Annotated in this window: 107 protein-coding genes and 1 tRNA gene (2 of these 108 running past the window's edge); 56 read left to right on the top strand and 52 right to left on the bottom strand. The window is 71.8% G+C overall.

All coding sequences use genetic code 11. The features are described 5' to 3' along the window. Positions 1-49, top strand: partial view of a GlsB/YeaQ/YmgE family stress response membrane protein gene (locus tag ACQEV1_RS29005; RefSeq protein ID WP_285578499.1) — the 3' end only. Its footprint begins 215 nt before the window's first position; the window shows 49 of its 264 coding nt (coding positions 216-264); its start codon lies off the left edge, out of view; the stop codon is at positions 47-49. 583 nt (positions 50-632) lie between these two features. Here ACQEV1_RS29005 and ACQEV1_RS29000 read toward each other — a convergent pair. Next, positions 633-1,163 carry a hypothetical protein gene (locus ACQEV1_RS29000; RefSeq protein ID WP_433406196.1) on the bottom strand — a complete coding sequence of 177 codons (531 nt, stop codon included), beginning with the start codon at positions 1,161-1,163 and terminating at the stop codon, positions 633-635. 129 nt (positions 1,164-1,292) lie between these two features. Here ACQEV1_RS29000 and ACQEV1_RS28995 point away from each other — a divergent pair, with 129 nt between their 5' ends. Next, positions 1,293-2,327, top strand: coding sequence for an acyltransferase family protein (locus ACQEV1_RS28995; RefSeq protein WP_433405993.1), 1,035 nt, complete (start codon positions 1,293-1,295; stop codon positions 2,325-2,327). Between the two features lie 88 nt (positions 2,328-2,415). Next, positions 2,416-3,417, top strand: coding sequence for a sulfotransferase family protein (locus tag ACQEV1_RS28990; protein ID WP_285634547.1), 1,002 nt, complete (start codon positions 2,416-2,418; stop codon positions 3,415-3,417). 309 nt (positions 3,418-3,726) lie between these two features. Here ACQEV1_RS28990 and ACQEV1_RS28985 read toward each other — a convergent pair. After that, a tRNA-Leu gene (locus tag ACQEV1_RS28985) sits at positions 3,727-3,802 on the bottom strand. 1,017 nt (positions 3,803-4,819) lie between these two features. On the opposite strand from ACQEV1_RS28985, the gene ACQEV1_RS28980 reads away from it, so the two are divergent. Further along, entirely contained in the window at positions 4,820-6,076 is a 1,257-nt protein-coding gene (locus tag ACQEV1_RS28980) for a lactate racemase domain-containing protein (RefSeq protein ID WP_433397524.1), read from the top strand. Here the strand turns inward: ACQEV1_RS28980 and ACQEV1_RS28975 are convergent. The 7 genes from ACQEV1_RS28975 to ACQEV1_RS28945 form a co-directional block, all read right to left on the bottom strand. Beyond that, positions 6,014-6,964 carry a LysR family transcriptional regulator gene (locus ACQEV1_RS28975; RefSeq protein ID WP_433397522.1) on the bottom strand — a complete coding sequence of 317 codons (951 nt, stop codon included), beginning with the start codon at positions 6,962-6,964 and terminating at the stop codon, positions 6,014-6,016. The two genes, ACQEV1_RS28980 and ACQEV1_RS28975, sit on opposite strands and share 63 nt — an antisense overlap. A 53-nt stretch (positions 6,965-7,017) precedes the next feature. Then, positions 7,018-7,815, bottom strand: a complete 798-nt coding sequence (locus ACQEV1_RS28970; protein WP_433397521.1) for an SAM-dependent methyltransferase — start codon at positions 7,813-7,815, stop codon at positions 7,018-7,020. A gap of 102 nt (positions 7,816-7,917) precedes the next feature. Next, positions 7,918-8,793, bottom strand: coding sequence for a LysR family transcriptional regulator (locus ACQEV1_RS28965; protein ID WP_433397519.1), 876 nt, complete (start codon positions 8,791-8,793; stop codon positions 7,918-7,920). A gap of 318 nt (positions 8,794-9,111) precedes the next feature. Further along, the gene (gene pepN, locus ACQEV1_RS28960) at positions 9,112-11,637 is read right to left on the bottom strand and encodes an aminopeptidase N (RefSeq protein ID WP_433397517.1); all 2,526 of its coding nucleotides are present in this window, start codon (positions 11,635-11,637) and stop codon (positions 9,112-9,114) included. A 79-nt stretch (positions 11,638-11,716) separates the two neighbouring features. Further along, entirely contained in the window at positions 11,717-13,150 is a 1,434-nt protein-coding gene (locus ACQEV1_RS28955) for an aldehyde dehydrogenase family protein (protein ID WP_285634530.1), read from the bottom strand. 35 nt (positions 13,151-13,185) lie between these two features. Further along, positions 13,186-14,523 (bottom strand): 4-aminobutyrate--2-oxoglutarate transaminase, encoded by a 1,338-nt coding sequence (gabT, locus tag ACQEV1_RS28950; RefSeq protein ID WP_433397515.1) that lies wholly within the window; start codon positions 14,521-14,523, stop codon positions 13,186-13,188. A gap of 119 nt (positions 14,524-14,642) precedes the next feature. Next, a complete protein-coding gene (locus ACQEV1_RS28945) occupies positions 14,643-15,317 on the bottom strand; it encodes a cyclase family protein (protein WP_433397513.1) in 675 nt (224 codons plus the stop codon). Between the two features lie 184 nt (positions 15,318-15,501). Between ACQEV1_RS28945 and ACQEV1_RS28940 the strand changes: the two genes are divergently transcribed. The 3 genes from ACQEV1_RS28940 to ACQEV1_RS28930 all read left to right on the top strand — a co-directional run bounded on the left by ACQEV1_RS28940 (position 15,502) and on the right by ACQEV1_RS28930 (position 18,902). Then, the gene (locus ACQEV1_RS28940) at positions 15,502-16,092 is read left to right on the top strand and encodes a helix-turn-helix domain-containing protein (RefSeq protein ID WP_285634522.1); all 591 of its coding nucleotides are present in this window, start codon (positions 15,502-15,504) and stop codon (positions 16,090-16,092) included. Between the two features lie 54 nt (positions 16,093-16,146). Continuing rightward, positions 16,147-16,800 carry a hypothetical protein gene (locus ACQEV1_RS28935; RefSeq protein ID WP_433397511.1) on the top strand — a complete coding sequence of 218 codons (654 nt, stop codon included), beginning with the start codon at positions 16,147-16,149 and terminating at the stop codon, positions 16,798-16,800. Between the two features lie 137 nt (positions 16,801-16,937). Next, positions 16,938-18,902 (top strand): S9 family peptidase, encoded by a 1,965-nt coding sequence (locus ACQEV1_RS28930; RefSeq protein WP_433405992.1) that lies wholly within the window; start codon positions 16,938-16,940, stop codon positions 18,900-18,902. 19 nt (positions 18,903-18,921) lie between these two features. On the opposite strand, the gene ACQEV1_RS28925 is transcribed toward ACQEV1_RS28930, so the two are convergent. Continuing rightward, positions 18,922-19,368 (bottom strand): MarR family winged helix-turn-helix transcriptional regulator, encoded by a 447-nt coding sequence (locus ACQEV1_RS28925; protein ID WP_433397509.1) that lies wholly within the window; start codon positions 19,366-19,368, stop codon positions 18,922-18,924. A gap of 74 nt (positions 19,369-19,442) precedes the next feature. Between ACQEV1_RS28925 and ACQEV1_RS28920 the strand changes: the two genes are divergently transcribed. Then, positions 19,443-20,279, top strand: coding sequence for a nitroreductase/quinone reductase family protein (locus ACQEV1_RS28920; protein WP_433397507.1), 837 nt, complete (start codon positions 19,443-19,445; stop codon positions 20,277-20,279). Positions 20,280-20,512: 233 nt separating this feature from the next. Here ACQEV1_RS28920 and ACQEV1_RS28915 read toward each other — a convergent pair whose 3' ends face one another. Continuing rightward, entirely contained in the window at positions 20,513-21,043 is a 531-nt protein-coding gene (locus ACQEV1_RS28915) for a hypothetical protein (protein WP_285634510.1), read from the bottom strand. 125 nt (positions 21,044-21,168) lie between these two features. Between ACQEV1_RS28915 and ACQEV1_RS28910 the strand changes: the two genes are divergently transcribed. Further along, a complete protein-coding gene (locus ACQEV1_RS28910) occupies positions 21,169-22,293 on the top strand; it encodes a helix-turn-helix domain-containing protein (RefSeq protein ID WP_285634507.1) in 1,125 nt (374 codons plus the stop codon). A gap of 134 nt (positions 22,294-22,427) precedes the next feature. Here ACQEV1_RS28910 and ACQEV1_RS28905 read toward each other — a convergent pair whose 3' ends face one another. Then, on the bottom strand, positions 22,428-23,477 hold the full coding sequence (locus ACQEV1_RS28905; protein ID WP_433397504.1) for a LacI family DNA-binding transcriptional regulator: 1,050 nt from the start codon (positions 23,475-23,477) through the stop codon (positions 22,428-22,430). A gap of 157 nt (positions 23,478-23,634) precedes the next feature. Here ACQEV1_RS28905 and ACQEV1_RS28900 point away from each other — a divergent pair, with 157 nt between their 5' ends. The 5 genes from ACQEV1_RS28900 (at position 23,635) to ACQEV1_RS28880 (ending at position 28,310) form a co-directional block, all read left to right on the top strand. Then, positions 23,635-24,357 carry an MBL fold metallo-hydrolase gene (locus ACQEV1_RS28900; RefSeq protein ID WP_433397502.1) on the top strand — a complete coding sequence of 241 codons (723 nt, stop codon included), beginning with the start codon at positions 23,635-23,637 and terminating at the stop codon, positions 24,355-24,357. 121 nt (positions 24,358-24,478) lie between these two features. Then, entirely contained in the window at positions 24,479-25,321 is an 843-nt protein-coding gene (locus ACQEV1_RS28895) for a metallophosphoesterase family protein (protein WP_285634497.1), read from the top strand. After that, the gene (locus tag ACQEV1_RS28890; RefSeq protein ID WP_433397500.1) at positions 25,321-26,010 is read left to right on the top strand and encodes a 4'-phosphopantetheinyl transferase family protein; all 690 of its coding nucleotides are present in this window, start codon (positions 25,321-25,323) and stop codon (positions 26,008-26,010) included. Before ACQEV1_RS28895 ends, ACQEV1_RS28890 begins: the two co-directional genes overlap by 1 nt. A 45-nt stretch (positions 26,011-26,055) precedes the next feature. Beyond that, the gene (locus tag ACQEV1_RS28885) at positions 26,056-26,754 is read left to right on the top strand and encodes an LppX_LprAFG lipoprotein (protein ID WP_285634491.1); all 699 of its coding nucleotides are present in this window, start codon (positions 26,056-26,058) and stop codon (positions 26,752-26,754) included. Continuing rightward, positions 26,751-28,310, top strand: coding sequence for an MFS transporter (locus tag ACQEV1_RS28880; protein ID WP_433397497.1), 1,560 nt, complete (start codon positions 26,751-26,753; stop codon positions 28,308-28,310). Before ACQEV1_RS28885 ends, ACQEV1_RS28880 begins: the two co-directional genes overlap by 4 nt. 7 nt (positions 28,311-28,317) lie before the next feature. Here the strand turns inward: ACQEV1_RS28880 and ACQEV1_RS28875 are convergent, their stop codons facing one another. After that, positions 28,318-29,775 (bottom strand): MFS transporter, encoded by a 1,458-nt coding sequence (locus ACQEV1_RS28875; RefSeq protein WP_433397495.1) that lies wholly within the window; start codon positions 29,773-29,775, stop codon positions 28,318-28,320. Between the two features lie 54 nt (positions 29,776-29,829). On the opposite strand from ACQEV1_RS28875, the gene ACQEV1_RS28870 reads away from it, so the two are divergent. Further along, a complete protein-coding gene (locus ACQEV1_RS28870; RefSeq protein WP_433397493.1) occupies positions 29,830-30,021 on the top strand; it encodes a hypothetical protein in 192 nt (63 codons plus the stop codon). Positions 30,022-30,048: 27 nt separating this feature from the next. Here the strand turns inward: ACQEV1_RS28870 and ACQEV1_RS28865 are convergent, their stop codons facing one another. From ACQEV1_RS28865 to ACQEV1_RS28855, 3 genes are all read right to left on the bottom strand, one after another. Next, on the bottom strand, positions 30,049-33,576 hold the full coding sequence (locus ACQEV1_RS28865; RefSeq protein WP_433397491.1) for an FG-GAP-like repeat-containing protein: 3,528 nt from the start codon (positions 33,574-33,576) through the stop codon (positions 30,049-30,051). A 288-nt stretch (positions 33,577-33,864) separates the two neighbouring features. Beyond that, on the bottom strand, positions 33,865-34,083 hold the full coding sequence (locus ACQEV1_RS28860; protein ID WP_433397489.1) for a hypothetical protein: 219 nt from the start codon (positions 34,081-34,083) through the stop codon (positions 33,865-33,867). Beyond that, positions 34,070-34,318 (bottom strand): DUF6400 family protein, encoded by a 249-nt coding sequence (locus tag ACQEV1_RS28855; protein WP_285578468.1) that lies wholly within the window; start codon positions 34,316-34,318, stop codon positions 34,070-34,072. Before ACQEV1_RS28855 ends, ACQEV1_RS28860 begins: the two co-directional genes overlap by 14 nt. Positions 34,319-34,550: 232 nt before the next feature. Here ACQEV1_RS28855 and ACQEV1_RS28850 point away from each other — a divergent pair, with 232 nt between their 5' ends. From ACQEV1_RS28850 to hypE, 12 genes are all read left to right on the top strand, one after another. Next, positions 34,551-35,336, top strand: coding sequence for a hypothetical protein (locus tag ACQEV1_RS28850; RefSeq protein ID WP_433397487.1), 786 nt, complete (start codon positions 34,551-34,553; stop codon positions 35,334-35,336). 91 nt (positions 35,337-35,427) lie between these two features. Continuing rightward, complete coding sequence (locus tag ACQEV1_RS28845; protein ID WP_433397485.1) at positions 35,428-36,033, top strand: sigma-70 family RNA polymerase sigma factor; 606 nt, start codon at positions 35,428-35,430, stop codon at positions 36,031-36,033. Next, positions 36,030-36,743, top strand: coding sequence for an anti-sigma factor (locus ACQEV1_RS28840; protein ID WP_433397483.1), 714 nt, complete (start codon positions 36,030-36,032; stop codon positions 36,741-36,743). Before ACQEV1_RS28845 ends, ACQEV1_RS28840 begins: the two co-directional genes overlap by 4 nt. Positions 36,744-36,900: 157 nt before the next feature. Beyond that, positions 36,901-37,500, top strand: a complete 600-nt coding sequence (locus tag ACQEV1_RS28835; RefSeq protein WP_285634454.1) for a D-sedoheptulose-7-phosphate isomerase — start codon at positions 36,901-36,903, stop codon at positions 37,498-37,500. Beyond that, entirely contained in the window at positions 37,497-37,700 is a 204-nt protein-coding gene (locus ACQEV1_RS28830) for a HypC/HybG/HupF family hydrogenase formation chaperone (RefSeq protein ID WP_285634452.1), read from the top strand. The genes ACQEV1_RS28835 and ACQEV1_RS28830 overlap by 4 nt, the downstream gene beginning before the upstream one ends. Continuing rightward, a complete protein-coding gene (locus tag ACQEV1_RS28825) occupies positions 37,697-38,356 on the top strand; it encodes a D-sedoheptulose-7-phosphate isomerase (RefSeq protein WP_433397480.1) in 660 nt (219 codons plus the stop codon). Before ACQEV1_RS28830 ends, ACQEV1_RS28825 begins: the two co-directional genes overlap by 4 nt. Positions 38,357-38,510: 154 nt before the next feature. Then, on the top strand, positions 38,511-39,515 hold the full coding sequence (locus tag ACQEV1_RS28820; RefSeq protein ID WP_433397478.1) for a hypothetical protein: 1,005 nt from the start codon (positions 38,511-38,513) through the stop codon (positions 39,513-39,515). Then, a complete protein-coding gene (locus ACQEV1_RS28815) occupies positions 39,512-40,003 on the top strand; it encodes a hydrogenase maturation protease (RefSeq protein WP_285578460.1) in 492 nt (163 codons plus the stop codon). The genes ACQEV1_RS28820 and ACQEV1_RS28815 overlap by 4 nt, the downstream gene beginning before the upstream one ends. Next, entirely contained in the window at positions 39,996-40,388 is a 393-nt protein-coding gene (locus tag ACQEV1_RS28810; RefSeq protein WP_285634443.1) for a hydrogenase maturation nickel metallochaperone HypA, read from the top strand. Before ACQEV1_RS28815 ends, ACQEV1_RS28810 begins: the two co-directional genes overlap by 8 nt. Continuing rightward, positions 40,363-40,608 carry a HypC/HybG/HupF family hydrogenase formation chaperone gene (locus ACQEV1_RS28805; RefSeq protein WP_349497877.1) on the top strand — a complete coding sequence of 82 codons (246 nt, stop codon included), beginning with the start codon at positions 40,363-40,365 and terminating at the stop codon, positions 40,606-40,608. Before ACQEV1_RS28810 ends, ACQEV1_RS28805 begins: the two co-directional genes overlap by 26 nt. Beyond that, positions 40,608-41,735, top strand: coding sequence for a hydrogenase formation protein HypD (gene hypD, locus ACQEV1_RS28800; protein ID WP_285634441.1), 1,128 nt, complete (start codon positions 40,608-40,610; stop codon positions 41,733-41,735). Before ACQEV1_RS28805 ends, hypD begins: the two co-directional genes overlap by 1 nt. Continuing rightward, positions 41,728-42,855, top strand: a complete 1,128-nt coding sequence (gene hypE, locus ACQEV1_RS28795; protein WP_433397475.1) for a hydrogenase expression/formation protein HypE — start codon at positions 41,728-41,730, stop codon at positions 42,853-42,855. Before hypD ends, hypE begins: the two co-directional genes overlap by 8 nt. A 9-nt stretch (positions 42,856-42,864) precedes the next feature. Here the strand turns inward: hypE and ACQEV1_RS28790 are convergent, their stop codons facing one another. The 3 genes from ACQEV1_RS28790 to ACQEV1_RS28780 all read right to left on the bottom strand — a co-directional run bounded on the left by ACQEV1_RS28790 (position 42,865) and on the right by ACQEV1_RS28780 (position 47,141). Further along, positions 42,865-44,034 carry an MFS transporter gene (locus tag ACQEV1_RS28790; RefSeq protein ID WP_433397473.1) on the bottom strand — a complete coding sequence of 390 codons (1,170 nt, stop codon included), beginning with the start codon at positions 44,032-44,034 and terminating at the stop codon, positions 42,865-42,867. 179 nt (positions 44,035-44,213) lie between these two features. Then, positions 44,214-46,436, bottom strand: a complete 2,223-nt coding sequence (gene hypF, locus ACQEV1_RS28785) for a carbamoyltransferase HypF (RefSeq protein ID WP_433397471.1) — start codon at positions 46,434-46,436, stop codon at positions 44,214-44,216. 51 nt (positions 46,437-46,487) lie between these two features. Continuing rightward, positions 46,488-47,141 carry a C39 family peptidase gene (locus ACQEV1_RS28780; RefSeq protein ID WP_285634433.1) on the bottom strand — a complete coding sequence of 218 codons (654 nt, stop codon included), beginning with the start codon at positions 47,139-47,141 and terminating at the stop codon, positions 46,488-46,490. A 164-nt stretch (positions 47,142-47,305) separates the two neighbouring features. Between ACQEV1_RS28780 and ACQEV1_RS28775 the strand changes: the two genes are divergently transcribed. After that, positions 47,306-48,229, top strand: coding sequence for an ArsR/SmtB family transcription factor (locus tag ACQEV1_RS28775; protein WP_433397468.1), 924 nt, complete (start codon positions 47,306-47,308; stop codon positions 48,227-48,229). Here ACQEV1_RS28775 and ACQEV1_RS28770 read toward each other — a convergent pair. Beyond that, positions 48,226-49,275, bottom strand: a complete 1,050-nt coding sequence (locus ACQEV1_RS28770; protein ID WP_433397466.1) for an epoxide hydrolase family protein — start codon at positions 49,273-49,275, stop codon at positions 48,226-48,228. The genes ACQEV1_RS28775 and ACQEV1_RS28770 overlap by 4 nt on opposite strands. Before the next feature lie 37 nt (positions 49,276-49,312). On the opposite strand from ACQEV1_RS28770, the gene ACQEV1_RS28765 reads away from it, so the two are divergent. After that, the gene (locus ACQEV1_RS28765; RefSeq protein WP_433397464.1) at positions 49,313-49,873 is read left to right on the top strand and encodes a TetR/AcrR family transcriptional regulator; all 561 of its coding nucleotides are present in this window, start codon (positions 49,313-49,315) and stop codon (positions 49,871-49,873) included. Between the two features lie 16 nt (positions 49,874-49,889). On the opposite strand, the gene nhaA is transcribed toward ACQEV1_RS28765, so the two are convergent. From nhaA to ACQEV1_RS28730, 7 genes are all read right to left on the bottom strand, one after another. After that, positions 49,890-51,785, bottom strand: coding sequence for a Na+/H+ antiporter NhaA (nhaA, locus tag ACQEV1_RS28760; protein WP_433397462.1), 1,896 nt, complete (start codon positions 51,783-51,785; stop codon positions 49,890-49,892). A 121-nt stretch (positions 51,786-51,906) separates the two neighbouring features. Further along, positions 51,907-54,378, bottom strand: a complete 2,472-nt coding sequence (locus ACQEV1_RS28755; RefSeq protein WP_433397460.1) for a discoidin domain-containing protein — start codon at positions 54,376-54,378, stop codon at positions 51,907-51,909. Between the two features lie 104 nt (positions 54,379-54,482). After that, on the bottom strand, positions 54,483-54,890 hold the full coding sequence (locus ACQEV1_RS28750; protein ID WP_285578445.1) for a TIGR03618 family F420-dependent PPOX class oxidoreductase: 408 nt from the start codon (positions 54,888-54,890) through the stop codon (positions 54,483-54,485). Between the two features lie 77 nt (positions 54,891-54,967). Then, positions 54,968-55,768, bottom strand: a complete 801-nt coding sequence (locus ACQEV1_RS28745; protein WP_433397458.1) for a DUF4253 domain-containing protein — start codon at positions 55,766-55,768, stop codon at positions 54,968-54,970. Between the two features lie 116 nt (positions 55,769-55,884). Then, positions 55,885-56,718, bottom strand: coding sequence for an SGNH/GDSL hydrolase family protein (locus ACQEV1_RS28740; protein ID WP_433397456.1), 834 nt, complete (start codon positions 56,716-56,718; stop codon positions 55,885-55,887). Between the two features lie 140 nt (positions 56,719-56,858). After that, on the bottom strand, positions 56,859-57,839 hold the full coding sequence (locus ACQEV1_RS28735) for an alpha/beta hydrolase (protein ID WP_285634415.1): 981 nt from the start codon (positions 57,837-57,839) through the stop codon (positions 56,859-56,861). A 300-nt stretch (positions 57,840-58,139) separates the two neighbouring features. Continuing rightward, a complete protein-coding gene (locus tag ACQEV1_RS28730) occupies positions 58,140-58,397 on the bottom strand; it encodes a hypothetical protein (protein ID WP_285634413.1) in 258 nt (85 codons plus the stop codon). A 631-nt stretch (positions 58,398-59,028) separates the two neighbouring features. Here ACQEV1_RS28730 and ACQEV1_RS28725 point away from each other — a divergent pair. The 3 genes from ACQEV1_RS28725 (at position 59,029) to ACQEV1_RS28715 (ending at position 61,797) form a co-directional block, all read left to right on the top strand. Next, the gene (locus tag ACQEV1_RS28725) at positions 59,029-60,249 is read left to right on the top strand and encodes an IS256 family transposase (RefSeq protein ID WP_433405990.1); all 1,221 of its coding nucleotides are present in this window, start codon (positions 59,029-59,031) and stop codon (positions 60,247-60,249) included. Positions 60,250-60,379: 130 nt separating this feature from the next. Beyond that, positions 60,380-60,664 (top strand): hypothetical protein, encoded by a 285-nt coding sequence (locus ACQEV1_RS28720; RefSeq protein WP_433397453.1) that lies wholly within the window; start codon positions 60,380-60,382, stop codon positions 60,662-60,664. 524 nt (positions 60,665-61,188) lie between these two features. Continuing rightward, the gene (locus tag ACQEV1_RS28715; RefSeq protein WP_433397451.1) at positions 61,189-61,797 is read left to right on the top strand and encodes a TetR family transcriptional regulator; all 609 of its coding nucleotides are present in this window, start codon (positions 61,189-61,191) and stop codon (positions 61,795-61,797) included. A gap of 58 nt (positions 61,798-61,855) precedes the next feature. Here the strand turns inward: ACQEV1_RS28715 and mctP are convergent, their stop codons facing one another. Together mctP and ACQEV1_RS28705 are read right to left on the bottom strand one after the other, a co-directional pair. Further along, positions 61,856-63,481, bottom strand: coding sequence for a monocarboxylate uptake permease MctP (mctP, locus tag ACQEV1_RS28710; protein WP_433397449.1), 1,626 nt, complete (start codon positions 63,479-63,481; stop codon positions 61,856-61,858). Between the two features lie 3 nt (positions 63,482-63,484). Continuing rightward, positions 63,485-63,760 (bottom strand): DUF3311 domain-containing protein, encoded by a 276-nt coding sequence (locus tag ACQEV1_RS28705; RefSeq protein ID WP_285634406.1) that lies wholly within the window; start codon positions 63,758-63,760, stop codon positions 63,485-63,487. A gap of 336 nt (positions 63,761-64,096) precedes the next feature. Here ACQEV1_RS28705 and ACQEV1_RS28700 point away from each other — a divergent pair, with 336 nt between their 5' ends. Then, positions 64,097-66,253, top strand: coding sequence for an anthranilate synthase component I (locus tag ACQEV1_RS28700; RefSeq protein WP_433397447.1), 2,157 nt, complete (start codon positions 64,097-64,099; stop codon positions 66,251-66,253). 28 nt (positions 66,254-66,281) lie between these two features. Here the strand turns inward: ACQEV1_RS28700 and ACQEV1_RS28695 are convergent, their stop codons facing one another. From ACQEV1_RS28695 to ACQEV1_RS28685, 3 genes are all read right to left on the bottom strand, one after another. Continuing rightward, the gene (locus tag ACQEV1_RS28695) at positions 66,282-67,001 is read right to left on the bottom strand and encodes a hypothetical protein (protein ID WP_433397445.1); all 720 of its coding nucleotides are present in this window, start codon (positions 66,999-67,001) and stop codon (positions 66,282-66,284) included. 128 nt (positions 67,002-67,129) lie between these two features. Continuing rightward, positions 67,130-69,157: a molybdopterin-containing oxidoreductase family protein gene (locus ACQEV1_RS28690; protein ID WP_433397443.1), complete on the bottom strand. Its 2,028-nt coding sequence runs from the start codon at positions 69,155-69,157 to the stop codon at positions 67,130-67,132. Beyond that, complete coding sequence (locus ACQEV1_RS28685) at positions 69,154-69,657, bottom strand: hypothetical protein (RefSeq protein ID WP_285634387.1); 504 nt, start codon at positions 69,655-69,657, stop codon at positions 69,154-69,156. The genes ACQEV1_RS28690 and ACQEV1_RS28685 overlap by 4 nt, the downstream gene beginning before the upstream one ends. Before the next feature lie 125 nt (positions 69,658-69,782). Here ACQEV1_RS28685 and thyX (ACQEV1_RS28680) point away from each other — a divergent pair, with 125 nt between their 5' ends. Then, positions 69,783-70,580, top strand: a complete 798-nt coding sequence (gene thyX, locus ACQEV1_RS28680; protein WP_285578434.1) for an FAD-dependent thymidylate synthase — start codon at positions 69,783-69,785, stop codon at positions 70,578-70,580. A gap of 6 nt (positions 70,581-70,586) precedes the next feature. Beyond that, on the top strand, positions 70,587-71,300 hold the full coding sequence (gene thyX / locus ACQEV1_RS28675) for an FAD-dependent thymidylate synthase (protein WP_433397441.1): 714 nt from the start codon (positions 70,587-70,589) through the stop codon (positions 71,298-71,300). Between the two features lie 35 nt (positions 71,301-71,335). Here thyX (ACQEV1_RS28675) and ACQEV1_RS28670 read toward each other — a convergent pair whose 3' ends face one another. Both ACQEV1_RS28670 and ACQEV1_RS28665 read right to left on the bottom strand, forming a co-directional pair. Beyond that, a complete protein-coding gene (locus ACQEV1_RS28670; RefSeq protein ID WP_433397439.1) occupies positions 71,336-72,028 on the bottom strand; it encodes an SMI1/KNR4 family protein in 693 nt (230 codons plus the stop codon). A 60-nt stretch (positions 72,029-72,088) separates the two neighbouring features. Continuing rightward, positions 72,089-72,484 (bottom strand): PaaI family thioesterase, encoded by a 396-nt coding sequence (locus tag ACQEV1_RS28665; protein WP_433397437.1) that lies wholly within the window; start codon positions 72,482-72,484, stop codon positions 72,089-72,091. 147 nt (positions 72,485-72,631) lie between these two features. On the opposite strand from ACQEV1_RS28665, the gene ACQEV1_RS28660 reads away from it, so the two are divergent. From ACQEV1_RS28660 to ACQEV1_RS28650, 3 genes are all read left to right on the top strand, one after another. Then, positions 72,632-73,516: a DUF4231 domain-containing protein gene (locus ACQEV1_RS28660; protein ID WP_285578431.1), complete on the top strand. Its 885-nt coding sequence runs from the start codon at positions 72,632-72,634 to the stop codon at positions 73,514-73,516. 72 nt (positions 73,517-73,588) lie between these two features. Then, positions 73,589-75,652: a toll/interleukin-1 receptor domain-containing protein gene (locus tag ACQEV1_RS28655; RefSeq protein ID WP_433397435.1), complete on the top strand. Its 2,064-nt coding sequence runs from the start codon at positions 73,589-73,591 to the stop codon at positions 75,650-75,652. A 1-nt stretch (position 75,653) separates the two neighbouring features. Then, positions 75,654-76,175 (top strand): hypothetical protein, encoded by a 522-nt coding sequence (locus ACQEV1_RS28650; RefSeq protein WP_433397433.1) that lies wholly within the window; start codon positions 75,654-75,656, stop codon positions 76,173-76,175. Between the two features lie 134 nt (positions 76,176-76,309). Here ACQEV1_RS28650 and ACQEV1_RS28645 read toward each other — a convergent pair whose 3' ends face one another. Together ACQEV1_RS28645 and ACQEV1_RS28640 are read right to left on the bottom strand one after the other, a co-directional pair. Further along, a complete protein-coding gene (locus tag ACQEV1_RS28645; protein ID WP_433397431.1) occupies positions 76,310-76,969 on the bottom strand; it encodes a hypothetical protein in 660 nt (219 codons plus the stop codon). After that, a complete protein-coding gene (locus ACQEV1_RS28640; protein ID WP_285578427.1) occupies positions 76,966-77,562 on the bottom strand; it encodes an RNA polymerase sigma factor in 597 nt (198 codons plus the stop codon). The genes ACQEV1_RS28645 and ACQEV1_RS28640 overlap by 4 nt, the downstream gene beginning before the upstream one ends. A gap of 262 nt (positions 77,563-77,824) precedes the next feature. Between ACQEV1_RS28640 and ACQEV1_RS28635 the strand changes: the two genes are divergently transcribed. Next, positions 77,825-78,565: a type 1 glutamine amidotransferase gene (locus tag ACQEV1_RS28635; RefSeq protein ID WP_433397429.1), complete on the top strand. Its 741-nt coding sequence runs from the start codon at positions 77,825-77,827 to the stop codon at positions 78,563-78,565. 23 nt (positions 78,566-78,588) lie between these two features. On the opposite strand, the gene ACQEV1_RS28630 is transcribed toward ACQEV1_RS28635, so the two are convergent. Continuing rightward, the gene (locus ACQEV1_RS28630) at positions 78,589-78,747 is read right to left on the bottom strand and encodes a hypothetical protein (protein WP_433397427.1); all 159 of its coding nucleotides are present in this window, start codon (positions 78,745-78,747) and stop codon (positions 78,589-78,591) included. A gap of 223 nt (positions 78,748-78,970) precedes the next feature. On the opposite strand from ACQEV1_RS28630, the gene ACQEV1_RS28625 reads away from it, so the two are divergent. Beyond that, the gene (locus tag ACQEV1_RS28625) at positions 78,971-79,774 is read left to right on the top strand and encodes an ABC transporter permease (RefSeq protein ID WP_433397425.1); all 804 of its coding nucleotides are present in this window, start codon (positions 78,971-78,973) and stop codon (positions 79,772-79,774) included. A 50-nt stretch (positions 79,775-79,824) separates the two neighbouring features. On the opposite strand, the gene ACQEV1_RS28620 is transcribed toward ACQEV1_RS28625, so the two are convergent. Continuing rightward, the gene (locus tag ACQEV1_RS28620; protein ID WP_433397423.1) at positions 79,825-81,777 is read right to left on the bottom strand and encodes a discoidin domain-containing protein; all 1,953 of its coding nucleotides are present in this window, start codon (positions 81,775-81,777) and stop codon (positions 79,825-79,827) included. Between the two features lie 297 nt (positions 81,778-82,074). Between ACQEV1_RS28620 and ACQEV1_RS28615 the strand changes: the two genes are divergently transcribed. Further along, positions 82,075-82,581, top strand: a complete 507-nt coding sequence (locus ACQEV1_RS28615; protein ID WP_285575397.1) for a MarR family winged helix-turn-helix transcriptional regulator — start codon at positions 82,075-82,077, stop codon at positions 82,579-82,581. 4 nt (positions 82,582-82,585) lie between these two features. Here the strand turns inward: ACQEV1_RS28615 and ACQEV1_RS28610 are convergent, their stop codons facing one another. Beyond that, the gene (locus ACQEV1_RS28610; protein ID WP_285634353.1) at positions 82,586-83,080 is read right to left on the bottom strand and encodes a universal stress protein; all 495 of its coding nucleotides are present in this window, start codon (positions 83,078-83,080) and stop codon (positions 82,586-82,588) included. Between the two features lie 66 nt (positions 83,081-83,146). Here ACQEV1_RS28610 and ACQEV1_RS28605 point away from each other — a divergent pair, with 66 nt between their 5' ends. Beyond that, positions 83,147-83,581 (top strand): MarR family winged helix-turn-helix transcriptional regulator, encoded by a 435-nt coding sequence (locus ACQEV1_RS28605; RefSeq protein WP_285634350.1) that lies wholly within the window; start codon positions 83,147-83,149, stop codon positions 83,579-83,581. A 166-nt stretch (positions 83,582-83,747) separates the two neighbouring features. Then, positions 83,748-84,986, top strand: a complete 1,239-nt coding sequence (locus ACQEV1_RS28600; protein ID WP_433397420.1) for an IS701 family transposase — start codon at positions 83,748-83,750, stop codon at positions 84,984-84,986. Between the two features lie 105 nt (positions 84,987-85,091). On the opposite strand, the gene ACQEV1_RS28595 is transcribed toward ACQEV1_RS28600, so the two are convergent. Further along, entirely contained in the window at positions 85,092-86,183 is a 1,092-nt protein-coding gene (locus tag ACQEV1_RS28595) for an IS630 family transposase (protein WP_433392269.1), read from the bottom strand. Positions 86,184-86,293: 110 nt separating this feature from the next. Further along, positions 86,294-86,899: a TetR/AcrR family transcriptional regulator gene (locus tag ACQEV1_RS28590; RefSeq protein ID WP_433397418.1), complete on the bottom strand. Its 606-nt coding sequence runs from the start codon at positions 86,897-86,899 to the stop codon at positions 86,294-86,296. 61 nt (positions 86,900-86,960) lie between these two features. On the opposite strand from ACQEV1_RS28590, the gene ACQEV1_RS28585 reads away from it, so the two are divergent. Both ACQEV1_RS28585 and ACQEV1_RS28580 read left to right on the top strand, forming a co-directional pair. Continuing rightward, complete coding sequence (locus ACQEV1_RS28585; RefSeq protein WP_433397416.1) at positions 86,961-88,085, top strand: FAD-dependent oxidoreductase; 1,125 nt, start codon at positions 86,961-86,963, stop codon at positions 88,083-88,085. 84 nt (positions 88,086-88,169) lie between these two features. Beyond that, a complete protein-coding gene (locus ACQEV1_RS28580) occupies positions 88,170-88,739 on the top strand; it encodes a YrhB domain-containing protein (protein WP_285634341.1) in 570 nt (189 codons plus the stop codon). A 136-nt stretch (positions 88,740-88,875) separates the two neighbouring features. Here ACQEV1_RS28580 and ACQEV1_RS28575 read toward each other — a convergent pair whose 3' ends face one another. Then, positions 88,876-90,231 carry a PLP-dependent aminotransferase family protein gene (locus ACQEV1_RS28575; RefSeq protein WP_433397414.1) on the bottom strand — a complete coding sequence of 452 codons (1,356 nt, stop codon included), beginning with the start codon at positions 90,229-90,231 and terminating at the stop codon, positions 88,876-88,878. Between the two features lie 108 nt (positions 90,232-90,339). Here ACQEV1_RS28575 and ACQEV1_RS28570 point away from each other — a divergent pair, with 108 nt between their 5' ends. Genes ACQEV1_RS28570 through ACQEV1_RS28550 form a run of 5 tightly spaced genes read left to right on the top strand, consistent with a single transcriptional unit; the run spans position 90,340 to position 94,727 of the window. Further along, positions 90,340-91,278 (top strand): hypothetical protein, encoded by a 939-nt coding sequence (locus ACQEV1_RS28570; RefSeq protein ID WP_433397412.1) that lies wholly within the window; start codon positions 90,340-90,342, stop codon positions 91,276-91,278. After that, positions 91,275-92,084 carry a nitrilase-related carbon-nitrogen hydrolase gene (locus ACQEV1_RS28565; protein ID WP_433397410.1) on the top strand — a complete coding sequence of 270 codons (810 nt, stop codon included), beginning with the start codon at positions 91,275-91,277 and terminating at the stop codon, positions 92,082-92,084. The genes ACQEV1_RS28570 and ACQEV1_RS28565 overlap by 4 nt, the downstream gene beginning before the upstream one ends. Beyond that, the gene (locus ACQEV1_RS28560) at positions 92,081-93,013 is read left to right on the top strand and encodes an ABC transporter substrate-binding protein (RefSeq protein WP_433397408.1); all 933 of its coding nucleotides are present in this window, start codon (positions 92,081-92,083) and stop codon (positions 93,011-93,013) included. Before ACQEV1_RS28565 ends, ACQEV1_RS28560 begins: the two co-directional genes overlap by 4 nt. 5 nt (positions 93,014-93,018) lie before the next feature. Beyond that, positions 93,019-93,966, top strand: coding sequence for an amino acid ABC transporter permease (locus ACQEV1_RS28555; protein WP_285634325.1), 948 nt, complete (start codon positions 93,019-93,021; stop codon positions 93,964-93,966). Beyond that, positions 93,963-94,727: an amino acid ABC transporter ATP-binding protein gene (locus ACQEV1_RS28550; RefSeq protein ID WP_285634322.1), complete on the top strand. Its 765-nt coding sequence runs from the start codon at positions 93,963-93,965 to the stop codon at positions 94,725-94,727. The genes ACQEV1_RS28555 and ACQEV1_RS28550 overlap by 4 nt, the downstream gene beginning before the upstream one ends. A gap of 12 nt (positions 94,728-94,739) precedes the next feature. On the opposite strand, the gene ACQEV1_RS28545 is transcribed toward ACQEV1_RS28550, so the two are convergent. Beyond that, positions 94,740-96,998: an Orn/Lys/Arg decarboxylase N-terminal domain-containing protein gene (locus ACQEV1_RS28545; protein WP_433397405.1), complete on the bottom strand. Its 2,259-nt coding sequence runs from the start codon at positions 96,996-96,998 to the stop codon at positions 94,740-94,742. Positions 96,999-97,230: 232 nt separating this feature from the next. On the opposite strand from ACQEV1_RS28545, the gene ACQEV1_RS28540 reads away from it, so the two are divergent. Next, positions 97,231-98,334: a PP2C family protein-serine/threonine phosphatase gene (locus tag ACQEV1_RS28540; RefSeq protein ID WP_433397403.1), complete on the top strand. Its 1,104-nt coding sequence runs from the start codon at positions 97,231-97,233 to the stop codon at positions 98,332-98,334. Here ACQEV1_RS28540 and ACQEV1_RS28535 read toward each other — a convergent pair whose 3' ends face one another. Next, the gene (locus tag ACQEV1_RS28535) at positions 98,335-98,895 is read right to left on the bottom strand and encodes a TetR family transcriptional regulator (RefSeq protein ID WP_433397401.1); all 561 of its coding nucleotides are present in this window, start codon (positions 98,893-98,895) and stop codon (positions 98,335-98,337) included. A gap of 70 nt (positions 98,896-98,965) precedes the next feature. On the opposite strand from ACQEV1_RS28535, the gene ACQEV1_RS28530 reads away from it, so the two are divergent. Further along, the gene (locus ACQEV1_RS28530; RefSeq protein WP_433397399.1) at positions 98,966-99,994 is read left to right on the top strand and encodes an amidohydrolase family protein; all 1,029 of its coding nucleotides are present in this window, start codon (positions 98,966-98,968) and stop codon (positions 99,992-99,994) included. Next, positions 99,991-100,689 carry an SDR family NAD(P)-dependent oxidoreductase gene (locus ACQEV1_RS28525; RefSeq protein ID WP_433397397.1) on the top strand — a complete coding sequence of 233 codons (699 nt, stop codon included), beginning with the start codon at positions 99,991-99,993 and terminating at the stop codon, positions 100,687-100,689. Before ACQEV1_RS28530 ends, ACQEV1_RS28525 begins: the two co-directional genes overlap by 4 nt. Before the next feature lie 15 nt (positions 100,690-100,704). Here ACQEV1_RS28525 and ACQEV1_RS28520 read toward each other — a convergent pair whose 3' ends face one another. Then, the gene (locus ACQEV1_RS28520) at positions 100,705-101,412 is read right to left on the bottom strand and encodes a phosphatase PAP2 family protein (RefSeq protein WP_433397395.1); all 708 of its coding nucleotides are present in this window, start codon (positions 101,410-101,412) and stop codon (positions 100,705-100,707) included. A 9-nt stretch (positions 101,413-101,421) separates the two neighbouring features. Further along, positions 101,422-104,637 carry a sugar transferase gene (locus ACQEV1_RS28515; RefSeq protein WP_433397393.1) on the bottom strand — a complete coding sequence of 1,072 codons (3,216 nt, stop codon included), beginning with the start codon at positions 104,635-104,637 and terminating at the stop codon, positions 101,422-101,424. Between the two features lie 247 nt (positions 104,638-104,884). Here ACQEV1_RS28515 and ACQEV1_RS28510 point away from each other — a divergent pair, with 247 nt between their 5' ends. Both ACQEV1_RS28510 and ACQEV1_RS28505 read left to right on the top strand, forming a co-directional pair. Continuing rightward, positions 104,885-105,415, top strand: coding sequence for a cysteine hydrolase family protein (locus ACQEV1_RS28510; RefSeq protein ID WP_433397391.1), 531 nt, complete (start codon positions 104,885-104,887; stop codon positions 105,413-105,415). A 4-nt stretch (positions 105,416-105,419) separates the two neighbouring features. After that, positions 105,420-106,331, top strand: a complete 912-nt coding sequence (locus tag ACQEV1_RS28505) for a GlxA family transcriptional regulator (protein WP_433397389.1) — start codon at positions 105,420-105,422, stop codon at positions 106,329-106,331. Between the two features lie 17 nt (positions 106,332-106,348). Here the strand turns inward: ACQEV1_RS28505 and ACQEV1_RS28500 are convergent, their stop codons facing one another. The 6 genes from ACQEV1_RS28500 to metX form a co-directional block, all read right to left on the bottom strand. Beyond that, entirely contained in the window at positions 106,349-107,008 is a 660-nt protein-coding gene (locus ACQEV1_RS28500) for a methionine ABC transporter permease (protein ID WP_433397387.1), read from the bottom strand. Position 107,009: 1 nt separating this feature from the next. Then, positions 107,010-108,086 carry a methionine ABC transporter ATP-binding protein gene (locus ACQEV1_RS28495; protein ID WP_433397385.1) on the bottom strand — a complete coding sequence of 359 codons (1,077 nt, stop codon included), beginning with the start codon at positions 108,084-108,086 and terminating at the stop codon, positions 107,010-107,012. 51 nt (positions 108,087-108,137) lie between these two features. Then, entirely contained in the window at positions 108,138-109,094 is a 957-nt protein-coding gene (locus tag ACQEV1_RS28490; protein WP_433397383.1) for a MetQ/NlpA family ABC transporter substrate-binding protein, read from the bottom strand. A 294-nt stretch (positions 109,095-109,388) separates the two neighbouring features. Then, positions 109,389-109,871 (bottom strand): CoA-binding protein, encoded by a 483-nt coding sequence (locus ACQEV1_RS28485; RefSeq protein ID WP_285584216.1) that lies wholly within the window; start codon positions 109,869-109,871, stop codon positions 109,389-109,391. Next, positions 109,868-111,217, bottom strand: a complete 1,350-nt coding sequence (locus tag ACQEV1_RS28480; RefSeq protein ID WP_285634284.1) for an O-acetylhomoserine aminocarboxypropyltransferase/cysteine synthase family protein — start codon at positions 111,215-111,217, stop codon at positions 109,868-109,870. The genes ACQEV1_RS28485 and ACQEV1_RS28480 overlap by 4 nt, the downstream gene beginning before the upstream one ends. A 19-nt stretch (positions 111,218-111,236) precedes the next feature. Then, positions 111,237-112,448 carry a homoserine O-acetyltransferase MetX gene (metX, locus tag ACQEV1_RS28475; protein WP_433397380.1) on the bottom strand — a complete coding sequence of 404 codons (1,212 nt, stop codon included), beginning with the start codon at positions 112,446-112,448 and terminating at the stop codon, positions 111,237-111,239. Between the two features lie 82 nt (positions 112,449-112,530). Between metX and ACQEV1_RS28470 the strand changes: the two genes are divergently transcribed. After that, a protein-coding gene (locus tag ACQEV1_RS28470; protein ID WP_433397378.1) for an OsmC family protein crosses the window boundary here: on the top strand, positions 112,531-112,748 show its start. 331 nt of this gene lie beyond the right edge of the window; the window shows 218 of its 549 coding nt (coding positions 1-218); it begins with the start codon at positions 112,531-112,533; its stop codon lies beyond the right edge, outside the window.

Raw genomic sequence — 112,748 nt, 5'->3', positions numbered from 1 at the left:
GGCGGCGGTGGGCGTCGCGGCGACCGCCGGGTTCTATGCCCGAAGATGAGCCGGCCGGTCAGGGCCCGGCCTCCGAGCCCGGCCCCGACCGCGACGCGGACGACGACGGCCGTGGCCCGACTTCGGGCCACGGCCGCCCGCTGCCCGGAGCACCTCGGACGTGCCGTGCCCCTCCCCGGCCCGCCGGCGAGGGGCACCGGCGACCGTGTCGCTCCGGGAACGATCGGATGTGGTGGCGATTCTCAGCCTGGACCCAGGCCGATCTCATTACCCGGTGATGGGATGGCGGGCGGCGGTGCTCGCGGTGCGACCGGCAGCGGCGGAAGGGTGAAGCGCGTGAGGGTGGGAGTGGTCCGGTGACGGCTCAGGAGAAGGCGACCGACGACGGCGACCGCGAGGTGGGCCGGGAGACCGAGCCGCCCACGGCGGAAGGCGGAGACCGCGATTCGGCGGCCGGCGGCGGCTCGACGGCAGGACGCGGACCGGCGACCGGCGGTGGCCCGGAGCACCCGGCGTACTCACGGGAGCCGGGGGAGGCGCCCCCGCCCGCGGGTGGTGAACCTGCGGACGGCGGCGTTTCGACGATGGCCGGTGGACCGGCGACCGATGCCCGGCCAGAGAGCTCGGCACGGTCACACCCGATGGGGCAGGCGCCCCTGGCGACCGGCGGCGAGCCTGCGAGCGGGAGCGGTTCGGCTGGTGGCGGGCCGGAGCACTCGGCGCGGTCGCGTGGGGTGAGGGAGGTGCCGGCCGTCGGCGGCGAGGCTGCGGGCGGCGGTGGTTCGGCTGGTGGTGGTCGCGCCGCGGCCGGAGGCGGTTCGGTGGCGAAAAGGCGTTCGGCGGTCGGTGGGTCGGCGGTCGGTGGCGACGCGGAGGCTTACCGCGGGCGTGGTGGAGTTGCCGATCGCTCCGGTGAGACAGGCCCGGGTGACCGTCCTGGTGACGGCGGGACCGATGCCGGCGGTGGTCGTGGTGTCGGCGAAGTCGGCGGGCTCGGTGGCGGGGAGGACGCCGGTGCGGGCAGTGCCGGGCGGGAGGCCGCGCTCGGGCGGAGTGCCCTGCTGGAGCCCGGACGTCGCGCCGGGGTCACGCCCGCTGCGGATCTGGACCCTGGCTTCGGTGACCGTGGCCTCTTCGGATCGCCGCCCGGACGAGACGGCCACGGCGCGGCGGGGGACGGCGGGCGACGTGGTCCCGGCGGCGCGAGTGAAGGCGCCGTCCTCGGCCTTGACCGTAGGGACGGACTCGCGGCGCCGGAGCCACCCCCGTCCGGTGAAGCGAATCCCGCCCGGCTGGATAAATCAGGTAATGCCGACAAAGTCGCCCAGAAAACCGCGGCGAGCCGGGATCCCTACTTCGACAACGCCAAGTTCCTCGCCGTCGCTCTGGTCGTCGTCGGGCACGCCTGGGAGCCGTTGCGCAGCGCGGCCGTCGGCGGGCGAATGCTCGGGGCGGGGCAGTCGTTCATCTATGCCTTCCATCTCCCCGTATTCATCGTCATGTGCGGCTATTTCTCCCGCGGATTCAGCCGTTCCCGTGGCCGTACCCGCAAGCTCGTCGCCGCCATCGTCGTCCCGTACGTCCTGTTCAGCGCCGGCTACGTCGTCTACACCGAGGTGCTGGCGGGCCGGCACATGCGCTGGGATCCGCTCGAACCGTACTACCTGACATGGTTCCTGCCCGCGCTGCTCGCCTGGCGGCTCTCCGTGCCGCTCTGGCAGCAGTTGCGGTTCCCGATCGCGATCGGGCTGGCGGTCGCGATCTGGCTGTTCGCCGGGCTCGTCACCCTGCCCAGCATGCTCGACGCGGTGCAGGTGCTGTCGTTCCTGCCGTTCTTCGTGCTCGGACTGATCCTCGGGCCGCGCCACTTCGCCCTGCTCAGAAGGCTGGCGGTCCGGGTCGCGGGGGCGCTGACGCTCGTCGCCGGGGCGGTGGCGGCGTACGCCCTGGAGACCAGCCTCGACCCCGAGTGGGTGCACTGGCGGCGCAGTTTCGCCGAACTCGGCGTCGGCGCGCCCTCGGGTGTCGGCTTCCGCGTGCTCGCGCTCGCGGCGGCGGGCATCCTCACCGCGGCCTTCCTGGCCGTCGTCCCGGCCCGCCGTACGTGGTTCAGCAGGCTCGGCGCCGCCTCCATGTACGCCTACCTGCTCCACGGGTTCGTCACGCTCTTCCTGTCCTACCAGGACTGGTACTACCGCATCTCCGGGTGGCAGGTGCCGGCGCTGACGCTCGGCTGCGTGCTGCTGGCGGTGGTGCTCATGACCGATCCCGTCCGAAGGGTGTTCCGGTGGGCGGTCGAGCCGCGCCTCGAGTGGTTGTTCCGATGATGCCGCACTAAACCTATAGGCAATAAAAGAAAATAGCTTCTCGGTAAATTCTCAACCAACTTTCAGTAATTTTCTTTACCGTGAAGCGATGACCCAGCCGGAGCGGCCCATCTTCGTCGTCGGTTGTCCACGGTCCGGAACGACCATGCTGCAACTGATGCTGCACGCCCACCCGCGCATCGCCATCCCGCCGGAGACGCGGTTCCTGCTGCCCGCGTACGACGCGCGCGCCGACTTCGGCGATCTCCGCATCCCGGGCAACCGCCTGGCGCTCGCCCGCTGGATCGTCGACCGCGAGCAGACCCGCTTCGCGGACCTGGGGCTGGACGGGCAACGGGTCATCGAGCAGATCGTCGCCGGGCCGCCCACGCTCGGCTCCGCGCTGGGCATCGTGCTGCGCGCGTACGCGGCGAGGTTCGGCAAACCCCGCTGGGGCGACAAGCGGCCGGGGTACTTCCAGCACATCCCCACGCTGAGGCGCCTGTTCCCCGACGCGCAGATCGTCCAGCTCATCCGCGACGGCCGCGACTGCGTCGCGTCGCTGAAGGAGATGGACTGGTACAAACACGACTCTCACCACGCGCTCGCGACCTGGGTGGAGTCGATCGAGGCGGGGGAGCGCGCGGCGCGGTCGCTCGGCCCGGAGTCGTACTACCGCCTCTACTACGAACGCCTGATCGGCGACCCGGCCACCGAGCTCAAGGGGCTGTGCGAGTTCCTCGGCGAGGACTACGACCCGGCGATGTCCGAGCCGGGCCGCGTCGCCGCCGTCGCCGTACCCGGCCGCAAGGTCTGGCACTCCCGTACCCACGAAGAGGTCACCACTGCTCGCGCCGGCACGTGGCGCACGCGTCTGACGACGGCGGAGATCGTCCTGTGCGAGACCGTCGCCGGCGACCTGCTGCGCGACCACGGCTACGAGGTCGAGGGCGGAGCCCGGCCGGAGCGAGCCGACCAGGCGCACTATCGGCGGGTCGCGGCTCACCGCCGGCTGGCCGCGCGCAAGCGCGAACTGCTCGACTTCGTACACCGCCGCACCGAGCCCGGCGAGGTGGCCTACCGTCCCCCATCCTCCCTTCCGCCCGACTGACCCTGTGCTGGTTGCCGAGCTTGACGTCCCGCCCGGTGGTCGTACGGATCTCTTGGCGAGCGCCGCCCTGTCGACCCCGGGCGAAGGGGCCCGAGGTGGCGGGGGATGAGAGGCGACCTTTCTCCCGTTAGAGCCGTCGGCATTCGTCGCGAGGTAATAGCCGATGTATCCGGCTGGGCCAGGCACTTGTACCGGTTGCCGCGAGACTCGCGCATGGTGCGGAACCTGCTGTAATGCCTGATCGTCGCCTTGTTCCTGGGGAAAGCCTCGGCGATCCGGCACGGGCGGTGCCGACGTCGATTCCGTGAGTACCCCGGGTGGGATTCGAACCCACACTTCGCGGATTTTAAGTCCGCTGCCTCCGTCCTGATTGGGCTACCGGGGCAAGCCGATCTGGTCACGGGCGGGTGCCGGAGATGCCGGCGTTTCCCGCCCGATCGCGCCGATCACTCGGCGGCATCGGTGTGTGACGTTCAGCGTTCGCTCTCCGGGCCGTCTCGCGAAGAGACGATGATCTCTGCCACGTCGGCACCCCTCCTTCAGCCGCCGTCCCCCGCGCCCGTTCGGGCTTGACCCTGGCAATCTATTTCGGCAATTGCCCGGCGTCATCCCCCTAATTCGTTAGAGCAGGCATTAGATTTGCTTAATGGGCTGTCTTTAGCCGCATATCCGCAGCGCCGAAAAGGGGTGTTTTGGTCCGCTCGACGGGTTCGGCGGCCTTCGCCGACGTGTTCCCCCTGGACAGAGCGCTGAGGGTGCTCACTCGCGTCGGAGGCCCTACGGCAGGTGCCGTGGGGGATGCGGCCGCGGGAGGCTCGCAAGGAGGCGGCCGCTCTGGACTCGCGGTGCTCTGACGGCCGGCCGTACGGGGCGGTGGCTCTGGCACGCGACGCCGCGCAGGAGACGGTCAGGCGCCGATGAACGCCTGGACAGGGTCCGGGTGGACGGATTCGGCGGCCGGACAGGGCGCGGCTCTGGACTCGTGGCGCCTTCGCGGCCGTACGGGGGGCGCCGCTCCTTCGCGCGCTGTGCGGGCCGCGGCGGTGGGGGAGTCCGCCGCGGCCCGCAACCGCAGTGACCGTGGGGGCGGTCAGTCGGATCTGGACCGGGGGGCCACCGGTGGAGAGCCCCGGAGGAGCTCTCGCTTTCTCTTCCGACTACGGCATCCACTTTCGCCGGTCCAGGGCCGAAAGTCAGCGCGGCCAGCACCCATCTTCAGGTCTTGCCAGCGGTAACCCACATCTTCCGGCTGGCGGGGATGCGCGACGGCCGTACGAGGGTCGCGCCGGTCCTCGTCGGCGCCGCACGTGCCCCACGCGTTCTCCCGGGTCACCGGCGTCACAGGTCTGGGCAGTGACCGACATACTGGACATGCCGATGCCGAAGAGAGGTGAGCTTGCCCATGGCCCGTGTCCTCGGTTCGCCGCGGGAGGTCCTGGACGCCGCCGACGTCGAGCGGTTCGTCCGCTCGTCGCTGGAGGACGATGAGTACACCGGCAAGAGGGTCTGCGTGCTGGTGCCGGACGCCACCCGCAGCTGCCCGTTGCCGATGCTCCTGGACGGCGTGCACGCGGCCCTGCACGGGCGCGTCGCCGAGTTGACCTTCATGGTCGCGCTGGGCACCCACCCGGCGATGAGCGAGGAGGAGCTCGCCGCCCTGTTCGGCCACCCGCCTGGCCTCGCGGCCGAGCGCTATCCCGGAGTCACCATCCGTAACCACGAGTGGTGGGATCCCGGCATGCTCACCTCGGTCGGAGTGATCAGCGGGGCGGAGCTGGCCGAGCTGTCCGGCGGCCGGCTGTCCGACCCGGTGGAGGTACGCCTCAACCGAGCCGTGGTGGAAAGCGACATCACGCTCGTCGTCGGCCCCGTCTTCCCGCACGAGGTCGTGGGGTTCTCGGGCGGCAACAAGTACCTGTTCCCCGGGGTGGCGGGCCAGGAGGTGATCGACGTGTCGCACTGGCTGGGCGCGCTGATCACCAGCGCGGAGATCATCGGCACGCGCGGTACGACGCCGGTGCGCGCGCTGATCGACCGCGCGGCGGCGAAGGTGCCCAGCGAGCTGCGCTGTTTCTCGCTCGTGGTGGAGTCCGGCACGTCGAACCTGCACGCGATCACGTACGGGGACACCCGGGACGCCTGGGCCGCCGCCGCGGACATCACCGCGCAGGTCGACGTGAAGTACCTCGACGCGCCGGTCAAACGGGTGCTGTCCCTGGTGTCGCGTCGCTACGACGAGATCTGGACCGCCGCGAAGGGCATGTACAAGGTCGAGCCGGTCGTCGCCGACGGAGGCCAGGTGGTGCTGTACGCGCCGCACGTCACCGAGGTGAGCCGCACCCACGGCGAGGCGATCCGCGCCGTCGGCTACCACTGCCGCGACTACTTCGTGAAGCAGTGGGACCGGTACGAGGACCGGCCGTGGGGCGTATTGGCCCACTCCACGCACCTGCGCGGCGGCGGCACGTACGATCCGGCCACGGGTGAGGAGCGCTGCCGCATCGAGGTCACTCTCGCCACCGGCATCGACGCCCGCACCACACGTGACCTGGCGCTCTCGTACCTCGACCCGGCCGAGATCGACGTGGAGGAGTGGTCACGCGACCCCGAAACCCTCGTCGTCCCCGACGCCGGGGAGATCCTCTACCGCCTCCGGTGACGCCAGGGGGCGCCGTGAGCGGATGGCGCCGTGTTCGGCCAGGATGTCGATGAACGCCGAGATGTGCGGCACCTCGGCGGTCGTCGTGAAGGCGACCAGCTCGCGGTGGACCGGCGGGTCCGGTTCGAGCTGCACGCCGCCGAAGTCCGCCTCGATCATGTTCCGCGGCACCAGCGCCGGGCCCAGCCCGGCGGCGGCGAGCTGCACCGCGGTGGAGGTGTGGTGGGTGTGCACCGCGGGGCGGGCGATGAACCCGGCCGTCGAGCAGGCCTGGGCGACCACGCCCGCCAGCCCGTTGTCGGGCGTGTACAGCACCCAGGGGCGGCTCGCGAGCTCGGCCAGCCGTACCTGACGGTGGCCGGCGGCGGGGTCGTCCTTGGCGAGGACCACGACGAGTTCCTCCCTGCCGAGCGTGCGCACCGGGCCGTCCCAGTGCAGCGGCGCCGCGCTGACGGCGACGTCGATGCCGCCCGCCGACATGAGGTTCGCCAGGTCGGCGCTGTTGCCGAACTCCAGCAGTTCGACGTGGGAGTCCGGATAGCGCCGCCGCCACTTCAGGATCGCCGGCGGGATGATGCCGAGCGCGATCGAGTACAGCGCGGCGATCCGCAGCCCGATCCGGGTCATCTCGCCGCGAGGCCGGGCGACGTGCGCGGCCTCGTCGGCGCTGTGCAGCGCGGCGATCGCGTGCGGCAGGTACGCGCGCCCCATCGGCGTCAGGCGCACGGCGTCGGGCAGCCGTTCGAGCAGCGGGTACCCGACGTAACGCTCCAGCGCCCGAATCTGGTGCGACAGCGCGGGCTGGGAGACGGAGAGCCGCTGCGCCGCGCGGGTGAAGGAGCCTTCCTCGACCACGGCCAGCAGATACTCCATCTGCCGGAAGCTCATGCGCAAATTGTATGTCCGCAGGTGAGAGGCCTTCTGATCGGCAAGGCGGGCGTTCAGCGGCGGGCGACCGCGCCGAGGAACCCGAGTGGTATGCGGTCGCCGGACGGTGGCTCTTCGGCGCGCCAGTGTTCGACTCCGACCAGGCCGGGTTCCAGCAGCTCCAGCCCCTCGAAGAACGCCGCCACCCGGGCCGGTGAGCGCGGGGTGATCGAGCCGAGAGACGTCGTCGCGTAGATCTCGCGACCCTCGCCGACGACGTCCGGGGCGACCTCATCGGCGGTGATATGGGAGATCACCAGGTGGCTGCCGGGTGCCAGGGCGGCGCGTAACCGGGCGACGATGTCGGCGGCCTCGCGGTCGTCGGGGACGAACTGCAACACCGCCACGAGCAGTACGCCGACGGGGCGGTCGAAGTCGATCAGTGCGCGCGTCTCCGGATGGCTCAGGATGTCGTCCGGACGGCGCAGGTCGGCCCGGATCACCGTGCTCCGCTCGTCGGTCGCCAGCAGGGCGCGGCCGTGGGAGACCACCACGGGGTCGACGTCCACGTACACCACGCGCGACTCGGGGTCGATCCGTCCGGCCACCTGGTGGACGCTGTCCTGGGTGGGCAGGCCGGTGCCGATGTCGATGAACTGCCGGATTCCCGACTCGGCGAGTAACCGTACCGCCCGGGCCAGGAAGCCCCGATTGGACCGGACCCACTCCGCGGCGTGCGGCATGATCTTCATGATCCGCGTGGCGGCCTCGCGGTCGGCGGCGAAATTGTCCTTGCCGCCGAGGTAGTAGTCGTACATCCGGGCGACGTTGGGCGTCTCCGGATCGACGCCGTCGACGCCTTCGCCGACCATGGCCGCACCGCCTTCCTGAAGATCGCGGAATGCGAGACTACCCCGCGGCACCCGGCCGCGGCTTGGGCCGCGTCATCCTCATCCGGCCATCCCGCCCGCCCGTCACAGGGTGGCCTGCTCGGCGAGCGTCTCGATGAACGCCGACGCGGGCGGGGAGACGTACTGGCGGGTGAAGGCGACCAGTTCGCGGTGGATCGGCGGCTCGGGACGGATCGTGCAGCGCTCGAAGTCGGGGCCGATGACGTTGCCGGGTACGAGCGCGGGGCCGAGCCCGGCCGCCGCGAGTTCGACCGCGGTCGCGGTGTGGTGGGTGCGGACGGACGCCCGCGGCGTGAAGCCGGCGCGAGCGAAGGCGGCGCCGGCGAACGAGGCCAGGCCGAACTCGGGCGCGTACAGCACCCACGGGCGGTCGGCCATCCGCCGCAGGTCGATCGACCCGCCGCAGTTCCGCAGCTCCGGGTCGTCGTACGGCAGTATCACGAAGAACTCCTCGAGTCCCAGGATCCGGCACCGGCCGGTCCAGCCCGCCGGCGCCGGTCCGATCCCGACGTCGGCGCCGCCGTGCAGCATCTCCGCCGCCAGCAGGTCGATGTGGCCGAACTCCCGGATCCTCACCCGTACCCGCGGGTGCTCGTGCCGCCACACGCGGATGGCCTGCGGGATGATGCCGAGGGCGATCGACCGCAGCGTCGCGACCCGAAGCTCGCCCCCGGAGAGCCGGCCGACCGCGCGCGCCGCACACGTCGCCTCGTCGGTGCTGCGCACCGCGGCGACGGCATGCGGCAGGAAGGCGTCGCCGAGTTCGGTCACCTCCACCGTACGGGCGAGCCGGTCCAGCAGCGGGCCGCCGATCTCGTCCTCGAGCACCTTGATCTGGTGGGACAGCGCCGGCTGGGAGACGAGCAGCCGCTCGGCCGCCCGGGTGAAGGAGTGTTCTTCGGCCACCGCGATCAGATATTCGAACTGCCGCAGCGTCATGAAGAAATTATATGAGCCCCAGAAGAAGCCGGTCTTTGCCTGACAGCCCAGGTCAGGGCCACTATGGACACGTGCTGGGGAGCGGGCCGCACCATGCGCGGCACCGCCGCCCCACACCGTGAGGACCACCAGGAGCGGCCCCGCGCGCCGGATGGAAACAGGGGATTCATCGCAGGCAGCCGATGCGAGGGCCGTGTCCCGCGGACCGGGTTCGTAGCCGACCCGGACCGCCGGGAAGGCGGGTGCCCGCGGGTCGCGGCCTTCAGGGGGAGAAGGCCGCCGCCCGCGGGCTCCGCGGCCACCCGGCCGGCGTCGCCGTCACGACTCCCGAATGCGCACCGCTCGCCGTAGATCGTCGAGCTGGTCGGCCAGAGCCCGGTGCAGCGCGGGGATGAGGTCCTCCTCCAGGCACCGCTCCGCCGCCTGTACGGTCTCCTCCGTGGCCGCGTGGGCGGGGAAGAGCACCCGCCCCAGGACGGTCGCGACCGTCGGGCCGCGCTTCCCCGCCGCCGGGACCTCCTCGAAGTAGCGCCGCACGTAGCCGTCGGTCGTCTCGGGCATCGCCGGCTGCCAGAAGCCCTCGGCGGTCGCGATCAGCAGATGGTTCGACAGCGCGCCGTCGGTGAACATCTGCTGCCAGGCGCGTTCCTTGGTGTCCCGCCCCGGCAGCGCCGCGCCGCAGCGCGCCGCGCCCAGGCAGCCGGTCGCGCTCGGGTCGCGCGCCAGCTCTTCGGCGATCTCCTGCTCGCTCACCTCGCCGAGCGCGGAGAGCTGAAGCAGCGCCTTCCACCGAAGCTCCGGATCGAGGTCCGGCCCGCCGGGCACCCGTTCGGCGCGCAGCCATTCCCGCAACGCCGCCACGTCGTCCGGCGTCGACGAGCACCGGATCAGGCCCCGTACGGCGGCCAGCCGGATGCCGGGATCGTCGTCCGTGGTCCGGATGATCCGGCGGCAGACCTCGGCGAGGGTGGCGATCGCCGCCGAGCGCCGCTCGGGGACCAGGTAGCGGTCGGCGATCTGCTCGCGGGCGAACGCGAGCATCGCCTCGACCACGGACACGACGGGTTCGGCCGGCAGGTGGGTCTCGACGAGCGCGAGGAAGTCGGCGGTCGGCAGTTCGCCGTCGCGGACCATGTCACGGGCGGTGTTCCACAGCACCGCGCGGGTCAGCTGATCCTCGATCGCGGACAGCCCCGCGGCCACGGTCTCCCAGGACCGCAGGTCCGGCCGTACCTTCGCGTAGCTGAGGTCGTCGTCATTGATCACCAGCAGGTCGGGCCGCGCGGCGCCCGCGAGCCCGGGCAGCGCCGTACGGTCCGCGCCGCCGGCGGGCAGGTCGACGCCGATCCGGTCGCGCCGCGTCAGGCGGTACCCGCCGTCGCCGGCCGCCCGGTCGTAGAGGCCGACGAAGATCCGGTGGGGGCGCGCGGAGGAAGGCGCGCCGGGCGTACCGGTGTGCGCGATCCCGGCGGAGACGACGGCGCCGTCCTGCTCCTCGATCTCGGCGCGGAGGGTGTCCACGCCGCTGCTCCGCAGCCATCGCTCGGCCCAGGAGCGGACGTCGCGGTCGGGTGCGGCACCCGCGAGGGCGTCGAGCAGGTCGTTCAGGTCGGCGTTGCCGAACCGGTGCCGGGCGAAGTGGGCGTTGACGCCCGCGAGGAAGGCCTCCTCGCCGAGCCAGGCGACGAGCTGCCGCAGGACGGAGGCGCCCTTGGCGTAGGAGATCCCGTCGAAGGCCACCCGCGCCGTCGCCGTGTCCTCCAGGCCCTGGGCGGCGACCGGGTGGGTGGAGGGGCGCTGGTCGGCGTCGTAGCCCCAGGCCTTGCGTCTGATAGCGAACCCGGTCCAGGTCGTGGTGAAGCGGCTGACCTCGGAGATCACCTGGTGACCCATGTACTCGGCGAAGGACTCGTTGAGCCACAGGTCGTCCCACCACCGCATGGTGACCAGGTCGCCGAACCACATGTGCGCCATCTCGTGCGCGATCACGATGGCCCGCGTCTCGCGTTCGGTGTCGGTGACGGCCGAACGGAACAGGAGATCGTCGCGGAAGGTCACACAGCCCGGGTTCTCCATCGCGCCGAAGTTGAACTCGGGCACGAAGGCCTGGTCGTACTTGCCGAACGGGTACCGCTCGTCGAACAGGTCGTGGTACCGGTCGAGGCTGCGCCGGGTGATGTCGAAGATCTCCTCGGCGTCGAGGTAGGGGGCGAGCGAGCGCCGGCAGTGGAGGCCGAGCGGCACGCCGTCGTGCTCGGCGCGCACCGAGTGCATCGGCCCGCCGACGACGGCGGCGAGGTACGTGCTGATCGGCGGCGTCGGGGCGAACTCCCAGCGCCCGTCCTCGGTGCGCTCGCCGGCGCCGTTGCTCACCACCGTCCAGTGCGGGGGCGCGGTCACCGAGATCTCCAGGACCGCCTTGAGGTCGGGCTGGTCGAAGCACGCGAAGACCCGGTCCGCCTCGTCCGGTGCGCACTGCGTGTAGACGTAGACCTCCCCGTCGGCCGGGTCGGTGAACCGGTGCATGCCCTCGCCCGTACGGGTGTAGTACATGTCCGCCTCGACGCGCAGTTCGTTGTCGGCGGCCAGGTCCGCCAGCGGCAGGCGGCCGTCGTCGAACGACGCGGGGTCCAGGTCGGCGCCGTTGAGCGTGAGCCGGCGCAGACGCGCGGGCCGCAGCTCGGCGAACGTCGTGGCGCCGGGCTCGGCACAGCCGAAGCGGATCACCGTGGTCGAGCCGAACACCTCTTCGCCTCGCGTGAGGTCGAGGTGCACGGTGTAGGAGTGGACGTTCAGCAGCCGAGCGCGGTCCTGCGCCTCCGTGCGAGTCAGTGGTGCGGGCATGTCGGCTATGTTGCCCTATCTCAACGAGCTGAGACGCGGGGGCGCATCCGATCGGCCGCCCCCCGCCCCGGCGAGGCCGTCAGAGATCGAGTCCGGTCAGGACCATCACCCGCTCCTCGGTGAGGTCGTTCATCGCCGACCGCAGGCCCTCGCGGCCGACGCCGGACTGCTTCCAGCCGCCGTAGGGCATCTGGTCGGCGCGGTAGCTCGGCACGTCCCCGACGATCACTCCGCCGACCTCGAGGTCGCGGTGAGCGCGGAACGCGACCCGCACATCGGTGGTGAAGATGCCGGCCTGCAGCCCGTACTGGGAGGAGTTGACCGTCGCGAACGCCTCGTCGAGGTCGCCGAAGCGCGCCACGGACAGCACCGGGCCGAACACCTCCTCCTCGGCGATCTTCGTGCCGCCGGGCACGTCCGCCAGGACCGTCGGCGCGACGGTACGGCCCTCGCGGGTGCCGCCGGTGAGCACGGAGGCGCCCGCCTCGGCGGCCTCCGCGACCCAGCTCGTGATCCGCTCGGCCGCCGCGTCGTTGATCACCGGGCCGACCTGGACGCCGTCGGCCGACGGGTCGCCGGTGGGCAGCGCCTCGACCGCCGCCACGAGCTCGGGGACGAACGTGTCGTAGATGTCGGCCTGGACCAGGACCCGCTGGACGGCGATGCACGACTGACCGGCCTGGTAGTTGGCGAACAGCGCGATCCGCGAGGCCGCCGCGGGCAGGTCCGGCCAGTCGGCGGTGACGATCACCGCGGCGTCGCCGCCGAGCTCCAGCGTGATGTGCTTGCCCGGCGCCTGTTCCCGCAGCGACCAGCCGACCGGGCCGGAACCGGTGAAGGAGACGACCGGCAGCCGGGGGTCGGTGACGAGCGAGGACATCTTGTCGTTCGGGACCGGCAGCACCGAGACCATCCGCGGCGGCAGGTCCGTCTCGGCGATGATCTCACCGAGCAGCAGCGCGCTCAGGGGCGTGGCCGGCGCCGGCTTGACGAGGATGGGCGCGCCGACGGCGATGGCCGGCGCCACCTTGTGCGCGACCAGGTTCAGCGGGAAGTTGAACGGCGCGATGCCCAGGACGGGACCGCGCGGGAAGCGGCGGACGACCGCCATCCGCCCGGTCGCGGCGGCGTCGGTGTCGAGCCGCTGCAGGTCGCCGGCGAAACGGCGGGTCTCCTCGGCGGCCCACCGGAACGTCGACACGGCACGGGTGACCTCGCCGCGCGACCAGACCAGCGGCTTGCCGTTCTCCGCCGTGATCAGCGCCGCGATCTCCTCGGCGCGTTCGGACAGGCGGGAGGAGATGTGGTCGAGGGCCCCGGCGCGTACGTGCGCGGGCGTGGCCTGGGCCTCGTGCCGTACGGCGTGCAGGTCGGCGACGGCCTGTTCCACCTGGGCGTCGGTGGGGACGGAGACCTCGCCCACGACCGAGCCGTCCCATGGCGAGGTCACCTCGAGGGTGTCGTCTCCGGTGGTGGGCGTGCCGGACAGGAGGAAGGGCGTGACGTCGGACATGACGGAGAACCTCGCTTGAGTCGGGGACGGGTGGCTCAGACGGTCGCCGCGAAGGCGCCCTCGAGGATGTCCAGGCCCTCGGTGAGCAGGTGGTCGGGGGAGGACAGCGGCGGGAGGAAGCGCAGGACGTTGCCGTACGTGCCGGCGGTCAGGGTGACGAGGCCCTCCGCGTGGCAGGCCTTGTTCACCGCTGCCGTGAGCGCCGGGTCCGGGGTCTTGGCGGCCGGGTCCGACACGAGTTCGACCGCGAGCATCGCGCCGCGGCCGCGTACGTCGCCGATCTGGGAGTACTTGGCGGCCAGGTCGCGCAGCCGCGGCAGGAAGAGCGCCTCGACGGCGCGGGCGCGCCGCGGAAGGTCCTCGGTCTTCATCGTCTCGATCGCGCCGAGCGCCGCCGCGCAGGCCACCGGGTTGCCGCCGTAGGTGCCGCCCAGGCCGCCGGGGTGCACGGCGTCCATCACCTCGGCCCGCCCGGTCACGGCCGCGAGCGGCAGGCCGCCGGCGATGCCCTTCGCGGTGGTGATCAGGTCGGGCACCACGCCCTCGTGGTCGCACGCGAACCAGTCGCCGGTACGGCAGAAGCCGGTCTGGATCTCGTCGGCGATCAGCAGGACGCCGTTGTCGCGGCACCAGTCCGCGACGCGCGTGAGGAACCCGTCCGGCGGCACGACGAACCCGCCCTCGCCCTGGATCGGCTCGATGATGACCGCGGCGGTGTTCTCCTCGCCGATCTGCGTGTGCACCTGGCTGGTGAACTGCGCGAACGCCTCCTCGGCGCAGTTGTCCGGACCGGTCGGCCAGCGGTACGGATAGGCCATCGGCACGCGGTAGATCTCACCCGCGAACGGCCCGAAGCGGTGCTTGTAGGGCATGTTCTTCGCGGTGAGGCTCATCGTCAGGTTGGTGCGGCCGTGGTAGGCGTGCTCGAAGGCGACGACGGCCTGCCGCCCGGTGGCCGACCGCGCGATCTTCACGGCGTTCTCCACCGCCTCGGCGCCGGAGTTGAACAGCGCCGAGCGCTTCTCGTGGTCGCCGGGCGTCAGCTCGGCCAGGGCCTCCGCCACCTCGACGTACTCCGCGTACGGCGTGATCATGAAGCAGGTGTGGGTGAAGTCGGCGACCTGCGCCTGAACCCGCTCGACCACGCGGGGCGCGGCGTTGCCCACCGTGGTCACGGCGATGCCGGAGCCGAAGTCGATCAGCTGGTTGCCGTCGGCGTCGACCAGGATGCCGCCGCCCGCCCGCTCGACGTAGACCGGCAGCCCGGTCGAGACGCCGGCCGAGACCGCGGCGTTCTTCCGCGCCTGCAGCGCGGCCGAACGCGGGCCGGGAATCGCCGTGTTGAGAATTCGACGCTGCTCAATACCGGTCATAAGTCCTCCTTCGTCGGGGGGAGTGACCACTGGGCCGCGCCTTTTGATTCCCTCGCTTCGCTCGGTCATGACTCTCCGATCGGTCGATAGTGCCGAGGCTACGCCGGGCAGGGGCGCAGTCATCGGATGGGAGGGGCCAGGTCCATGGCGACGGCGCGTACCGGCGCGCCGTCGGCGCCCGCGAGGCGCAGCGGGAGACACGAGACGAACGGCGTGAAGTCGATCCGCTCGAAGCCGCGCAGGTTCTCCCCGATCACGCCGCCCGCTGCCGCGATCAGCCGGTGGGCCGGGAAGCCCTCGCCGGGATGCGCGGCGTCCGGGGTCTCGTCGATGTTGGGGAAGTCGAGGAGGAAGGTCCGTACGCCCAGGTCGAGCATCCGGCGGCAGGCGTCCGCGTCGAGGAACGGATGGTCGAAGTAGGCCGGCGTTCCGTACCGGGTCGCCCAGCCGGTGTGCAGCAGCGCGATCACCCCGGGCCGCAGCAGGCCGGCCGCCGGGGCGATCGCCGCCCAGGTGATGCGGGCGCGCGGCGCCAGGCCGGTGACGTCGATGACGGCGCCCTCCCCGGCGAAGAGCGACAGGTCCATCTCGTCGATGCGGGCGCCGTCCGCGCGGAAGTGGTACGGCGCGTCGACGTGCGTGCCGGTCTGGGATCCGAGTCGCAGGCTCAGCAGGTTGAAGCCGTCCGCCTCGATGGTGGCCGCGGGCTCGATCCGCGGCACCGGATCCCCGGGGTAGACCTGCGTGGACTCCGACAGTGGCACCGACAAGTCGACGATGCGGCGAACGTGCACGGCAGCTCCCTCCGTGGACGGCTCGGGCGGGCAAGATAACTGTAGGGCAACTTTGGTTTCCTACCAAGAAACACTTGCGGCGGCCGGTGAGCGTGAGACGATCGTCCTCCGGCGGGCCCTGGGCGGTGGCTCGCCGTCCGCGACCACCCGCCGCCCGCACCGGGCGCCTGACGAAGAGGGCTCCATGAGATCAGTGCCGATCGCCGCCGGCCAGCAGGACCTGCGCATCGGGGCCCGCCTGCGCGACGCCCGGCGGCGGCAGGGCCTGACGATCGACCAGGTGGCGCGGAGCACGGGCCTGACCAAGGGGTTCATTAGCCGCATCGAGCGCGACATGACCTCGCCGAGCGTGTCGACCCTGGTGACCGTGTGCGCGGCGCTGTCGCTGCCGGTCGGGGAGCTGTTCGTCACCCCCAAGACCGACGTCGTACGCGGCGCGGAGGCGCCGTACATCCAGCTCGCCGGCCCGGGCGCGGACGAACGCCTGCTGACCCCGCGCGGCCAGGGACGGCTCCAGCTCGTGCGCTCGGTGATCGACCCCGGCGGCACGGGCGGCGAGGAGCTCTACACCCTCGACTGCGAGGTGGAGGTCGTGCACGTGGTGCGCGGCCGGCTGGAGCTGGTGTTCTCCCGGTCGGCGGAACTCCTGGAGACGGGCGACACGATGACCTTCTCCGGCCGCGAGCCCCACACGTGGCGCAACCCGGACCCGGACGAGGCCGCCGAGGCCCTCTGGGTGATCGTCCCCGCCTCCTGGGAGACCACGGCCCGGTGAGCGGCCAGAGATCTTCGCTACGCTCCGGCCACTCGATCGACAGTAAGGGAGCCGATGCAGCCGCCTCCGCCTCCTCCGGGCCCGTACGACCACCCGCCGTTCCCCCCGCCCGGTCAGCATCTCCGGCCTGCTCCGAGACCGCGGGCGCGCGGACGCCGCGTTCCGCTCATCATCGTCGCCGCGGTCGTGCTGGCAGCGGTGGGAGTCGCCGTCGGCATCACCCTGTCGGGCGGTTCGAAGCCGCGTGGCCGGTTCACCCATGAGCTGACGGCCTGCTCGCTGCTCACCGTGCAGCAGATCCACGCGTACGTGCCGGGTGCCGCCGCGGGTAAGAGCGAGACCGACGACTTCTGCGAATGGGACGCGGAGCTCGACCCGAAGCAGGTGGCGAACCACGTCATCGTCTTCGTGGAAGGGGTCGCCCATGACACCGGCGGCGTGCCGACGGCCGCGGACGGTCATGAGAAGTTCGACATCCGCCGCCAGCAGGCCGACGAACCCGGGAAGAGGATCACGCCGGCCTCCATCGGGGACGAGGCGTTCGTCGCCTGTGTGATGCGGCAGCCCGGCAACCACGCGGACTGCCGGACGTACGTGCGGGTCAGCAACGCGGTCTTCTGCGTACAGGTCCAGAGCACCACCGGCGACCCCGCCCCCGCCTCCCGCGCCCTCGCCACCGAGGCGGTCCGGCACCTGCCGCCGCACTGACCGGCTCATCCCGGGGACGGCTTCACGCGTGGCGGCGTGGCAGCCGGCCGATAGGCGCGCTGGATACGCTCGGCTCACGGGCCGGACCGGGCGACGAGGGAGACGATGTGACGCCGTTCCACGATCTCGCGGACTACATGGCGCTACCCAGGGTTCTCACCCTGCGGCTGTCGGGGGACGGGCGGCGTCTCGTCGCGGTCGTGCGGATCCTGACCGCCGACGGCAAGAAGTACCGGACGGCGTTGTGGGAGGTCGACCCGGCGGGCGTGGCCGAGCCGCGCCGGCTGACGCGTTCGGAGGCGGGGGAAGGGCGGCCCGCGTTCCTGCCCGACGGGTCCCTGCTGTTCACCTCCGCCCGTACGGACGCCGGCGGCGCCGGAGAGGAAGAGGTCCAGCGGCTGTGGCTGCTGCCCGCCGAGGGCGGCGAGCCGTGGCGGGTCGCGGACCATCCCGGCGGTATCGAGGACTTCGCCGTCGCGCGCGACAGCGGCACCGTGGTGTTCGCGGCGCCGGTGCTGCCCGGCGGCGACGACGCGCGTGCCGAGCGGCGTAAGGCGGCCGGCGTCACCGCCATCCTGCACGAGACTCTCCCGATCCGTGACTGGGACCGTCACCTCGGGCCCGCCGAGCGACGGCTGTTCGCGGCGGCGCCGCCCGCGCCGGACGGGTCCGGGCTCGGGACGCCGCGCGACCTCACGCCGGAGCCGGGCCAGGCGCTGGCCGGGCAGTCTTTCGCCGTCACCCCGGACGGCGCGACGGTCGTCACCGGATGGTGGCTGGCGGGCCCGCGCGGTGACCGCCGCTCCGAACTCGTCGCGCTCGACAGGGCGACGGGGAAGCGGCGCCGGCTCGCGGGCGCCGAGGGGTTCGACTTCCTCCGCCCGGTCGTCTCACCGGACGGCCGCCACGTGGTCTGCGTGCGCGAGCGTCACGGCGACCTGGAGGAGCCACCCGACGAGACGTTGTGGATCGTACCGATCGAGGGCGGTGAGGGCCGTGACCTGACGCCGGACCTCGACCGCTGGCCGTACGACCCGATCTGGTCGCCGGATGGGCGCTCCGTCTACTTCGCCGCGTACGACCAGGGCCGCGCGCCGGTCTTCCGCGTCGAGGTCGCGACGGGCGAGGTCACCCGGCTGAGCGGCGACGACGGCGCGTACGACCTCGTGGACGTCTCCCCGGACGGGCGGCATGTGTACGCCGTGCGGTCGGCCATCGACGCGCCTCAGGCGCCGGTCCGGCTGGACGCGGACGGACCGGCGCGGGAGCCGGAGCGGCTGCGGCTCTGGGACGTGCCGGAGCTGCCCGGGACCGTCACCGAGGTCACGGCGACGGCCGCCGACGGCGCGCCGCTCCGCGGCTGGCTGGTGCTGCCGGACGACGCGTCCGCGACGTCGCCGGCGCCGCTGCTGCTGTGGCCGCACGGCGGACCTTACGCCAGCTGGAGCCCCTGGGCGTGGCGGTGGAACTGGTGGCTGATGGCCGCGCGCGGGTACGCCGTCCTGCTGCCCGATCCGGCGCTGTCGCTCGGCTACGGGCAGGACTTCGTCCGCCGCGGGCACGGCTGCTGGGCGGAGCCCGCGTACGACGACCTGATGAGGATCACCGACGCCGCGGTCGCCCGCGACGACGTCGACGCCGACCGCACCGCCGTCATGGGCGGCTCGTACGGCGGGTACATGGCCAACTGGATCGCCGGGCACACCGATCGCTTCAAGGCGCTCGTCACGCACGCCAGCGCCTGGCCGGTCGAGAACTTCCTCACCTCCGACGAGGCGTACTACTTCATCCGCGAGTTCGGCGACCCGGCCGAGCGGCCCGACCGCTGGGCCGCCAACGATCCGGCGCGGCACGTCGCGAACATCCGTACGCCGATGCTGGTCATCCACGGCGACCGCGACTACCGGGTGCCGATCGCCAACGCCCTGCGGCTGTGGTGGGACCTGATCCGGCACGACGTGGAGGCGAAGTTCCTCTACTACCCGGACGAGAACCACTGGATCCTCGCGCCCGGCAACGCCACGATCTGGTACGAGACCGTGTTCGCCTTCCTCGCCCAGCACGTCCTGGGGGAGGAGTGGAAGCGGCCCGACCTGGTCTGAAGCGGCTCGGTGGGCGCGGTCAGCGGCCGACCGCGTCCTCGTACGCGCGCAGGGTCGCGACGAACATCGCCCGCTGCTCGTCGGTGAGCGGTTCGAGCGCCGTGCGCCAGGCGCGCGCGCCGTTGGCGAGCCACGCGTCGACGGCGGTGCGGCTGTCATCGGCGATGCTCACGATCGTACGGCGGCGGTCGGCCTCGTCCTCGCGCCGCTCGACCACGCCCTTGCGGCTCAGTTCACCGACCATCAGGCTCACCGTGGTCGGTGCCACCTCCAGGCGGGAGGCGAGCTCGTTGACGCTCTGTGGCCCGTCGAAGAGCAGGTAGGACAGCAGCGACAGGTGCCGTGGCGCCAGGTCCAGCGACCTCAGCCGTTCGGGCACCGGTGTGCGCTTGACGCGGCCGACCAGGCGCGGCATCAGCAGCAGCAGCGTACGGATGCCCTCGTCGACGCTCAGTCCCGTTGACATACCTTGATCTCCAAAATAGCTTTGCTTGCAAAGCAAATCTGTGTCGCCGTCATCGTCTCGGAGGCTATCGGCCCATGTCGGACTGGAATCAGAAGATCATCGAAGAGTTCCGGGCGAACGGCGGTGCGGTCGGCGGCCCGTTCGAGGGCACGCCACTCGTCCTGCTGACCACGGTCGGCGCGCGTACCGGCCGGCGCCGGACCACCCCGGTCACCTGCCTGCGCGACGGCGGGCGCATCCTGGTGTTCGCCTCCAACGCGGGCGCCCCGGCCCATCCGGCCTGGTACCACAACCTGCTCGCGAACCCCGGCGTCACCGTCGAGACCGGCGAGGAGACGTACGCCGCGACCGCCCAGCCGCTCGAGGAGGCCGAGCGCGACGCGCTCTACGCGCGGCAGGCCGAGATCGCCCCGGCCTTCGCCGACTACCAGGCCGGTACGAGCCGGGTGATCCCGGTCGTCGCGCTCTACCGCGACCAGCGCGCCCGCGCGCTGGGGGACGAGCTCGTCGCCATCCACCGCGGCATGCGCGAGGAACTGGCCGGGATCCTCTCCGCCGTGTCCGACCTCGCCGCCGGCCGGCCCGCGGAGGCGCCGCCCGCCGACCTCGCGGCGCGGCTGCGCTCCCGCTGCCTGTCCTTCTGCGCCGACGTCCACGCCCACCACGACAACGAGGCCGGTCGCGGCTTTCCCCTTCTCGCGCGGCGGTACCCGGGCCTGGAGCCGGTGCTTGCGGCGTTCGGCGAGGAACACGCGGTGCTGGCGGGCATCCGGTCGCGGTTCGAGGAGACGCTGGCGCGCGCCGCGTCACCGGACGAGGTGCTGGACGAACTGCGCGAGCTGGCGGGCGAGATCGAGGCGCACTTCGACCGCGAGGAACGGCGCCTCGTCCCGGCGCTGAACGCCCTCTAGACGAGTGATTCCTGGTGATGCGTCACCGCCGGTGCATCACGCGCCGGAGGCGGGGTAGTCGATGGCGGGCTTCTTCTGAGAGGAGAAGATTCTCCTGTCAGGAGAACCCCTGGAGAGGAACACCCGCCTCTCGCCCGGTCCGACACGTCCGGTTCTCCCAGTGCCAGAATCTGCCCAATCCCCCGGAATCACTCATTTAGCGGCGAGATCCCCGACGCCGAAGGGCATGGGGATCAGCAGGTGTCGGCGCGGCTCCGGCGCGGAACGGCTGGGCGTGACGTGCCGGAGCCGTACGGGGACGGCACGTCGCCAGGCGTCGACATGCCGGTGTTGTGCGGGTGCGGATCGTCGGTGGGCGCCGCGGTGTTGGTGGTGTGCGGGTGCGGATCGTCCGTGGGCGCCGCGGTGCCGGTGTCGTGTGGGTGCGGGTCGTCGGCGGGTGCCGACGTGCCGATGGCGTGGGGGCGCGGACCGTCGCCGGGCATGGCCGTGCCGGCCGGTAGGGACAGGACCCGGGAGATGACGCGGACCGCGTCCGGAATGTGGGCGGCGGGGCTGATCGGCTCGCCCCAGGACCACCACCACATCAGGCTCTCGTCGCCGTGCGGGACGGGCATGCAGCGGACGGTGTCGGTCAGCCGGGAATGGCCGCCGGGGGCGCCGACGCGGACGCGGGTCGGCGCGAGCACCTCGGCCTCCAGCCCCGCTTTCGTGCAGTCGTCGGCGAGTTTCTCGGCAAGTAGATGAACGTCGTAATTGGTCATATGGGCATAACTCCATCTCCCGGCGACCTTTGTTGCCGGGATGCCGATGTCCTGTAATGGAGAGCATGCACGAGGTAATGCGATTTCGGTAGCGCCGCAAGTTCCGGCGGTCATACGGTGACCGCATGGACGCCGACGTTCTTCCCGAAGCCCTAAAAGCGATCATGACTCGGCACGGATGGTCGCAAGTGGAGCTAGCCGCCGAACTGGGCGTGTCGCAGTCATGGGTCTCGCAGACATCGCGCGGTGTGAAAGACAGCGGCATCGCCAAGGTGCAGCGCCTTCTCGAACGCGTCGGCTGGGAAGTTCACATAACCCCCAAAACGGAGAATGATGCCGTGAAACGTAGACAATTCGTCTCGGCGGTCGGTTCGATCGCCTTCGTGCCATCCCCCAAAATCGCGCCATATCAGGACCCTGAATATGTGCGGACGCTCGCGGGCCGGCTCGCTCAAGATCGATATGAACAGGGTGGAATCCCGGTCGCCTCCACCGCGCTGCGACACCTGAAAAAAGTCGGATTTGTCATCTCCGGCAAAGATCGCAAACTCCAGTCCGCCGCGTCGGATCTGGCGTGCGAGGCCGCGCGGATCTTCTATGACGCCCGCCGATACGAGGTGGCGGAGCGCGCCGGGTCGTTCGCCTTCGAGCTCGCGCGGCGCTCCGGCGACTTCAACGGCCAGGCCGCCGCCTGCAGCGCGCTGAGCCGCATCAGCATCGACCGCGGTCAGGGCGACCGGGGGATCATGTACGCACGACAGGGTCTGGCCCTGCCCGACCTGTCCCCGTCGCAACGCGCGTGGCTGAAGCTCCGGATGGCGCGGTCACTGGCGCTGGTCGGCGGCCAGGAGCGCGCGGCCCGCCACCGCCTGGCCGAACTCGGCGACACCGAGGGGCTGTCCCCGTACGAGAAGGCCGACATGAAGGGAAACGTCGGCGTCGCGCTGGCCGGCATGCGGGCGTACCCGGACGCGCACACGGCCATCGCCGAGGCCGTCGCGCTCAGCGGACAGTGCTCCGCCCTCCTGCTGGTGGCCTACAAGGCGTGGCAGGTCGAGTCGGCACTGGCGGCGTCCGAACCGCAGATGGCCGCCGAGCACATGGCCGCCCTGGCGCGCATCGCCCCGCTGGTCTCCTCGGCCCGGGTGAACGCCCACATCACCGGCATCCTCGGCATGTCAGCGCGCTGGTCCGACGTCCCGGAGCTCCGCCAGGCGTGCGAACACCTGCGCTCAGTCCAACCGGACTGAGAGAGCGGCGGACTCCTCGCACGCGCGGCGAGGGTGGGGGCGGCCGCTGCGGCGTCCAGCGTGGACCGGCTGTCGCGGGCGGGGCTTCGCCGCTGTGCTGTGGCCGCGGCGCCGGGGCCGGATCGGACCGGGCCTCAGACCAGGCGGCGTGTGCTCTCTCGCAGGATGACCTCGCCCGAGACCGGTAGCAGCGCCGGCTCATCGTCATCCGCCGGGTTCGGTGTGAGGGCCAGACGCGCCGCCTGTTCGCCCATCTCCTCCAGCGGCAGCCGTACGGTGGTCAGTGCCGGGATCGTGTCGCGCAGCGTCGCGATGTCGTCGAATCCCGCCACCGACAGCTCCTCCGGTACGCCGACGGACCGCTCCCGCAGGGCCGCCATCGCGCCGACCGCCATCACGTCGTTCACCGCGAACACGCACGTCGCGTCGGTGCCGTGGCGGAGGAGTTCCAGCGCGGACGCGTACCCGCCGTCCCGGGTGAACGCGCCCTCCACCACGTCGCGGACCGTGCCGCCCGACGCGGCGAGACCGGTGCGGAAGCCGTCGAGCCGCTCCCGCGCGGTCACCAGGTCGTGTGGTCCGCACAGCACCGCGAAGCGGCGGTGCCCGAGCCCGGTCAGCGCACGGGCGAGGCGGTCGGCGCCCGCCTGGTTGTCCGGGCGTACGGTCGGCACGTTCAGCCCGTCCTGGCCGACGCACGCCACCCGGCCGCCCGCGGACCGGAACGCGGTCAGCTCCGCCGCGAGCCGCGACGTGGTTCCCGGATCGGTGGTGCGGCTGCCGACGAGGACGATGGCGCGGGCCCGCTGCGCGCGCAGTGTCGCGGCGTACTCGATCTCGCGTTCGGGGTCGCGGAGCGTCGTGCCGAGGACGACGATCGCGCCCTGCTCCTCGGCGACACGCGTCACGCCGGCGGCGATCGAGGAGAAGTACGGGTCGGCGATGTCGTGCACCAGGAGTCCGACGATGTCGGAGGCGCTGCGCGCCAGCGCGCGGGCGTGCGGGTTCGCCGTGTACGACAGGCGGGCCGCCGCGTCGAGGACCTTCTCCCGCAGCTGCGGGCGTACCGCGCGGGTGCTCTTGCCGAGCACGCGGGAGGCGGTCGCCGGTGACACGCCGGCGAGCCGCGCGACGTCGTCGAGCGTCGCGGGCTCCCCGCGGGTCCGCGCCGGTTCCTCGGTCATCTCAAAGATTCAACCAGGTGCGGGCCGTGAGATGGGGCCGCGTCCGACGACCGGCCCGATGAGGCCAACGCGACCACGCGGACGCCTCAGCTCACAGCGGATCCGCCGTGGGCGTAGAGCGCTCCCCATCCGGGTCGGGGCCGCCTAGCGTCGTCGCATGGACGTCGTCGCGCTCGCCCCCAGGCTGACCTTCCTCCGCTTCCCCGTCGGGCACGTCTACCTCTGGGCGGAGCCCGACGGGCTCACGCTCGTCGACTCCGGCACTCCCGGCTCGGCGCCCGCCATCGCCGACGCGATCCGCGGGCTCGGGCACCGGACCGAGGACGTGCGCCGGCTGGTCCTGACCCACTTCCACGAGGACCACGTCGGTTCCGCCGCCGCGATCACCGCCTGGGGCGAGGTGGAGGTCATCGCCCACCGCGACGACGTCCCGTTCATCCAGGGCGAGCAGGCCGGGCCCTCGCCGGACCTGCTCGACTGGGAACGGCCGATATACGAGCGGGTCCCGGCCGGCCTGCCCGCGGACCCGCCGGTGCCCGTACGGGTCGGCCGCCCGGTCGGCGACGGCGACGTCCTCGACTTCGGGGGAGGGGCGCGCGTGGTCGGCGCGGCGGGGCACACGCCCGGCAGCTTGGGGCTCTTCCTACCCGGCCCCGGCGTGCTGTTCACCGGCGACGCCGTGGCGCGCACGCCGGACGGCGAGGTGATCCTCGGCGTGTTCAACGCCGACCGGGCCGGGGCGGCGGAGTCCTTCGCCCGGCTGGCCGCGGTCGACGCGGAGATCGCCTGTTTCGGTCACGGCGAGCCCCTCACGGAGGGCGCGGCCGGCCGCCTGCGCGCGGCCGCGAGCCGCCGGCCGGCGGACACCGGTCGACCGTGAACAGGGGTTCCGCGCCGCCGACCTTCTTTCTATATTCGGCCTGAGCGCCCCCGAGCGGGCGTAGGGCGACGGGAGGAGCACGGTTGTCAGCGGCCGGATCGGGGCCCGGCAGGTACGCCCGGTGAGCCCGGGTGGGAGCCTGCTGGCCATCAGCGACCTGCACACCGCCTACGAGGCGAACCGGAAGATCATCTCTGACCTGCGGCCCGAGACCGACGAGGACTGGCTCATCGTCGCCGGCGACGTCGGGGAGATCTTCGCCGACATCGAGTGGACCCTGCGCCTGCTCAGCGAGCGCTTCGCCAAGGTGATCTGGACGCCGGGCAACCACGAGCTGTGGACGCCGAAGGCGGATCCGGTACGCCTGCGCGGCGAGCACCGCTACCGGCGGCTCGTGGAGTTCTGCCAGAGCCTGGGCGTCGTCACGCCGGAGGACCCCTACCCCGTCTGGCGGGGCCCGGGCGGGCCGGTCACGGTCGCCCCGCTGTTCGTGCTGTACGACTACAGCTTCCGCCCTCCCGGGCTGAACACCAAGAAGGCGGCGCTGGAGCGGGCGTACGAGGCCGGCGTCGTGTGCACCGACGAGTTCCAGCTGCACCCGGACCCGCACCCGAGCCGTGACGCCTGGTGCCACGTGCGGATCGAGGAGACCGAGCGCCTGCTCGCCGCGCGCGACACGTCGCTCCCGACCGTTCTCGTGAACCACTTCCCGCTGGTCCGCGACCCCACGCTGGTGCTGCGCCACCCGGAGTTCGCTCTCTGGTGCGGCACGGAGCGCACCGCAGACTGGCACCGGCGCTACAACGCCGTCGCGGCCGTCTACGGTCACCTGCACATTCCCCGGACCACCTGGTACGACGGGGTCCGCTTCGAGGAGGTCTCCCTGGGCTATCCGCGCGAGTGGGAGCCGCGCGGCGGCACCCCCGGCCGGTTCCGCCGGATCCTGCCGGCCGGGTCGGCCTGATGATCGAACGGATCCTGCCGCCGCAGGTCGCCTCGGCGGACGCGTTCGACGACCGGGAGGCCGTCGTCCTCTTCCCCGACGAGGAGGCGGCGGTGGCGCGCGCGGTGGACAAGCGCCGCCGGGAGTTCACCACGGCCCGCGGGTGCGCGCGCCGCGCGCTGGCCGCTCTCGGCCTGCCGCCCGCGCCGATCGTGCCGGGCGAGCGCGGCGCCCCCGGCTGGCCCGCCGGCGTCGTCGGCAGCATGACCCACTGCGACGGCTACCGGGCGTCCGCCGTCGCGTGGGAGAAGGAGGTCCGTACGGTCGGGCTGGACGCCGAGCCCAACGGCCCGCTGCCGGACGGCGTGCTGGAGGCCGCCACCGGTCCCGCCGAGCGCGCCTGGATCGAGCGGCGAGACGGAGACGGCTCGGGAGTCTGCTGGGACCGGCTGCTGTTCAGCGCCAAGGAGTCGGTCTACAAGGCGTGGTTCCCGCTGACCCGTCGCTGGCTGGGCTTCGAGGAGGCGGTCGTCACGCCCGACCCGGACGCCGGCACGTTCACCGCGCGCCTGTGCGTCCCCGGACCGGTCGTCGACGGCCGTGCGCTCACCGGCTTCACGGGCCGCTGGATCGTGGACCGCGGGCTGGTCGTGACCGCCATCGCCGTCCCGGCGGTCGTCCCGGAACGACCGGCCGCGGGCGCACGCTGAGGCGATCTTCGCGATCCACGCCGGACGCCACGCTATGTTCTGCGTATGCCGTCTTCCCGGGCGAGACTCACCGGCCTGCTCACCGTCGTGCTCGCGATCGTCCTCACCGCCGGCTGCTCGGGCGGGGGCGGCAAGGGCGACGGACCACCGGGCGGGCAGCTGCTGCAGCAGGCGGCGAACGTCCTGCGCGGAGTCACCAGTCTCAGCTTCACCCTGCGGACGAGCGGCGATCCGGACATCACCGTCAAGAGCGTCGACGCGAAGCTGCTGAAGAACGGCAACTCCCAGGGGTCGGTGCAGGTGACCGAGCTGGGCATGCCGATCCAGCTCGACTTCGTCGTGATCGGCAAGACCGCGCACTTCAAGGGGCTGACCGGCGGATGGCAGCAGGAGCCGCTGTCCAAGGTGGCCGGGATCTATGATCCGTCCGCCATCCTCGACCCCGACCGCGGGCTGGTCCAGCTGCTGCTCACCGCCAAGAACGCCGAGACGAAGGGCAAGGAGAAGGAGGCGGGCCAGGAGTGTTACCGCGTCCACGCGACGCTGGCCCGCGCCGCGCTGAGCCGGCTCGTGCCCGGCATGAGCGCCGACGCGCCCGCCGACATCTGGGTCTCCGCCGCCGACAAGCACGTGCTCAAGTCCGAGGTGGAGGTCCCGTCGAAGAACGGCGGCAAGCCGGGCAAGGTGACGATCACGTTCGCCGACTTCGGCAAGCCGTTCCCGATCGCGGCTCCGGCCAAGTGAACGCCGAGGGGCCCGGCGCGCGCCGCGTCGCGATCGGCGTGGGCGGCGTCGTCGTGCTCCTCGCCGCCATCGACGCGTACGTGGTGGTCACCGTTCTGGTCACCATGGTCGGCGACCTCGGTGTGCCGGTGAACCACATCGAGCGCGCGAGCCTGGTCGTCACGGCGTTCCTGCTCGGCTACGTCGCCGGGATGCCGCTGCTCGGCCTGCTCTCGGACCGGTTCGGCCGCCGGGTGATGCTCCAGGCATGCCTGGCCGGGTTCGCGGCCGGGTCGGCGGTCACCGCGCTGGCCGGTTCGATGCCGACGCTGATCGCGGGGCGGGCGCTGCAGGGGCTCGCCGGGGGCGCGCTGCTGCCGATCACGATGGCCCTCGCGGGCGACCTGTGGGACGAGGAACGCCGTCCGGCCGTGCTCGGCGGGGTCGGCGCGGCGCAGGAGATGGGCAGCGTGCTCGGCCCGCTGTACGGCGCGGCCGTGGCCGCGGTGGCCGGCTGGCGCGGCATCTTCTGGATCAACATCCCGGTGGCGCTGCTCGCCATGGCGGCCGTGCAGTGGACGGTGCCCGGCGGCCGTCCCGCCGCCCGCACCCGCATCGACGTCGTCGGCGGCGGGCTGCTCGCGGCCGGGCTCGGCCTCCTCGTCGCCGGCCTGTACAACCCCGACCCGAACCACACCGCGCTGCCGTCCTGGGGCGTCCCGTGCCTCGTGGCCGGCCTGGTGGTGCTGGCGGCGTTCGTCGCCTGGGAGGCACGGGCCCGTACGCGCCTGCTCGACCTGCGCGGCGCCCGGCGCGGCGGGCTGTTCGCCGCGTTCGGCGTCAGCCTGCTGTCCGGCGCCGCGCTGATGACCACGCTGGTCGACGTGCAGCTCGTCGCCCAGACGCTCTTCGGGCGGAACGCCACCGGCGGCGCGTACCTGCTGGCCCGCTTCCTCGTGCCGCTGGCCGTCGCCGCGGTCGCCGGCGGCCTGCTGGCACGCCGCCTCGGCGAGCGCTGGCTGATCTTCGCGGGCATGTTGGTCGCCGCGGCCGGGTACGCGCGGATCGCCGCCTGGCCGCTGCGCGCCCAGGGCCTGCGGTACGACCTCGCCCTGTTCACCGTCCCGCGCGTGGACGCCGACCTGGTGATCGCCGGATTGGGGCTCGGGCTGGTGATCGCGCCGCTGTCGTCGGTGGCACTGCGGTCGGTCCCCGCCGCGCAGCACGGCATCGCGTCGGCCGCCGTCGTGGTGGCCCGCATGATGGGCATGCTGATCGGCGTGGCGGCGCTGGGCGCGTGGGGGTTCCACCGGTTCCAGACGCTGACCGCGCACCTGACGACGCCGCTGCCGATCGGGATGAGCCGTACGGAGTTCGCGCACCGCCTCGCGGCCTACCTGGCCGCGGTCAAGGCGGCCCTGCACACGGAGTACGCCGACATCTTCTGGGCCACCGCCGCCCTGTGCCTGGCCGCCGCCCTGCTCGCGCTCGCCATCGGCCGCCGCCCGGCCCCCGGCGGGAGACCGGTGGCGCCGGTCGAGGAGGACGCCCTCACCGGCCCGGCGGGGACGGCGTGACGCCGGGTCACCGTCGCGCGAGTCCTGCGGCGACCTGGGCCGCGTCGTCGTCGGCGGAGAACCGCTCGGCGGCCCGCGCCGCGGTGGCGCGCGCCCACCGTCCGGTCGTGGCGATGCCCAGCACGAGCACGACGAGGCCGTACGCCGTGACCAGCCACCAGCCGGCGTGACTCGCCGAGGCGAAGCCCGACCGGAACGATCCGTGGATCCCGGAACTCACCAGCGAACCGGCGAGGGCGACGCCGAGAGACTGCCCGACCTGGCGGCTCGTGGAGGCGGTCGCGGCGGCGACGCCCGCCTGGTCACGGGGCATGCCGGACATCGCCGTGTTCGTGATCGGGGCGTTGACCATCGCCATGCCGACACCGAACACGAAGTACGCGGTGATCAGCAGGCCGGTGGGCGTACGGGTGGTCAGGCCGGTGAGCAGCAGGCCGCCGGCGACCAGGCCGACGCCCGCGATGACCAGTGAGGGACGCGGACCCCGGGCGCCGACGAGCCGGCCGGACATCGGGGCCAGCACCATCGTCATCGCCGCGATGGGCAGGACGTACAGGCCGGCGAAGAACGGGGACAGGCCGCGCACGTCCTGCAGGTACAGGGTGTTGAGGAAGAGGAAACCACCCAGCCCCGCGAACGCGCTGACCGCGATCACCGTCGCGCCGGAGAACGGCGCGCTGCGGAAGAACCGCAGCTCGATCAGCGGATCGGCGCGGCGGGGCTCGTACGCGAGCAGCGCGGCCAGCGCGGCCGCGGACAGCCCGAAGCAGCCGAGGATCTTCCCCGAGGTCCAGCCGGCGCCCGGCCCCTCGATGATCCCGTAGGTCAGCGACGCGAGCATGACGATGACGAGCAGCTGTCCGATCGGGTCGGGCCGGCGCGCCCGGGGCGCCTTGGACTCGGGCACGAAGAGAGCGGTCAGCACGAGAGCGGCCAGCCCGACCGGCACGTTGATCCAGAAGATCGAACGCCAGCCGATCGAGTCGATGAGAGCACCGCCGACGATCGGACCCAGCGCCATGCTGACGCCGCTCACGCCACCCCAGACGCCGATGGCACGGGCGCGTTCGCGCGGCTCGGTGAACGTGTTGGTGATGATCGACATGGCGATCGGGTTGAGCATGGACCCGCCGATGGCCTGCAGCACCCGGAAGGCCACGAGCCAGCCCAGGCTCGGGGCCGTACCGCAGAGCGCCGAGCCCAGGACGAACACGACGAGGCCGGTCTGGAAGGTGCGCCTGCGGCCGATCCGGTCGCCGGTGGAACCGGCCAGCATGAGGAGACTCGCCAGCACCAGCGTGTAGGCGTCGATCGTCCACTGCAGGCCGTTGACGGGCGCGTGGAGATCGTGCTGGAGCGAGGGCAGGGCGACGTTGACGATCGTGTTGTCGAGGCCGACGATGAACAGGCTCAGACAGCAGATCGCCAGGACGAGCGTTCGCCGGCGGTGGGCGAGTTCCGGCACCGACCCTCCTGTTAGTTACCGTACCTAACTATTTCAGCATAACCGCTGGCAGGAATGGCGAGACGAGGGGAGGCACGCGCCCCGCGGACAGCCGTCGTCCGGGAGACAAGGTCACCGCGTGAGGACCCGTTCGTCGTGGCCGGCGTCGCCGACTACACGATCACGACGATCGACCTGAGCCGCGTGCACCCGGCCCTGGCGGCCGTCCTCGGCGTCGACCCCGCCCGGGTGCGTGCCTCCGGCTGACGCGCGGACCCACCGGGCGAGCGTCCGTCAGGGGCTCGTTGCGGGGCTCAGGTTGCCCGCGTCGTCCACGGCCTGGATGGTGATCTTCTGTGCGCCGGCCGGGACGGTCACGGTCTGCGTGCCGCCCGCGTCCACCGTCGCCGCGACCGTCGTCGTGGTCCCGTCGGCGGTGACGCGGTAGGACGTCGCGCGGCCCGCGTATCCGTCGTCGCCCGGCGCGGTGAAGGTGACCGTCGCGCCGCTGCGCCGCAGGTCCTTCGGCAGGCCCGGCGGGCGGCTGTCGGTGCCGTACCGGCCGGTGCGCCACTCGTCGTGGTGGTAGGCCCACGACTCGGCGTCCGGCTTCCCGTCGGTCTGCCAGGCGAACAGGTAGCCCTCACGGGTCGTGGTGACCAGGTCCGTCCTCCCGTCCCCGTCCAGGTCGCCCGCCGCCGGCGAGAACAGGGTCCAGCCGCCGGTGAACTTGGGGAAGCCCGCGGCCTGTCCGGAGGAGGTGAAGGCGTGCACGGTCGAGGTGTCGCCGCCGTCGACGACCTCGGCCTTCCCGTCGCCGGTGACGTCGGTGATCAGCGGCGCGCCCAGGAAGTCCAGGCCCGCACGCTCGTGCGGGAAGCCGGCGACCGGCAGCCCGGTGACCGCGTCGTAGCCGCGCTCGAAGTTGCCGATCGGACTGCCGCTGCCCGGGTACAGCAGTGCCGCGATCAGCGATACCGCGCCCGATCCCGACTCGGCGTACCCCAGCCGCCCGGCGGTGCCGAAGCGCCCGAACGTACCGGTCGTGGTGAACGACGCGGGCACGTCGGCGGGCAGCTTGCCGCCCAGCAGCGCGCGGATCACGCTCTCGTCGCCGTTGAGCAGGCCGAGCGCCGGGTTGTTCAGCGGGCCGTACGCGTTCCGCACCTTGCCGTCCCCGCCGACGAGGAAGGTGGCGGCGAACGACGGGCCGGTCGCCACCTCGTCCTTGCCGTCGCCGTCGACGTCGGCCACGGCGGGGCTGCCCGCCGCCTCGGTGATGAACTCCTGTGCGCTGCCGTAGTAGGTGATGATCGACGGGAGCCGCACCGGCCAGCCGCCGACCGTCGAGCCGTCGGCGTGGTAGGCGTACACGTAGTTCGCGCCGAGCGGCTGGATGCCCGCGCCGGGGCTCTCGGAGTGCTGCGAGCGCACCACGATCTCCGGCTTGTGATCGCCGTCGAGGTCGGCCACGGCCGGAGTGGCGTCGAGCTTCGCGTCGTCGATGGCGATGCCGGAGGAGGGCTTCGGCGGGTCGGCGACCTTCACCGGCCAGCCGGGCACCGCGCCGCCGTCCGCGTGCCAGGCGTGGACGTGCCCGTCCCAGCCCGCCTGCACGACCTCCAGGCCGGGCGTGCCGTCCAGGTCGACGAGCACGGGCGAGGCCGTCGCGCCCTGGTGCGGCAGCCGGCTGTACGGCAGCGAGGGCCGCGGGATCGCCGGCTTGCTCACGCCCGTGTCGAGCGTCTTCGGCCAGCCGGGCAGCGCCTTTCCGGACGAGTCGAAGGCATAGGTACGGCCCGTGGTGCTGGTCGCCACGACCTCCTGCCGTCCGTCGTGGAACAGGTCGCCGACCGCGACCGGCGCGACGATCGGCTCGTGGCCGGGGTCGAAGCCGGGGACCCGGACGGGGATCGCGTTCGTGGTGGTGGGCCAGCCGGGCAGCTCCCTGCCGCTCACGCCGTCGATCGCGTGCACCCGGCCGTCGGCGTCGCCGAACACGATCGCCTGGTGGCCGGTGCCCTGAAGGTCGGCCAGCGCCGGCTGGCTCTCCCCGCCGATGCCGAACTTCTGCGGGAAGCCCGCCCGCAGGGTCGCGTCGTGGTGGACCGCGATCGTGCGCCGCTCCTCGCCCATCCGGCCCTGGTCGTCCCAGACGCGCAGGCGGAGGGTGACCGTGTACTGCTCGGTGGCGGACAGCGCCTTGTCGTCGGACATCGTGTAGGCCTTCGTCCAGAACGACCGGGGCAGCCCGGAGAGGTCCAGCGTGCCGACCCTGCCGTCGTAGACGCCGCTGCCGTCGCCCGAACCGGCCTTGGCGAAGTCGCCTTCGGCCGGGTCGAGGCCGGGGGCGAACCGCAGTTCGTACCGGAAGCTCGACGCCCGCCGTGCTTCCACGTGCCCGGTGACCGGCACGGACGCCGTCGTCTCCGGGTCGTAGAGGGAGTACCAGTCCGGGCTCTCGATCGAGGCGACCGGCGGGATGTCGCCCTTCGCCACCGCGGCCATGGCGGCGTGGACGTTCGGCCGGCCGTACCCGTACTGGCTGTCCCAGCCGGGGCGGCCCGGCCAGCCGAGGCTCGTGTCGGCGACGTCGCTCGCGGTCGCCCGCATCACCTGCACGGCCTCGCCGTTGCTCAGCGGCCAGGCGATCTTCTTCTCCTGCGCCGCCTGCGCCCCGTACGACAGCAGTAGACCGAACAGCCCGCCGGTCGTCGGCGTCGACTCCGACGTCGAGCCGCCCATGGTGGCCACCGAGAACATCGCGTGCGCGCCGAAGGAGGTCAGGTTCGAGCGTTCGCGGTACGTCGTGGTCAGCGTGTTGGCGAGCGCACCGGAGACGCCGTCGGTGTTGGGCACCAGCCCGTTGCCGGGGATGACGTGGGGCCAGAACATGCCGCCCTGGTGGTCGGCCGAGTCGAAGTCGTTGCTGGACTCGACCATGACCACGCCGTCGTTCCAGAGCTTGTCCACGGCGCGGCGCATGGCGGAGGAGTACCCGAGGTCCGCGGTGGTGCTCACGATGACCTTGGCGCCCGCGCGCCCGGCGTACAGCCACGCGGCGGTGAGGTCGTCGGTGCGGTCGAGCGCCTCCTGGCCGGCCCGGATCGGCATGAGCCGGCACTTCGGGCAGATCCCCGCGCCGAGCGTTCCGTTGTCGGTCTGCGCGCCGGCCTTCCTGAGCTGGTCGTTGGCGTGGCCGTACGTACCGTCGGAGGTGGCCGGGTCGTTCTGGTCGTCGTAGAAGTCCCAGCCGGAGATGTCGTCGGTGAAGCCGTTGCCGTCGTCGTCCTTGCCGTCGGAGAACGCGACGATCAGGTCCTCGGGGTCGATGACACCGTTTCCGTTGGCGTCGTGGACCCGGGTGTCGTCCTTGTAGTCGGCGGCGGTGACCGCGCCGTCGCCGTCGCGGTCGTAGGACGACGAGCCCTGTGGCTTGGGCAGCTCACCGGTGTTGAGGTAGACCTTGTTCGCCAGGTCGGCGACGTCCGAGCCGTGCCAGTTGACGCCGGCCTCGACGTAGGCGATCACCGTGTCGGGCGACCCGGTGGTGTAGTCCCGCCAGGCCGTGTCGACCGACATGCCGGACGCGCCCTCGGGGTCCTTCGCGCCCGGCGTGCAGCGGGGGATGAAGGAGTACAGGTTGTGCTGCTCGGCGCCCGGTGCCCCTTTCGTGAGGCAGGTGAGGACGCTGCCCTGCTCGGCGGGCGCGTAGTCGGGATCGTTCGGCGGCCCGGCCGGGAAGGCGGCGGCGCCGCCCGGTCCCGCGGAGAGCGTCACCACGAGGACGACGGCGAACACGACGGCCAGGACACGCCTCATCCGACCCACCTCAATCGCGTCTGATCGCGCTGATCACAGTGAGGCAATCGGGGAGTGGCGAATACCCCTTTGACCGCATCAGGACATGAGTAATTCTCGTGTTCGCCGGAACGGGCGCCGTCAGATGTCTCTCCCCTCCACGCCCCCGCGCCCACGGCGGGCGACACCCGCAACGCGGTGAACGCCATCGACGCGGTCGCCGTCGAGCGAGACGGAGCGGCCGTCGACGCGATCGGGCATGCGGCTCACCCTCCGGCGGGCCATCGCGCCGCGCAACCGGTTTCCGCGCTACGCGGCGCCGCCGACGGGCGTCTCGTGCTCCCACAGATGGGTGCAGGACGGGCACTGCAGGTGAAGGACGCGGCCTCGGGCGGCGAGCAGGTAGCGCCAGTGCACCGTACAGGTGCGGCCGGCGCCGCAGTCGTCGCAGCCCTCGTGGTCACGGCATCGCGGGCAGGGGATCCAGGCGCGGCGGCCGATGTCGGCGCCGGGGTCAATCGGCAGCACGGCCCGGCTCCCGTCGCGGCAGCACTCCGGCCGACACCAGCCGGTCGTAGATCTCCTGCTGTTCCGCGTCCAGGCCGGAGTAGAGCAGGTCGTGCGCCGCCTCCTCGTCGCGAAGCGCGGCGGCCGGGTCCCAGTGCGGGCCGAGCGCCGCGACGACCTCGGCGCGGCGGCGGGCCTCCTCGCGTTCGAGATCGACCTCGAAGACGACATGGTTCTGGCGGGGGTCCTGATGCATTTCGACTTCCCGGGGGAGGATGACCGCGTGTCCGGCGTGGACACGGTGATCACGGAGGGTGAGATCGGGGTTGGGGTGCGATGGCTCGTAAATCATGTTATCGCTGATCAGTGGCGTATCGCCAAGAGGTGCGTCACCGTGCGTGACGGGCGTCCGACGACCGCGCGCCCACGCGGCGAGCGCGACCGTGACGCCGGGCAATCCGGGCGGCGCGGTGCTCCGAATGGCTCATATGACGTTCCGTACCGAGGACTACACGAGATCGGCCGCGCCGGTGCCGCTCGACGACCTGGACTTCGCCGCGTTCGGCGCCCGGCCGCTCAGCCCCGCCGGGCTGCGATGCCTGCGCTACATGACCGACGTGGAGAACCACACCGTCTGTTACCTGCGCGACCTGCTCGTCACGCCATCGCACGCCGATCCCGAGATCACCGCGTTCCTCACCATGTGGAACTACGAGGAGTACTGGCACGGCGAGGCGCTCGCGGCCGTACTCGCCGCCCATGGCGTCACCGGCGGCGACGACCACATCCGCGCGGTCCGCCGCGCCCTGGGATGGCGGGACCGCGTCGCGCCGATCCGACAGGCGCTGCTGGCGCAGACGATCGGCGAGGACTTCATCGCGGTCCACATGACCTGGGGCGCGATCAACGAGTGGTCCACTCACGCCGGGTACGCCCGGCTCGTCGAGCGGGAGCGTCATCCCGTGCTGACCGAACTTCTCCGGCGCATCATGCGCCAGGAGACCCGGCACGTCGCGTTCTACGTGAGCCAGGCACGGGCCCGGCTGGAGAGGTCGCGGCGCGCGCAGCGCCTGACGCGGTTCGCCCTGCGCAGGTTCTGGCAGCCGGTGGGATCCACCGTCATGCCGCGGGCCGAGACCCGGCACCTGCTCACGTACCTGCTCGCCGGACCGGAGGGCGAACGCGCGGCGGCCGGCATCGACGCCCGCGTCGATCGGCTGCCGGGACTGGCCGGCCTCGACCTCGTGCGCCGGGCCACCGCCGAGGCGGCGTGAGCATGCGACGCGGGAGGCCGGCACGGCATGATCGGCCCGGTACGGGCCAGGCGGCCCATCGCGGTCACGGCGACGAATCGGGTGTGCGGAGATGAACGATCGGCGGGCGGCGCGGCCGTGGAAGGGCGGATCCGCCCCCGGTACGGGAGGTGCGGCCGGCCTCGCCGATCTGCTGACGGCCGTCGCCCGCGGCGACCGGGAGGCGTTCGAGCGCGTGTACGACGAGGTGTCCGGCCCCGTGTACGGCCTCGCGCTGCGGATCGTGCGCGATCCGGCGCAGTCGGAGGAGGTCGCCCAGGAGGTCCTCGTCGACGTCTGGCGGACCGCCTCCCGGTACGACCCCGGGAGGGGCGGCGCGATGGCGTGGATCATGACGCTCGCCCACCGCCGCGCGGTCGACCGGGTCCGCTCCGCCCAAGCGTCGGCCGAGCGCGAGGAACGGGCCGGGCGCGCCTCGGCCGGGCCCGCGTACGACGTCGTGGCCGAGAACGTCCAGGCCCGGCTGGAGCGTGAGCAGGTACGGCGTTGCCTGTCCACGCTCACCGAGACCCAGCGCGAGTCGGTCACCCTCGCCTACTACGCCGGGTACACCTACCGTGAGGTCGCCGCGCTCCTGAAGGTGCCGCTCGGCACGATCAAGACGCGCATGCGGGACGGGCTCATCCGCCTGCGCGACTGCCTGGGGGTGAATCCATGAGTGAGAACCTGCACACCCTCGCCGCCGCGTACGCTCTCGACGGCCTCACCGACGTCGAACGCCGCCGCTTCGAGACGCACCTCATCGACTGCGACGGCTGCGCCGAGGAGGTGCGTGGAATGCGGGAGACCGCGGCCCGGCTCGGCGCCGCGGCCGCGCAGGAGCCTCCGGAGGGGTTGCGCGACCGGGTGCTGGCCCAGGCCGCGCGCACCCGCCAGGCGCCGCCGCGCGTCCACCGTCCGTCCTCCGTCCGCGCGCGCCGGCTCGGCTGGCTGCTGTCGGCGGCCTGTCTCGCGCTGGCCGTCGTCCTGGGCGTCGCCGCGGTGCGCGAACAGCGCACGCGTGAACGCGTCGACACGCTGAACCGCGAGATCGCGGCGGTGGTGTCCGCGCCCGACGCGCGTACGGTCACCGGCCCGGTCAGGTCCGGCGGCACCGGCACCGTCGTCGCGTCCCGTTCGCTCGGCAAGGCGGTCATCGTCATGTCCGGGTTGCGCTCGCTGCCCCCGGCCAGGACGTACGAGCTGTGGCTCATGGGGTCCCGGCCGCCGCGTCCGGCGGGAACCATGCGCCCGCCCACCACGGGCGCCGCCGGCCCGGTGCTGGCGACCGGCCTCGGCGATGTGACCCAGATCGGCCTCACCGTCGAACCGGCCTCGGGATCGCCTCGGCCGACCACGGCACCGATCTTCGCCGTCGCGCTCTCGTAGCGAGGTCGCTTTCCACGATCGTGACCCGAGGCTCGTCGCGGTGGGTGACCGATGGGCGTCTCATGGCCGTCGTGGCGTTGTCCGCCATCGACGCTCCGACGTATCGTCCCGTGAGTCTTCGGTCACAGACCGTCACTCGCGCGGGAGAGGGGCCACGATGCCGCCGACGGAACGGGTCTTCGCCCGGCGCGAGGCTCCCGGGCGTGCGCTGGCGGCTCACGCGGAGGTCATCGCGGAGACCTGTCACGCGATGGCCGGGCGCTTTCACCGGGGCGGCCGGCTGTTCACCTTCGGCAACGGCGGCGCGGCCACCGACGCCCAGCACATCGCGGTGGAGTTCGTCCACCCGGTGATCGTCGGCAAACGCGCGCTGCCCGCGCTGTCGCTGACCGGGGACGTCGCCACGCTGACCGGGGTCGGCGCGGCGGCCGGGTTCGCGGAGGTCTTCGCGCACCAGCTGCGGCACTTCGCCGCGCCCGAGGACATCGCGCTCGGTGTCTCGCCCGACGGCCGGTGCGCCGACGTGCTCGCCGGGCTGCGCGCCGCGCGGGACATGGGGCTGCTGACGGTGGCGCTGCTCGGCGGCGACGGCGGTGACATCGCCGCGTCCGGGGTGGCCGGCCACCGGATCGTCGTGCCCTCCGATGACCCGCGGGTGGTCAAGGAGGTGCACGTCACCGCGTACCACGTGCTGTGGGAACTGGTTCATGTCCTCCTCGAACAGCCCGGCGTGCTCGATCCGGGGGTGATCGCGTGAACCACTGCGAGGGCGACCACTGCGTGACCTGCTCCGACGAGGCCGTCGCGGTGCGCGTGGTCCGGCTGCGCGACGGCGACCTGGCCGACGTCGACGTCGGCGACGGACGCACCGAGGAGGTCAGCGTCGCCCTCGTGGACGCCGACGTCGGCGACGTCGTCCTCGTCCACGCCAAAGAGGCGATCGGCGTGGTCTCATGAGTGAGTACAGCGCGCCTTTTGAGGGGATGCGGGAGCTGTACCCGTTCCTTTACTCCGGCGCGGCCGATCTGGAGTCCGTCATGGCCGACGTGCGCCGGTCCACCGCCGAGAAGGCGGAGGAGATCGTGGCGCTCCGGCGCCGCGTGCTCGCCGTGGACGGCCCGCGGCTGGAGGTCTGCGCCGCGCGGATGGCCGAGGCCTTCCGCGCCGGAGGCCGGCTGTTCACCTTCGGCAACGGCGGCAGCTCCACCGACGCGCAGGACGTCGCGGCGCTCTTCCTCAACCCCGGCGGAGACGCGCGTCCGCTGCCGGCGCTGGCGCTCACCACTGACGTCGCGGTGCTGACCGCGCTGTCCAACGACGTCGGCTTCGACGTCGTGTTCGCCCGCCAGCTCGCGGCGTTCGGCCGGGCAGGGGACATCGCGCTGGGCCTGTCGACGAGCGGCGACTCCGCCAACCTGCTCCGCGCCTTCGAGGAGGCGATGCGCCGGGGGATGCTGACCGTCGGGCTGGCCGGGCACACGGGCGGGCGGATGGCCGAGCTCGACGGCCTCGACCACCTCTTCACGGTGCCCTCCTCGTCGGTGCACCGCGTCCAGGAGGCGCAGACCACCGTCTACCACGCTCTGTGGGAGCTCACCCAGCACGCGCTCTGATCGCCGCCGCGAGGTTCGGTGGTTGTACGCCTCCACCTGGTGGGTAACTGTCAAGGGTGCCCATCGCCGCAGGTCAAAGCCAGGATGGCCCGAGAGGGAGCCGTCCTGGAGGCCGCCACGCACGGTCGGCCGCGCCTCCGGTGGGGGAGGTCCCGTGAGCGACCTGGAGGCCGCCCGCGTCGTCGCCGACGCCGTGCTCTACGACGGCGGCCGGCGCTCCTCGGACGCGGCCGGCCGGCCGCTCGGCCTGCTCGTACCACCGGGCCTCACCACCGCCGAAGAACCGTCGGCCGCACAGACCGAGTGCCTGCTGGACGGGGAGAAAGGGGCGCTGCACGTACGCCCCCGGTTCCTGCACGTACGGACGCGCACCGCCGAGGGCGCCGCGCCGTACGACGAGGCGGCCGAACGTGAGCTCGACCTCGTCTGGCCCCTCGCCGACCTGCTCGCCGGCGAGCAACGGCACGACGAGCGGATCCCCGGCGGCCGCGAGAACGCCGACGGCGTGATCCGTGCCTGGGAGCCGCTCGACGTACGGATCCGTGCCTCCGCCGAGCGCCTGCCCGGCCCGTACGGCGTGGTGCGGCTCCGGCTCCGGCTGGAGAACGTCAGCGGCTGGACCGGCGAGGAGCGGTCCGAGGCGCTGCGGCGTTCGCTCGTCTCGGCGCACGCGCTGCTCGGCCGCACCGGCGGGGTGTTCCTGTCGCTCGCGGATCCGCCGGAGTGGGCGCGGCCGTACGCCGACGGCTGTGCGAACCTCCGCGCCTGGCCGGTGCTGGTCGCGGACGACCTCGTGCTGTCGTCGCCGATCATCCTGCCGGACCGGCCGCGCGTCGCCGCGGAGCGCTCCGGCGCGCCCCCGATGACGCTCACCGACCGGCCCGGCGAGGACGCGCCGGTCTCGCCGGAGACCGACCGGATCACCATCGCCGGGCACGAGGTCGGCAGGGGCAGCAAGGTACGCCTCACCCCCGGCGGGCGCGCCGACGCGCAGGACATGTTCGTGGCCGGGCGGACCGCGACCGTCGAGGCCGTGCTGTTCGACGTCGACGGCTCGCGGCACCTGGCCGTCACCGTCGACGACGACCCCGGTACGGACCTGCGGCGGGCCCAGGGCCGCTACTGGTACTTCGGCCCCGAGGACGTGGAACCGCTGTGAGGATCCTGGTCGCGGGCGTGGGCAACGTCTTCCTGGGCGACGACGGGTTCGGCGTCGAGGTCGCCCGGACCCTGAGCGAGCGCCTCGGCCGGACTCCGCTGCCCGACGGCGTCGTCGTCGGCGACTTCGGCATCCGCGGCATCCACCTCGCCTACGAGCTGTCCGCCTACGACACGACGATCCTGGTCGACGCCGCACCGCGCGGCGAGGAGCCCGGCACGCTGTACGCCCTGGAGCTGGGGGAGGGCGAGCCAGGGGCCGCCGTCGACGCGCACGGGATGACCCCCGACGTCGTGCTCGGCCTGGTCGGCGCCGTCGGCGGCGAGGCGCGGCGGGTCCTGCTCGTCGGCTGCGAGCCCGCGGACGTCGCTCCGGGCATGGAGCTCAGCCCCCCGGTCGCCGCGGCCATCGAACCCGCCGTCCGGCTGGTTCGCGAACTCATCGAGGAGGAGCTCCGTGACCATCAGGCCGGTGACGTGAATGCATGAGATCGGCCTCGCCGAGGCGATCCTGGAAGCGGTGCAGAAACGCGCCGCGGGCCGCCCGGTCGCCCGGGCGAGGATCCGGGCCGGCGCCCTGCTGCGGATCGTCGAACCCTCGATGGACCAGGCGTTCCAGCTGGTCACCGAGGGCACCGTCGCCGAGGGCGCGGCCATCGACATGATCGTGATCCCGGCCCGGCTCACCTGCCGGGCGTGCGGTCACGACGGCAGCACGCTCGACCCGCTGGCGGTCTGCCCCACGTGCGGCGACGGCGACGTGGACGTGACCGGCGGCGACGAACTGGTGCTGGAATCCATCGAGATAGGGGAGTCACCCGATGTGCCTGGGAATCCCGGGGGAGATCGTGGAGATCCTTCCCGATCAGCCTGACCTCGCCAAGGTCGACGTCAGCGGCGTCCGGCGGGCGATCAACATCGGGTTGATCACCGACGACGAGCCGCGGCCGGGCGACTGGATCCTCATCCACGTCGGGTTCGCCCTCTCCAAGATCGACGAGGCCGAGGCCAAGGCGACGCTGGACTTCCTCGAAGGCGTCGGTCAGGCCTACGCCGACGAGATGGAGGCGCTGCGGGAATCGGGGATCGAGTGATGCGTTTCGTCGACGAGTACCGCGACGCGGACCGGGCCCGCGCCCTGGCCGCCGCGATCGCGCGCCTGTGCGACCCGGGCCGGGAGTACAAGTTCATGGAGGTCTGCGGGGGGCACACGCACACGATCTACAAGCACGGCCTGGCGGACCACCTGCCGGAGAACGTCACGCTCGTGCACGGCCCCGGCTGCCCCGTCTGTGTGATCCCGATGGGCCGGGTGGACGACGCGATCCACATCGCCGAGCGGGACGACGTCATCATGACCTCCTTCGGGGACATGATGCGGGTGCCCGGCGGGCGCGGGTCCTTCTTCGACTCCAAGGCGCACGGCGCCGACATCCGGATGGTGTACTCCCCGCTGGACGCGCTGAAGATCGCCCGGCAGAACCCGGACAAGAAGGTCGTCTTCCTGGCGATCGGCTTCGAGACGACCGCGCCGTCCACCGCGATGACCATGCTCCGGGCGAAGGCGGAAGGACTGGGTAACTTCTCGGTCTTCTGCAACCACGTGACGATCATCCCGGCGATCAAGGCGATCCTCGACTCTCCGGACCTGCGCCTCGACGGGTTCATCGGCCCCGGCCACGTCTCGACCGTGATCGGCTGCCGGCCGTACGAGTTCATCGCCCGGGAGTACGGCAAGCCGCTGGTCGTCGCCGGGTTCGAGCCGCTCGACATCCTGCGGTCGATCCACCTGCTGCTCACCCAGCTCGCCGAGGGCCGCTCGGAGGTGGAGAACCAGTACGGCCGCGTCGTGCCGTGGGAGGGCAACCCCAGGGCGCTCAGGGTCATCGCCGAGACGATGGAGCCGCGGCCGTACTTCGAGTGGCGCGGCCTGGGCTTCATCTCCCACTCCGCGCTGCGCGTCCGCGACGCGTACGCCGGGTTCGACGCCGAGCGGATCTTCGACATCCCCGGCGGCCGGGTGGCCGACCCGAAGGCCTGTCAGTGCGGCGAGGTGCTCAAGGGGGTGCTCAAGCCCTGGGAGTGCAAGGTGTTCGGCACCGCGTGCACGCCGGAGACGCCGATCGGCACCTGCATGGTCTCCTCCGAGGGCGCCTGCGCCGCGTACTACAACTTCGGCCGGTTCACCCGCGACCGGGTACGGGAGGCGACCCGTGACTGAGCGTCCCGCGGAGTGGGCGGAGGCGGCCGTGCGCGAGCACGCGCACCTCGGGGCCGCCGACCGCGAGGAGCAGGTGCTGGAACGCATCGAGCGGGCCCGCCGCGGCAGGCCGCGGCTGCGTGAGGACGCCATCACCCTCGCGCACGGCTCCGGCGGCAAGGCCACCCACACGCTCATCGAGGCGGTGTTCCTCGACGCGTTCCGCAACCCGCTGCTCGAACCCCTGGACGACGGCGCCCGGTTCGGCGTCGACGGCGCCTCGCTGGTGTTCACCACCGACTCGTACGTCGTGTCGCCGCTGTTCTTCCCCGGTGGCGACATCGGCGACCTGGCCGTCAACGGCACCGTCAACGACCTGGCCGTCTGCGGGGCCGAGCCGCTGCACCTGTCGGCCGGCTTCATCCTGGAGGAGGGCTTCGCGGTCGCCGACCTGCGCCGGGTCGTGGCGTCCATGCGCGCCGCCGCCGAGACCGCGGGGGTGCGGATCGTCACGGGCGACACCAAGGTGGTCCAGCGCGGCAAGGCGGACGGCTGCTACATCAGCACCGCCGGCATCGGCGTGGTCCGGCGCCCGCTCGGCGGAGAGGTGCGGCCGGGCGACGCCGTCCTGGTCTCCGGCCCGGTCGGCGAGCACGGCGTGACGATCATGCTGGCCCGCGGCGAGCTGGACATCGAGTCCGACCTGGCCTCCGACACCGCGCCCCTGAACGGCCTGGTCACGGCCTTGCTGGACGCCTGTGGCGACGGCGTGCGCCGGATGCGCGACGCGACACGCGGGGGAGTGGCGACGGTCCTGAACGAGGTGGCGGGCGACGCCGGCGTGGCCGTGGTCGTGGACGAGGACGCGATCCCGGTGCGCCCGGACGTGCGCGGCGCCTGCGAACTGCTCGGCATCGACCCGCTGTACGTCGCGTGCGAGGGCCGCATGGTCGCGATCGTGTCCGGCGACTCGGCCGGCGACGCGCTGGCCGCCCTGCGCTCCCACCCGCTGGGCGAGGGAGCCGCGATCGTCGGCCGGATCAAGGCCGACCCGCCGGGGCTCGTCCTGCTCCGGACGGCGTTCGGCGGCACGCGCATCGTCGACCTGCTGGTCGGGGACCCGCTGCCGCGCATCTGCTGACGCCCCGCGTCACCGCCGGTTCCGGCTCGCGGGCACCACGGAGAGCAGGAGCGTGAGGACCCCGACGGCGATGCCCAGGGTGAGGAAGGCGCCGGCGTAGTCGGAGTCACCGATGAACCATCCGAGAGTGACGGCTCCCACTCCGACGCCGCCGTCGTAGGCGACGTTCCAGATCGTGCTCGCCGTGCCGCCGCGTCCCTCGCCGAGGCGTTGGATGCTCAGCACGAACGAATCATTCTGACAGGCCCCGAACCCCACGCCCAGGAGCGCGGTCCCGACGATCAGCAGGTCGTGGGCGCCGGTCAGGGCCAGGGCGATGATTCCCAGCGCGGCCGCGCAGCACAGCACCGAGACCGGCACCAGCCGGCCCGCGCCATAGCGATCGCCGAAGGCTCCGGCGCCGAGCCGCGCAGCGACAAGGCCGACCGACGCCGCGAACAACGCCCACGACGCCGTGCTGGCTCCCCGGAGTGCCACCGGCAGGAAGGTCGTCGCCGCCCCGAACGATCCGGCCGTCATCAGGAACAGCGCGATCGGTACCGCGATGTGTCGGATGTCGGCCATCGATCCGAGGTGAAACGTGCCCCGATGCCCGCGCGGCAAGAGCAGGGCCAGCACCGCACCGGCGAGACACACCGCGGCGGAACCCCAGAACACCACCGGGAAGCCCCATTCCCGCGCGACCCAGATGCCTCCGGCGAGTGCCGCGAGGTTGGGCAGCGCGGCCGCCACGCCGTACAGCGACGCCGAAGAGGACAGCCTCCCGTCGGCGGCCAGCTCGGCGACGAGCGTGGCCCCGGCCGTGACCACGAACGCGAAACCGACCCCCCTCACGACCGTGATGGCCGTGATCGGGGCGATGCCGGCGGACAGGACGTACAGCGGTGCCGGCGCCCCGAGCAGCGCCGCGCCGAGCACCACCATCGCGCGCAGCGAGAAGACCTTGAAAAGCCATGGCACGGCCAACTGCGTGGCCACGGTGGCCGCCATCATGACACCGGTCGTCGACCCCACCGCCACACCGGCAGCGCCGCCGGTGGCGGACCACAGCGGAACCACCGCCAGAAGCGCCGCATAGTTGACGAAGGCGAGAAAGGTCACCGCCAAGAGCACCACGAAAGCCCGCGGCCGCGCGGCCCGGGTCCCCTCGCCGCCCTTAAGGGCGATCTCCGCCGTCATCGTCTCCCCCCTCTCCGCCCCGGGCAGGACCTCGCCAAGGGGCTGGGCCGGTCCCCGGCCGCGATCCCCCATCATGCCGGGCGGCGTGTTCTGTCCGACAATGGGTTCCGGTGGGGCATTCACGCACACCGGCGCCATGCTCTCCCACGGCCGGCGTGATTCGGCCCGGCCCCGGCTGGTCAGTGGGTGAGCGCGCGGGCGGTGGCGACCGCGGCCTGGCCCAGGCTGATGCCGCCGTCGTTCGGGGGCACGCGGCGGTGGACCAGCACCTCGAAGCCCTCGGTCTCCAGGCCCGTGACCGTGCGGTCCAGCAGGAGGACGTTCTGGAAGACGCCGCCGGACAGCGCCACCGTCGTCAGGCCGGTGCTCTCCCGCAGGCGTGCGGCGCCGGTCACGACGAGACGGGCGACCGTGTTGTGGAACCGCGCGGCGACGACCGGCACCCCCGCGTCCAGGTCGGCCACGACGGCCGCGACGATGTCGGCGCCCCGCACGGTGAACGGCGCATCGCCGTCGAGCCGGACCGGATAGGCGCCGCACTCGTCCAGGTCGGCGCGCTGCTCCAGCTCGACGGCGGCCTGCCCCTCGTAGCCGACGCGGTCGCGGACGCCGAGCACGGCGGCGACGGCGTCGAACAGGCGGCCCACGCTCGACGTCGGCGGCGAGCCGACCCCGCGGCGGGCCAGCGCGACGACCCGGTCCCAGCTCGCCGCGTTGCGCCGGGCCACGTCCAGCCCGGCGGGTACGCCGTACGCGGCGGCCATCCGCCACGGCTCGCGGATCGCGGCGGCGCCGCCCGGCAGCGGCACCGGCAGCAGGTGCCCGGCCCGCTCGAACCCAGTCAGGTCGGCGATGAGGAACTCCCCGCCCCACAGCGTGCCGTCCGTGCCGTACCCGGTGCCGTCGAACGCCACGCCGATCACCGGGCCGGCCGACTCGTTGTCCGCCAGGCACGCGGCGACGTGCGCGTGGTGGTGCTGCACGCCGGCCAGCGGCAGGCCGCGATCGAGCGCGTACTTCGTGGACAGGTACTCCGGGTGCAGGTCGTGCGCGACGACGGACGGCGTGATCGCGAAGAGCCGGCGGAAGTGCGCGACGCCCTCCTCGTACGCGCGCAGCGTCTCGTAATTCTCCAGGTCGCCGATGTGGGGGGAGACGAACGCGCGGCCGTCGTGGGCCAGGCAGAAGGTGTTCTTCAGCTGCGCGCCGCAGGCGAGCACCGCGGGACCGCCGGGCGGCAGCGGCACCGGCGCGGGCACGTACCCACGGGAGCGCCGTACGGGGAGCTCCCGTCCGCGGAAGACGCGGGTCACCGAGTCGTCGGTGCGCACGTGGATCGGCCGGTCGTGGGTCAGGAAGGCGCCGGCGATCGCGCCGAGCCGCGCGAAGGCGTCCTCGTCGCGGTGGGCGATCGGCTCGTCGGAGACGTTGCCGCTCGTCATGACCAGAGGTTCGGCGGCGAGCAGGTGGTGCAGGGGCGTGTAGGGCAGCATGACGCCGATGGACCGGTTGCCCGGCGCGACCGCCCCGGCCAGCGGGGCGCCCGCCCGCCGGTGCAGGAGCACGATCGGGCGCCGCGGGCTCGTCAGGAGAGCCTCCTCGGCGGGATCCACCTCGGCCAGCAGCCGCGCCGCGAGGAGATCCGCGACCATCACGGCGAACGGCTTGTCCGCCCGGTGTTTGCGGGACCGCAGCGCGGCGACCGCGGACTCGTCCCGCGCCGTCGCGGCCAGGTGGTACCCGCCCAGCCCCTTGAGCGCCAGCACGCCGCCGTCCGCCAGGAACGCGCGCGCGGCCTCCACCGGGTCGCCGGGCAGGGCCCGGCCGTCCGCGCCGCGCAGCACGAGCCGCGGCCCGCAGGCGGGACAGCACACGGGCTGCGCGTGGAACCTCCGGTCGGCCGGGTCGTGGTACTCGGCCGCGCACGCGTCGCACATCGCGAACCGGGCCATCGTGGTGTTGGGCCGGTCGTACGGCACGCCGGTGACGATCGTGAAGCGCGGTCCGCAGCCGGTGCAGTTGACGAACGGGTAGCGGTGGCGGCGGTCCGCCGGGTCGCGCAGCTCGCGCAGGCACGCGTCGCAGGTCGCGGAGTCGGCGGCGACCAGGGCGGCGCGCCGCCCGGTCGCGTCGCTGCCGACGATGGCGAAGCCGCGCGGCCCGCCGGGCGGGAGCGGCCGGGTGGTGATCCGCTCGACCACGGCCAGCGGAGGCGGCTCGCGCAGCCCGCCGAGGAACCGCTCGACGGCGTCCCGGTCGCCCTCGACCTCGATGAAGACGCCGCGCGCGTCGTTGCCCACGAGACCGGCGAGGCCGAGCCCGGTCGCCAGCCCGTGCACGAACGGCCGGAACCCGACGCCCTGGACGACGCCCTCGACTCTCACCGCGGTACGGATGCGCACGCTCGGTGTTCTTCCCCGCGCGTGCCGTGATGACCATGGCCGGGCGGCGGCTCAGGCGGCGTACGCCTTCAGGCCGATCCACGTGCCGAGGTCGTACGTGCTGATGGTGTAGGTCTTCGGCACGGAGGTCCAGCCGGAGCCGCCGGCGCCCGCGCCCGCCGGATCGGCGATGACCGCGCTGTCCCCGCTGTCGGCGTAGCCGACGACGGCGACGTAGTGGTAGATCGTGCCGCTGGGGTAGCCCGGGGGCCGCCAGCCGCTGACGACGTTGGCGACGATCGCCCAGCCGCGGTCGACGTCGAACACCAGGTCCTGCTTGAGCAGGTCCCGCTGGGCCTGGGTCGGCGGGTCGTTCACCGGCTTGCGCTCGTACCAGGTGGTGTTCAGGAAGTGGTTGAGGGTGGCGACGACGTTGGAGATGTCGTCGGTGCCGTTCGTGGTGGTGCCCAGGCTCGCGGCGAGCGTGTCCTGCGACGGCGGCGTCATCCGGGCGCTCAGCGCGATCTTCGTGGAGGCGGGCCCGCAGTAGTAGTACCGCTCCTGCCCGTACCAGGTGAACGGCAGGGTCTTGGCGGTGGCCGGCCGTACGGTGCCCGGCGTGGCCGGCCCGGTCGGCGTGGCGTCCGCCGCGGACGGCACGCCGAGCAGAACTCCGGCGGACACCCCGGCCAGCGCGACGATCGCGCGAGGAACCGGTCGAATCATGGTCGTCTCCTCGATCCGCTGTGCACGGTGGGAACTTTCACTCACAATGCCCCTGACAGACGTTGTTTTCCGCACCTTTCAGGCACAGCCAAAACACCGCACGGCGGAGGTGGCGGACCGATGCTGCGGATCTGGTCGGCAGCGATGATCTGGGGCGGGTACGCGTGGCGCGGCGCCCGCACGCCCTGTGGGAGACCGTGCTCAGCCTGCAGATCCTGCAGGGCCGGCGGCACACGCCGCTCCCCGGCTGGCGGGACGTCGTGCTGGGCCGGCTCGGCGCGCCCCGGGCGTCGGCCGCGCTGAGGACGCTGCGCCCGCTCATCCCGGCCCGCGGGTACTTTCCGGACTTCCTCACTCCCGCCGACGGCGACCTCGACGGCGGCATCGCCGCGGTCCGGAACACCCCGCCTCGGCGTGCGGCCGCCGAGCTCGAGCTCCTCGCCGGCGGGAGCCGCGCCGAGGACGACGACGCCCACCCGGTGAGCCGGCGGCTCGGGCACGTCGGCGACGCTCTCGCGTACTACCACCAGACCGCCGTCGCCCCGTACATGCCGCGGATGCGCGCGCTGATCGACGCCGACCGTGCGGTACGCGCGCGGGCGCTGCTCGACGACGGCGTCGAGGGACTTCTGCGGACCCTGCGGCCCGCCGTACGCTGGCGGCGGCCGGTGCTGGAGGCCGACTACCCGGTCGACCAGGAGCTGCGGCTGAACGGACGCGGGCTGCTGCTCGTACCGTCCGTGTTCTGCGAGCGCACGCCCGTCAGCCTCCTCGACCCGAGCCTGCCGCCCACTCTCGTCTACCCGATCGGCGACGGCGGCCCGCCCGCGACACCGGCCGGCGACGGCCTCGCCGCCCTGATCGGCGGCACCCGGGGCGAGGTGCTGCGGCGTCTCGACGAGGCGGCGGCGACGACCAGCGAACTGGCCCGCGTCCTGGGCATCTCCACGGCCTCCGCCAGCCAGCACGCCTCGGTACTGCGCCGCTCGGGCCTCGTGGTGAGCCGCCGCGCCGGCAACGCCGTGATCCACCGCATCACCCCGCTCGGCGCCGCCCTGCTGCGCGGCGGCGAGCACGGCGCCCCCTAGAGTGCGCGTCCGCCCAGCCTGACCGCACGGCGTACGTCGCCGGCGTAGGCCTCGGGCTGTTCCCAGGCCGCGAAGTGGCCCCCGGCGGGGTGTTCCACATAGTCGCGGACGTTCAGGAACGCCTCGGCGTAGCTTCGCGGCTCCGGCTTGATGTCGCGCGGAAACACCGAAAGCACGGTCGATGTGTCGATCCGGTCGGGAAGGTCGACCGGTTCGGCATAGGTGGCGAAAGAGGTGCCGATCGTGCCGGTGACCCAGTAGGCCGTGACCCAGGTGAGAAGCTCGTCCGTGGTGAAGGCCGACTCGTCGGACCAGGACTCCAGTTTCTCGACGATCCACGCAGCGAGGCCGGCGGGTGAGTCGCCGAGGGCGACGGCCAGCGTGTTCGGTCGCGTCGACTGCTCCGCGATGTACCCGCCCTCGGTCCGGAACCACTGCGCCGCCCGGCCGAGGTAGGCCGCCGCGTCGGGCGCGAGTCTCGCCGGGTCCGCCGTGAGCGCACGCTGCGGGGCGATGTTCGTGAGGTGCAGGGCGGCGACCCGGTCCGGGTGCTCGGCAGCGAGGAGTTCCGCGACGGTGCCGCCCACGTCGCCGCCGGACACCGTGTACCGCGAGTAACCGAGCTCGTCGAGGGCGTCCGCGACGACGCGGGCGATCCGGTTGACCGACATACCGGGCGTGGTGAGCGGGGCCGCGAACGGGAAGCCGGGCAGCGCGGGAACCACCACGTGCATGTCCGCGAGCAGAGGAAGGACGCGCTCGAATCGCAGCACCGAGTCCGGCCAGCCGTGCAGCAGCACGACGACCGGGGCGCCGGGATCCGCGGACCGCTGGTGGATCACACGCAGCTCGGTGCCGCCCGCCCGCACCGTCACCCAGGGGAACGCGCCGATGCGGCGCTCGTGCACGCCCCAGTCGTACCCGTTCGCCCAGCGTTCGAGCAGTTCGCCGAGGCGGGGGCCGCGGATGCCGCGCGTCTCGTCGTCACTCCACGGGGTCGTGACACGCCGCGTCCGCCGGAGTCGTTCCCGCATCTCCTCGTTCATGTGTATCAGCGTACACATAATGTGTATGCTCGTACACATGACCTCGCGCGATGCGGCCGCCACCAGACAGCGGATCCTGGAGCACGCCCGACGCCAGTTCGCCCGGCACGGATACGCGGCGGTCACGGTCAAGGGCGTGGCCGACGCGGCCGGCGTGTCGCCCAACCTCATCACGCGCTACTTCGGCGGCAAGGACGGCCTTTTCCTGGCGGCGGCCCGGGTGGAGATCCCGGTCTCGGACTCCTTCGACGGCGACCGTTCCGCGCTGGGTTCGCGTCTGGCGGCGAGCATCGTCCAGCGCTGGTTCGGCGCACCCGGGGAGGACCCGCTGCTCGTGCTGCAACGCGCGTCCGGCGAACGCCCGGAGGCGGCGGAGGCGCTGGCCGCCTTCCTCGACACCAACTCGCTGGAGCCGCTGCACCGCTATCTGCGGAACAGTGGCCTGGACGACGCGGACGCCCGCGGCCGAGCCGCGGCGATCGACGCCTTCGTGCTCGGCGTCTCGACCCGCCGCCGGGTCCTGCGTTCCGAACTCGGCGACCCCGCTGATCTCCAGGCCTGGCTGAGCGCCACCATCCAACGCCTCGCCGATGGGTGACGCCTCGGTCAGGGCGCTAGGAAACGCTCCCCAGGTAGGCGCGGGCGCGGGCGGCGCGGATGGCCGCGGACAGGGTCTCGATGTCGTACGCGCCGTAGTGGCGCTTGCCGTTGATGAAGAACGTCGGGGTGCCGGACACGCCGCTCAGATCGGCGGAGTCGAGGTCCTCGGCGACCCGCGCCGCGCCGAGGTGGCGGCGCAGGTCGACGCCGAACCGGTCGACGTCGAGGCCGAGTGCCTCCGCGTGCCCGAGCAGGTCACGGGCGCGCAACCGGTCCTGGTTGGCGAACAGCCGGTCGTGCATGTCCCAGAACATCCCCTGGACGGCGGCCGCCTCGGAGGCCTCCGCGGCGAGCTGGGCCTCCGGGTGCACGTCGTGCAGCGGCAGGTGGCGCCAGACGTAGCGGACGTCGCCGAAGTCGGCGAGCAGCTCGCGTACGACCGGCTCGGCCTGCCCGCAGTACGGGCACTCGTAGTCGCCGTACTCGACGACGGTGACGGGGGCGTCCGACGGCCCGCGGATGTGGTCGCGGTCGGGGTCGACCGGGGCGGCCAGGTCGACGATGGGGTCGGCGGTGCCGAGCAGCGCCCGCAGCTTCAGGCGCTTGGGCAGCATGCGGGTGACACGGAAGATCGCCCAGGTGAGGACCGAGGCGACGAGCGCGGAGCCGAGGATGCCGAGCTTGGCCTCCTCCAGCTGCGTGCCGTGGAAGGCGAGGGTGGCGATCAGCAGCGAGACGGTGAAGCCGATGCCGGCGATCGCGCCGCCGCCGACGACCGCCGCCCATCCGACCGGCACCTGGATCCGCCCGCGTGTCAGGCGCGTGATCAACCAGGAGAAGCCGGTGATACCGACCGGCTTGCCCGCGATGTAGGCGATCAGGATGCCCAGCGTGATCGGCGAGGTCAGCGCGTGGGAGAGCAATCCGCCGCTGATCGCGACCCCGGCGTTGGCGAGGGCGAAGATCGGCACGATGACGTAGCTGGTCCACGGGTGGTAGAGCAGCTGCAGCCGTTCGTTCGGCGAGATCGCCGAGGCCAGCCCGTCGCTCGCGGTGCGCGCCAGTTCGGCGGTCGGCTGCTCGCGGAACAGCCGGAACATCTCGCTCGCCCGCTGGAGGTCGTCGCGTGCGGCGGGAGAGGCGTACGTGAGCAGTCCCAGCACGAGGCCGACGACGACCGGCTCGATGCCGGACTCGAACATCGCCACCCATGCCACGATGCCGAGCGCCGCGTACACGATCCCGTGCCGCTCCCCGCGGACCCGCAGGATCAGCACGACGACGAGGACGGCCAGGGTGACGAGCAGTGGCATCATCCGGACGTGGCTGCTGTAGAACACCGCGATCACGGCGAGGGCGACCAGGTCGTCGACGACCGTGACGGTGAGCAGGTACGCGCGCATCCGCGACGGGACGTTCTTGGCGGCCAGGGTGAGCATGCCGAGCGCGAACGCCGTGTCCGTCGACATCGCCGCGCCCCAGCCGCGCGCGGACGGCCCGCCGGCGTTGATCGCCAGGAAGATCGCGATGGGCACGATCATCCCGCCGACGCCGGCCATCAGCGGCAGCACGAGCCGCCGCCGGTCGCGCAGTTCGCCCATGTCGAACTCGCGGCGCGCCTCCAGCCCGACGACGAAGAAGAAGAACGTCATCAGGCCGGTGTTGACCCACTCACGCAGATCCTGGGACAGCCCCGAGCCGCCGAGCCGGATCGACAGCCGCGTGCCCCACACCGACTCGTAGGAGGACGTGTCGACGTTCGCCCACAGCAGTGCGGCCACCGTCGCGGTCAGCAACAGGGCGGCGCCGCCCGTCTCCGTACGGAGGAACTCGCTCAGCGGCGTCTTCAGCTGCAACGCCCAGGCGGTCCGTCCGGAGAACCGCTCGGCGGCCTCCCCGGCCTCGCTCATCTCGGAGAGCTCATCTGGTGCCGTCTCCGCTGGAGACCGGTCGAGATTCCCACAGAAAGCATCGTAATCGGGCGTGCCTCCACCTGGAGCCATGCGTGTCCGGCCGAAGGCGGGCCGGCTCCTACATCGCCGGGACCCCGATCTGGATCTCGGCGGCGGAGGCGTACCCGCCGCCCGCCTCAACGGCCGTGAGCCGGACGTAGCGGGCCTCGACGTCCGGCAGGGTGATCGACTTGCGGGTCGCGTCGAGCGGCCAGGTGCCGGTCGCCACCCGCGTGTAGGTCACTCCGTCGACGCTGGTGGCCAGCTCGTACCGGGTGATCACGCCGTTGTGGTTGCCGTCCTCACGCGGCTGGTAGGTGACCTGGGAGATCCGCCGCGTACGGCCGGTGTCCACGGTCACCGCCTGGGGGAGGGCGGCGCGCGGGCTCCACTCGCTGTGCCACATCGACTCGACGCTGCCGTCGACCGCCTTGCGCGGCTCGTAGCCGTGATGGAACCCGGTCCCCGTCGCGCTGAGCCACTGCCCGGGCAGATAACGGACGTCTCCGGTCGGTGCCACGGGCGTCACCGCCAGGTCGTCGAACTCCGCGTGCCGCCATGGCGCGACCGCCAGCCCGGTCTGCCCCGACGCGTGCGTCGACGAGACGACCTGGGCCAGCCGCCGGCCGTCGAGGTACGCGGTCACCTGGTCGCCGGAGAAGCGGAGCCGCAGCCGGTGCCACGTGGCCGCGCCGACCGGCGTACGGCCCGCCGCCAGCGTCCGGCGCTGGACCGGGCGCCGGCTCTGGGCCTCGACGCCCGCGCAGGCAGGGTCGCTGGGCACGCAGAGCCTGGAGTCCTGTCCCTGGAGGTTCTCGTCGTAGAGCTGCCAGTCGCCGCTGCCCGACACGCGCAGGTGGATGCCGGAGACGGCGTCCGCCCACTGCCCGTCGACCCGGCCCAGCAGCTCGACCCAGCCCTCGCCGTCGCCGTCGAGGCGGGCGTCCACCCCCGCCTCGTAGTCGCGCCAGGACCTCAGGTCCCCGACGACGGTCACCGGCCGCCGGAGCCAGCCGTTCCACCACACCGGCTGCTCATCGATGACCTGGCGCAGGCAGCGCCCGGGCCGCCCGTCACAGGGCGCGACCTCGAACGCGCCGTCGAGGTCGGAGACGTAGCGGGGCGCCGACCCGAGGGCGGTGGAGCCGAAGCCGTCGCGGTAGGGCAGCCGCAGCGGTGCCGGCGGCGGTGAGACGGCCCGGCCCCTGCCCTGCCCTCGCGTCGTCGTCAGCGTGTAGACGTGCCCCGGAGCGAGCGTGAGCGTGTCTCCGGGCCGTACGGTCCCCTCGCGTACGAACCACCGCCGTGAGTCGCCGGAGGACAGGTCCGAGGACCACACGGCCGCCGGGCCGTCCGGCAGGCCGCCGCCGACCGTGAACCGCAGCCGCTGCGGCGCGGTCGCGTCGATGGTCTCGGCGATCATGCTGTAGTCGCGGGAGTCCGGGGAGCGCAGCGCCACGTAGCTGCCGCCGCCGTCGAGGTAGCCCTTGGCGGAGTCGACGTAGCGCCAGCCCGGTTCGGTGAACTGGGTCGTGTGCGCGACGGCCCACAGGCTCGGGCCCGCGACGTACGCGCCGGACCACGGCTCGTTCGCGCCCATCAGACCGGACGCCTGGAAGGGCATCGTGTCGTACCAGGAGGCGATCAGCGCCCAGTTGATCGTCGAGGTCATCGCACCGTCGATGTAGGGCCGCGAGAGCGCGCGGGCCAGCGGCGCGGCGCCCGAGTCGTACGGCAGCGACCCCTGTTCGCTGGCGTGCAGCGGCTTGCCGAGGGCCTGCGCCGCCGCCGGGCTCGGGCACTGCAGGTAGTCGGTGAGGTACCCGCAGACGTAGTGCTGCCCGACGACGTCGACGGCGGCGGCGAAGGCGGGGTTCGCGGCCATCGGCTGGAGCACGTCCCAGTTGAAACTGTCGTCGGCGACCACCTTGACGTCGCCGTACCCGTGCTCGCGCAGCGCCTGGTGGAGCCGTACGAACCAGTCGCCGTCGGAGTAGCCCTCGTTCCAGCCGCCGAGGTAGTCGATGCGCAGGTGGTGCCGTGCGGCGCAGCCGAGCCAGGAGAGCAGGTAGTCGATGTTCCGGTCCGTCCACACGGTCGGGCGCGCCGCGTCGCTGCCGGTCCAGCCGGGCGCGCCCCACTGCAGCGCGGACAGCCTGATGCCGGGGTTGCGGGCCTTGGCCTGCTCCATGAGCCACCACTCGTAGCCGCGGTCGCAGTTCAGGTCCGACGGGGTGCGCATGTGGCTCGGCTCGGCGCCGTCGGTGGAGTTGGTGTCGCCGCCGATCTCCACCTTCAGGATCTGCAGCGCCGCCCCGTAGCCGGGCTTGAACAGGTAGTCGAGTATCCGGCTGCGCTGCGGCTCCGGATAGTCGACGAGCAGCCGGGACGAGGCGCCGGCGCTGAGCGCGCCCACGCCGTCGAAGACCCGCCCGCCCGAGGCGCCGTCGATCGTCACCTGGGGCGGTGCGGCGGCACGTGCGGGGGAGGCCAGGGCCAGCAGGGGCAGCAGGCCGAGGACGAGCAGGAGCCAGCGGGGGCGCGCGCGCATGTCGTCTCCTCACGGACAACGCAACGCACCACCGATTTTCACGTCCGTCACCGGACGTCAACAGATCTGTCCGGAACCGGCAGCCCGCCGGTCCGCGCGTTTCGTCAGCCGCCGGGCGTGAAAAGCACGTGCTCCGGACGCACCCGTACGGTGATCCGCCGCTCGTCGGCGGACCGGTACGGGTAGCGGTCGACGCCGAGGTACTTGTGCGCCAGCCGGTCGATCACGTCGTCGGCGCCCTCCTCTTCGAGCCGGGCCCGCCCGGAGACGCTGACGGTGCGGAAGGCGTCGTTCGGGTCGACCATGCTCACCGACACCCGGGGGTCGGCGCGCAGGTAACGCTCCTTGGCCCGCCCGACGGCGGTGTTGAAGATGACGTCGTCGCCGTCGACGTCGACCCACACGACCGTGTTGTGCAGGGATCCGTCGGGGCGCACGACCGTCGCCCACCCGGGAAAGGCCTCGGCCAGCAGCGCCTTGGCGTCATCGGTCATTCCGGCCATCGCGGCCATGGAGTCGTCTCCCGTCTTCGGCGACGGCGTGTGACATCGCCGTCTCTTCACGTGACGGAACCGAGTCTGACGGCCGATCACTCCCAGCGGAACGACCAGACCCGCGCGTCGCGGATCTGCTCGGCGTGCCCGGCCAGCGTCCCCGGCCCCTGGACGATGGCCTCGGGGCAGAACGTCGCGTGCTCGGCGGCCACCCGCAGGGCGTGCCGGAAGGTGACGGGCGGTGCGGCGACGCTGAGTTCGAGGGTGTCGAAGCCGAGGCCGACGACCCGTACGCCGAACCGGTCCTCCCAGCCCCGTACGACCGCCGACAGCGGCGCGGTGAACGCGTTGTGGTGGCGCGCGCCCTGCCAGCCGACGGCGGCCAGCACGTCGGCGCCGCGCCCGGCCGGGACGAGGCCGAGGGGGCGCCCGGCGAGCCACGCGGCGAGGCGCTCGGCGGCCGCGCCGGGATCCTCACGCGGATGCCCCGCCGGGGCGAGGCCGGGGGAGTAGCGGCCGAACGGCGTCAGGTCGATCGGCGGCTCGTGCCACTCCGCCCACACCTCGGCCACGAACGCGGCGGGGTCGTAGGTGTCGATCTCGGCCACCGGCTCGGGCGCGATCTGCCCGGCCGACCAGGGCTGGGCGGAGTCGTCCAGGAGCAGCGGCCACAGGCCGGTCTCGGCGTGCGCCGCGTGGAACCGGGCCCACAGGCCGGGCGGCGCGGGTCCGTCCGTCATCCAGAGCGCCGGCCCCGCCACCCCTTGATGCTGGGGGAAGCTCGGGTCGGGCCACACCGGATATCCGGGCGGGAGTGTCACGGAGAGTGACGGGTCCAGGGCGTGATCGGAGAACAGATCGTCTACGCCTGCCGTCAGCGGTTCGAGATCGTCCATCGCATCGCTCCGGCACCGGGCCTCCCGGCGCTGCGGGAGATCGTAATGCGACCGGGCCGCCCATGTGCGGGCGGCCCGGTCAAAGTGTGATTTCGGTTGCGGATGCGCCCGAGGCGTCAGCTGTCCTTCGCGTGCGACTTGGCCAGCGCGGAGCCGGCCCCGGAGGTGAATACCGGCAGGTAGCCGGACGCGTGACCGGTGGCCGTCGGGTGGTAGGAGTCGCTGATGTCGGTGAAGTCGACGGCGTGCAGCCAGCCGTCGCCGGAGCACAGCTCGTGCCCGGAGAACTGACCGCGTACGTCGGCGAAGGTGAACCCGGCATTCGAGGTCGCGGTGCCGATCACGCCGTCGAGCACGTCGGCGGCCTGGTTGAGCGCCACGTGCTTGGTGTGGCTCAGCCCGACACAGAACGTGTCGTTGCTGGTGTACAGGTGCGGGTAGTCGAGCACGACGAAGCGCGCGGAGGGAGCGCGGTTCCGCATCGTGCTGAACAGGTTGTTGAGGTTGCCCGGCAGCGTGTTCCTCGCGTAGCTCTCGGCGGAGGCGACGGCGTTCAGGCAGTCCTGGTCGCTGCCCAGAACGCACGTCTGCATGGTGCTGGCGAAGCCCGCGTCATTGCCGCCGATCGAGATGCTCGCGAGCGTCGTGCTGGAGCTCAGGGCGCTGATCTGGTTGTTCAGCACGTCGCCGGTCTTGGCGCCGGAACAGGCGACGAACTTGAACGACGCGGGGGAGTGTGAGGACGCCCACAGGGCGGCGTAGGCCTTGCTGCTGCGCTGGCAGCCGCTGTCCAGGTCGTAGGACCCGGTGCCGGTGCCGGAGGAGTAGGAGTCGCCGAGGGCGACGTAGTTGGTGGACGACGCGAACGCCGGCGAGGTGGCGGCGGTGACGGCGGCGGCCGCGAGGGACACGGCGCAGGCGGTCGAGGCGACGAGGCGGGGGAATTTCATCGGCTCTCCAAGGCGGGACTGACGCTCGCCTTACTCAAGCACCGTTTCCGCCCTTTGGGGAGAAGCCGAAATCGGCCGATTTATGGATGGTTTCGCCATTGACAAATATGAACGGTACGTGTCAGATAACTGACGGTTACTTACGCGAGTGTGACCTGCGGACCGCGTCCGAGGGCGATGAGCGCCAGGTTCCGCAATGACGGCGAACCGGGCCGCAGATAGTCGCTGTGCCCTCCGGAGCCGGCCGCGAACACGCGGGCGCCGAAACCCGGGGAGACCGGGTCGGTGCCGAAGCCGAGCCCGAGCACATGGACGTGCGGCACGAACTGCATCCAGTCGCCCGACCCGCGCGCGGCCCAGACGTGCGCGCGCGTGCCGAGCGCGGCCACGGTCGCCGCCCGCATCCCCGGGCTGCCGAACGCCGCGACGTCGGTCACGGGCAGGCCCCGCAGGGCCTCGCCGCACACCACCGAGCCGTAGCTGTGGCACAGCAGCGTCGTGCCGGCCCGGGGATTGAGCCGGTGCAGGGCGCGGACCAGCCGCCGCAGCCGCGGGGCGCCGGCGTCGGCGCGCACGTCGGTCATGACGCCGGCGCTCGTCACCTTCGGCGGGCTGTAACCGAGCCAGGCGACGACCGCCAGGCCCGGATGCGGGTCGAGCGCCGTCGCCTCGGTGAGCAGGGCGCGCGCGCCGCCCCCGGGCGTGGAGTACGGCCGGTCTCCGCGCGTGTCGAACGTGGACAGCGTGGTGTCGGCGCCGGGCACGAAGATCGCCACTCGCCGGGCGTGTGCCAGATCGCCGACGACCTCCACGGCCTGCCCGGTGCCGCGGGGGTCGAAGGACAGGAACTGCCGGCCGGGCGTCAGGAGACGGCTCAGCGACCGGGCCCGCTCACCGTCCTGGATGCGTCGCGCCGTCCTCAGCGCCTGTCCGACGGCGCGCCGGTTCGCCTTGTACCGCGCGGCGAGCGTGGACACCGAGATGGCGGGCAGCGCGCCGGGCCGGGCGTACAGGTCGACGCGGGACGCGCCCAGCGTCGTCACCCAGACGGCGATGATGACGGCCACGGCCGCCAGGCACCTTCCCAGGACGCGGGAGCGGGGAAGGCGCGGCGTGGCCATACGGAACATCCTCCGGGTGTCGGGTGCTGGGGAACGGGAGCCGGGCCGCGTCACCGGAGCGGACCGGCCACGGCCGGCGCGACCGCCCCCGAGCCGCCGAACATGTCGCCGGCAGGTGGGCTCTGGCCGCCGTACGAAGTGAGACGGGCGTCCGGAGCGTTTTGTTCCGGCCGGCCGCCGCCCGATCCTAAAGGTTGTTCTCACCACGCCGGACCGGAGAAACACCCTTCGCGACGGCCGCGGGTCGGGCCTCTTCACGCTGTCCTGTAAACCTCTAGGAACCGGAAGACCTCACGGCCCTCAGTCGAAGACTTCCTTCACCGCCAGCACCGACGAGAGCGGACCCTTCACGATCACCGGAGCGGCACCCACCTCGCGGGAGCCGTCCTGGAACGAGAACATCGCCACCTCGCCGCCTTGCGGGATAGCAGGTTCGATGTTGTCTAGCCAAGGGGCCGTCGTCGACACGACCCGGAACGTGCCTTCCTCGACCTCATGCCAACCGCTGGCGAGAAGAACCTCAGTGACGGCGCCGACCGTGATCCCATCTACGTCCATGGCTCGACCTTCTACTACCGCCCGCGTCAGTGTCCACTAGCGGTACTGGACCCGCAGCCAACACGGGAAACACCACCGGCTTGTGCACCCCGACCTCGTCACACCGACCGCTGCCCGAACATGAGATCAGGGTCCTTGCCCTTCTCGCATAACACGAGTTCGACCATGACCGCCATCCCCCTCTAACAGTCGAAACGACCGGGTCGGCGCACGGTTATGGGAGCGCCACGAACTTCGCGCCCAACCGCCTCAGTCTCTCCGCGGCCGCCCGCTCGTCCATCCCCACCAGCCGCAGACCGCGTCCCCGCGCCTAGGGCATCCCGCCCACCACACGCCCGTCACGGACCACGATGCCGAACGTAGTGCGGGGGGAGAGACACCCAGACGACGCGGTCAGCCTGCGTGACCGGCTTCGCCGCTCAGGCTGGCCAAGATGTACGGCGGGCTCGAGCTGAGATTCTCTAATCTCGACTTTCCTCTCCGGGCTTGCTCAGTGTCTCTGGCAGCCGGACTGTCTGAAAGATCGTGGGCGGGCTGGTGATCCGGCAGGCTGGAGCTGACGCTCTGGCCGGGAAGGATCACTGTGACCGACGCTGAAGAAACGATCGGGCAGGCACCGGCGGCTGCTGGGTTGGATGTCCAGTTGGCCGCCGAGCTGATCGAGCGGGCCAAGGCCCAGGGAGTGTCGCTGGTCGGCCCGGACGGGTTGCTGGCCGGGATCACCAAGACGGTGCTGCAGGCCGCCCTGGACGCGGAGATGACCGAACATCTCGGCTATGAAAAGGGCGAACGCCCGGCTCAGCCGGGCGGGAATCATCGCAATGGCCGCTCGCCCAAGAGGGTCCTGACCGAGGTCGGTGCCGTTCCGTTGCAGGTCCCGCGTGACCGGGCCGGTGAGTTCGAACCCAAGATCGTGCCCAAGCACGCCCGCCGCATCGAAGGCTTCGACGAAGCCATCGTCAGTCTTTATGCCAAGGGCCTGACCACCGGAGAGATCCGCGCCCATCTGGCGGAGATCTATGACGTGGATGTCTCGCGTGACCTGATCTCCCGGGTGACCGACCGGGTCACCGAGGAACTGGCGACCTGGCAATCCCGCCCCCTCGACGCCGTCTACCCGGTCGTGCTCATCGACGCGATCCACGTGAAGATCCGCGATGGCCAGGTGACCAACCGCCCGATCTACGTCGCCGTGGGCATCAACTGCCACGGTGAACGCGACGTGCTCGGCCTGTGGGTGGGCACCGGAGGGGAAGGCGCCAAGCACTGGATGAATGTGCTGGCCGAGCTGAAGAACCGCGGCGTGGGCGATGTGTGCATCGCCTGCTGCGACGGCCTCAAAGGCCTGCCGGAGGCGATCAACCAGATCTGGCCCCAGGCCACCGTCCAACAATGCGTGGTTCACCTGGTGCGCTCGTCGCTGCGTTATGCCGCCAAAGGCCACTGGAGCCAGATCACCAAGCACCTGCGCGAGATCTACACCGCTCCCACCGTCGATGCCGCCGAGGCACGCTTCGCCGACTTCGAACAGACGTGGGGCGCCAGGTATCCCGCGATCATCCGCCTGTGGCGCTCGGCCTGGGAACAGTTCACCCCGTTCCTGGCCTTCCCGCCCGAAATCCGCAAGGTCATCTACACCACCAACGCCATCGAGAGCCTGAACGCCCGGTTCCGCCAGGCCACCCGCCGGCGCGGGCACTTCCCGACCGACCAATCCGCACTCAAGGTGCTCTACCTGGTCATCCGCAGCCCGCAGAAAAATCGGGCTAACGTGACCGGCAAGACACCGGGGTGGAAGGCAGCGCTGAACGCACTGTCGCTCTACTACGGCGACCGCATCACCCTCCACTAGAAGAAGTGATCACCGGCCCGCCCACAAAGATCCGGACAGTCCCAAGACCGCCGAAGAGATCCTCGACTCCCTCGCCCGATATCTGCAACGAATTTCAGGCGCAGGACACTAGTGCGAAGACAGGGATGGTTTGGGCGCCGGTGCTGGCGAGGGCTTCGGTCATTGCCATGAGCGCATCCTCGGCGGGCTGATGCCGGCGGCGGGGGCATCTGGCCGTTCCTGGCCTGACGTGGACCTGTGCCGGGCCGCGGCGGAGGCGCACGATGCCGGCATGGCGAAGGCGCGGAAGCAGGTGCCGCAGTTCGTGAAAGACCGGATCGCCCGCCAAGCGACGCGCGAGAGCAACGAACAGCGGCATGGCGAGCGTGACTTGGTACCCATCATCGGTAGTTCCGGTCTCAAGCCGTTTCGCTAAGGAACTCGTAGTGATGAGTCGAAGGGAGCGCGGGCTATGTCGTCAGCGGTTGGTATGACCAGGAGCCTTTCACGAGAAGTGTCGCCATCGGGATCTGCCCGTAGATCCATGCTTCCGGCTTGCGAGGAGGGTCTCTATGGGGCCTGGCGGCGCATGGTCGGAGATCACTGTCGTCCGAGGCTCATTGTGGCCGTCCCCGGCCGCTCCTGATCGACCTGTGGGTACGCCGTGTCATACGTCGCTGGACGGCGAAAGCGATCGCGCGAGGCCTCGCTGTGGTCACCTTGCGCTCTCCTGGACGTCGCTGACGCGATCCGAGAGGCGTCTCGCAAGGAGTGACATGCATTACGCCCCTACGGGACTCGTGATCCAGCGAACCTTGATGCCGGGGTGCTCCTCCGGCGCGTACGGTGACGTTCCCCGCCCGGGCCGCGTGGATGCGGCCGGCGTCACACCGGTCCCGCGGCGAGCGGCCGCGCCGCGGTGGTTACGCTCGTCGGATGGACGGCGGCCGGGGAGGCGAGATGGAGACGAAGACCGGGGCGAGGCCGCTGACCGGGCGTGACCCACGCCGCCGCCGGGCCCTGCTCGACGCCGCCGACCGCATCATCCTCCGCGAGGGACCCGACGTGTCCATGGCCTCGATCGCGGCCGAGGCGGGCATCAGCAAGCCGATCCTGTACCGCCACTTCGGCGACAAGAGCGGGCTCTACCAGGCCCTCGCCGAGCGCCATGTCCGCGTCCTGATCGACGCCGTGCGCACCGCGTTCCGCGCCCCGGGCGAACTCCGCGAGCGGGCGCGGGCGGCGATCGACACCTACCTCGCGACCATCGCCGCCAACCGTCACCTGTACGGCTTCCTCGTCCACCGCGCCGGCGCGGAGGACACCGCGACGCACAGCGTGATGGGCACGCTCATCCGCGGCCTGGGCGGCGAACTCGCCGAGATGCTGCTCGCCGAGGGCCGCCTGCGCGACCCGGTCCGCGGCCACATCTGGGGCCACGCCGTGGTGGGAATGGTCCAGGCCGCCGGAGAGTGGTGGCTGGAGCACGCGACCGTCCCCCGCGCCACCGTCGTGGACGGCATCGTGGACCTGCTCCTCGACGGCTTCCCGGCCCCCGGCCGCCCCTGACCCCGGCCGTCGTCGAAGCGGCGGCCCGGCGGGAGATCGCCGGGCCGCCGCTGTCCGCTCAGGTGGCGAGGCCCTCCTCGACCTCGCGGGTTCCCTGGACGACCTTCGGGTCGCCCTTGTCGGCGACGTAGTCGTCGGCGCGGGTGATGTCGACGCCGTCGGCGGTGCGCAGGGCCCGCAGCAGCACCGTCGCCAGCACCGCGACGATCAGGTTGATCGCCAGGGCGATCGCGCCGACGTACACCGTCATCTTGGTGTCGATGCCGATGTCGCTCAGCGGGTAGGCCGAGCCGCCGAAGTGCAGCTTCTTGGTGGCCGGGTTGGGGATGCGGTAGAGCATCCACATGCCCGCCGCCATGCCGGCCACCCAGCCCGCGATCAGGCCGCCGCGGTGGAACCAGCGGGTGACCAGGCCGAGCGCGACCGAGGGCAGGGTCTGCAGGATGATGACGCCGCCGATCAGCTGCAGGTCGATGGAGAACTGCGGGTCCAGCAGCAGGATGGCCAGCACCGCGCCGATCTTGACGACGAGGGAGGCGAGCTTGCTGACCGTGGCCTCCTCCGACGGGGTCGCGTCCCGCCGGAAGTACTCCTTGTAGATGTTGCGCGTGAACAGGTTCGCCGCGGCGATCGACATGATCGCGGCGGGCACCAGCGCGCCGATGCCGATCGCGGCGTACGCCACGCCGGTGAACCAGCTCGGGAAGACGTGGTCGAACAGCAGCGGCACCACCGTGTTGCCGTCCGGCTTGCCGTTGCCCCCGGCGACCGGCTTGATGCCGCCGGCGATCGCCATGAAGCCGAGCAGCGCGATCAGGCCGAGCAGGAAGCTGTACGCCGGCAGGGCCGCCATGTTCCGCTTGATGACGTTGCGGTTCTTGCTGGCCAGCACGCCGGTGACGCTGTGCGGGTACAGGAACAGCGCGAGGGCGGAGCCGAGCGCCAGCATGGCGTAGTTCAGCTGGTTGTTGTGGTTCAGCAGGGTCCCGTCCGTCGGGGCGGGCGTCTTGTCGAACTTGGCCTGCGCCGCGCCGAAGATGTGGCTCCAGCCGCCCAGCTTGTGCGGGATGTAGAAGATCGCCACGAGGATCACGACGTAGATCAGCAGGTCCTTGACGAACGCGATCAGCGCCGGCGCTCGCAGGCCCGACTGGTAGGTGTACGCCGCGAGGATGGCGAACGCGATGATCAGCGGCCAGTGGCCCTTCACGCCCATCGCCTCCAGCGTCGCCTGGATGCCGACAAGCTGCAGGGCGATGTAGGGCATGGTCGCGACGATGCCGGTGATCGCGACGAGCAGCGCGAGCGTCGAGGACCCGAACCGGGCCCGTACGAAGTCGGCCGGCGTGACGAAGCCGTGGACGTGCGAGACCGACCAGAGCCGGATCAGCACGAGGAACACCAGCGGGTACACGACGATCGTGTACGGCACGGCGTAGAAGCCGGCCGCGCCGGCGCCGAACACCAGCGCGGGCACCGCGACGAAGGTGTAGGCGGTGTACAGGTCGCCGCCGACGAGGAACCAGGTGATCCACGAGCCGAAGCTGCGGCCGCCCAGGCCCCACTCGTCCAGGCTCTGCATGGTGGTGGGCCGCCGCCAGCGGGCGGCGACGAAGCCCATCGCGCTGACGATCAGGAAGAGGACGATGAAGATGACGAGTTCGGTGGTGTGCCTGCCGGACATCGGTCAGTCCTCCTTCGTCTCGGCCGCGGAGGACGCGGAGGACGCGGAGACGTCCGCGCCGCCCGACGGGCGTCGCGTCATGAGGTAGACGATCGTCGTGCAGCCGACGCCGAGGACGATGAACGCGAACTGCATCCAGTAGAAGAACGGAAAACCGGCCAGTCGCGGCTTGTCCTTGTTGAAGAGGAACGTCAACAGGGGAACGACGACCGGGAGGATGAGCAGCCAGTTCCAGGGACTGCGGTCACTCCGGCGTGGTCCGGGCTCTGCGTCGGCCAACGGTCCTCCTCGCGTACGTCAATGGGGAGCCGCGCCGGGGTACCTTCCGGGCGGCCGAATCGTCCGCAGAAGATTTAAGGAAGGACGGGTCTCGGTTCGGTCTCGGCTACGCGTCTCTTTGGACGTTTCGTCCCCTCATCTGGGCCGTTGTCCGTGCTCACGGAGCGGACCGGCTGGCGCGCCGCCCCGCTCACGGGGTAATCTCGTGCCATGCGAACCCCGGCCAGGCAGCAGTGGTGGTGGCGCCGCTAGGCGGCGCGGGTTTCGCGTTCTCGGACACCGCAGCGACCGCCCTCGTCCGGCGGTCGTTTCTCGTTTCCGCCGACGAGGGCCTGAATGATCGAAGGGCCGATCGTGGAGACGACGACGGACTATACGACGGCGGGCGGCCTACGGGTCGTCCGTACCGACACGCCCGTTGACCCGGCGCGTAAGAGCGACGCGCTGGACGCGCTGGTCGAGGCGGTGGGCACCCGCCGGGGCGGCGTGCTCAGCTCCGGCATGGAGTACCCCGGCCGGTACAGCCGCTGGCACATGGCCTACGTCGACCCCTGCCTGGAGATCGTCGCGCGCGGACGCCGCCTGACCGTACGGGCCCTCAACGAGCGCGGGGAGGTCCTGCTCCCCGCCGTCTCGTCGGCCGTGGCCAGGACCGGCGAGCCCGCCGAGGTCCCCGGCGGCGTCGAGGTCTTCGTCCCCTCCTCCGACGAGGTCGTCGCCGAGGAGGAGCGCAGCCGCCGGCCCACGGTCTTCACCGCGCTGCGCGCCGTCTGCGACCTGTTCGCCGGGCCCGACCCGCACCTCGGCCTGTACGGCGCGTTCGGCTACGACCTGGCGTTCCAGTTCGAGCCGATCCGCCTCGCCATCGAGCGCCCGGCCGACCAGCGCGACCTCGTCCTCCACCTCGCCGACGAGATGATCGTGGTGGACCGCAAGCGCGAGACCTCGGCGCGGATGTCCTACGACTTCGAGGTCGGCGGCGTCAGCACCCGGGGCCTGCCGCGGCGGACCGAGTCCACGCCGGCGCCGCGGCCGCGTGAGCTCCCGCCGCAGCCCGAGCCCGGCGCGTACGCCGAGGTGGTGCGCGCGGCCAAGGAGAAGTTCGTCCGCGGCGACCTGTTCGAGGTCGTGCCCGGCCACGTCATGTACGGCCCGTGCCCGTCGCCGGCGGCGTTCTTCGAGCGGCTGCGGGTCACCAACCCGGCGCCGTACGAGTTCTTCTTCAACCTGGGCGAGGGCGAGTTCCTCGTCGGTGCCTCGCCGGAGATGTTCGTGCGCGTCACCGGCGACCGGGTCGAGACGTGCCCGATCTCCGGCACCATCCGGCGCGGCGGCGACCCGCTGGAAGACGCCGACAACATCCGTGAACTGCTCAACTCCGCCAAGGACGAGTCGGAGCTGACGATGTGCACCGACGTCGACCGCAACGACAAGTCGCGGGTCTGCGTGCCCGGCAGCGTCAAGGTGATCGGCCGCCGGCAGATCGAGATGTACTCCCGGCTGATCCACACCGTCGACCACATCGAGGGGCGGCTGCGGCCCGGGTACGACGCGCTCGACGCGTTCCTGACGCACATGTGGGCGGTCACGGTGACCGGCGCGCCCAAGACCTGGGCGATGCAGTTCATCGAGGACCACGAGGAGACGCCGCGGCGCTGGTACGGCGGCGCGGTCGGCTGCATCGGGTTCGACGGCTCGATGAACACCGGCCTGACGCTGCGTACCGCGCAGATCCGTGACGGCGTCGCGGCCGTGCGCGCCGGGGCCACCCTGCTGTACGACTCCGACCCCGACGCGGAGGAGCGCGAGACCTACCTCAAGGCGCGTGCCCTGATCGCCGCTCTGTCCCCGGTGGAGGACGCCGAGGGGGAGGCGAAGGCCGGGCGCGCCCAGGCGGGCGAGGGCCTGCGGGTGCTGCTCGTGGACCACCAGGACTCCTTCGTCAACACCCTGGCCGACTACTTCCGCCAGCAGGGCGCCGACGTGACGACGCTGCGGTTCGGCTTCCCCGACAAGATGCTGGACGAGATCCGGCCGGACCTCGTCGTGCTCTCGCCGGGCCCCGGCCGGCCCGCGGACTTCGACACGGCCGGCCTGCTCGACGCCGTCTACGCCCGCGACCTGCCGGTCTTCGGCGTGTGCCTCGGCCTGCAGGGCATGGTCGAGCACGCCGGGGGCGAGCTCTCCCTGCTGCCCGAGCCCGCGCACGGCAAGCCCGGCCGCGTCGCGGTGGACGGCGGCCGCCTGTTCGCCGGCCTGCCCGCGGAGTTCACCGCGGCGCGCTACCACTCGCTGCACACGACGCGGGAGCAGGTCGGAGCGGCATTCGAGGTCACGGCGACGCTGGACGACGTCGTCATGGCGATCGAGGACCCGGCCCGCCGGCGCTGGGCGGTGCAGTTCCACCCCGAGTCGATCCTCACCGCCACCGGCGAGACCGGGCACCGGATCATCACCAACGTGCTGGAGATGTGCCGCGCCGGACGGCGGTGAGCCGTGCGGACCGCCCGGGTGCGGTCTCTCAGAGACCGCACCCGGGCCGGTCCTCCCCGCCGCCGAGGCGGTCGTGGAACTCCTCCAGCAGCGTCCGCAGGTCCGTGGGTGAGAGTCGCGGCGCGGCGCGGTCCAGCCGCTCCTCGCCCGCTCCGGGCAGGTAGACGTCGGTCGCGGCGGCGGCCACCTCGCCCTGCACGATCAGCGTGCTGGTGCCCCGTGCCATCGACGCGGCGTTGTGCACGATCGGGTACGGCTGGTGGTAGTACTCGCCGGCCGCGACCTTCTTGCGCCGCACCTCGCGCAGCCGGGCGGGGCCGGCCAGCCGCAGGACGTACTCCGCGCGGGATCCGGGGGACTCGTAGCGGTAGTGGCTCACGGCGAGCGGGCCGTCCGGATCCTCCTCGTACTCCGACAGCTCCAGCTCGCCGGCGGCGAGGTAGGACACGAAGTCCCAGCGATGGTTGTGGTAGTCGCCGTCCACCCAGGGCTGCCGCTGCCGCCACTCGTGCCACACGAGCTTTCGTCCGGCGGGCGAGACCGCGAGCACCACCTTGGTGAAGTCGTTGTGGTGCCGGTAGCCGTTCGCGGCGCACCAGGCGAGACGGCTCTCGTCCGCCAGGATCGACCGGACGAGCGACCGTACCCCGCCGCCCTCGACGAAGGGCCGGTAGAAGGTCTCGATGTAGCCGGGAGACAGAGGCAGGGCGTCGCCCAGGTCCGTGCATACCGCTTCGCGGGTCGTCATCACGCTCCGATCGACCGATGATCAGTACAGGCCAATACCCGTACGTCGCCTGTCTTGATCGGTTCAGCGATGACGTGTGCCGGTGGCAGGCCGCGGCGGGCAGGATCCACCGGAGATATCAGGAAATATCAGGCAAGATCAACCTCGACACGGTTGTCATGGAAGACCGCGCCGTGGCCCATGTCCGAGTCGCGTTCGTCGATCGTCGCGTTCACCGTGGTACCGCCGGTGAATTTCGCCCATCGACCCTTGGTGGTGGCCGCCACGCCGGGGCGTACGCGGTCCGAGACCTCCGCCGTGGCCTCGAACGCGCCCCGCGCGTTGTGCACGCGGACCGCGACGCCGTCGGCGATGCCCCGCGCGGCGGCGTCGTCCGGATGCAGGACGATCACCGGCCCGCCGGCCCGCCGCCGCAGCTCGGGGTTGTTGCCGAAGGTCGTGTTGAGGAAGTGGTGGGGCGCCGCGGAGATGAGCACGAGGCCCTCGCCGGAGTCGGCGTGCGGCGTGAAGGCGGGCAGCGGGTCCAGCCCCAGGCGGGTGGCGCGCCGGGAGTAGAACTCCAGCCGCCCCGAGGACGTCGGGAAGCCCTCGGCGAACGGCAGGAAGGGCCGGTCGACGTTCAGCCGGACGAACCCCTCCTCCCGCAGCCGCTCCACGGTGACGCCCTCCAGCCAGGGGTGCGGCGAGTCGAGCAGGTCCCGTACGAGCTCCTCGTCGGAGGCGTACAGGCTCGGCTCGGTCAGGCCCATGCGCCGGGCGAGCCGCCGGAACGTCTCGGAGGTGGACAGGCACTCGCCGGGCGGGGCGGCGGCGGGCTCGTTCCAGACCAGGTAGAGATGCCCGTACCCGGCGATGACGTCGAGGTGCTCGGTCTGCATCGTGGCCGGCAGCACGATGTCGGCGTAGTCGGTGGTGTCGGTGGGGAAGTGCTCCAGGACCACGGTGAACAGGTCCTCGCGGGACAGCCCGCGCCGTACCTTGTTCTGGGCGGGGTTGCTGCCGACCGGGTTGGCCGCGATGACGAAGAGCGCCTTCACCGGCGGATCGTCCACCTCGAGCAGCCCTTCGCCGAGCCGGGTCATGGTGAGGCTGCGCACCGGGTGCGGCAGCAGGTCGATCCGCACCAGCTTGGGCAGGTTCAGCTTGAAGTGGCCGCTCGTGGAGTAGCACAGCCCGCCGCCCGGCAGCGCCCAGTCGCCGGTCACGCCGGGCAGGCAGGCGAGCGTGCGCAGCGCCATGCCGCCGCCGGCGTGCCGCTGGAGGCCCTGCGTCGCGCGGATCGCGGTCGGCCGGGTCCGCGCGATGCGTTCGCCGAGCGCGACGATCCGCTCCTCGGGCAGCCCGGTGATCTTGGCGACCAGGTCGGGCGGGAACTCCTCGATGCGGGCGCGGAACTCCTCCCAGCCGAGCGTGTGCGCGTCGATGTAGGCCTGGTCGTGCGCGCCCATGCGCACGATCACGTGCAGCAGGCCGAGGGCGAGCGCGGCGTCGGTGCCCGGCATTGGGGCCAGGTGCTCGTCGGCCTGCTGGGCGGTGCGGGTGCGCACCGGGTCGATGGCCACGACGTACGCCCCGTCGAGGCGGGCGTCCTGCACGGACTTCCAGAAGTGGTGACCGCTGGTCAGCGGGTTGGTGCCCCAGAGCAGGATCAGTTTCGACCGGGCGAAGTCCTCCGGGTCCATGCCGCCGGAGGTGCCCAGGGTGTACTTCAGGCCGGCGCTGCCCGCGGGCGAGCAGATGGTGGGCTCGTGCACCGAGGCGCCGAGCACGTTGAAGAACCGGCGGCCGGCGAAGCCTTCCATCCCCTGGACGTACCCCAGCGAGCCGGTGCCGTGGAACGGCCAGATCGCCTGGCCGTCGTACTCGTGCATGATGTCGCCGAGCCGGCCGGCGATCTCGTCGAGGGCCTCGTCCCAGCCGATCCGCTCGAACCGGCCCTCGCCCTTGCGGCCGACGCGCCGCATCGGGTGCAGGATCCGGTCGGGGGCCGCGGTCTGCTCGAGGTAGCGGTTGACCTTCACGCACAGCGCGCCGCGCGTCACCGGATGGGCGGGGTTGCCGCGCAGCTTCACGGCCGTGCCGTCGTCGTCCACGGTCACCAGCCAGGAGCAGGCGTCCGGGCAGTCGAGCGGGCAGGCTCCGACGGTCGTCTTCACACTTCGCCCTGGAACCGGGCGGCGAGGTAGCCCTCGATGTCGGGCCCGCCGGGCCGGGAGAGCACGTGTTCGAGCCAGGCGCGCCGCTCGAAGTCGGTGACGGCCAGCTCCCACACGCAGCCGATCGCGAGCGTCGGATGCGGCCGCATCGCGCCGAGCCGCGTCGGCAGGGCGGAGTACACCCGCTGGTGGATCTCGTTCTCGCCGGCCCACCAGTCGAACAGGGCGAAGGCGTAGTCCTTCGCGTCGTGGAGGATCACGAAGCCGACGCCGTACCGGTCGCTGTCGTGCGGGTCGCCGCCGCCGTTGTGCACGGCCGGGTGCGGCAGCACCGAGGGCACGAGGGCCTCGCCGACCGTGACGAGCTCGGGCCGGAGCGGGCCCCCGTTCACCGTGATGCCGTAGAACTTCAGCCGCCAGCCGGCCGCCTCATGAACCTTGAGGAAGCTGATGGCCCGTGGTCGGTACGCGCCGGTCCTGGTGATCGTGCTCTCCGTCACAGGCCCTCCTGAGGACAGGTACTCCTCCCTTTATACCTGCCAGGAATGTCCGTACTGAATGCGCATTACACCCCTGCCGGTGTCGCCCGGCGCGCCGCCGGTGGACCGTTCTAGGCTTGGGTTTCATGAAGAGTGTCGAACCCGAGGTCCACCTGGTCGCCCGTCCCGAGCTCGACTACGACGAGGTCGCCCGCTACCTCGCCGACGTGGGCGGCACGGCGTGGCTCGAGCGGCTGGACCGCGGCGACCTCGACACGGAGCTGAACGACCCGCAGAACCTCGCCGAGTTCGCCGGCCGGCTCTGCTACCGGTCGTGGGAGCCGGGGCTCAACCCGAACGTCACGAAGGTCCGCACCGACCAGACGGCCTACCTGGAGAACATCCTGCGCAGCCTGCACGGCTCGGTGCTGGAGCACGTCAGCTTCTCCTTCGTGCTGCACAACGTGAGCCGGGTCCTGACCCACGAGCTGGCCCGTCACCGGCCGGGTGTGGCCATCTCCCAGGAGTCGCTGCGGTTCGTGCGGCTGCAGGACATCCCGTTCTGGTTCCCCGAGTGGGCGCGCGAGGACGACGAGCTGATGAAGCGCGCCACGGCGCTCCTGTCCCAGATGGAGGAGTTCCAGGGCTGGATGGCCGAGCACTTCGGGCTCGACGACGAGGGCGTCCCGTTCAAGGAGAAGAAACACAAGACGAGCTTCATGCGCCGCTTCGCGCCCGAGGGCGTGGCGACCGGCCTGGTCTGGACGGCGAACGTCCGCACGCTGCGGCACGTGATCGAGGCCCGCACGGCCCCCGGCGCCGAAGAGGAGATCCGCCTGCTGTTCGGCAAGGTCGCCGAGGTGATGCGGCGTGAGGCGCCGGCGCTGTTCGGCGACTACGTCGTCGAGGACGGGGCCTGGACGCCCCAGTGGCGCAAGGTGTGAACGCCGATGGAGATCTGTTTCCGCAGCGGCGTGACGGTGGAGCTGGTCAAGCACGCCGCCTCCGACGCCGACGTGATCTGGGCGGCCCGCGTCTCGACCAAGGGCGAGAACTCGCTGGCCGACGTCGAGGCCGACCCGGAGCGCTCCCGCGGGCTGATCAACTTCCTGATGCGCGACCGGCACGGCACGCCGTTCGAGCACTCCACGCTCACGTTCTACGTCCGCGCGCCGATCTTCGTCTTCCGTGAGTTCATGCGGCACCGGACGTTCAGCTACAACGAGGAGAGCGGCCGCTACCGCGAGCTCGAGCCGGAGTTCTACGTGCCCGCGCCGGAGCGCAAGCTCGTGCAGGTCGGCAAGCCGGGCCGGTACGACTTCGTCGAGGGCACGCCCGAGCAGCACGCGCTGGTCACCGAGGCCACCAAGGAGGCGTACCGGCAGGCCTACGGCGCCTACCGGCGGATGCTCGACGCCGGGATCGCCCGTGAGGTGGCCCGCACGGTGCTGCCGGTCGGCCTCTACTCCTCGATGTACGCCACCTGCAACGCCCGCGCCCTGATGAACTTCCTGTCCCTGCGCACCCGGCGGGAGGACGCGGCCTTCCCGTCGTTCCCGCAGCGCGAGATCGAGATGGTGGCCGAGCGGATGGAGCGCGAGTGGGCCGCGGTCATGCCGCTGACCCACGCGGCGTTCGAGGCCAACCGCCGGGTCGCGCCCTGACTCCGTGCCGGCCGAACATCCTGGTCGCCACCGCCTCAGGATCGGTCACGGCCGGAGAACCGTGCGTACAGGGCGTTGAAGAAGTGCTCGTCGGGATCACCGAACCACGGACGTGGCCCGGTCCGGGTCCGGATCACGGATGCCCGCCAGGCCCGGCGGTGTACCACCTCGTCCAGCAGGATCTCCAGGAGACCGGTGAAGCCGTCGGCGCACAGGAAGTGCTTCTCCTCGTCGCGGCCGAAGTTGATGATCTGCCCCGGGGCGCCTCGTTCAGCGGGATCGAAGTCCAGGCCCACGTAGTCGGCGCGCACCGGGTCGGACCAGAGGGGAATCCAGCCGGGGGAGGTGTACAACGGCCTCACCACGCCCTCGGCCGCCGAGAACACCGAGCCGATCTCCTGGAGGCCGGCCAGGCCGCCCTCCTGCTCCTGTGACCTGCGGAGGTCTTCCCACTCTTCCCAGAGGGCCACGATGTGCCAGGTCGACAGGAACGACAGGGTCGGCAGGCAGGGCATCGCGTAGGTCTCGTCCAGCGTGGTCATCGTGGTGCGTTGCCCGTTGTGCATCCGGAGTACCTCGCTGACCTCCACGGGGAGCGCGCGCCCGGTTCGGGCCGCCACGACCTCGAGATCGGCGTCCGTGGCGCCCGGCGCCAGGTTGGCGTACGCGTCGGGAACCTCTCGGGCCAGCCAGGCCACGTACGCCGAGAACAACTCGACCGACCGCATTGTTCCTCCCGGACGGAAGGCTGGGGGTGTTGGTGATCTACAGCGTAAAGGCGTCCGCCGTCAGGATCGCAACACGGCCTGTGTCTGGGTGGTCTGGGCGACGTGGCGTCCGCCGTCGTCGTACAGGTCGGTCTGGACGACGATGGTGGTGCGCCCGGCGTGCAGCGGGCGCGCGACCGCCCGCACCCGCCCCTCGCGTACGGCGCGGAAGAAGCGGCTGCTCGACTCGACGGTCGTGGTGGCGGTGTCCGGGGGCAGGTTGAGGAAGGCGCAGGCGGCGCCGATGCTGTCGGCGAGAGTCATCAGCGCGCCGCCGTGCAGCGCGCCGCCGGCGGTGCAGCGCTCCGGCGCCCAGCCGAGCGTTCCGGTGACCTCCTCGGGGGACGCCGTTTCGATCGTTATGCCGGTGGCCTGCGCGAACGGCATCGCCGAGCGCAGCTCGTCGGGGGAGGGCATGCGCGACAGTCTGCCAGTTCCCGATCGCCGGATCCGTTACCTCCGAGGTCGTTGCGCCGATTCCCGGCTCGCCGTAAATGGCGTTGGGGCTGGCCGTATAGGACGTCTCATTGACATTTGTGCGTGCGGTGATGCATTTCTTGGTGTGTGGAGGTGATAGCGGAGTCGGAGTTTCCAGCGCTCTACCGTGCCGCCGACAACAGCGCGGTGGTGGGGCAGCGACGTTTTCTCCTCGCCGTCCGGTTCCAGCTCTCCTCGCTCCTGCTCGCCGCCGTCTTCGGCTCGTTCAGCATCAACGCGGGGCACGTCGACGCCGCCGCGATCTGCGCGGCCGCGGCGCTGGCCACGGCCCTGGTCACCGAGGTCTTCCTGCTGACCGTCCGGCCCGACCGCCACTGGTACGAGGCGCGCGCCGCCGCCGAGTCCGCCAAGACCCTCGCGTGGCGCTACGCCGTCGGCGGCCAGCCGTTCGATCTGGACGGGGGCGCGGACGACCACGGCGCCGAGCGGCTCCTCCTGCGGCGCTTCACCGGTATCACCTCCAGCCTGCGCGACTTCGCCCTGGTGCCCGTGCGCGGTGGGGACCGCCAGGTGACCTCGGCGATGCGCCAGGTGCGCACGCTGCCGCTGGAGGAGCGGCAGCGGCAGTACCTCATCGGGCGGATCAACGACCAGCGGGCCTGGTACGCCGACCGGGCGCGGCGCAACGAACGCCGCAGCGCCCAGTGGTCGGTCGGGCTGGCCGCCCTGGAGACCGCCGGACTCGTCGCGGCCGTGCTGGGGGCCGTCCAGCTGATCAATTTCGACCTGCCGGGGATCGTCGGCGCGGTCGCCGCGGGCGGCGTCGCGTGGCTGCAGACCCGGCAGCATCAGCAGCTGGCCAGCGCCTACTCCGTCGCCGCGCTCGAACTCGCCGACATCGCCGAACGCGCGGAGTGGCCACGGACCGAGACCGAATGGGCGCACTTCGTGGACGAGGCGGAGGAGGCCATCTCCCGCGAGCACACACTCTGGTGGGCCTCGCATACCTGAGACGACCCATGGGCACCGGCGGGGCGGCTCCCGCGTCGAAGTGAACGACGGCAGCGCTGAACGGAGGAATCGTTGAGCCACGGACCGGTCGGCTTCGACGTGTTCATCAGTTATGCCCATGATGACGACCGGCAGGTCATCCAGCGGCTGGCCGAGGAGCTCCAGGAGGCGTTCGCCGCGATCGCCGGCCGCCGGCTCACCGTCTTCCTCGACCAGGACGGGATCCCGACCGCGCAGCGCTGGGAGCGGACCATCACCAGCGCCCTGCGCACGAGCTCGGTGATGATCGCCGTGCTCACCGAGCGGTACCTGGTCTCGGACTGGTGCGCGCGGGAGTACGAGTTCTTCGTACGGACCGAACGGGACCACTCGCTCGAGGAGGGCTCCGCGCGCTCGATCCCCCGGATCTTCCCGGTCATGCCCGCCGGCGCGCCGGCCGAGGACGGCCTGACCGCGGAGCAGCGGCGACGGCGACTGGACGTGAACGAGCGCCAGGGGATCGACCTCGCGGGCCTGGCGGGCGCGGAGTTCACCCGGGAGGTGACCCGGCTCGCGCGCGACATCCACGACGCGCTCGTCCGCCTGCGCGGCGCCTCACCGGCCGCGCCGGCGCCGGCGGGCGACGAGGAGACCGAGCACCCGCAGGTCACCTCCGATTACGTGGGCCAGGGCGACCGGTTCGTCTCGCTGCTCGCCGAGGCCGTGAACGTCACCGTCGTGGGCTGGACCAACACCAGCCTCGCCGAGTCGCTGGAGGCGGCGCTCAAGCGGAAGCGGTCCCGGCACGGAAGCCACGCCTTCTGGCGTTCGCTGCGCATCGTCTTCCTGAAGGACGACCTGCTGGAGCTGGTCCGCGACGAGCACGACGCGCAGTTCCCCGACAAGGAGACGGCGCTGCGACGGCGCCGGCAGAACGCCGGGTACGGGCGGCGGTCCCTGTCGGCGTTCCTGCAGAAGGAAGGCCAGCCGCACCGGCTGACCCTGTACGAGTACGGGCACATCCCGCCCTTCACCGGGACGCTGTTCGACATGCCCGACGGGCGTCGCATCGTGCAGATGGTCATCCGCCCTCCGCGGCGCAGCGCCTCCGACCACCTCATGCTGGAGTTCGCCGACCGTACCGACCAGTACTTCGGCGCGGCGTTCAACGACATCGTCGACCTCAGCGCCAGGTACGACGAGGTGCTGCCCATCGGCGAGCCCGATGACGACGACGTCTTCCAGGTCACCGAGGCGCGGTTCAGCAACCGGGTGCTGCAGGACGGCTCCGGCACGACGGGCTGGCTGCCGCTCGTCCTCGTCGTCACCTGGTGGCAGTCGCGGGGCGCGGCCGTGCCGCTGCTGCAGTTCCGCACCTCGCGCAATGCCGAGCGCGAGCTCGACCACCTCTCCCACCCCGCCGGGTACATCACGCAGGAGGACTACCGGCGGCTGGAGGAGCACGCGGCGGTCGCGACGTTCCCCCTCCCGCCGCACGCGCCGATGGTCGCCGCCCGCCGCCGGATCGCGCTCGAGCTCGGCGCGGACCTGTCGCAGGAGGTGACGTTCGCGCGGAACATGCGCTACTACCACCACGCCAAGGAGCACCTGTTCTACTGGGTGTTCGACTGCAGGCTGCCGGCGCGGTTCCAGTTCCCGGCCGACGCCGAGATGCGCCCGTACACCCTGGAGGAGCTCCTGGCGATCCGGGAGAATCAGGCCGTGGAGTACGCCCTGCGGCTGTGCCGCGACCACCACGCGTCCCGGCGGGACCTCGAACGCATGGCGCGGCTGTCCGCGGACAACCTGGTCGTCCACGGCCACGACGAGCTCGCCGCCGCGCTCCTGGACACCGTGCGCGGCGACGGGGCGGCGGAGCCGGCCGCGCTCCAGGCCGAGCTGACCGCCCTCGCCGAGCGAACCCGGCGGACCAACCGCACGGGCGTGGGGGAGCGGCCGGTCCTCGGGCTGTCGGGCCTGGAGTACCGGGAGTTCTTCACCGGGATTCTTCCGCTGTACGTCCGCCTCGGGGTGCCGGGCGCGGTGGAGTACCTCGAAGGGCTGGAGGCCGACGCGACGCGCTACGCGGCCGTCGAGCGGCTGGCCGCGACCTACGCCGACGCCGGCGTGATGACCGAACTTCCCCTGGAGACCTGAGTTGACGACCGGCCTACCGGCCGCGTGCCCGCGCGTGGCGGTCACCGGCCATCGCGACCTCACCGAGCGGACCACGCACCTGGTGTCGTCCGCCATCCACGCCGCCCTCGCGCCGTACGGCCCGAACCTGGTGGGCGTCTCGTGCCTGGCCCCCGGCGCCGACCAGATCTTCGCCCGCACCGTGCTGGAGCTCGGCGGCCGGCTGCATGCGATCGTCGCGGCGAGCGGATACCGCGCGACCCTCTCGCCGGACGCGCGCCGCACCTACGACGAGCTCCTGCACCGGGCCGAGTGGGTCGACACACTGACGCTCGGCCCGCCGGTCCCGGCCTCGTACGCGACGGCCAACGAGGTGATGCTGGGGACGGCGGATCACCTGATCGCCGTGTGGGACGGCCGTCCCGCGCGAGGCCGTGGCGGCACCGCCGAGGCGGTGGAGGAGGCACGCCGCCGGGCGATCCGGGTCCACGTCATGTGGCCTCGTGGCGCGCTGCGGGGGACGCCGGTCGGCGCCACGCGCTGAGCCGCGTGGGCCCCCGCCTCTCTCCCGCGTTTGAATGCAGTTCGCCCGTTACGGAACTCGCGGGAGAGAGGCGAGGACTACACCTTTCAAGCGTCGCGACGGCGATTCGTGTCACAGGTGCCCGCGGGCGTGCGTCACGGATTCGGTTCCGGCCCGGTCTTGACCTTGGGGCCCTTTCCTTTTCCCTTTCCAGCGGACGGAGTGTTCGCCTTCCCGGTCGCGCTGTTCTTGACGCTCGGAACGTTCGCCTTCGGCGTCTTGGCCGGGTGTGGTTTCTCCGGTTTGGCCGACGGGCGTTCGCTGGAATCTGCCCCCGGCGTGGGATGCGAGTGCGAGGCGTCCGGACGCGGGCTCATGCTCGGGCTCGGGCTCACGCTTGTGCTTGTAGTCGTGCTCGGGCTCGGGCTCGGGCTTGTGCTCGGGCTCGGGCCGTAACGGGCGCTCGTCCGGCCGGGCTCGGCCGGGGCGCCGGTACGGCCGGGCTGCCCGGTCCGGGCCGGCCCGCGCAAGTGCTGCCCGGTGGCCGCGAGGGCGACGCCACCGGCGAGCAGCAGAACGAGGCCCGCCACGATCGTCTTCAGGCCGACCAGCGCGGAGATCCGGCGCCGGTACGGCCGCGGGGACGGGAGCGAACGTGCCTGGCGGAACGCGGCCACGGCCGCCTCCTCACCGGCCGGGTGCCGAGCCGGGGGCGCGGCCGCCGCGGCGAGCAGCGCGGCGAGCTCCGGATGTCCGGCGGATTCTCCCCGGAGCATCCGCTCGGCGGTGTCGCGGTCGAGGCCGTGATCGTTCATCGCGGGGGCTCCAGGTCGTTGATGAGGCGCTCGAGACGGCGCAGCCCGCGGTGCGCCGCGGTCCGTACGGCTCCGGGGCGCTTGCCGATCAGCCGCGCGACGGCCTTGGCGTCCAGCCCGATGACGACACGCAGCACGATGATCTCCGCCTGGTCGCGGGGCAGCCGCGCGATCAGCGCCAGGGCCGACCGGGTGGACAGCGAGTCCAGTGCCGCCGTCTCGGTGTCCTCGGACGCGGGCAGGTCGAGGAACTCGGCGACGGGCGCGTGCTCGACCGGACGGCGCCTGCGGCGGCGCAGGTGGTCGAGCGCGCGGTGGCGGGCGATGGTCGCCGTCCAGGCGCGGAAGCCCTCGGCGTCGCCGTCGAAGACGGTGATGTCCCGGGCGATGTGCAGCCACGCCTCGGAGGCGACGTCCTCGGCCTCGTCGCCGACCAGCGTGCGCACGTAGCGCAGCAGCCGAGGGTGGAACTGCCGGTAGAGCGTGCGGAAGCCGTCTTCGTTCCCGTCGCGCGCGGCCCGGAGAGCCGTGCCGAGATCGTCCGGCCCCGTCGCCGGCCAAGGCGGGTGATCGAGCTCCTCTGCATGACTCACGCGCGACATAATGCGCCATATGGGAGGTACACCCAAAGCCGCCCGCTGACCGAGCCCGCGCGTACGGGGCCGCGACAGGTCCGTGACGCCGCGAAACGCCGGGAGCCGGTGCCATACGAGTGGCCGGCGGTGGTCATGGTGTCGCTGTGAAGCGGGCGCCTGCCGGGGCTGGGATAGTGGTCACCTGCCGACCACGCGCGAGCGAGACATCGGACGACGTGCGCCGGCGCCGACCGCAGCAGACGTTCGATGGAGCGCAGCAGTGAACTCCCTTCCTTCCCGCCGGGTTCTCGTCGTCCGCAACGCCGAGCGAAGCCCGCTCGGACGGTTCCTCCCCTGGTTCGAGGCCGACGGGCTGCACATCGCGGAGGTGACGGGCGACGCGGTCCCCGTCGAGCCGAACGGCTTCGACGCGGTGGTCCTGCTCGGCGGCGGCCTCCTGCCCGATGAGGACGAACGCGCCCCGTGGCTGGCGGCCGAACGCGAACTGACGCGGAGCGCGGTGGCGCGCGGCGTGCCGCTGCTGGGCATCTGCCTGGGCGCGCAGGTGCTGGCCGTGGTGGCGGGCGGTGTGGTCCGCGGCGAGTACGGCCGTCCGGAGCGCGGTTCGTGCCGCGTCTCGCTGCGCGAGGAGGCGAAGGCGGACCCGCTGTTCGCCGGGCTGCCGGAGCGGCTCCGCTTCATCCAGAACCACCGGGACCAGATCACCGAACTCCCACCGGACGCCGTCCGGCTGGCCGAGAGCGACGCCTGCCCGATCCAGGCCTTTCGCGTGGGAGAGCGGGCCTGGGGCGTGCAGTTCCATCCGGAGGCCGGAGCGGACCGGCTCGACCGCTGGGACGAGGCCGCCCTCGCCGACGCCGGCCTGGACCTGGGCGTCCTACGCGCCGAGGCCGAGCGAGCCGAGCCGGAGTCCTCCCGGCACGCGCGTCGCCTCGCGTCCAACTTCGCCGCCCTCGTCCACCGAACCGCACCCGTCTCCAGCGCGAACCTCCCCGGCTGACCCGCTGCGTGCGTCTCAGGAGCTCAGAACTTGGAAACGCCCAGGGCGTAGCCGTAGGCGTCCGCATCAAGCATCACCATGTCCTGGCCCGCAATGTCCAGGCCGCGGCAGCCTGGCGGGAACGGCATGGCCACGTGCTCGGCCAACATCTGCGAGAGCGCGTCGAGCTTCTCTTCGAACATGCACGAGACCCTGCCGGATCCCACCCGGCGAACCAATGCGGTCACAGCACCAGATGAGCCACCCCGCCTCCAGCGCGTGATGTGCAGGCGGTGACGCATCACCGCGGGACGATCGATGCGAGCGCCGCGACGACCGGGCGAGGACCGCGTGGCCGGCGACGGGGCGGCCGTCGTGCGGTGGGGGCGGTTGCCCGGCCGATTCGGTGCCCATCAGGATCGTGGTATGACTGCGCAGAATGGACTCTGGCCTGCGGTGGAGGCGGCGCGGCCCGCCACGTTGCTGTCGGTCGGTCCGACTCTCGGTGTCGTGATGGTGGTGCTGGCGCTCGCCGCGACCGCCGTGGCGGCCGTCGGCCGGCTGGGGCACGGTCCGGCCGTGCTGCGTTCCGCGGTGCGCGCGGCGGTGCAACTCGCGCTCGTGTCCGTCGTGATCGCCACGATCACCCGGTCGATTCCGCTGACGGCGGCCTTCGTCGTGTTGATGTACCTGGTGGCCGCCCGGGTCGCCGGGCGGCGGATCACCACGGGCCGCGCCGCGTGGTGGGCGGCGGTGCCGATCGGCGTCGCCACCGCGCCGGTCATCGTCCTGCTGCTGGCGACCGGTCTGGTGCCGCCGCACGGCATCACGGTGATCCCGATCGCCGGCATCCTCATCGGCGGCGCCCTCACCGCCACGACCCTCGCGGGCCGCCGCGCCGTCGAGGAGCTGATCCACCGGCGCGGAGAGGTCGAAGCCGCCCTGTCCATCGGCTTGAGCGACCGTGATGCCGCGATGGAGATCTGCCGGCACCACGCGGCCACCGCGCTCATCCCAGCCCTGGATCAGACCCGGACCGTCGGCCTGGTCACGTTGCCCGGCGCCTTCGTCGGCATGCTGCTGGGCGGCGCGTCGCCGATCGCCGCCGGCGCGGTCCAGCTGTTCGTCCTCATCGCCCTGCTGGCGGTCGAGGCCGTCGCGATCGTGCTCACCATCGAACTGGCCGCACGCGGGCGGTTCGGCCGGCCGGTCACGGTCGCTCGCCGGTAGGCCGGGAGTCCCCGGTGGTGGTGGGACTCCCGGCGCGACCGGTCAGGGGGTCAGGAGCCGAATACAGCGAACTCCCACAGCGAGTAGCCGTACTGGGTCGACCGCGCGGTCCCGTACATGCGGATGTAGCGGGCGGACGCGGTGACGTTCAGCGTCTGCGTGCCTCCGGTTCCGGTGGTGGTGGAGTAGACGGTGGTCCAGGTCTTCGCGTCGCCGGAGACCTGGATCTGGTACGCCGTGGCGTACGCGGTCTCCCAGTTCAGCGTCACCTTGCAGAGGGAGCGGGTGCTGCCGAGGTCGACCTGGAGCCACTGCGGGTCGCTGAAGGCCGACGACCACCGGGTGCCCGCGTTTCCGTCGACGGCGTCCTGCGCGGGGAAGGCCACCGACTCGGTGGAGGACGCCGTGGCGGTCCTGCCCTGCGCGATGTTCGTCGTCGAGCAGCCTCCGGCGGGGTTCACGGTCCAGGCGAAGGAGGCCGATCCGCCGGCCCCGGTCGTGTCCTTGGCGGTCACCGTGACGTTCGAGGTCCCGGTCGCGGTGGGGGTGCCGGAGATCAGTCCGGTGGAGGAGTTGATCGACAGCCCGGCGGGCAGGCCACTGGCGCTGTAGGTGAGGGTCTGGCCGGACGCCGAGTCGCTCGCGTGGATCTGCAGGCTGACCGCGGTGCCGACCGTGGACGTCTGGTCACCGGGGGGCGTCACCGTAACCGTGTTGCCGCCGCCGGTGGGCAGAGTCCACTGCTGCTGCGCGGAGCCGGTGCAGGTCTCGATGTCCAGCCGCGCGCCGGTGTTGCCGCCGGGATCGGTCAGGCACAGGCCGGAGTTGGGGTTGACCAGCTCACCGTTGGACTGATGCCTCCAGAGCTGGGCGTTGGTGCCGTTGCACGGATACCAGTCGACGTTGGTGCCGCTGGACGTCCCGGCGCTGACGACGTCGAGACAGCCTCCCTGCACGCGCAGCGTGTCGTCGCTGTAGGGCGACCAGGTCTGGCCCGCGCCGCCGTTGCAGGAGCCGACCCCGATCGGGTTGCCCTCGGTGTTCAGCGAGTTCTGGTTCGTCAGGCACAGGCCGTTGATGCCCTTCACCGTGCCGGTCCCGGTGGCGGTCGCGGTGGGCGTGGAGTTGCCGCCCTGCTCGTAGACGGCCACGTACCCGACGCTCATCGAGGCGCCGGACGTCGTGGCGGAGGTCGGCGTGGTGCAGCCGCAGATCCCGTCGGGGTAGTTGCCGCCCATCGCGAGGTCCCAGATGATGAAGAACCCGTGGTCGATGGCCTGCTGCCAGGCCGTCGTGCCGACCGAGGCCTCGGTGATCGTGCTCTCCACGGTGCCGTCCATCAGGAACTGCAGCGACTCGGCGCTCGTGTTGGTGCGGTCGATGATCACCGTGTAGGTGTGGTAGCCCGTCTGGCAGGTCGAGCTCGTGTTCGGGCAGGCGATCAGGGCGTGGCCGGGGCTGTTGGCCGAGTCGTGGAGGGTCTGCGAGGCCTCGTTGAGAGCGTTGACGTCCTCCATCATGTCGATCTCGCCGGAGGTGGGCCAGCCGCCCCCGGCGCGCATCGGCGAGCCTAGGGCCCAGAACGCGGGCCAGTACCCCAGGCCGCTCGCCGGGTTCGGCTGCTGGATCGACGCCGTCATCTCCAGCTTGCCGCCGGGCGGGGCCTGGAAGTCCTCACGGGTGCTCTCCAGCCGCGCCGAGGTCCAGGTGCTGCCGTTCTTGATGGCCTTGAGCACCAGGTGGCCGTTCCCGTCGAGGTAGGAGTTGGCGGTCGAGCTGGTGGTCTGCTCGATCTCGCCGGTGCCGTAGCCGGTGCCGATGTCGTAGAACCAGTTCGCCGACGAGGGCGGCGACCCGGCGGTCCCGGTGAAGTCGTCGCCGAACACGGTCGTCCATCCGGCCGGGGGCGGCGGCACGGTGTCGGCGTACGCGGCGGGCGCGCCGGAGACGGTCGCGGTCAGGACGGCGCTGAGGCAGGCGGCGAGCAGCGCCAGGACCGCCAAGGCCGCCCGGCGCCGTCCGGGACGCGGGGCCGAAGGCGATGGTTTCGAAGCCGATGACATTGGGTCTCCTGAGGGGCGAGGCGGAGGCATCTCAGAGAGCGCTCTATCGGCCGTAGATTCGACTTATTCACGCCTTGTGTCAAGGCTAAAATTAAGTACCGACAGAATGAGCGTCATGGCCGTGTCCTCGCGGTGACGCGCGACGGCGTGGCGAACCGGTGGTTTGAGGTGGCGTTAAGGTGGCGCGTGGATAATCCTCGCCGACGGCAAGTATCCGGACGAGGCGACAAGACGGTGATGACGATCGCGGCCGACCACGAGACCTACGACGCCGTCGAGCATGAGCTCGGCGTCCTCCTGCGCCGCGCGCGTGCGCTGACCGTCGGGATGATGCAGGAGGTGCACCACGGCCTCGATCCGGCGGCGTACGGGCTGCTCCTCGGCCTGTACGATCGCGCGCCGGCGCGCCCGAGCGACATCGCGGCCTACTTCGGCGTCGGCAAGGCGACGATCAGCCGCCAGCTGAAGGCGCTGGAAGACCTGGGTCTCGTCGAACGCCGTGCCGACCCCTGCGACGGGCGTGCCCACCTGCTCGCGCTCACGAGCGAGGGGCGGCGCCGGATGGACGCCGTACGGGTCGCGCGCCGCGAACGCTTCTACGCGCTGCTCGACACCTGGCCGGAGGGGGACGTGCGCACCCTGGCCACGATGCTGGCCCGCTTCAACCGGCTGGCCGAGGAGAACGGTACGCGCTCCCGGCCGGCGGGAGACGGCGAGAACCTGGCGCCGAGTTCCGGCCTGTAGCGGGTCAGCTCACCCTGGTGCGGTGAACGGGGCATATGCCCCACCGTGCCAGCCTGCGAGCCGGGCAGCGATGGAACCAGCGCGACCACGACGCGCGCGGCAGCTGCCCGACGAACAGGGCGTCGCCTTGCTCGGCGCGGGCGATCTTCGCGAGGCATCGGTCCGGGCGGCCCGAGACGACCTTGAACCTCCAGGGCCGGCCCGTCGGGTCGAGGGTCTGGACGCACTGGAGCCAGGCGTCGACCTCCCGGCTGTCCCGGCACTCGCGGCTGATCGCCACGGCGCCTGGCGCGAGGAACGCCGTCATCTCGCACATGCCGGGCAGGGAGCGGACGTGGACGCACAGGATGTGCGCGTCGACCTCCGCCGCCCGGTCGGCGGCCTCCCGGAGCGCGGCGAGCCCGGACTCGGTGCCGTCCACGCCCACGATGAACAGCGGTCTGTTCCGCGAGCCCCGGACAGCGCTGTCCGAGCCGTCGGGGCCGAATGAGTGATCCATCGCCGTCCTGACTCCTTACCGCCGTTCCATAGTACGCTATGTAAATCGGTGAGCGGGGGATGAAGCGTGGAGCTTTTCGATGAATTCGTCGACGCGGTCCTGGATCTGATGCGTACGGCGCGGCGTACGGGTGGCGCCGCGCACACCGTCCGGGGCGACGGCGTCTCGGTGCCGCAGCTCGTCGTCCTCGGCGCGGTCGACGTCGCGGGCGGGCAGGGGGTGACCGCGGTGGCGGAGCGCGCGGGGCTGGCGCAGCCCACGGTGACCCGTGCGCTGGCGGCGCTGGAGCGCCGGAGTCTCGTCCTGCGCGCGCCGCACGTCAGTGACGGCCGGACCACGTCCCTCGCGCTGACCCCCGCCGGCAAGGCGGTGCTGGAGGAGACGATGCGCAACGTCATCGCACGCTTCGGCGAGCTCTGGGAGACGCTGGCGGACGACCAGCGTGAGCACTCGGTGCGCCTGATCCGCAGCCTCTCGCGGATCACCGCCGAGCTCACCTGACCCGCGCCGCCTCTCTCAGCCCTCGCGTGGGCCGGGTCCGGGATCGCTGTGATCTACTGGACCTGGCCCTGCCCTATGCCGATCACCCCGCCCGGCAGCCGTCTCACTGACCGCCGGCACTAGTAGTGCTTTGTTACGTTTGTGATCTTGGTGGCGATGATCGTGTGTGAGGTCTGGGGAGGTTGCCGCGGTCCGGTCGCGGTTGGAGGAGTTCGCGGCGGAGGTGTTCGCGGGGTTGCCGCGGTCGGATCAGCGTGCGACCGGTGGGTTGTATGTGCGGGGTTTGTTGCTGGATGGGCAGCGTAAGTCGATGCAGCCGATGGCGGAGCGGCTGGGGGTGGATCATCAGCGGTTGCAGCAGTTCATGACGTCTTCGACGTGGGATTTTGTGGGGGTGCGGCGTCGGTTGGCGGCCCGGGTCGAGCAGGTGGTGGCGTTGGTGGCGTGGGTGATCGATGACACCGGGTTCCCCAAGTACGGTTCATCCTCGCCGGGGGTGGCCCGGCAGTATTCGGGCACGTTGGGCAAGGTCGCCAGTTGTCAGATCGGGGTGAGCGTGCACGCGGTCACCGACGGCGCTTCAGCGCCGTTGGACTGGCGGTTGTTCATCCCCGAGTGCTGGGACGATGCCTGCACCGACGATCCGGCCGTGGCCGAGGAGATCAAAGGCAGGCGCACGCGGTCGAGTATCCCGGCTGCCGAGCGGAACCGGCCGAAGTGGCGGTTGGCGATCGAGATGCTGGACGAACTACGCGGCTGGGGCTTGGAGACACCGGTGATCTGCGCGGACGCCGGTTACGGCGACAACGCTGTGTTCCGGGCCGCGCTGGCCGAGCGTGGCTTGGGTTACATCGTTCAGGTCAAGGGCACCTGCACCGCCCATGCCGCCGACGCCGTCCCTGAACTGCTGCCCTCCAAGGGCAAGGGCTGGCGTGGCCTGCCGCGTTATCGCACCAGGCCGGTCTCGTTGCGGGAGCATGTGCTGGCCGCCGGCCGCACCAGCGCTCAGCGGATCTGCTGGCGCCAAGGTTCCAAAGGCGAGTTGGCCGGTGACTTCATCGCGCTGCGCGTCCGCCCGGCCGGACGCAAGCCTCGCTATGGCGATGACGGCACCTTGGCCCAAGCCTGGCTGATCGCCCAGTGGCCGGCGGATGAGGACGAGCCGGTCAAGTATTGGCTGTCGAACCTGCCCGCCGAGACCTCACTGGCTGATCTGGTCCGGTTGGGAAAGATCCGCTGGCGGATCGAACACGACTACCGCGAACTCAAAACCGGTCTGGGCCTGGACCACTACGAAGGACGCTCCTGGAGAGGCTGGAACCGCCACGTCACCCTCGTGACCGCCGCCCACCTGTTCCTCACAACCCTGCGCCTGACCAGCCCAAAAGCAGCCGGGGCAGCCTGACCCTCTACAAGATCGTCCGCGAGCTCCAAGCTCTGCTCGCCACCTGGACAGGCCACTGCCCCACCTGCCAACAACCCCTCGCCTTACCCACCTAACAAAGCACTACTAGTGTCCTGCGCCTGAAATTCGTTGCAGATATCGGGCGAGGGAGTCGAGGATCTCTTCGGCGGTCTTCTTCCACACGAACGGTTTGGGGTTGGTGTTCCACTGAGTGATCCAGGCGCGAACGTCGGCTTCGAGAGCTTGGACGCTCTTGTGGACGCCGCGCCTGGTCAGCTGGTCGGTGAGGTGGCCGAACCAGCGTTCGACCTGGTTGATCCAGGATGAGCCGGTAGGTGTGAAGTGGACGTGGAAGCGGGGATGGCGAGCGAGCCATTCGTGGATGAGCGGTGTTTTGTGGGTGGCGAGGTTGTCGCAGACCAGGTGTACGTCCAGTTCGGCGGGGACGGCCTTGTCGATGGCGACCAGGAACTTCTTGAACTCAGTGGCGCGGTGCTTGCGGTGTAGTTCGGTGATCACCGTTCCATCGGCGATGTTGAAGGCGGCGAACAGGCTGGTGGTGCCGTGCCGGGCGTAGTCGTGGGTGCGACGCTCGGGCATCCCCGGCATCATCGGAAGCACCGGTTGCGACCGATCCAGTGCCTGCATCTGGCTTTTTTCGTCCACGCACAGCACGACCGCTCGCTCTGGCGGGTTGTGATACAGCCCGACCACGTCCACGACCTTCTCCACGAACAACGGATCCGTCGACAGCTTGAACCCATCGACCAGGTGCGGCTTGAGGTCGAACCGCCGCCAGATCCGCCCGATCGTCGATCTGGACAACCCCGTCCGTTCCGCCATCGACGCCCGCGACCAGTGCGTCGCGCCGACCGGTGTCTGCTCCAGCGTCAAGGTGATCACCTCCTCGACCTGATCGAGCAGAATCGAGGGCGGCCGGCCCGGCCGCGGCTCATCGGCCAACCCGGCCAGCCGGTGCTCGATGAAGCGTTTACGCCACTTGCCGACCGTCGCAGCGGACACGCCGGCATCCGCCGCGACCTGCGCGTTCGTTGCCCCATCCGCACACGCCAGTACCACCTTGCATCGCAACGCGAACGCCTGCGTCGACGTCGCCGCCCGTGCTCCACGCACCAACTCCGCCCGTTCGGCATCACTCACCGTCAACGGAGCCTTCGGCCTGCCAGTCCTCGCCACTTGCCAAGCATAGAGTTATTTCACCTAATTAAGGCGCAGGACACTAGGGCCTGTCTCGAAGTCGTCGTCTGGGCGCCGCGCAGTAGGACAGCGGGGCTTTGAGACAGGCACTAGGCCGGAGGGCCGCCGCCCGCGTCGTTCAGGGCCCCGGTGAGGGCCGCGCGGGCGAGCGTACGGGCGGTCTGCGGGCTCACGTCCGCCGGTGGGCGGGTGACCAGGGTGAACAGTGCGCCGCCGAACAGCGTCATGAGCGTCTGGACCTGCTCGGGCGAGGTCGGCAGGCCGAGCGCGCGGTGCTGGCCGACGGTGAAGTCGAGTGTGGCCCGGCCCATCCGGTCGAGCGTCTCCTGGAGGGCGGGGCGGCGCGTGGCCTCGAGGCTCAGCTCGTAGATCGCCAGATAACGGTCGCGGTGCTCGGTGGCGGACACGTACAGGGAGAGGGCGATCAACTCGACCAGGTCGCCCGGACCGGGCGGGACCGGCGACCGGGCGTTCGTGGCGCGCATCTCCGCCTCGTGCAGCTCCACGACGCGTCGCGCGGCCGCCTTGAGGAGCGCGTCCCGGCTGCGGAAGTAGTTGGACGTGGTGCCCGGCGGCAGGCCCGCCCGCTCGTCCACCGTGCGGTGACTCAGGCCGTGGACGCCGGACCGCCCCAGCACCTCGATCGCGGCGTCGGCCAGGGCCTGACGGCGTTCGACGTTCGGCTGCGGCGGCACCCTCCCAACGTACTACAACGTTGATAGTACTATCATCGTAGTGACTTCCCGAGGAGGCGCTGTGCGGGTACTGGTGATCGGGGCGGGAGTCGGCGGTCTGGGCGTGGCGCGGGCGCTGCTGGCCGGCGGACATGAGGTCGGCGTGTACGAGCGTGCGCCCGCCCTGCGGACGGGCGGAGCGGCGCTGACCCTGTGGAGCAACGGCACGGGCATCCTGGACGAGCTGGGCGTCTCGGTCGCGGACGCCGGCGCGCGGATCGACGTCCTCGAACAGCGCGACCAGGACGGCCGGCTCCTCGTGAGCGTCGACGTCGCCCGGGCGGCCGCGGCGTACGGGCATCCGCACGTGTCGCTGCCCCGCCGCCGGCTGCTCGAACGGCTCGCGGACGGCCTGCCGCCGGGGACGGTCGCCTTCGACCGTGCCTGCGCGGCGATCGAACAGGACGGGGACATCGTGCGCGCGCGGTTCCGCGACGGCGGCGTCGCCGAGGGCGACCTGCTGGTCGGCGCCGACGGGCACCGCTCCGTGGTCCGCTCTCAGCTGTGGGGCGGTGACCCGACCGAGCCGACCGGCTGGGTCACCTGGCAGGGTCTCAGCCCGATGGCGACCGACGTCACCTCCTCGCGGCGCGGCGTCATGGTGGTGGGCCGCGCGGGCATGTGCGGCCTCATGCCGGCGGGCGACGGGCTGCTGCAGTGGTGGTTCGACGTACGCCGCCCGTCCGGTGCGCCGACGCCGTCGTCGCCGCTCGCCGAGCTGCGGCGGCGCTTCGGCGACTGGGCCGCGCCGGTCCGTGACGTACTCGAGGCCGCCGACGACGCCGACGTGGAGTTCTTCCCCCACTACCGCCACCGCGTGCCGCGTAAGTGGGGGTCCGGCCGGGCCACCCTGGCCGGCGACGCGGCACACACGATGCCCCCGACCCAGGCACAGGGGGCGAACCAGGCGCTGGAGGACGCCTGGGCGCTGGCCGCCGCCCTGCGCGCGCCGTCCGACCTGCCGTCCGCGCTGCGGGAGTACGAGCGGTCCCGGTCCCGCCGGGCCGGTCGGGTGGCCAGACTGGCGGGTGCGGAGGTCACCGACCGCTACGGCCCGATGCTGTCCCGGCTCACCCCGGACGGTCTGGTGAGCCGCTTCCACACCCGATGGCTCAGGCGGATCAGCGACTACCTCGCCGCTCACTGAAACGCGCCGCCCGGGGCGGGGCGGCGAACGAGGCGATCCAGAAACCGGCTGGCCGCCGGCCTTGACATCATCGATGATGGGCGGGTGATCGACAGAGACCGCGCGGTGCGCTTGGTCGAAGAGCTGCTCCGCGCCGAGGAACGGGAGTTCGCGGAGCGCGGCCGGCCGGTCACTCTCGCGATCTGTAAGGTCACCGAGCACCGCCTCGGCTGGATCATCGACTCGCAGTCCGCGGCATACGTTCACAGCGGCGACGTCGGCGCCATGCTCGTCGGCGGTGGTCCCTATCTGGTCGACCGCCACGATGGGAGCGTCCATCGGATTCCGGCCACCGACTACGTCGGCGGGCTTTGGGAAGAGGACTACGAGCAGCGCATCAAACCAACCGGTGCCGCCGAGGCCGATCCTCTTCGCGGCACCCCGTTCGCGACCGAGATTCGTAAAGCGTTGGAACAGGAGGGCCGGGTCGCGGCCATCCGGCGCCTCAGGCGATGTGCTCCCGGCGTGAACATGGCCCAGGCCAACGACTACGTTGCCGCGATCGCGGCCGGAGAGCGACCATCAGCCGAGCTGATCGAACTGGCCGGACCGCCCGATCGGTTCTCGAGCCGCCTGGGGATCACGACCGTCGCCGGCCCCCTGCTGACTCCCTGACGCCGTCCGGCCTGCCGTCCACGCTGGAGTACCAGCGACCTCTGTCGCGCCGGCCGGTCGTCGGGCGGGGCCGGCGGGTGCGGAGGTCGCCGACGGTGACGGCCCGATGGTGTCCCGGCTCGCTCTGGGCGGTCCGTCAGTGCAGGCTCGGGGGTGCGGCGGCCAGCGCGATCAGTTCGGCGAGTTCGGCGACGCGGTCCGGGCCCTCCGGCAGGCGGCTGGTGGCGATGCGCAGGTGCGGGCCGGTGGCGGTCACCTGATAGCGGCTGCCCGGCCCCGCCGCGACCCCGTGCGCGGCGAGCGTGACCAGGGCCGCGGACTCCTCGGCGACCGGGACCCACAGCATCAGGCCGTCGCGGTTGGCGGTGGGCACTCCGCGCTCGGCCAGTGCGGCGGCCAGGGTCTCGCGACGCCGGGCGTACGTCTCGCGCGCGTGGGCGACGGTGCGGCGGGTCTGGGCGTCGGTGAGCAGCCAGGCCAGGGCGTCCTGCAGGATGCGGCTCGTCCAGCCGGTGCCGTAGCTGCGCAGCACCCGTACCTTCTCGACGGTCTCGCCGGCGCCGCCGATCACGGCGACGCGCAGGTCGGGGCCGTGTGACTTGGAGTAGGACCGTACCAGCACCGTACGGCCGGGCAGGTGCTCCCCGATGCTGACCGCCGGCGCGGCCGACACCTCGCCGATGCCGTCGTCCTCGACCGCGAGCGTGCCCGCGGGGGCCAGCAGCGCGGCCAGTTCCGCCGCACGGGCCGGGGTGAGCGCGTGCCCGCACGGGGTGTGGCCGCGCGGCTGGTAGACGAACGCCGCCGGGTTGGTCCGCAGCGCTCGGGCCAGCGACGAGGGGATGGGCCCGTCGCGGTCACAGGCGACCGGCACGACCTCCGCGCCGAGCGCCTCGACGATGTCCAGCAGCCGGGCGCCGGTCGGGTCCTCGACGGCGATGCGGTCGCCGGGCAGGGCCAGGGTCTGGCAGACGAGCTGCATGCCCTCGTACCCGCCGCCGACGACGAGCCGGCGTTCCGCCGGGAACGGCCAGGTCGGTTCGACCGCCTCCCGCAGCCGCTCGGTGATCGTCTCGCGCGCGTAGTCGTTCAGCCGCTCGGTGCGGGCGGCGGCGGCGAGCGCGTCGTCCAGGCGTGGCAGGAGCGCGGGGTCGGGTGCGGCGATGGCCAGGTCGACGGCGAGCCGGCTGCCGAACTCGCCAATCCGCTCGTAGCGGGCGGGCCGCGGGACGCTGGGCGGCCCGATGACGACGGTGCCGCGCCGCCGCTGCGCGCTGACCACCCGGTGGCGGCGCAGTGTCGACCACGCCTCGGCCACCGTCGCCGGGCTCACCTGCAGCTCGGCGGCCAGCCCGCGCACCGTGGGCAGGCGGGAACCCTCGGCGATGTCGCCGCGCCGGATCAGGTCGGTCAGGGCCGCGGCGATGCCACGGGCGCTGCGCTCGCCGATGTGCCCGGCGAGCCAGCTCGCCTCGACCGTGATCTCACCCATGTTCCCCCGCCGATGATTTTCTTTGTTCAGTAACAAAACACCCATTGTACTCACCTTTGGCTGAACATAAGGTCGGTCGTCATTACGGCCTATCCGAAACGGAGCGTTGTGTCGGTTCCACGCATTCGCCTCGCCCTGCGGGACTGGGATCATCTGGTCCCGCTCGTCACCGGCCGGGTCCGCCCCCGCGGCTTCGAGCTGGAGATCGAGTCCCGTGCCGTCACCCCCGACGTTCTGGGGGAACCCGGGCTCGACGGCGGCGAGACCTCCTTCAGCCGGTACGCCCTGGGACGCGGCGACGGCGACGACCGGCTGGCCGGTCTGCCGATCTTCGTGATGCGCGGGTTCCGGCACCGTTGTGTCCTCGTACGGCGGGACAGCGGCCTGACCACCGCCAAGGACCTGGCCGGGGCGCGGATCGGGCTGACCGGCTGGCCCGACTCGGGCAACACCTGGACGCGGGCGATCCTGCGCTCGGCCGGCGTCGACCTCGGCGGCATCGCCTGGACGGTCGGCCCGCTGACGGCGGGGGAGACCGGCAAGGACCGCGTCGGCCCCCGTCCGCTGCCCGCCAACGTCACGGTGACCGACGAGTCGCTGGTGGACGGGCTCGCGGACGGCCGCTACGACGCGATCTTCACGCCGTTCATGCCCGAGGAGATGTTCACCTCCTCCAGCCGCTTCCGCCACCTGTACGACGACCACCGCGGCGCCGAGCTCGGCTACTTCGGCCGGACCGGCTTCGTGCCGGGCATCCACCTGCTGGCGCTGCGCCGCGAGGTGGTCGACGAGCATCCGTGGCTGCCGGCGGCGCTGGAGGAGGCGTTCGAGGAGTCCAAGCGGCACTGGCTGGCGCGGCGGCGGCACCTGGCCGACACGACGCCGTGGCTGCTGTCCGAGCTGGAGGCGGGCACGCGGATCTTCGGCTCGGACTGGATGCCCTACGGCGCCGCGGCCAACGCCGCGATGACCGCCGCGTTCTGCACCGAGCTGCACGAGCAGGGCATCGCCCCGCACCCGATCGACCCCGAGGAGTTGTTCGCATGAGAATCGCCGTGGGGCAGTTCGCCGCCACCGAGGACTGGCCCGCCAACCTCAAGTCCTGCCTGGCGCTGGTGGACCAGGCCGTCGCCGGCGATGCGGACCTGCTGGTGCTGCCCGAGGACTCTCTCGCCCTGTTCATCGACGAGCCCGCCCGCATCGCCGAGGTCGCCCAGCCGCTCGACGGCCCGTTCGTGACGGCGCTGGCCGAGCGCACCGCCGGGACGTCGGTCACCGTCGTGGCCGGGCTGCACGAGCCGGCCGGCGACGGGAAGGTGTTCAACACGCTCGTCGCGGTCCGCGACGGCGCGCTCGTCACCTCGTACCGCAAGATCCACTTGTACGACGCGTTCGGGTCCCGCGAGTCCGACCGCGTCCGCCCCGGCGACGGCGAGCCGGTGGTCTTCGATTGCGCCGGATGGGCCGTGGGCCTCATGACCTGCTACGACGTAAGATTCCCGGAAATCGCCCGGTTGCTGGCCGACCGTGGCGCCGAGGTGATCGCCCTCCCCGCCGCCTGGGTACGCGGGCCGGCCAAGGAGTGGCACTGGGAGGTCATGACCGTCGCCCGCGCGCTGGAGAACACCTGCTACGTCGCGGCCTCCGGCGAGTGCGGCCGGCGCAACATCGGCGCCAGCATGATCGTCGATCCGCTCGGCACCGTACGCGCCCGGCTCGCCGACGCGCCCGGCCTGGCCTGGGCGACCGCCGACCGCGAGGAACTGGGCGAGGCCCGCCGGCGGCTCCCCGTGCTCGCCAACCGCAGGTTCGCCGTCGACCCGGCGATCCGTCCCCTGGAGGAGTGGTGTTGAAAGGCATCATCGCCGTACTCGCCGCGGTCCTGCTCCTGGGCGCGTGCGGGAAGAACCCGCCCGAGGCCGAGGGCATCCTGGGCGGCCACAAGTCCCAGGGCGTCGACCCGGCGGAGCTGCGCCAGACGACCGACCACAAGCTGCACGACCGGCTGCCCGCCAAGGTGCGGGCCGCCGGACGACTCATCTCGGTGAACAACGGGTCCTTCCCGCCGTACGAGATCGCCGGCTCCGACGGGCGCTCGCTGAGCGGCGCCTCCGCCGACTTCTCCACCGCCCTGTCCCAGCTCCTCGGTGTCAAGATCGAGCACGTCACCGTCGACGGCCTGCCCAGCGAGCTGACCGGCATCAAGGCCGGCCGGTACGACTTCGCGATCGGCCCGATCGGCGACTTCCCCGACCGTGAGAGCGCCGCGGACTTCGTCGACTGGGTGCGGGAGTTCGTGGTCTTCGCGGTGCCCAAGGGCAACCCCAAGCACATCGGCTCCATCGCCGACACGTGCGGGCTGCGGATCTCGGTGATGGCCGGCGGCTCGGCCGAGGACGTGATCAAGAAGCAGTCGAAGACCTGCACCGCGCAGGGCCGCCCCGGGGTGCAGGTGCAGTCCTACAAGGACCAGCCGACCTCCATCCTCGCCGTGCGCTCCGGCCGGGCCGACGGGTTCTTCTCCTCCCAGGCCCCGCTGACGTACTTCGTCCAGCAGTCCGGCAAGGACCTGCAGCTCGCCGGCACCGGCAAGGCCAACGGCTTCGCCGACCTGTACCAGGGCGCGGTCGTCGCCCAGGGCTCGCCACTGCGCGACGTGCTCCTCGACGCCCTGCGCACCCTGGTGAAGAACGGCACCTACACCAAGGTCATGACCAAGTGGGGGCTGAGCGCCAACATCCTGACCAAGCCCGGCGTCAACCTGGCGCCGAGAGAGGGGTGATGGACATGACCGTCACCGACCGGCGGACCGAGGAAGAACGCGAGGGCCGAGCGGAGGTCGACGTGGCCGGGGCCACGCGTCCGCGGCACCCGCTGCGCTGGGTCGCCTCGCTCGTGCTGCTCGTCCTCGCGGCGCAGCTCGTGCACCTGCTCGTCACCAACGACAACTTCGAGTGGCACGTGGTCGGCGAGTACGTCAACGCGTCGATCATCGGGCACGGCATCGCGATCACGCTCGAGCTCACCGTGGTCGCCATGGCGGTCGGCATCGTCGGCGGCGTCCTGCTCGCCGTCGGCCGTCTGTCGGAGAACCGCCTGCTGCGCGGCGCCTGCGGCCTGTACGTCTGGTTCTTCCGGGGCATCCCGGTGCTGGTCCAGCTCGTGTTCTGGTACAACCTGTCCGCGCTGCTGCCGAGGATCTCCTTCGGCGTGCCGTTCGGGCCGGAGTTCGTCAGCGGCGAGACCAACCACATGATCACCCCGCTGCTGGCCGCGATCCTCGGCCTGGGCCTGAACGAGGCCGCGTACATGGCCGAGATCATCCGCGGTGGTCTGCTCGCCGTCGATCCCGGCCAGACCGAGGCCGCCCACGCGCTGGGCATGAGCGACGCGCGCACGTTCCGGCGGGTCGTGATGCCGCAGGCGATGCGGTTCATCGTCCCGCCCACCGGCAGCCAGGTGATCAACATGCTGAAGGCGACGTCGCTGGTGAGCGTCATCGCCCTGGCCGACCTGCTCTACACGGTCCAGTCCATCTACAACCGGACGTTCCAGACGATCCCGCTGCTCATCGTCGCCTGCCTCTGGTACCTGCTGATCACCTCGATCCTGTATGTCGGGCAGTCCTTCATCGAACGCCGCTACGCACGCGGCGCGACCCGCCAGGCGCCCCAGGGTTTCTGGGACTTCGCCCTGCTCCGCCGTCGCGCCAAGACTCCGGAGGTGCCGTCATGACGACCGCGATGGTGCACGCCGCGGGAGTGCGGAAGAGGTTCGGGCACCTGGAGGTGCTGAACGGCATCGACCTGGACGTCGCGGCCGGCGAGGTCGTCGTCGTCCTCGGTCCGTCCGGGTCGGGCAAGTCCACCTTCCTGCGCTGCATCAACCATCTGGAGACCATCGACGGTGGCTCCATCCACGTCGACGGCGAGCTGATCGGCTTTCGCGCCGAGGGCGGGCGCGTACGGCACCTGCGCAAGCGCGAGATCACCCGGCAGCGCCGGGAGATCGGGATGGTGTTTCAGCAGTTCAACCTGTTTCCGCACCTCACCGTGCTGCAGAACATCGTGGAGGCGCCCACCGGCGTGCGCCGCGAGCCGTCGGCGCGGGCCCGTGAGCACGCGCTGGAGCTGCTGCGCCGGGTCGGGCTGGAGGACAAGGCGGGCGCCTATCCCCGGCAGCTGTCCGGCGGCCAGCAGCAGCGGGTCGCGATCGCCCGCGCCCTGGCCATGCGCCCGAAGCTGATGCTGTTCGACGAGCCGACCAGCGCGCTCGACCCGGAGCTGGTCGGCGAGGTGCTGGCCACGATGAAGAGCCTGGCCGACGACGGCCTCACCATGATCGTGGTGACCCACGAGATCGGCTTCGCCCGCGAGGTCGCGGACCGGGTGGTGTTCATGGACGACGGCCTGGTCGTGGAGTCCGGGCCGCCGTCGCAGGTGCTGGAGAACCCGGCCAACCCGCGGACGAAGGCCTTCCTCAGCAAGGTCCTGTGACCGTCGAGTGCGTCACGTGGTGACGCACTCGATCCAGTAGCGGCCGTCGTCGTCGCGGTGGGCGCCGTGGATGTCGGTGGCGAGGTAGGGGAACGCGCGGTCGAAGTCCTCCAGGGCGTGCAGGTAGCGCATCAGGGGACCGTCGTCCGGGCCGGTCGACTCGCCGGGCGTCAGCATGGGGATGCCCGGCGGGGTGACGACGACGGTCGCGGCGGAGACACGGCCGGCCAGGTCGCGCAGCGGCACCCGCTCCGTCCTGGACCGGATCAGCGCCTGGTAGCAGTCGGCCGGCGTCAGGCGCGGCTCGGGCAGGTCGGTGAAGACCTGGTCGAGCAGCACACCGCGCCGGGAGTCGTGGATGCTGCCGTGGACCCGCGCGCAGAGCCCGCGCAGCGTCACACCGGACGGGCCGAACCCGGGCAGCACCTCCGCCAGCGGAAGATGGTCGTCGTAGGCCTTCTTGAAGTCGATCAGCGCGTCGATGAGCGTGCCCCACTTGCCCTTGGTGATGCCGAGCGAGAACAGCACGAGCAGGGTGTAGTCGCCGGTCTTCTCCACCACGATGCCGCGGCGTTCCAGGTAGGCGGCCACGACGCGGGCGGGCACGCCCCATTCCGTGGTGCCGCCCGCCGCGTCGGCGCCGGGACAGGTGATCGTCACCTTGATCGGGTCGAGCATGCAGTGGCCGTCGTCGAGCCCGTCGAACCCGTGCCAGGCGGCACCGGGTTCGAGCGTCCAGCAGCCGGGCCGGGTGGCCAGCAGCTCCGGATCCGCGTCCTCGAACGCGACCGTCTCGCCCGTACCGGGATCGGTCACGTGCGGTGGTTGCCAGACGCCGAAGAACCAGTCCGGGCGGGTGCCGTCCCGGCGGATGCGGATGGCCAGCCGGGCCATCGCCTGCCGGAAGCGGACCGCCTCGACGATCGCCTCGCCGGTGAGGAACGCGCCCGCCGGCCCGTCCATCATCGCCGCCGCGACGTCCAGCGAGGCGATCATGGGGTAGAGCGGCGAGGTGCTGGCGTGCATCAGGAACGTCTCGTTGAGCCGGTCGTGGTCCACCGGCGCGCGCGGCGACGAGCGTACGTGCAGCATCGACGACTGGGACAGCGCGGCCAGCAGCTTGTGCGTCGACTGCGTGGCGAAGACCGTCGGGCGGTCCGGGCCGGGCAGGGTACGCCCGTCCACCGCCATGCCGTACCGGCCCTCGTACAACGGGTTGAACCGGGCGTAGGCGAACCACGCCTCGTCGAAGTGGACGCGCGGCGCCGACGCGCCCAGCAGACCGGCGACGCCGACCGCGTCGTAGCACAGCCCGTCGTAGGTCGAATTGGTGATCACCGCGTAGGTGGGGTCGGGCCCGGCCGCCCCGTCGGCGAACGGATGGTCCGCCAGCCTGCGGCGTACGGCGGCCGCGGAGAGGGCATGGGCGGGGATCGGCCCGGCCAGGCCGAGGCCGTTGCGCTCGGGCACCAGGTAGACGGGCCGGGCGCCGGTGATGGTGAGGGAGTGCTGGATGGACTTGTGGCAGTTGCGGTCGACCAGCACTAAGTCGTCGCGGGCGATGGCGTGGTGGCCGACGACGCGGTTGGCGGTGGAGTTGCCGTTCACCACGAAGAACGTCCGCTCGGCGCCGAAGACGCGGGCGGCGTTGCGTTCGGCGTCGCCGATCGGGCCGGTGTGCTCCAGGGGCGAACCCAGCTCGGGTACGGAGATGGACAGGTCCGTGCGCAGCAGGCGCTCGCCGTAGTAGTCGAAGAACGCCCGGCCCACCGGCGACTTGAGGAACGCGACACCCCCGGCGTGGGCGGGCGTGTGCCAGGAGTAGCGGTGGCTGTCCTCCAGGCGGCGCAGCGCCTCGAAGAACGGCGGGAGCATCTGTTCGGCGTACTGCTCGGCCGCGTGCGCGATGCGCCCGGCGATGAAGCCGGGAGTGTCCTCGAGCGGGAAGACGTAGCCCTGGATCACCTCGTGCACCCACAGCGGAACGTCGCGCGGCTCGTGGCCGGTCGTCAACAGGAAGACCGGCAGCCGGTGAAACCGCTTGGTCACCGCCGTCATGATCTCCTCCGCGCCGGCCGCGTCCCACGTGGCCAGCACCGCCGTCAGCGTGGCGTCCGACCGGATCACCGCTAGCGCGTCCGTGCTCCGGTGGGTCCAGCGGACCTGCACCCCGTGCCCGTCCATCGCCGTACGGAGGCGGCGCAACTGCTCGGCGACGGCGGAGTCCCCGTCCGGTCGCTCGTCGACGGCGATGAGAACCATGTGCTCCATGGGGGACCTCCGGGTCGCCGCGGGATGCCGGGCCGGCATCGCGCTCGGTCACTACCAACAGTCGTGGGGCCAATGCGAAATGTAATCGCGGAGTCCGGCGAACGTAAAGTGCCGTCCGGCGCGCCGACAGTGAGGTGACGGCACAGCGTCCCTGTGGCCGGTGTGGTGCGCGTTCCGCTGCCGGGTGCCTCCCGGCGGCTTGGCGCCTCGGCCCATGAGGTAGGCAGAGAAGATGCGTCTTACCTGGTACGCGGCTCTCCGGCGGTCGTGGCGCCCGGGTCCCGCCCTGCTGGTGATCCCGCTCGTCGTGATCGTCGTGATCGTCGTGACCGACGTCGCGATCGGTCCCGGCATCCACTTGGGGCCGCTGCTCATCGTGGCCCCCGCGATCACGGCGGCCTTCGCCGGACCCGGCCTGGTCGCCCTGATCGCGGTCGTCGCCGTCGCCGGTGAGCTGGTCACCGTACTGATCGAGCGCGGGGCCGGGACCATGGAGAACGAGACGCACATCGTCGCCCTCGCGGTGGTCTCGGCCCTGATCGTGTTCTTCGCCACCGTCCGGGAACGGCACCGGCGCCAGCTGACGAAGGTCCGGGAGGTGGCCGAGATCGCCCAGCACGCGCTGATGCGCCCGCTGCCGGAGCGCATCGGCCCGCTGCGCATCGCGTCGGTCTACCTCACCGCCGAGCAGGAGGCGCAGATCGGCGGTGACCTGTACGCGGCCGCCCGGATCCGATCCGGAACGCGCGTGATCGTCGGCGACGTCCGGGGCAACGGCCTGGCCGCCATCGACACGTCCGCCCTGGTGGCCGGGGCCTTCCGCGCGGCCGCCCACCAGCAGGCCGCGCTGCCGGAACTCCTCGACTTCCTGGACAACGCCGCCTGCTTCGAGCCCGCCAAGCAGGACACGGACGGAACCGACGCCGAGGAGTGCTTCGTCACGGCCGTGGCCGTGGACATCCCCGACGACGAGCCGATCGTGCACATCATCAACCGGGGACACCCGGCGCCGCTGCTGCTCAGCGGCGACCGCGTCGTCGAACTGGCGGCCCGCGAGCCCGCCCTCCCGCTCGGCCTGGGCGGCCTGGCCCGTACCGGGGGGAAGGCCGATTCCTTCCCGTTCGCACCGGGCGACCTGCTCCTGCTCTACACCGACGGGGTGATCGAGGCCCGCGACGCCGGCGGCCGTTTCTACCCGTTGGCCGAACGCGTCGCCGGCTGGCCGCGCACCGACCCCGGAGGCCTGATCGCGCGCCTGCGCGACGACCTCACCGCCCACGTCCGGGGACGCCTGGGCGACGACGCCGCCATGATCGCGATCCTGCGGTCCGCCTGATCAGCGGGCGGGCCTGACGCCCTCGTCGAGGGCCGCGGTGAGCCACGGACGGACGGTCGTCTCGATCTGCGGCCCGGAGATCTCGGCGAGCGCGTCGAGCCGGAGGAAATGCCGCGCGATCGTGAGCCCGAGGATGCTGCTCACGGTCAGCGCCGCCCGCAGGTCGGCGTCGTCGCCACCGTCGGCGCGCGCGAGGTTCGTGACCCGCTCGTTGAGGAAGTCGCGCATCGCCTCCGTCGCCTCCGGCGCGGTGAGCATCGACCGTACGAGGGCGCGGGTCTCGGGCGGGAGCTCGCCCAGGCGGACATCGAGGACGTCGAAGAGGTGTCCGGCGACGTCGTCGCCGGTGCTCTCCCGGGGCAGCCGGATCGCGATGGCGAAGAGGTCGTTCTTCGAGCCGTAGTGCTGAATGACGAGAGAGGGATCGACCCCGGCGCGTTGCGCGATCGAGCGGACGGTCGCCCCCTCGAGTCCGTGTTCGCCGAACTCGGTCTGAGCGGCCTCGAGGATCCGCTGTGCGGTGGCGGCGCGTCTGGCCGCGCGCGTCTTCGGTTCATCCACGCCTCTCACTCTACAGTCGTTGAGTGAAAGTGCTAGGCTCGCTCAACAGAACATGAGCCAAAGGAGCGCGATGAGAGTCGTCACCATCGAGGAGCACTGGACCACCGAGGGGATCGACCGGGCGCTGCGAGCCCGGCCGGCGGGCACGAGAGACGAGAGCGTGGCCCTGAACGACCGGGGGGACATTCCCGCGCGGCTGTTCGACATCGGTGAGCAGCGGGTGGCGGCGATGGACGCGGCGGGCGTCGACGTTCAGATCCTCTCGCTCGCCCCGCCGGGGACCCACGGACTCCCGGCCGGTGAGGCGATCGAGCTGAGCCGGGACGCCAACGACCGCATGAGCGAGGCGACCGGTCGCCACCCGACCCGTCTGCGGGCGATGACGACGTTGCCGATGTCGGACCCGGACGCGGCGGTGGCCGAGCTCGAGCGGACCGCGAACGACCCCGGTCACGTGGGGATCATGTCCTACGGCCGCAGCGGCGAGCGCCCGCTGGACGACCCCGCCTACGACGATCTGCTCGCGGCCGCCGCCGCCCTGCGCCAGCCGGTCTTCCTCCATCCCCAGATTCCCCCGGACGCGGTCCGCGAGGCGTCCTACCGGGGATTCGACGCGACCCTCGACCTCGCCCTGGCCACCTTCGGCTGGGGATGGCACCTCGAGGCGGGCACCGCGGCGCTCCGCCTCATCCTGCGTGGCGTCTTCGACCGCCACCCGGACCTGCAGCTCGTTCTGGGGCACTGGGGCGAGATGCTGCTGTTCGCGCTCGACCGGGTCGACAGCCTCTCCACCATCGCGACCCACCTCGAACGGCGCGTCGCCGAGTACTTCGCGACCAACATCCACATCACGACCAGCGGCATGCTGTTCCCGCGTCTGCTCCGCCACGCGCTGGACTTCACGAGCGTCGATCGCATCCTGCTCTCCGGCGACTATCCCTTCCACCGGCTCGACGCCGCGGCCGTCACCGGCTTCCTGCGGACGCTTCCCGACCCCGAGGACCGGCGGAAGATCGCTCACGCCAACGCCGAGTCGCTCTACCGCCTGCCCTCATCCGCGGCGGACGACCAGACGGCACGACTCCAGGGACGCTCATGAGCTCGAAGAACGCCACCGTGCTCCTGATCGGCGCCTCTCGCGGCCTGGGCCACGCGATCGCCGCGGAGTACGTCGACCGCGGGTCGCGCGTCGTCGCCACGGTCCGCGGTACCGGGCGCACCGCGCTGCACGAGCTGCGGGACACCGTCGGCGGGCGGCTGGAGATCGAACACGTCGACATCAACGCGCCCGAACAGGTTCAGGCCCTCCGTGACCGGCTCGGTGCCCGGACGTTCGACCTGCTCTTCGTGAACGCGGGCGTCACCAACCGCCCGGAGGAGACCACCGCGGACGTCACGACCGAGGAGTTCACCCGCCTGATGGTCACCAACGCGCTGAGCCCGATGCGGGTCATCGAAACGCTCGGCGGGCTCGTCGGCCCGGACGGCACCATCGCGATCATGTCCTCCGGCCAGGGCAGCATCGCCAACAACGAGCGCGGCGGCTTCGAGATCTACCGGGCCAGCAAATCCGCCCTCAACCAGCTCATGCGCAGCTACGCCGCTCGTCACCGCGACGACGGCCGGACGCTGCTGCTCATGGCGCCCGGCTGGGTCAGGACCGAACTCGGCGGCCCGGACGCCCGCCTCACCATCGGCGAGAGCATCCCCGGCCTCGTCACGACCATCGACGCCCAACGCGGCCGTCCCGGCCTGCGTTACCTGGACTACCTCGGCCGGACCGTCGCCTGGTGAGCGGCAGGGGCGTGCTCAGGTACGGGCCCTGGGCTCCCGGTCGCGGGGCCGTACGGCCGGCAGGCGCGGGACGACCAGCGCCGCCAGGCCGAACAGCACGACCGTCAGCAGCCATCCACCGGCCACGTCGGTCGGCCAGTGCACCCCGAGATAGATCCGGGTGAGCCCGACGGCCGCCGCCCACAACGCGAGAAGGCACACCGCGACCGTTCGGGGCCGGCCGCCGTGGTGGCGGCACAGCGCCCAGATGAGCAGCCCGGCCGCCGTCGCCGAGGTCACCGTGTGACCGGAGGGAAAGGCGAACCCGGAGGCGTGGACGGCCCAGTCGGCCGCCGGAGGCCGTCCGCGGCCGATGGCGGTGGCCAGCCCGAACCGCGCGAGCTGGACGACCAGCAGGGTCAGCATCGCCGCGGCGGCGGCCAGCGCCCGCTCGCGCGCGCCGCGCCTGGTCAGCGCCCCGGCGACCAGCGCGAGCAGGTACGGCACCACGCCGACGCCGGTGGCGGTGAGAGCGGCCGCCGCCGCCCTCGCCGCGCCGGGACGATGGGCGACGCTCCAGCGATGCAGTGACAGGTCGGGGGAGAAGGGCCGGCCGTGCCGGAGCACGACGGCGGTGAACAGCGCCACCAGCAGCACGGCCGCGACCGCGACCGTGATCCTCCCCGCCTTGGCGAGCACCGGCGCGCGGACCGGCGGCGCGGTGTCGGCGGCTCGGGTACGCATCGCTCGACACTACCGCAGACGTACTACACCGGTAGTATTCGTGTCCGCGCGGTGCCGACCGGCGACGATCTCCCCGATCCGGGCCAGCGTGGGAGTGTCGCTCGTCCAGTACTCACGGTGTGCCTCCCGGCTCAGTCCGCCGAGGTACCAGGGGCCCCGCGTGCCCGGGGCCGACCGGAACGTCGTGGCCCCGAAGCGGCGGCCCGCCGGTTGCGGACCGTGGAGGCCGAGGGCCCGGATGAAGTCCCACCGGGCGATCGTGGCGTGGACGTAGTAGCCCGTGTCGCCCGGGGGCACGGCCGCCAGGTGGAGCCGGCCGGCGTGAGCGGTTCCCACGCCCGGGGCGGCGGTGAACACGACGTCGTCGGCGTTCAGGACACCGTCCCGCGCGGCATGCCCGATGACCACGCTTCCGTAGCTGTATCCGATCACCGTGTGGTGCGAACGCGACCCCTGGTGGGTGACGCGCAGGCCGTCCTGGAACCGGTGGAGGTGGGGCGCCGCGGCGTCCGCGAACCGGCGGCTCATCGCGTTGACGAGCGTGCGCGGAGCCGGGTAACCGGCCCAGGCGATCACGGCGGTCGACGACGAACCCGCCCGCCACGCGGAACGCGCGATCGCGTCGGCCACGCGGATGTGCGCCTCGGCGTTGCCGAGCCGCGCCTTCGCGCCCGGAACATAGGTCGCGACGTTCGCGGCGGTGTCGGGATTCCCGAACGCGATGACGACCCGTCCGGTGCCCTCGGTGTCGAGCGCCAGCAGGTACGGCCGCGGATGGTCGACGTTCGGCGGCATCGCCAGCCGGTCCCGTACGGCGCGGAGGCCGCCCAGCCGGTCCTCCAGGTCCCGTAGTCGCGCGGCCTCGCCCGGCCGCCCCGAGGCCAGGACGCGGTCGCGTTCCTCGACCAGGCGGATCTCCTGCTCGGAGAGGACCGCGCGGTTCGCCCGGTCCCTGACGACGACGGGTATGCCGTCCAGGGCGCCGATGCGGGCTGCGTGCCCGTGGAGGAACGACTGCCGCCGATCCGGCGTGAGCGCGTCCCACCATCTCTTGACGTCGGCGGGCAGGCCGGTGACGACGTCTCCGTCCGGGGAGACGCCGTGGTGCGGTGTGCTCACGGCGTCGCTCTCCGGCGTCGCACGCGCGGACGTGTCATCGTGCGTCTCGGGATGCCCGGCGAAGACGCGACCGCCGGGGATGGAGCTCCGCCGTGCGCCGTCCGCCCGGTCCGCCTCCGCCGGGGGAGGGGCGTGATCGGCGTCGGCCCGTACGGGGTGGGCCTCGGACGCGGGCGGGCGGTGCCCGACGAACGTCAGGCCGACGTTCAACGTTGCCTTCACGATCTTCCGATCGAGTTCGGGGCTGGCGTTGTGGAAGTACTCGATGTCCAGTTCGGCCCGGCGGAGCAGGTAGGCGTCGGTCTGGGGGGCGAGATGGACGCTCTCGTTGCCGAACATGCTGATCAGGCCGGGCCGGCTGCCCGTATAGGCCGCGTACCACTCCCGGAACCGGTCGGGGCCCAGGACGCGGGCCATGGTCTCGATGTCGCCCGCCAGCAGCGGGCGCGGCCCGACGAGCGACATCTCCCCCTTGGCGATGTTCACCAGCTGGGGCAGCTCGTCGATGGTGAACTTGCGGAGCACCTTGCCGACCCGGGTGGCCCGCGGGTCGCCGGAACCCAGGCTGGCGTCCGTGCTCTTGGAGCTGCTCATCGTGCGGAGCTTGTGGATGCGGAACGGCACGCCGTCCTTGCCGACTCTCCACTGCGAGAAGAACGGCGTCTTGCGGTCTTCGAGGAACTTCACCGCCGCTCCGGCGGCGACCGGCACGCCGGCGACCGGACCGAGCGCCATGGCGAGCCTGATGTCCTGCCGTCTCTTCCCGGGGCTGTTCAGCCAGTACGGCCCGATCCTGTCCGCGGGTGCGGGCGCGTCCGCCGCCAGGTCGGCGCCCTCGCGGTTCCGGCCGAGCGTCCTGTGCACCGCTTCGACGCCGGCGCCGACGAAGGCCATGCCGAACCCGTTCTCGGCCGCGTGCCTCCACCCCCAGCCGTCGCCGCTCGCCCGTCCGGCGGCCGCCGTCGCGACGGTCGCCACGGCGCCTCCGACGACGAAACGGGGCGCGATGCCCTTCCACGCCGGAGACTCCACGGCGTCGGCCAGGGCGGTCAGCGCGGGTGCCCGGCGCAGCAGCGCGGGCAGGCTCGCGTGCGCGCCGCCCATCAGGCCGCCGGCGATCGATCCCTGCCACAGTGCCCGGGCCAGCTCGGCCGGTTCGACCGTACCGATGCGGAACAGCTGGTCGATGACGTCCAGGCCGCCGGTGAACGCGGCGCCGAGCGCCGCCTCGCGGATCGTCAGCAGGATGATCCGCAGGGCCAGGCCCTCCAGCCGGATCAACGGCGCCAGCACCGTCTCCGACAGCGGACCGAGGACGCTCGCGGCCGCGACCAGGGACACCACGAACGTCGCCGAGGCCACGAAGTGCCACCGCGCCTTGACGGTCGCGCCGGCCGACGTCCGGCAGTACCCGGCGAGCCGGTCGCAGCGGCCCTTCAGCTCCTCCAGGAGGCCGTCCTCGCCGTGCACGACCCGCGCGGCCGACCCGAACGCGTCCGTGGCGGCCCCGTCTCCGCTGCCCGTCACCCGCCCGGCATGCGCGGCGACGTCCACGGCCGCCCGATCGACCACGGCCGCCATCGCCGTCGCGGCGTCCCGCATCGTCGCGATCCCGCCGAGGTCGCCGTCCGGCCACGCGTAGCCGAGTCCCACCGCCTCGAAGAACCATCTCGCCGCGCGGACGACTCCTGGGGCGGGCACCGTCGACGGCAGGTCCTCGGGCCCCTCCGGCGGCCGGTACTCCCGCAGGGAGGCCGGTGTGCCGGGCGACGGCGGCGCCGGGCGCCGCTGGACGCCCAGCCCATCGACGATCACGCCGTCCGCCTCGACGTAGCGGCCGCCGGCGTCGACCAGCCCGGCTCCCATTCCCCGCAGCAGGTTCACGGCGGCGGTCAGATCGGTCAGCAGGTCGTCGCGCAACCCGACGAACCCGGGTGAGCGCCGGTCGCCCTCGTACAGACTCCGCCCGAGATCGTCCCGCCCGAAGGGCCGTGCGGCCATCGCCCGGGAGAACGTGTCCACTCCGTGCGCCAGGTCCTCCGAGACGTCGGCGACGCCTCGTCCCGCGCCCAACCAGATCTCAGGTGTGACGCTGAACCCCGACATCAGGCGACACGAAGGGGAGCGCCGGTACCGGTGACCGCGGTGCCGCCGGGCCACTCGATCCGCTCGTCAGAGAACATCGGGCGCCGCACGGTCACCTCCGTGATCATCTCGGACAGGCCGCTGCGCACCTTAGCGGAACGTTCCTCCTCTCTTCCGGCGTGCCGGCGTCCGGCGCTGACCGGATCGTTCCGCCCTACGTCCGGATCGGGCCTGCCGCTCCAGTGCCTCCCCTCGTCAGAGTGGAAGCATGAATCGAGCGCTTGTCGTGGTGGATGTCCAAGAGTCCTTCCGGGCCCGCTCGGAGTGGGCCCGGATCGCCGATCCGAAGATCGCGGAGCCGGTCAACCGACTGGTCCGTCTCGCCCGCGCGAGCGGTGACCTGGTGGTCTGGGTGCTCCACACGGAGCCCGGCAGCCAGGGCGTGTTCGACCCGGCGCAAGGCCACGTGCGGCTGCTGGAGGAGCTGGAGCGGCCTGAGCCCGGCGAGCCGGTGCTCCACAAGACCTCGCACAACGCCTTCACCAACACGAACCTGCAGCAGTTGCTGACCGAGGCCGGCGTCCGGGAGCTGATGCTGTGCGGCATCCGCACCGAGCAGTGCGTGGAGACGACCGCCCGGGTCGGCAGCGACCTCGGGTACCGGGTCGTCTTCGTCACCGATGCCACCACGACCAACCCGCTCGGCGGGCTCACCGCCCAGGAGATCATCGAGCGTACGGAGACGGTGCTGCGCGATCGGTTCGCCCGGATCGCCACGGTGGCCGAGCTGGGAGCATGATGGCGTGAGGCGTGTCGTGTTCGTCCTGCTGCCAGGGGTCCACCTGCTCGACCTGGCGGGCCCGGCCCAGGTGTTCGATACGGCGGCGCACTTCGGGCAGCCTTACCGGCTCGGCTATGTGGCCGAGCGGGAGCAGGTCCCCAGCGCCCAGGGCCTGCCGCTGACCGCGGACGTCCGGTGGCCTGTCCTGGGCGCCGACGACCTGATCGTGGTGCCGGGCTGGCGGGCGGCCACGCTGCGCGAGGGACCGAGGCCGAGCCCGGCCTGCGTGGAGCGCCTGCGCGCTCACCACGCCGCCGGGGGGACCGTCGCCAGTGTCTGCGCGGGGGCGGACGCCCTGGGCCGGGCCGGTCTGCTGGACGGGCGCCGGTGCACGACACACCATCAGCACCAGGACGAGCTGGCGGCCCGGTATCCCCGCGCGACGGTGGTGCGGGACGTCCTGTTCACCACCGACGACGGCGTGATGACCTCGGCGGGGATCGCCAGCGGCATCGACCTGGCGCTGCACCTGCTGGCCGTCCGGCACGGCCCGGCGTTCGCCGCCCGGGTGGCGAGGGACATGGTCATCTACGCTCGCCGCAACGGTCACGAGCCGCAGGAGAGCGCCATGCTGCGGCATCGCTCGCACGTGGACGACACCGTCCACCGCACCCAGGACCTCATCGACGACCGCCTCGCCGAGCCGTTGCCGCTGGCGTACCTGGCCGCCCGTGCGGGCGTCAGCGAACGCACCCTGACGCGGCTGTTCAGCCGAGCCACGGGCGGGCTGACGCCCCTGCGGTACCAGCAGACGCTCCGGCTGGAACGCGCCCAGCACCTGATCGACCACGGAACGACGATGGAGGCCGCGGCCCGCGAGGTGGGTTTCGACGACGCCCGTATGCTCCGGCGCCTCCGCGCCCGCGTCACATGACTCACGGACCGCTCGGGTCAGCGGCGTAGCGCGCGGCGGGCGAGCCAGTTGCCCAGGAACTGGCCCGCCTGGACGATGACGATGATCGTGGCGACGGTGATGTAGACGATCGGCCAGTTGTACCGCTGCGACCCGTACGTGATGGCGAAGTCGCCGAGGCCGCCGCCGCCGAACAGCCCGGCCTGGGCGGACATGTCGACGACCGCGACGAAGATGAACGTGTAGCCGAGGACGATCGGGCCGAGTGCCTCCGGGATGAGCACCGTGACGATGATGCTCACCGGCCGGGCCCCGGCCGCGCGCGCCGCCTCGATCACGCCGGGGCTCACCGTCAGCAGGTTCTGCTCGACGATGCGGCTGACCGCGAACGCCGCGGACAGCGACAGCGCGAAGGTGACCGCGTTCGTGCCGATCGTGGTGCCGATGGTGTGCAGCATCAGCGGCTGGATCGCGGTGAGGAAGATGACGAACGGGATCGGCCGTACGACGTTGACGAGGATGTTGGCGACGACGTACACGGGCCGGTTGGCCATCAGGTTGCCCGGCCGGGTCGCGTACAGGACGAGGCCGATGGCCAGGCCGAGCACACCGCCGGCCACCACGGAGATGAGCACGATGTAGAAGGTCTGCCCGATCGCCTCGCGGAAGACCGGCAGGTTGGCGATGAACTCGTGCATCTCAGTCCTCTTCCACCAGCTCGACGCCGTCGGCCCGCAGCGCCGCCAGCGACGCGTCCACGGCGCCCGGTGGGCCGGTCAGCTCGAAGGTGAGGCTCCCGACCGGCCGGTCCTGCAGCTCGCTGATGCCGCCGAAGACGATCTCCGCCGCGACCTCATGGCGCAGGAACGTGCCGGCCAGCGCGCTCTGGAAGCCGCTGCGGTCACGCACCCGGACGGTGACGAGACGGCCGGAGTGCGTGCGCCGCAGCCGCGCGAGCGTCGCGGCCGACGGCCGGTCGCGCAGCGTCGTGCCGACGAAACGGGCGGCCGCCTCGGTGCGCGGATGCGCGAAGACCTCGTACACGCTCCCGGACTCGACGAGCTCGCCATCGTCCAGCACCGCCACCCGGTCCGCGATGGCGCGGATGACGTCCAGCTCATGGGTGATGATGACGATCGTGACGCCCAGCTCACGGTTGACCCGCCGGAGCAGAGCGAGCACGTCGCCCGTCGTCTCCGGGTCGAGCGCGCTCGTGGCCTCGTCGGCGAGCAGCAGCGAGGGCTCCGTCGCCAGGGCGCGGGCGATCCCCACCCGCTGCTTCTGCCCGCCGGACAACTGCTCCGGATGGTGGTGGGCGCGGTCGAGCAGCCCCACGAAGTCCAGCAGCCGCGCCACCCTGCGGTCGCGTTCGGCTCGCTCGACACCCGCGACCTTGAGCGGGTACGCCACGTTGCCCGCGACGGTGCGCGACTGGAACAGGTTGAACTGCTGGAAGATCATGCCGATGTCGCGCCGTACGCCGCGGCGTTCGCGTTCGGACAGGGCCGTGAGCTCGTGCGGCCCGACGTGGACCCGCCCCTCCGACGGCGTCTCCAGCCCGTTGATCAGCCGTACCAGCGTGCTCTTGCCGGCGCCGGAGTGCCCGATGACGCCGAAGACCTCGCCGCGGGCGATCTCGAGGCTCACGTCGCGCAGGGCGGTCAGGGGCGCGCCGCGCCGGCCGTTCGCCGGGAAGCGCTTGGTCACGTGCTCGAAGCGCACGTATGCTTCGGCGGCCGAGCCGGAGGGCTCGGCGTCGCTGGTGGTGACGGACATCATCGCGGCGGTGGCCCGGCACCGTGCGGTCCCGGGCCACCCGTCCCCTCTCTATTTCCCGGCCGCCCGGGCCTGGGCCTCGACGGTCTTCAGCTCCTGTTGCAACGTCGCCGCCGGAACGTCGCGGAACACCGCGGTGCCACCGTTGGAGGCCTGCACGCCCTTCTCCACCGAGGGGTCGTGGTACAGCGCGGCCAGTTTCAGGTACGTCGGGTCGTCCTTGTCCGCGGCGCGGGCGACGAAGATGTTCACGTACGGGGCGGCGATCGGGCTCGCCGGGTCGTCCTGGAAGATCGCGTTCGTCTTCGGCAGCTTCGCGTTCGTCGCGTAGTTGTTGTTGACGATCGCCGCGGCGGCCGAACCGGTCAGCACGGCCCGTGCGGTCTGCGACGCGTCGAGGGTGACCACGTCGACCCGGTGCGACGTGATGTCGGAGACGCTGGAGAACGCCGTGCCGCCGTTCTTCAGCGTCACGAGCTTGGCGGCCTGCAACACCAGCAGCCCGCGCGCCTCGTTGATCGCGTCGTTCGGGACGGCGACCTTGGCCCCGTCCGGCAGCGCGTCCGGCGTGCGGTACTTCAGCGAGTACAGCGGCAGCGGGTAGACCGCGGTCGCGCCGATGGGCTGCAGGTCGTCGTGCGCGGTGACGTTGTAGTTCGCCAGGTACTGGATGTGCTGGAACTCGTTGAGGTCGAGCTGCTTCTCCTTCAGCGCGGGGTTCGGCTGGCTGTAGTCGTTGAAGTTGACGTACGTCACCGTGACGTTCAGCCGCTTCTTCGCCAGCGCCGCGAACGTCTTCCAGTACGGCTCGGACGCGTCGGCGACGCCGACGCGCACCGTCTTCGCGTCGCTGGATCCGCCGGTGACGCCGACGACGATCGCGACGACGACGATGACGGCGACGACCACGGCCGAGACGATCCAGGTGACGCGTCGCCCGCCACCGGACCGGCGTTCGGGCAGGCGGGGCTCTTCCACCGGGTCGCCGGCTGTGGGGGACTCGGACATGACAACCTCCGGGGGTTCATCGATGAGGGGGGATCGCGTGGGTCGGACACGCGAGGGGCGGCACGGCGTCGTCAGGAGTGACGCCGTGCCGTTCTCATCGACAACAGAGGCAGCTTGCGACCTGGGCGTAGTCGATCACGCGCCGGATGGTCAGCCGCACCTCACGCAGGGGCGGCACCCCGGGCCGGCGAGGCTTTGACGTCGCCGGTGGCAGCGGACCGAAAAGCATGGTTTTCATGCTATTTAAGTAGGTAATACCTCGGCAAGTGGTTATCCGGTGGAAGGGTGCCGGAGCTACTGGAGCCCGGCGCGGACGGACGTGATGCGCTGCGTGTTGAAGCCCAGCCAGTGCATCCGGCCCACGTAGCGCGCGTGCTCGATCTTCAGGCAGCGGTCCATGACCACCGTCACGCCGCCGTCCTCGGCGATGCGCGCGCCCTCCTCGTTGATCACGCCGAACTGGCACCAGAGCGCACCGGCATGGATCTCCACGGCCTCCCGCGCGATCGCCGGCAGGGCGTCCGGCGCGCGGAAGACGTTCACGACGTCCACCGGCACGGGCACGTCCAGCAGGCTCGCGTAGGACCTCTCCCCGAGGATCTCCGTCTCGCGGGGATTCACCGGGATCACGCGGTAGCCGTGCCGCTTGAGGTAGTAGCCGACGAAGTGGCTGGCCCGCAGTTCGTTGCTCGACAGGCCCACGATCGCGATCGTCCCGGCGGTGTGGAGCACGCGCTGGATCGTCAGCGGGTCCTGGTATCGCGTCGGATCGGTCATGACTTCGCCACCTTCCCTCCCGCTGCCGATTCCGCCGCAAGGGCGACGTGCGCGAAACCCTGCTCCAGGTCCCAGATCAGGTCGTCGACGGACTCGGTGCCGACCGACAGCCGCACCGTACCCGGACCGACGCCGGCCGCCCGCAGCTCCTCGTCGCTCAGCTGGCGGTGCGTCGTGCTGGCGGGGTGAATGACCAGGCTCTTCGCGTCCCCGACGTTCGCCAGGTGCGACCAGAGCGTCACGCCGCCGATGAGGCCCTGCCCGCCGGCCCGGCCGCCGGCGCAGTCGAAGGAGAACACCGCGCCCGCGCCGCGCGGAAGGTACTTCTCCACGAGCGGCCGGTACCTGCTCCCCGGCAGGCCCGGGTAGGTGACGTTCGACGCCAGCTCGTGCGACTCGAGGAACTCCGCGACCGCCCGCGCGTTCTCGACGTGGCGTTCCATCCGCAGCGACAGCGTCTCGAGCCCCTGCAGGAACAGGAAGGCGTTGAACGGCGACAGCGCGCCGCCGAGGTCGCGCAGCGTCTCGGCCCGGAGTTTCATCAGGTAGCCGTACGTCCCGAACGTCTCGTGGAAGCGCAGGCCGTGGTAGGCCGGCGACGGGTCCGCGACCACGGGAAACCGCCCGTTGGACCAGTTGAACGTGCCGGCCTCGACGACGACGCCGCCGATGCTCGTGCCGTGACCGCCGATGAACTTGGTCGCCGAGTGGATCACGATGTCGGCGCCCCACTCGATCGGGCGGCACAGGTACGGCGTCGCGAACGTGTTGTCGACGACCAGCGGCAGCTCGTGCTCGTGCGCGATGGCCGCCAGGGTCTCGATGTCCAGGACGTTCCCGGCGGGGTTGCCGATCGTCTCGCCGAAGAACGCCTTGGTGTTCGCGCGGACCGCCTTCCGCCACGCCTCCGGGTCGTCGGGATCGACCCACGTCAGCTCCACGTTCATCTTGCGCAGCAGGTGCTTGAGCTGGTTCACCGTGCCGCCGTAGAGCGCCGAGGACGAGACTACGTGGTCGCCCGGCTGCAGCAGCGTGAAGAGCGCGGCCGCCTGCGCCGCGATCCCGCTGGCGAACGCCACCGCGCCGGAGCCGCCCTCGAGGTTGGCCACCCGCTCCTCGAAGACCGCGACGGTCGGGTTCATGATGCGCGAGTAGGTGTTGCCGTACTCCTGCAGGTTGAAGTACGCCGCCGCGGACTCGGGGTCCTCGAACACGTAGCTGGTCGTCTGGAAGATCGGCACCGCACGCGCGCCGGTGTTCGGGTCGGGCCGTTGCCCGGCGTGCAGCTGCCGTGTCTCGAATCCGAACGCGCGCGCCTCTTCGGCGCGGGATGGGTCGTGGGTCACCAGGTCATCTTCCTCGACGTCATACGGTCCCGCCTACATTCAGGAACCGGCGGATGATGGGCGTCTGCCGTGCCTCCTCGAGGAGGAAGCAGTCGTGGCCGTACGGCGCCTCGATCTCATGGAACTCGACCGGCCTGCCGAGCGCGCGCAGCGCCTCCTCGATCTCCCTCGACGCGGACGGCGGGTACAGCCAGTCGGAGCTGAAGGCGATCAGCAGCGTCCGCGCCGAGACGCCGTCGAGCGCCCGCGTGAGCGATCCGCCGCCGTGCTGCCGCGCGAGGTCGAAGTACGTGAGCGCGCGCGAGGTGTAGAGATAGGTGTTGGCGTCGAAGCGCTTGACGAACGACTCGGCCTGGTGGCGCAGGTAGCTCTCGACCTCGAACTCCGGCTCGGTGATCGTGTAGCGCAGGTCGTCGGCGAACTGCAGCCGCCGCCCGAACTTCTCCTCCAGCGCCGGCGCGGACAGGTACGTGATGTGGCCGACCATCCGCGCCACCCCCATGCCGGCGTCGGGCGCGCGGCCCGTGCCGTGGTAGTGGCCGCCCTGCCACGCCGGGTCGCGCATGATCGCGTCGCGGGCGATCGCGTTCCAGGCCACGCCCTGCGGATGGAGGGCATGCGTACTGGCGATCGCGACGACGGCGTCGACCTGATCGGGGAACAGGATCGCCCACTCCAGCGCCTGCATCCCGCCGAGCGAACCGCCGGCCACCGCCGCGAGCCGGTCGATGCCGAGCGCGTCCAGGAACGCGCGCTCGGTCCGCACCATGTCCGCGACCGTGAGCACGGGGAAGTCGGAGCCGTACGGACGGCCGGTCGCCGGGTCGATCGACGACGGTCCCGTCGTGCCGCGGCAGCCGCCGAGCAGGTTCGTGGAGACGACGAAGAAGCGGTCGGTGTCGAACGCCTTGCCGGGGCCGATCATCCCGTCCCACCAGCCGAGGCCCCGGCCGGCCGTGCCGTCGCGGTCCTCGGCGCCGAACCCGTCGCGCGTGCTCTCTTCCGGCGGTGCCTTGGCGAAGCCCGCCGCGTGGGCGTCGCCGCTCAGCGCGTGGCACACCAGGATGACGTTGTCGCGCTCGGGGGACAGAATGCCGTACGTCTCGTACGCCACGCGGACCGGGTGCAGCTCCCGCCCGCAGTCGAGCCGCACCGGCTCCGGCAGGTCGAGGTATCGCGTTTCGACCGTGCCGGCCGAGCCGGCCGCGAGTGTCGAGACAGCCTTCGCCATGGGGGCTATGGTGCCCGGCTTCGCCGGTGTATTGTCAAGCATTCCGGTAGGAATACGGGGAGCGAGAGAGGCGTCACACACCATGACCACGGTCGTCAACGGAGTCAACGTGCAGGCACTGCTCGACGCGCGTGAAGCGCTGAAGGGCGCGCCCGAGGCCGCTCAGTTCACCTGGCGGGCGTCCTCGACATGGCAGAACGGGGTCCACAGCAGGACGACGATCCAGAACTTCTTCGGCCTCGGCCAGGAGCAGAACCACAAGACCGAGGCGGTCTTCGACGCGGACCACCCCGAGGTCTT

It is taken from the genome of Actinoallomurus sp. CA-142502 (genome assembly GCF_050936355.1).
GTDB lineage: Bacteria > Actinomycetota > Actinomycetes > Streptosporangiales > Streptosporangiaceae > Actinoallomurus > Actinoallomurus iriomotensis.
The sequence above is the reverse complement of the archived record's forward strand: the minus strand, read 5'-3'. Positions and strand labels throughout refer to the sequence as shown.

Coding starts and splice junctions, on each gene's coding strand:
- ACQEV1_RS28990 (WP_285634547.1), top strand. CDS start 2,416: ATGACCCAGCCGGAGCGGCCCATCTTCGTCGTCGGTTGTCCACGGTCC.
- ACQEV1_RS28980 (WP_433397524.1), top strand. CDS start 4,820: ATGGCCCGTGTCCTCGGTTCGCCGCGGGAGGTCCTGGACGCCGCCGAC.
- ACQEV1_RS28975 (WP_433397522.1), bottom strand. CDS start 6,964: ATGAGCTTCCGGCAGATGGAGTATCTGCTGGCCGTGGTCGAGGAAGGC.
- ACQEV1_RS28970 (WP_433397521.1), bottom strand. CDS start 7,815: ATGGTCGGCGAAGGCGTCGACGGCGTCGATCCGGAGACGCCCAACGTC.
- ACQEV1_RS28965 (WP_433397519.1), bottom strand. CDS start 8,793: ATGACGCTGCGGCAGTTCGAATATCTGATCGCGGTGGCCGAAGAACAC.
- pepN (WP_433397517.1), bottom strand. CDS start 11,637: ATGCCCGCACCACTGACTCGCACGGAGGCGCAGGACCGCGCTCGGCTG.
- ACQEV1_RS28955 (WP_285634530.1), bottom strand. CDS start 13,150: ATGTCCGACGTCACGCCCTTCCTCCTGTCCGGCACGCCCACCACCGGA.
- gabT (WP_433397515.1), bottom strand. CDS start 14,523: ATGACCGGTATTGAGCAGCGTCGAATTCTCAACACGGCGATTCCCGGC.
- ACQEV1_RS28940 (WP_285634522.1), top strand. CDS start 15,502: ATGAGATCAGTGCCGATCGCCGCCGGCCAGCAGGACCTGCGCATCGGG.
- ACQEV1_RS28935 (WP_433397511.1), top strand. CDS start 16,147: ATGCAGCCGCCTCCGCCTCCTCCGGGCCCGTACGACCACCCGCCGTTC.
- ACQEV1_RS28930 (WP_433405992.1), top strand. CDS start 16,938: ATGGCGCTACCCAGGGTTCTCACCCTGCGGCTGTCGGGGGACGGGCGG.
- ACQEV1_RS28925 (WP_433397509.1), bottom strand. CDS start 19,368: ATGTCAACGGGACTGAGCGTCGACGAGGGCATCCGTACGCTGCTGCTG.
- ACQEV1_RS28920 (WP_433397507.1), top strand. CDS start 19,443: ATGTCGGACTGGAATCAGAAGATCATCGAAGAGTTCCGGGCGAACGGC.
- ACQEV1_RS28915 (WP_285634510.1), bottom strand. CDS start 21,043: ATGACCAATTACGACGTTCATCTACTTGCCGAGAAACTCGCCGACGAC.
- ACQEV1_RS28910 (WP_285634507.1), top strand. CDS start 21,169: ATGGACGCCGACGTTCTTCCCGAAGCCCTAAAAGCGATCATGACTCGG.
- ACQEV1_RS28905 (WP_433397504.1), bottom strand. CDS start 23,477: ATGACCGAGGAACCGGCGCGGACCCGCGGGGAGCCCGCGACGCTCGAC.
- ACQEV1_RS28900 (WP_433397502.1), top strand. CDS start 23,635: ATGGACGTCGTCGCGCTCGCCCCCAGGCTGACCTTCCTCCGCTTCCCC.
- ACQEV1_RS28890 (WP_433397500.1), top strand. CDS start 25,321: ATGATCGAACGGATCCTGCCGCCGCAGGTCGCCTCGGCGGACGCGTTC.
- ACQEV1_RS28885 (WP_285634491.1), top strand. CDS start 26,056: ATGCCGTCTTCCCGGGCGAGACTCACCGGCCTGCTCACCGTCGTGCTC.
- ACQEV1_RS28870 (WP_433397493.1), top strand. CDS start 29,830: ATGGCGAGACGAGGGGAGGCACGCGCCCCGCGGACAGCCGTCGTCCGG.
- ACQEV1_RS28865 (WP_433397491.1), bottom strand. CDS start 33,576: ATGAGGCGTGTCCTGGCCGTCGTGTTCGCCGTCGTCCTCGTGGTGACG.
- ACQEV1_RS28855 (WP_285578468.1), bottom strand. CDS start 34,318: ATGCATCAGGACCCCCGCCAGAACCATGTCGTCTTCGAGGTCGATCTC.
- ACQEV1_RS28850 (WP_433397487.1), top strand. CDS start 34,551: ATGACGTTCCGTACCGAGGACTACACGAGATCGGCCGCGCCGGTGCCG.
- ACQEV1_RS28845 (WP_433397485.1), top strand. CDS start 35,428: ATGAACGATCGGCGGGCGGCGCGGCCGTGGAAGGGCGGATCCGCCCCC.
- ACQEV1_RS28840 (WP_433397483.1), top strand. CDS start 36,030: ATGAGTGAGAACCTGCACACCCTCGCCGCCGCGTACGCTCTCGACGGC.
- ACQEV1_RS28835 (WP_285634454.1), top strand. CDS start 36,901: ATGCCGCCGACGGAACGGGTCTTCGCCCGGCGCGAGGCTCCCGGGCGT.
- ACQEV1_RS28825 (WP_433397480.1), top strand. CDS start 37,697: ATGAGTGAGTACAGCGCGCCTTTTGAGGGGATGCGGGAGCTGTACCCG.
- ACQEV1_RS28810 (WP_285634443.1), top strand. CDS start 39,996: ATGCATGAGATCGGCCTCGCCGAGGCGATCCTGGAAGCGGTGCAGAAA.
- hypD (WP_285634441.1), top strand. CDS start 40,608: ATGCGTTTCGTCGACGAGTACCGCGACGCGGACCGGGCCCGCGCCCTG.
- ACQEV1_RS28790 (WP_433397473.1), bottom strand. CDS start 44,034: ATGACGGCGGAGATCGCCCTTAAGGGCGGCGAGGGGACCCGGGCCGCG.
- ACQEV1_RS28780 (WP_285634433.1), bottom strand. CDS start 47,141: ATGATTCGACCGGTTCCTCGCGCGATCGTCGCGCTGGCCGGGGTGTCC.
- ACQEV1_RS28770 (WP_433397466.1), bottom strand. CDS start 49,275: ATGAACGAGGAGATGCGGGAACGACTCCGGCGGACGCGGCGTGTCACG.
- ACQEV1_RS28765 (WP_433397464.1), top strand. CDS start 49,313: ATGACCTCGCGCGATGCGGCCGCCACCAGACAGCGGATCCTGGAGCAC.
- nhaA (WP_433397462.1), bottom strand. CDS start 51,785: ATGAGCGAGGCCGGGGAGGCCGCCGAGCGGTTCTCCGGACGGACCGCC.
- ACQEV1_RS28755 (WP_433397460.1), bottom strand. CDS start 54,378: ATGCGCGCGCGCCCCCGCTGGCTCCTGCTCGTCCTCGGCCTGCTGCCC.
- ACQEV1_RS28750 (WP_285578445.1), bottom strand. CDS start 54,890: ATGGCCGCGATGGCCGGAATGACCGATGACGCCAAGGCGCTGCTGGCC.
- ACQEV1_RS28745 (WP_433397458.1), bottom strand. CDS start 55,768: ATGGACGATCTCGAACCGCTGACGGCAGGCGTAGACGATCTGTTCTCC.
- ACQEV1_RS28740 (WP_433397456.1), bottom strand. CDS start 56,718: ATGAAATTCCCCCGCCTCGTCGCCTCGACCGCCTGCGCCGTGTCCCTC.
- ACQEV1_RS28735 (WP_285634415.1), bottom strand. CDS start 57,839: ATGGCCACGCCGCGCCTTCCCCGCTCCCGCGTCCTGGGAAGGTGCCTG.
- ACQEV1_RS28730 (WP_285634413.1), bottom strand. CDS start 58,397: ATGGACGTAGATGGGATCACGGTCGGCGCCGTCACTGAGGTTCTTCTC.
- ACQEV1_RS28715 (WP_433397451.1), top strand. CDS start 61,189: ATGGAGACGAAGACCGGGGCGAGGCCGCTGACCGGGCGTGACCCACGC.
- mctP (WP_433397449.1), bottom strand. CDS start 63,481: ATGTCCGGCAGGCACACCACCGAACTCGTCATCTTCATCGTCCTCTTC.
- ACQEV1_RS28700 (WP_433397447.1), top strand. CDS start 64,097: ATGATCGAAGGGCCGATCGTGGAGACGACGACGGACTATACGACGGCG.
- ACQEV1_RS28695 (WP_433397445.1), bottom strand. CDS start 67,001: ATGACGACCCGCGAAGCGGTATGCACGGACCTGGGCGACGCCCTGCCT.
- thyX (WP_285578434.1), top strand. CDS start 69,783: ATGAAGAGTGTCGAACCCGAGGTCCACCTGGTCGCCCGTCCCGAGCTC.
- thyX (WP_433397441.1), top strand. CDS start 70,587: ATGGAGATCTGTTTCCGCAGCGGCGTGACGGTGGAGCTGGTCAAGCAC.
- ACQEV1_RS28670 (WP_433397439.1), bottom strand. CDS start 72,028: ATGCGGTCGGTCGAGTTGTTCTCGGCGTACGTGGCCTGGCTGGCCCGA.
- ACQEV1_RS28665 (WP_433397437.1), bottom strand. CDS start 72,484: ATGCCCTCCCCCGACGAGCTGCGCTCGGCGATGCCGTTCGCGCAGGCC.
- ACQEV1_RS28645 (WP_433397431.1), bottom strand. CDS start 76,969: ATGAACGATCACGGCCTCGACCGCGACACCGCCGAGCGGATGCTCCGG.
- ACQEV1_RS28630 (WP_433397427.1), bottom strand. CDS start 78,747: ATGTTCGAAGAGAAGCTCGACGCGCTCTCGCAGATGTTGGCCGAGCAC.
- ACQEV1_RS28625 (WP_433397425.1), top strand. CDS start 78,971: ATGACTGCGCAGAATGGACTCTGGCCTGCGGTGGAGGCGGCGCGGCCC.
- ACQEV1_RS28615 (WP_285575397.1), top strand. CDS start 82,075: ATGACGATCGCGGCCGACCACGAGACCTACGACGCCGTCGAGCATGAG.
- ACQEV1_RS28610 (WP_285634353.1), bottom strand. CDS start 83,080: ATGGATCACTCATTCGGCCCCGACGGCTCGGACAGCGCTGTCCGGGGC.
- ACQEV1_RS28575 (WP_433397414.1), bottom strand. CDS start 90,231: ATGGGTGAGATCACGGTCGAGGCGAGCTGGCTCGCCGGGCACATCGGC.
- ACQEV1_RS28565 (WP_433397410.1), top strand. CDS start 91,275: ATGAGAATCGCCGTGGGGCAGTTCGCCGCCACCGAGGACTGGCCCGCC.
- ACQEV1_RS28555 (WP_285634325.1), top strand. CDS start 93,019: ATGACCGTCACCGACCGGCGGACCGAGGAAGAACGCGAGGGCCGAGCG.
- ACQEV1_RS28550 (WP_285634322.1), top strand. CDS start 93,963: ATGACGACCGCGATGGTGCACGCCGCGGGAGTGCGGAAGAGGTTCGGG.
- ACQEV1_RS28545 (WP_433397405.1), bottom strand. CDS start 96,998: ATGGAGCACATGGTTCTCATCGCCGTCGACGAGCGACCGGACGGGGAC.
- ACQEV1_RS28540 (WP_433397403.1), top strand. CDS start 97,231: ATGCGTCTTACCTGGTACGCGGCTCTCCGGCGGTCGTGGCGCCCGGGT.
- ACQEV1_RS28530 (WP_433397399.1), top strand. CDS start 98,966: ATGAGAGTCGTCACCATCGAGGAGCACTGGACCACCGAGGGGATCGAC.
- ACQEV1_RS28525 (WP_433397397.1), top strand. CDS start 99,991: ATGAGCTCGAAGAACGCCACCGTGCTCCTGATCGGCGCCTCTCGCGGC.
- ACQEV1_RS28520 (WP_433397395.1), bottom strand. CDS start 101,412: ATGCGTACCCGAGCCGCCGACACCGCGCCGCCGGTCCGCGCGCCGGTG.
- ACQEV1_RS28515 (WP_433397393.1), bottom strand. CDS start 104,637: ATGTCGGGGTTCAGCGTCACACCTGAGATCTGGTTGGGCGCGGGACGA.
- ACQEV1_RS28510 (WP_433397391.1), top strand. CDS start 104,885: ATGAATCGAGCGCTTGTCGTGGTGGATGTCCAAGAGTCCTTCCGGGCC.
- ACQEV1_RS28500 (WP_433397387.1), bottom strand. CDS start 107,008: ATGCACGAGTTCATCGCCAACCTGCCGGTCTTCCGCGAGGCGATCGGG.
- ACQEV1_RS28495 (WP_433397385.1), bottom strand. CDS start 108,086: ATGTCCGTCACCACCAGCGACGCCGAGCCCTCCGGCTCGGCCGCCGAA.
- ACQEV1_RS28490 (WP_433397383.1), bottom strand. CDS start 109,094: ATGTCCGAGTCCCCCACAGCCGGCGACCCGGTGGAAGAGCCCCGCCTG.
- ACQEV1_RS28485 (WP_285584216.1), bottom strand. CDS start 109,871: ATGACCGATCCGACGCGATACCAGGACCCGCTGACGATCCAGCGCGTG.
- metX (WP_433397380.1), bottom strand. CDS start 112,448: ATGGCGAAGGCTGTCTCGACACTCGCGGCCGGCTCGGCCGGCACGGTC.